Annotated in this window: 105 protein-coding genes, 1 pseudogene and 1 riboswitch (2 of these 107 running past the window's edge); of the genes and pseudogenes, 66 read left to right on the top strand and 40 right to left on the bottom strand. The window is 42.0% G+C overall.

Features of this window, described 5'->3' with window-relative positions:
- The 6 genes from pbpG to H5164_RS04760 all read left to right on the top strand — a co-directional run.
- Window positions 1–164: the final stretch of a D-alanyl-D-alanine endopeptidase gene (gene pbpG / locus H5164_RS04785; RefSeq protein WP_182697478.1), read on the top strand. 748 nt of this gene lie to the left of the window's left edge; only the last 164 of its 912 coding nucleotides appear in the window; its start codon lies off the left edge, out of view; its stop codon occupies window positions 162–164.
- 228 nt (window positions 165–392) lie between these two features.
- Window positions 393–1,037 (top strand): cupin domain-containing protein, encoded by a 645-nt coding sequence (locus H5164_RS04780; RefSeq protein ID WP_182755021.1) that lies wholly within the window; start codon window positions 393–395, stop codon window positions 1,035–1,037.
- An 87-nt stretch (window positions 1,038–1,124) separates the two neighbouring features.
- Window positions 1,125–1,742 (top strand): FMN-binding negative transcriptional regulator, encoded by a 618-nt coding sequence (locus H5164_RS04775; protein ID WP_182755019.1) that lies wholly within the window; start codon window positions 1,125–1,127, stop codon window positions 1,740–1,742.
- 98 nt (window positions 1,743–1,840) lie between these two features.
- Window positions 1,841–3,139 carry an MFS transporter gene (locus H5164_RS04770; protein WP_182722702.1) on the top strand — a complete coding sequence of 433 codons (1,299 nt, stop codon included), beginning with the start codon at window positions 1,841–1,843 and terminating at the stop codon, window positions 3,137–3,139.
- A gap of 132 nt (window positions 3,140–3,271) precedes the next feature.
- Window positions 3,272–3,625 (top strand): HopJ type III effector protein, encoded by a 354-nt coding sequence (locus H5164_RS04765; RefSeq protein WP_182755017.1) that lies wholly within the window; start codon window positions 3,272–3,274, stop codon window positions 3,623–3,625.
- A gap of 165 nt (window positions 3,626–3,790) precedes the next feature.
- The gene (locus H5164_RS04760; protein ID WP_182755015.1) at window positions 3,791–4,276 is read left to right on the top strand and encodes a hypothetical protein; all 486 of its coding nucleotides are present in this window, start codon (window positions 3,791–3,793) and stop codon (window positions 4,274–4,276) included.
- Window positions 4,277–4,462: 186 nt separating this feature from the next.
- Here H5164_RS04760 and H5164_RS04755 read toward each other — a convergent pair whose 3' ends face one another.
- Genes H5164_RS04755 through H5164_RS04745 form a run of 3 tightly spaced genes read right to left on the bottom strand, consistent with a single transcriptional unit; the run spans window position 4,463 to window position 9,140 of the window.
- Complete coding sequence (locus H5164_RS04755; RefSeq protein ID WP_182755013.1) at window positions 4,463–5,737, bottom strand: cytochrome c; 1,275 nt, start codon at window positions 5,735–5,737, stop codon at window positions 4,463–4,465.
- Window positions 5,734–6,270 (bottom strand): (2Fe-2S)-binding protein, encoded by a 537-nt coding sequence (locus tag H5164_RS04750; protein ID WP_124015592.1) that lies wholly within the window; start codon window positions 6,268–6,270, stop codon window positions 5,734–5,736. The genes H5164_RS04755 and H5164_RS04750 overlap by 4 nt, the downstream gene beginning before the upstream one ends.
- Entirely contained in the window at window positions 6,267–9,140 is a 2,874-nt protein-coding gene (locus H5164_RS04745; RefSeq protein ID WP_182755011.1) for a xanthine dehydrogenase family protein molybdopterin-binding subunit, read from the bottom strand. The genes H5164_RS04750 and H5164_RS04745 overlap by 4 nt, the downstream gene beginning before the upstream one ends.
- 626 nt (window positions 9,141–9,766) lie before the next feature.
- Between H5164_RS04745 and H5164_RS04740 the strand changes: the two genes are divergently transcribed.
- Window positions 9,767–10,927, top strand: a complete 1,161-nt coding sequence (locus tag H5164_RS04740; protein ID WP_182755009.1) for a diguanylate cyclase — start codon at window positions 9,767–9,769, stop codon at window positions 10,925–10,927.
- 204 nt (window positions 10,928–11,131) lie between these two features.
- Here the strand turns inward: H5164_RS04740 and H5164_RS04735 are convergent, their stop codons facing one another.
- Entirely contained in the window at window positions 11,132–12,454 is a 1,323-nt protein-coding gene (locus tag H5164_RS04735; RefSeq protein ID WP_182697470.1) for a PAS domain-containing methyl-accepting chemotaxis protein, read from the bottom strand.
- A 557-nt stretch (window positions 12,455–13,011) separates the two neighbouring features.
- On the opposite strand from H5164_RS04735, the gene H5164_RS04730 reads away from it, so the two are divergent.
- The 4 genes from H5164_RS04730 (at window position 13,012) to H5164_RS04715 (ending at window position 16,260) form a co-directional block, all read left to right on the top strand.
- Window positions 13,012–14,298, top strand: coding sequence for an acetyl-CoA hydrolase/transferase family protein (locus H5164_RS04730; protein WP_182755007.1), 1,287 nt, complete (start codon window positions 13,012–13,014; stop codon window positions 14,296–14,298).
- Window positions 14,299–14,579: 281 nt separating this feature from the next.
- Entirely contained in the window at window positions 14,580–15,119 is a 540-nt protein-coding gene (locus tag H5164_RS04725) for a type II secretion system protein (protein WP_182755005.1), read from the top strand.
- Window positions 15,120–15,296: 177 nt separating this feature from the next.
- Window positions 15,297–15,719 carry a thioredoxin TrxC gene (gene trxC, locus H5164_RS04720; RefSeq protein ID WP_182755003.1) on the top strand — a complete coding sequence of 141 codons (423 nt, stop codon included), beginning with the start codon at window positions 15,297–15,299 and terminating at the stop codon, window positions 15,717–15,719.
- Between the two features lie 94 nt (window positions 15,720–15,813).
- Window positions 15,814–16,260: a DUF3465 domain-containing protein gene (locus H5164_RS04715; RefSeq protein WP_182755001.1), complete on the top strand. Its 447-nt coding sequence runs from the start codon at window positions 15,814–15,816 to the stop codon at window positions 16,258–16,260.
- A gap of 367 nt (window positions 16,261–16,627) precedes the next feature.
- Here H5164_RS04715 and H5164_RS04710 read toward each other — a convergent pair whose 3' ends face one another.
- The 3 genes from H5164_RS04710 to metH all read right to left on the bottom strand — a co-directional run bounded on the left by H5164_RS04710 (window position 16,628) and on the right by metH (window position 22,651).
- Window positions 16,628–17,788, bottom strand: a complete 1,161-nt coding sequence (locus H5164_RS04710) for a lipase family protein (RefSeq protein ID WP_165870058.1) — start codon at window positions 17,786–17,788, stop codon at window positions 16,628–16,630.
- Window positions 17,789–17,820: 32 nt separating this feature from the next.
- Complete coding sequence (locus H5164_RS04705; RefSeq protein WP_182722710.1) at window positions 17,821–18,318, bottom strand: DUF6795 domain-containing protein; 498 nt, start codon at window positions 18,316–18,318, stop codon at window positions 17,821–17,823.
- Between the two features lie 616 nt (window positions 18,319–18,934).
- Window positions 18,935–22,651, bottom strand: coding sequence for a methionine synthase (gene metH, locus H5164_RS04700; protein WP_182722711.1), 3,717 nt, complete (start codon window positions 22,649–22,651; stop codon window positions 18,935–18,937).
- A gap of 420 nt (window positions 22,652–23,071) precedes the next feature.
- Here metH and H5164_RS04695 point away from each other — a divergent pair, with 420 nt between their 5' ends.
- From H5164_RS04695 to cobO, 8 genes are all read left to right on the top strand, one after another.
- Window positions 23,072–23,785, top strand: a complete 714-nt coding sequence (locus tag H5164_RS04695) for a histidine phosphatase family protein (RefSeq protein ID WP_182754999.1) — start codon at window positions 23,072–23,074, stop codon at window positions 23,783–23,785.
- A gap of 121 nt (window positions 23,786–23,906) precedes the next feature.
- A riboswitch (cobalamin riboswitch) is annotated at window positions 23,907–24,043 on the top strand.
- 78 nt (window positions 24,044–24,121) lie between these two features.
- Complete coding sequence (locus H5164_RS04690) at window positions 24,122–24,931, top strand: ABC transporter ATP-binding protein (RefSeq protein ID WP_124015604.1); 810 nt, start codon at window positions 24,122–24,124, stop codon at window positions 24,929–24,931.
- Entirely contained in the window at window positions 24,924–26,030 is a 1,107-nt protein-coding gene (locus H5164_RS04685) for an iron ABC transporter permease (protein ID WP_182754997.1), read from the top strand. Before H5164_RS04690 ends, H5164_RS04685 begins: the two co-directional genes overlap by 8 nt.
- A gap of 86 nt (window positions 26,031–26,116) precedes the next feature.
- Window positions 26,117–27,172 carry a nicotinate-nucleotide--dimethylbenzimidazole phosphoribosyltransferase gene (gene cobT, locus H5164_RS04680; protein WP_182754995.1) on the top strand — a complete coding sequence of 352 codons (1,056 nt, stop codon included), beginning with the start codon at window positions 26,117–26,119 and terminating at the stop codon, window positions 27,170–27,172.
- A gap of 9 nt (window positions 27,173–27,181) precedes the next feature.
- Window positions 27,182–27,967 carry an adenosylcobinamide-GDP ribazoletransferase gene (locus H5164_RS04675; RefSeq protein ID WP_124015607.1) on the top strand — a complete coding sequence of 262 codons (786 nt, stop codon included), beginning with the start codon at window positions 27,182–27,184 and terminating at the stop codon, window positions 27,965–27,967.
- A complete protein-coding gene (gene cobU / locus H5164_RS04670; RefSeq protein WP_182742521.1) occupies window positions 27,967–28,497 on the top strand; it encodes a bifunctional adenosylcobinamide kinase/adenosylcobinamide-phosphate guanylyltransferase in 531 nt (176 codons plus the stop codon). The genes H5164_RS04675 and cobU overlap by 1 nt, the downstream gene beginning before the upstream one ends.
- Entirely contained in the window at window positions 28,497–30,065 is a 1,569-nt protein-coding gene (locus tag H5164_RS04665; RefSeq protein ID WP_182754993.1) for a cobyric acid synthase, read from the top strand. The genes cobU and H5164_RS04665 overlap by 1 nt, the downstream gene beginning before the upstream one ends.
- Entirely contained in the window at window positions 30,062–30,700 is a 639-nt protein-coding gene (cobO, locus tag H5164_RS04660; RefSeq protein WP_124015610.1) for a cob(I)yrinic acid a,c-diamide adenosyltransferase, read from the top strand. Before H5164_RS04665 ends, cobO begins: the two co-directional genes overlap by 4 nt.
- Window positions 30,701–30,751: 51 nt before the next feature.
- On the opposite strand, the gene H5164_RS04655 is transcribed toward cobO, so the two are convergent.
- Both H5164_RS04655 and H5164_RS04650 read right to left on the bottom strand, forming a co-directional pair.
- Complete coding sequence (locus H5164_RS04655; protein WP_182754990.1) at window positions 30,752–31,588, bottom strand: ABC transporter substrate-binding protein; 837 nt, start codon at window positions 31,586–31,588, stop codon at window positions 30,752–30,754.
- Between the two features lie 146 nt (window positions 31,589–31,734).
- Complete coding sequence (locus tag H5164_RS04650; protein WP_124015612.1) at window positions 31,735–32,091, bottom strand: helix-turn-helix domain-containing protein; 357 nt, start codon at window positions 32,089–32,091, stop codon at window positions 31,735–31,737.
- Between the two features lie 111 nt (window positions 32,092–32,202).
- On the opposite strand from H5164_RS04650, the gene H5164_RS04645 reads away from it, so the two are divergent.
- From H5164_RS04645 to H5164_RS04635, 3 genes are all read left to right on the top strand, one after another.
- Window positions 32,203–33,570, top strand: coding sequence for an aldehyde dehydrogenase (locus H5164_RS04645; RefSeq protein ID WP_220492647.1), 1,368 nt, complete (start codon window positions 32,203–32,205; stop codon window positions 33,568–33,570).
- A gap of 127 nt (window positions 33,571–33,697) precedes the next feature.
- A complete protein-coding gene (locus H5164_RS04640) occupies window positions 33,698–34,492 on the top strand; it encodes a 2OG-Fe(II) oxygenase (RefSeq protein ID WP_124015613.1) in 795 nt (264 codons plus the stop codon).
- Between the two features lie 703 nt (window positions 34,493–35,195).
- Window positions 35,196–37,088: a methyl-accepting chemotaxis protein gene (locus H5164_RS04635; protein ID WP_182754988.1), complete on the top strand. Its 1,893-nt coding sequence runs from the start codon at window positions 35,196–35,198 to the stop codon at window positions 37,086–37,088.
- A 101-nt stretch (window positions 37,089–37,189) separates the two neighbouring features.
- On the opposite strand, the gene H5164_RS04630 is transcribed toward H5164_RS04635, so the two are convergent.
- The 4 genes from H5164_RS04630 to H5164_RS04615 form a co-directional block, all read right to left on the bottom strand.
- Window positions 37,190–38,914, bottom strand: coding sequence for a pseudouridine synthase (locus H5164_RS04630; protein ID WP_182754986.1), 1,725 nt, complete (start codon window positions 38,912–38,914; stop codon window positions 37,190–37,192).
- A 289-nt stretch (window positions 38,915–39,203) separates the two neighbouring features.
- Window positions 39,204–39,587, bottom strand: a complete 384-nt coding sequence (locus H5164_RS04625; protein WP_124015616.1) for a VOC family protein — start codon at window positions 39,585–39,587, stop codon at window positions 39,204–39,206.
- Window positions 39,588–39,671: 84 nt separating this feature from the next.
- On the bottom strand, window positions 39,672–40,451 hold the full coding sequence (gene blaDIM / locus H5164_RS04620) for a DIM/SIM/IMP family subclass B1 metallo-beta-lactamase (RefSeq protein ID WP_182754985.1): 780 nt from the start codon (window positions 40,449–40,451) through the stop codon (window positions 39,672–39,674).
- A 58-nt stretch (window positions 40,452–40,509) separates the two neighbouring features.
- A complete protein-coding gene (locus H5164_RS04615; RefSeq protein WP_124015618.1) occupies window positions 40,510–41,841 on the bottom strand; it encodes an AarF/ABC1/UbiB kinase family protein in 1,332 nt (443 codons plus the stop codon).
- A gap of 236 nt (window positions 41,842–42,077) precedes the next feature.
- On the opposite strand from H5164_RS04615, the gene H5164_RS04610 reads away from it, so the two are divergent.
- Complete coding sequence (locus H5164_RS04610; RefSeq protein ID WP_182754983.1) at window positions 42,078–43,652, top strand: sulfotransferase; 1,575 nt, start codon at window positions 42,078–42,080, stop codon at window positions 43,650–43,652.
- A gap of 125 nt (window positions 43,653–43,777) precedes the next feature.
- Here the strand turns inward: H5164_RS04610 and H5164_RS04605 are convergent, their stop codons facing one another.
- The 3 genes from H5164_RS04605 to H5164_RS04595 form a co-directional block, all read right to left on the bottom strand.
- Window positions 43,778–44,932 (bottom strand): aspartyl/asparaginyl beta-hydroxylase domain-containing protein, encoded by a 1,155-nt coding sequence (locus H5164_RS04605; protein WP_182754981.1) that lies wholly within the window; start codon window positions 44,930–44,932, stop codon window positions 43,778–43,780.
- A 98-nt stretch (window positions 44,933–45,030) separates the two neighbouring features.
- Window positions 45,031–46,062, bottom strand: a complete 1,032-nt coding sequence (locus tag H5164_RS04600; protein WP_182754979.1) for a sulfotransferase — start codon at window positions 46,060–46,062, stop codon at window positions 45,031–45,033.
- 60 nt (window positions 46,063–46,122) lie between these two features.
- Window positions 46,123–46,665, bottom strand: a complete 543-nt coding sequence (locus H5164_RS04595) for a hydrolase (RefSeq protein ID WP_182754977.1) — start codon at window positions 46,663–46,665, stop codon at window positions 46,123–46,125.
- A gap of 121 nt (window positions 46,666–46,786) precedes the next feature.
- Between H5164_RS04595 and H5164_RS04590 the strand changes: the two genes are divergently transcribed.
- The 14 genes from H5164_RS04590 (at window position 46,787) to H5164_RS04525 (ending at window position 60,982) form a co-directional block, all read left to right on the top strand.
- Entirely contained in the window at window positions 46,787–47,824 is a 1,038-nt protein-coding gene (locus tag H5164_RS04590; protein ID WP_182754975.1) for a DUF2235 domain-containing protein, read from the top strand.
- 72 nt (window positions 47,825–47,896) lie between these two features.
- Window positions 47,897–48,763 (top strand): cobalamin-binding protein, encoded by an 867-nt coding sequence (locus H5164_RS04585; protein WP_182754973.1) that lies wholly within the window; start codon window positions 47,897–47,899, stop codon window positions 48,761–48,763.
- Between the two features lie 318 nt (window positions 48,764–49,081).
- Complete coding sequence (locus H5164_RS04580; protein ID WP_124015625.1) at window positions 49,082–49,333, top strand: superinfection immunity protein; 252 nt, start codon at window positions 49,082–49,084, stop codon at window positions 49,331–49,333.
- A 660-nt stretch (window positions 49,334–49,993) separates the two neighbouring features.
- A complete protein-coding gene (locus H5164_RS04575) occupies window positions 49,994–50,425 on the top strand; it encodes a hypothetical protein (protein ID WP_182754971.1) in 432 nt (143 codons plus the stop codon).
- Window positions 50,426–50,660: 235 nt separating this feature from the next.
- On the top strand, window positions 50,661–50,936 hold the full coding sequence (locus tag H5164_RS04570) for a hypothetical protein (RefSeq protein WP_182754969.1): 276 nt from the start codon (window positions 50,661–50,663) through the stop codon (window positions 50,934–50,936).
- A 377-nt stretch (window positions 50,937–51,313) separates the two neighbouring features.
- Entirely contained in the window at window positions 51,314–51,637 is a 324-nt protein-coding gene (locus H5164_RS04565; protein ID WP_182754967.1) for a hypothetical protein, read from the top strand.
- An 810-nt stretch (window positions 51,638–52,447) separates the two neighbouring features.
- Window positions 52,448–53,707, top strand: coding sequence for an efflux RND transporter periplasmic adaptor subunit (locus H5164_RS04560; RefSeq protein WP_124015628.1), 1,260 nt, complete (start codon window positions 52,448–52,450; stop codon window positions 53,705–53,707).
- 66 nt (window positions 53,708–53,773) lie between these two features.
- Window positions 53,774–53,995 carry a hypothetical protein gene (locus H5164_RS04555; RefSeq protein ID WP_182754965.1) on the top strand — a complete coding sequence of 74 codons (222 nt, stop codon included), beginning with the start codon at window positions 53,774–53,776 and terminating at the stop codon, window positions 53,993–53,995.
- 190 nt (window positions 53,996–54,185) lie between these two features.
- A complete protein-coding gene (locus H5164_RS04550) occupies window positions 54,186–54,884 on the top strand; it encodes an ABC transporter ATP-binding protein (RefSeq protein ID WP_124015630.1) in 699 nt (232 codons plus the stop codon).
- An 18-nt stretch (window positions 54,885–54,902) separates the two neighbouring features.
- Window positions 54,903–56,216 carry an ABC transporter permease gene (locus H5164_RS04545; RefSeq protein WP_182754963.1) on the top strand — a complete coding sequence of 438 codons (1,314 nt, stop codon included), beginning with the start codon at window positions 54,903–54,905 and terminating at the stop codon, window positions 56,214–56,216.
- A gap of 24 nt (window positions 56,217–56,240) precedes the next feature.
- Window positions 56,241–57,449, top strand: coding sequence for an ABC transporter permease (locus H5164_RS04540; protein WP_182754961.1), 1,209 nt, complete (start codon window positions 56,241–56,243; stop codon window positions 57,447–57,449).
- A 116-nt stretch (window positions 57,450–57,565) separates the two neighbouring features.
- The gene (locus tag H5164_RS04535) at window positions 57,566–59,005 is read left to right on the top strand and encodes a sigma-54 dependent transcriptional regulator (protein ID WP_182722081.1); all 1,440 of its coding nucleotides are present in this window, start codon (window positions 57,566–57,568) and stop codon (window positions 59,003–59,005) included.
- On the top strand, window positions 59,005–60,336 hold the full coding sequence (locus H5164_RS04530) for a PAS domain-containing sensor histidine kinase (protein WP_182697928.1): 1,332 nt from the start codon (window positions 59,005–59,007) through the stop codon (window positions 60,334–60,336). The genes H5164_RS04535 and H5164_RS04530 overlap by 1 nt, the downstream gene beginning before the upstream one ends.
- A 262-nt stretch (window positions 60,337–60,598) precedes the next feature.
- Complete coding sequence (locus tag H5164_RS04525; RefSeq protein ID WP_182754959.1) at window positions 60,599–60,982, top strand: MAPEG family protein; 384 nt, start codon at window positions 60,599–60,601, stop codon at window positions 60,980–60,982.
- A gap of 97 nt (window positions 60,983–61,079) precedes the next feature.
- Here the strand turns inward: H5164_RS04525 and H5164_RS04520 are convergent, their stop codons facing one another.
- Entirely contained in the window at window positions 61,080–61,325 is a 246-nt protein-coding gene (locus H5164_RS04520; RefSeq protein WP_182697821.1) for a hypothetical protein, read from the bottom strand.
- A gap of 112 nt (window positions 61,326–61,437) precedes the next feature.
- Between H5164_RS04520 and H5164_RS04515 the strand changes: the two genes are divergently transcribed.
- Complete coding sequence (locus H5164_RS04515; protein ID WP_404948338.1) at window positions 61,438–62,025, top strand: uracil-DNA glycosylase family protein; 588 nt, start codon at window positions 61,438–61,440, stop codon at window positions 62,023–62,025.
- A 35-nt stretch (window positions 62,026–62,060) separates the two neighbouring features.
- Here the strand turns inward: H5164_RS04515 and H5164_RS04510 are convergent, their stop codons facing one another.
- Window positions 62,061–62,561 (bottom strand): YcxB family protein, encoded by a 501-nt coding sequence (locus tag H5164_RS04510; protein ID WP_182754957.1) that lies wholly within the window; start codon window positions 62,559–62,561, stop codon window positions 62,061–62,063.
- 170 nt (window positions 62,562–62,731) lie between these two features.
- Window positions 62,732–65,377, bottom strand: coding sequence for a [protein-PII] uridylyltransferase (glnD, locus tag H5164_RS04505; RefSeq protein ID WP_182754955.1), 2,646 nt, complete (start codon window positions 65,375–65,377; stop codon window positions 62,732–62,734).
- Between the two features lie 81 nt (window positions 65,378–65,458).
- Here glnD and H5164_RS04500 point away from each other — a divergent pair, with 81 nt between their 5' ends.
- The 3 genes from H5164_RS04500 to H5164_RS04490 all read left to right on the top strand — a co-directional run bounded on the left by H5164_RS04500 (window position 65,459) and on the right by H5164_RS04490 (window position 69,922).
- Window positions 65,459–66,172, top strand: coding sequence for a 16S rRNA pseudouridine(516) synthase (locus tag H5164_RS04500; protein ID WP_182754953.1), 714 nt, complete (start codon window positions 65,459–65,461; stop codon window positions 66,170–66,172).
- Between the two features lie 64 nt (window positions 66,173–66,236).
- A complete protein-coding gene (locus H5164_RS04495; protein ID WP_182742600.1) occupies window positions 66,237–67,193 on the top strand; it encodes a LysR family transcriptional regulator in 957 nt (318 codons plus the stop codon).
- A 332-nt stretch (window positions 67,194–67,525) separates the two neighbouring features.
- A complete protein-coding gene (locus tag H5164_RS04490) occupies window positions 67,526–69,922 on the top strand; it encodes an OmcA/MtrC family decaheme c-type cytochrome (protein ID WP_124015641.1) in 2,397 nt (798 codons plus the stop codon).
- A gap of 633 nt (window positions 69,923–70,555) precedes the next feature.
- Here the strand turns inward: H5164_RS04490 and H5164_RS04485 are convergent.
- The 7 genes from H5164_RS04485 to punC form a co-directional block, all read right to left on the bottom strand.
- Window positions 70,556–72,091 (bottom strand): MFS transporter, encoded by a 1,536-nt coding sequence (locus tag H5164_RS04485; RefSeq protein WP_124015642.1) that lies wholly within the window; start codon window positions 72,089–72,091, stop codon window positions 70,556–70,558.
- Between the two features lie 231 nt (window positions 72,092–72,322).
- Window positions 72,323–72,661: a PBPRA1643 family SWIM/SEC-C metal-binding motif protein gene (locus H5164_RS04480; protein WP_124015643.1), complete on the bottom strand. Its 339-nt coding sequence runs from the start codon at window positions 72,659–72,661 to the stop codon at window positions 72,323–72,325.
- Between the two features lie 217 nt (window positions 72,662–72,878).
- On the bottom strand, window positions 72,879–75,785 hold the full coding sequence (locus H5164_RS04475) for a valine--tRNA ligase (protein ID WP_182754951.1): 2,907 nt from the start codon (window positions 75,783–75,785) through the stop codon (window positions 72,879–72,881).
- A 33-nt stretch (window positions 75,786–75,818) separates the two neighbouring features.
- On the bottom strand, window positions 75,819–76,268 hold the full coding sequence (locus H5164_RS04470) for a DNA polymerase III subunit chi (protein WP_182722076.1): 450 nt from the start codon (window positions 76,266–76,268) through the stop codon (window positions 75,819–75,821).
- A gap of 467 nt (window positions 76,269–76,735) precedes the next feature.
- The gene (locus H5164_RS04465; protein WP_182754949.1) at window positions 76,736–77,428 is read right to left on the bottom strand and encodes a hypothetical protein; all 693 of its coding nucleotides are present in this window, start codon (window positions 77,426–77,428) and stop codon (window positions 76,736–76,738) included.
- 387 nt (window positions 77,429–77,815) lie between these two features.
- Entirely contained in the window at window positions 77,816–78,133 is a 318-nt protein-coding gene (locus H5164_RS19930) for a hypothetical protein (RefSeq protein ID WP_220492646.1), read from the bottom strand.
- A gap of 457 nt (window positions 78,134–78,590) precedes the next feature.
- Window positions 78,591–79,865, bottom strand: a complete 1,275-nt coding sequence (gene punC / locus H5164_RS04455) for a purine nucleoside transporter PunC (RefSeq protein ID WP_404948417.1) — start codon at window positions 79,863–79,865, stop codon at window positions 78,591–78,593.
- Window positions 79,866–80,077: 212 nt separating this feature from the next.
- On the opposite strand from punC, the gene punR reads away from it, so the two are divergent.
- Window positions 80,078–80,980 (top strand): DNA-binding transcriptional activator PunR, encoded by a 903-nt coding sequence (gene punR / locus H5164_RS04450; protein WP_182722071.1) that lies wholly within the window; start codon window positions 80,078–80,080, stop codon window positions 80,978–80,980.
- 114 nt (window positions 80,981–81,094) lie between these two features.
- On the opposite strand, the gene pepA is transcribed toward punR, so the two are convergent.
- A complete protein-coding gene (gene pepA / locus H5164_RS04445; RefSeq protein ID WP_124015649.1) occupies window positions 81,095–82,603 on the bottom strand; it encodes a leucyl aminopeptidase in 1,509 nt (502 codons plus the stop codon).
- Window positions 82,604–82,876: 273 nt separating this feature from the next.
- Here pepA and lptF point away from each other — a divergent pair, with 273 nt between their 5' ends.
- Both lptF and lptG read left to right on the top strand, forming a co-directional pair.
- Window positions 82,877–83,989 carry an LPS export ABC transporter permease LptF gene (gene lptF / locus H5164_RS04440; protein WP_182722070.1) on the top strand — a complete coding sequence of 371 codons (1,113 nt, stop codon included), beginning with the start codon at window positions 82,877–82,879 and terminating at the stop codon, window positions 83,987–83,989.
- A complete protein-coding gene (gene lptG / locus H5164_RS04435) occupies window positions 83,986–85,044 on the top strand; it encodes an LPS export ABC transporter permease LptG (RefSeq protein WP_182697831.1) in 1,059 nt (352 codons plus the stop codon). Before lptF ends, lptG begins: the two co-directional genes overlap by 4 nt.
- Window positions 85,045–85,138: 94 nt before the next feature.
- On the opposite strand, the gene H5164_RS04430 is transcribed toward lptG, so the two are convergent.
- The 4 genes from H5164_RS04430 to H5164_RS04415 all read right to left on the bottom strand — a co-directional run bounded on the left by H5164_RS04430 (window position 85,139) and on the right by H5164_RS04415 (window position 87,055).
- Complete coding sequence (locus H5164_RS04430) at window positions 85,139–85,648, bottom strand: RDD family protein (RefSeq protein WP_124015652.1); 510 nt, start codon at window positions 85,646–85,648, stop codon at window positions 85,139–85,141.
- 27 nt (window positions 85,649–85,675) lie between these two features.
- Window positions 85,676–85,930 (bottom strand): DUF2960 domain-containing protein, encoded by a 255-nt coding sequence (locus tag H5164_RS04425; RefSeq protein WP_124015653.1) that lies wholly within the window; start codon window positions 85,928–85,930, stop codon window positions 85,676–85,678.
- 113 nt (window positions 85,931–86,043) lie between these two features.
- Entirely contained in the window at window positions 86,044–86,157 is a 114-nt protein-coding gene (locus H5164_RS20190) for a DMT family protein (RefSeq protein ID WP_404948416.1), read from the bottom strand.
- 406 nt (window positions 86,158–86,563) lie between these two features.
- Window positions 86,564–87,055 (bottom strand): GNAT family N-acetyltransferase, encoded by a 492-nt coding sequence (locus tag H5164_RS04415; RefSeq protein ID WP_182741452.1) that lies wholly within the window; start codon window positions 87,053–87,055, stop codon window positions 86,564–86,566.
- Between the two features lie 114 nt (window positions 87,056–87,169).
- On the opposite strand from H5164_RS04415, the gene H5164_RS04410 reads away from it, so the two are divergent.
- On the top strand, window positions 87,170–87,742 hold the full coding sequence (locus H5164_RS04410) for a DsrE family protein (RefSeq protein WP_182754940.1): 573 nt from the start codon (window positions 87,170–87,172) through the stop codon (window positions 87,740–87,742).
- A gap of 40 nt (window positions 87,743–87,782) precedes the next feature.
- Here the strand turns inward: H5164_RS04410 and H5164_RS04405 are convergent, their stop codons facing one another.
- From H5164_RS04405 to H5164_RS04395, 3 genes are all read right to left on the bottom strand, one after another.
- Window positions 87,783–88,526, bottom strand: a complete 744-nt coding sequence (locus H5164_RS04405; RefSeq protein WP_182722066.1) for an ABC transporter substrate-binding protein — start codon at window positions 88,524–88,526, stop codon at window positions 87,783–87,785.
- Between the two features lie 51 nt (window positions 88,527–88,577).
- Window positions 88,578–89,222, bottom strand: a complete 645-nt coding sequence (locus tag H5164_RS04400; RefSeq protein ID WP_182697835.1) for a DUF2913 family protein — start codon at window positions 89,220–89,222, stop codon at window positions 88,578–88,580.
- Between the two features lie 117 nt (window positions 89,223–89,339).
- Window positions 89,340–89,921 (bottom strand): DUF4136 domain-containing protein, encoded by a 582-nt coding sequence (locus tag H5164_RS04395; RefSeq protein WP_182754938.1) that lies wholly within the window; start codon window positions 89,919–89,921, stop codon window positions 89,340–89,342.
- Window positions 89,922–90,096: 175 nt separating this feature from the next.
- On the opposite strand from H5164_RS04395, the gene H5164_RS04390 reads away from it, so the two are divergent.
- The gene (locus tag H5164_RS04390) at window positions 90,097–90,414 is read left to right on the top strand and encodes a DUF1289 domain-containing protein (protein ID WP_124015702.1); all 318 of its coding nucleotides are present in this window, start codon (window positions 90,097–90,099) and stop codon (window positions 90,412–90,414) included.
- Between the two features lie 16 nt (window positions 90,415–90,430).
- On the opposite strand, the gene H5164_RS04385 is transcribed toward H5164_RS04390, so the two are convergent.
- Window positions 90,431–91,018 (bottom strand): TetR/AcrR family transcriptional regulator, encoded by a 588-nt coding sequence (locus tag H5164_RS04385; RefSeq protein WP_259396738.1) that lies wholly within the window; start codon window positions 91,016–91,018, stop codon window positions 90,431–90,433.
- Window positions 91,019–91,155: 137 nt separating this feature from the next.
- Window positions 91,156–92,577: a coniferyl aldehyde dehydrogenase gene (locus H5164_RS04380; protein WP_182754936.1), complete on the bottom strand. Its 1,422-nt coding sequence runs from the start codon at window positions 92,575–92,577 to the stop codon at window positions 91,156–91,158.
- A 302-nt stretch (window positions 92,578–92,879) separates the two neighbouring features.
- Here H5164_RS04380 and H5164_RS04375 point away from each other — a divergent pair, with 302 nt between their 5' ends.
- The gene (locus tag H5164_RS04375) at window positions 92,880–93,311 is read left to right on the top strand and encodes a universal stress protein (protein WP_124015659.1); all 432 of its coding nucleotides are present in this window, start codon (window positions 92,880–92,882) and stop codon (window positions 93,309–93,311) included.
- A 52-nt stretch (window positions 93,312–93,363) separates the two neighbouring features.
- On the opposite strand, the gene H5164_RS04370 is transcribed toward H5164_RS04375, so the two are convergent.
- The 3 genes from H5164_RS04370 to H5164_RS20010 are packed head-to-tail and all read right to left on the bottom strand — an operon-like array spanning window position 93,364 to window position 96,305.
- A complete protein-coding gene (locus H5164_RS04370; protein ID WP_182754934.1) occupies window positions 93,364–93,921 on the bottom strand; it encodes a DUF924 family protein in 558 nt (185 codons plus the stop codon).
- A 4-nt stretch (window positions 93,922–93,925) separates the two neighbouring features.
- Entirely contained in the window at window positions 93,926–95,569 is a 1,644-nt protein-coding gene (locus H5164_RS04365; protein ID WP_182754932.1) for a PH domain-containing protein, read from the bottom strand.
- Window positions 95,562–96,305 (bottom strand): PH domain-containing protein, encoded by a 744-nt coding sequence (locus tag H5164_RS20010; RefSeq protein WP_259396737.1) that lies wholly within the window; start codon window positions 96,303–96,305, stop codon window positions 95,562–95,564. Before H5164_RS20010 ends, H5164_RS04365 begins: the two co-directional genes overlap by 8 nt.
- A gap of 228 nt (window positions 96,306–96,533) precedes the next feature.
- Between H5164_RS20010 and H5164_RS04355 the strand changes: the two genes are divergently transcribed.
- The 19 genes and pseudogenes from H5164_RS04355 (at window position 96,534) to dinB (ending at window position 114,991) form a co-directional block, all read left to right on the top strand.
- Window positions 96,534–96,860 (top strand): winged helix-turn-helix domain-containing protein, encoded by a 327-nt coding sequence (locus H5164_RS04355; RefSeq protein ID WP_182754930.1) that lies wholly within the window; start codon window positions 96,534–96,536, stop codon window positions 96,858–96,860.
- 41 nt (window positions 96,861–96,901) lie between these two features.
- The gene (locus H5164_RS04350) at window positions 96,902–97,870 is read left to right on the top strand and encodes a magnesium transporter CorA family protein (RefSeq protein ID WP_182722060.1); all 969 of its coding nucleotides are present in this window, start codon (window positions 96,902–96,904) and stop codon (window positions 97,868–97,870) included.
- A gap of 29 nt (window positions 97,871–97,899) precedes the next feature.
- On the top strand, window positions 97,900–98,559 hold the full coding sequence (locus H5164_RS04345) for an alpha-ketoglutarate-dependent dioxygenase AlkB (protein WP_124015665.1): 660 nt from the start codon (window positions 97,900–97,902) through the stop codon (window positions 98,557–98,559).
- 296 nt (window positions 98,560–98,855) lie between these two features.
- A complete protein-coding gene (locus H5164_RS04340; protein WP_182754928.1) occupies window positions 98,856–100,277 on the top strand; it encodes a DASH family cryptochrome in 1,422 nt (473 codons plus the stop codon).
- Between the two features lie 119 nt (window positions 100,278–100,396).
- A complete protein-coding gene (locus H5164_RS04335) occupies window positions 100,397–100,696 on the top strand; it encodes a BolA family transcriptional regulator (RefSeq protein ID WP_124015667.1) in 300 nt (99 codons plus the stop codon).
- Between the two features lie 145 nt (window positions 100,697–100,841).
- A pseudogene (locus H5164_RS04330) lies at window positions 100,842–101,967 on the top strand (TRAP transporter substrate-binding protein).
- Window positions 101,968–102,056: 89 nt separating this feature from the next.
- Window positions 102,057–102,566 (top strand): S-ribosylhomocysteine lyase, encoded by a 510-nt coding sequence (gene luxS / locus H5164_RS04325; protein WP_124015669.1) that lies wholly within the window; start codon window positions 102,057–102,059, stop codon window positions 102,564–102,566.
- Window positions 102,567–102,762: 196 nt separating this feature from the next.
- On the top strand, window positions 102,763–104,838 hold the full coding sequence (locus H5164_RS04320) for a TonB-dependent receptor (protein ID WP_182754926.1): 2,076 nt from the start codon (window positions 102,763–102,765) through the stop codon (window positions 104,836–104,838).
- Between the two features lie 456 nt (window positions 104,839–105,294).
- Entirely contained in the window at window positions 105,295–106,629 is a 1,335-nt protein-coding gene (locus H5164_RS04315) for a Na(+)-translocating NADH-quinone reductase subunit A (RefSeq protein ID WP_182754925.1), read from the top strand.
- Window positions 106,629–107,828 carry an NADH:ubiquinone reductase (Na(+)-transporting) subunit B gene (locus H5164_RS04310; protein ID WP_124015672.1) on the top strand — a complete coding sequence of 400 codons (1,200 nt, stop codon included), beginning with the start codon at window positions 106,629–106,631 and terminating at the stop codon, window positions 107,826–107,828. The genes H5164_RS04315 and H5164_RS04310 overlap by 1 nt, the downstream gene beginning before the upstream one ends.
- Window positions 107,821–108,606, top strand: coding sequence for a Na(+)-translocating NADH-quinone reductase subunit C (locus tag H5164_RS04305; protein WP_124015673.1), 786 nt, complete (start codon window positions 107,821–107,823; stop codon window positions 108,604–108,606). Before H5164_RS04310 ends, H5164_RS04305 begins: the two co-directional genes overlap by 8 nt.
- Window positions 108,606–109,238, top strand: coding sequence for an NADH:ubiquinone reductase (Na(+)-transporting) subunit D (locus H5164_RS04300; RefSeq protein ID WP_011636426.1), 633 nt, complete (start codon window positions 108,606–108,608; stop codon window positions 109,236–109,238). Before H5164_RS04305 ends, H5164_RS04300 begins: the two co-directional genes overlap by 1 nt.
- A 5-nt stretch (window positions 109,239–109,243) precedes the next feature.
- Window positions 109,244–109,852, top strand: coding sequence for an NADH:ubiquinone reductase (Na(+)-transporting) subunit E (gene nqrE / locus H5164_RS04295; RefSeq protein ID WP_101085796.1), 609 nt, complete (start codon window positions 109,244–109,246; stop codon window positions 109,850–109,852).
- A gap of 46 nt (window positions 109,853–109,898) precedes the next feature.
- Window positions 109,899–111,146, top strand: a complete 1,248-nt coding sequence (nqrF, locus tag H5164_RS04290; protein ID WP_124015674.1) for an NADH:ubiquinone reductase (Na(+)-transporting) subunit F — start codon at window positions 109,899–109,901, stop codon at window positions 111,144–111,146.
- Between the two features lie 122 nt (window positions 111,147–111,268).
- Complete coding sequence (locus tag H5164_RS04285) at window positions 111,269–112,282, top strand: FAD:protein FMN transferase (protein WP_182697846.1); 1,014 nt, start codon at window positions 111,269–111,271, stop codon at window positions 112,280–112,282.
- 85 nt (window positions 112,283–112,367) lie between these two features.
- Complete coding sequence (gene nqrM / locus H5164_RS04280) at window positions 112,368–112,592, top strand: (Na+)-NQR maturation NqrM (RefSeq protein WP_124015676.1); 225 nt, start codon at window positions 112,368–112,370, stop codon at window positions 112,590–112,592.
- 232 nt (window positions 112,593–112,824) lie between these two features.
- Window positions 112,825–113,295: a bacterioferritin gene (gene bfr / locus H5164_RS04275; RefSeq protein ID WP_124015677.1), complete on the top strand. Its 471-nt coding sequence runs from the start codon at window positions 112,825–112,827 to the stop codon at window positions 113,293–113,295.
- Between the two features lie 12 nt (window positions 113,296–113,307).
- A complete protein-coding gene (bfr, locus tag H5164_RS04270) occupies window positions 113,308–113,775 on the top strand; it encodes a bacterioferritin (protein WP_124015678.1) in 468 nt (155 codons plus the stop codon).
- 136 nt (window positions 113,776–113,911) lie between these two features.
- Entirely contained in the window at window positions 113,912–114,991 is a 1,080-nt protein-coding gene (dinB, locus tag H5164_RS04265) for a DNA polymerase IV (protein ID WP_182754923.1), read from the top strand.
- 93 nt (window positions 114,992–115,084) lie between these two features.
- On the opposite strand, the gene H5164_RS04260 is transcribed toward dinB, so the two are convergent.
- Window positions 115,085–115,343, bottom strand: partial view of an aminoacyl-histidine dipeptidase gene (locus tag H5164_RS04260; RefSeq protein WP_182697849.1) — the final stretch only. Its footprint extends 1,205 nt past the window's final position; only the last 259 of its 1,464 coding nucleotides appear in the window; its start codon lies off the right edge, out of view; its stop codon occupies window positions 115,085–115,087.

Genomic DNA, 115,343 nt, shown 5'->3' with positions numbered 1-115,343 from the left:
AAGTGGCATTTGTTGTCTTAGATTCGTTTGGTAAATACACCCATATGGCCGATGCTAATCGCCTAAAAAAATGGCTAGAAACAGGCCGGACAACGCCGATCCCGGCTTCGGCTAAAGCCTATAAAAAGCAACGTCAAATGGCCTTAACTGCTTCAGACAGCTAATTAGGCTCATTTTTATGCCTTACCTTTTCATCGGCAGAGGTTATTAAATTTGCTTTGCGCAAGCTTAAACCTGTAAATATTATTTACAGGTTTTTTTATTTATAAAAATAATAATCATATTAATCAATAAAAAGTACCTTAAAGTACCTATTAAACCATTTTGTACTCGCTGTTCATTACGCTGATTTCGCTCTAAGATACTGGCAATCGTAGTTGTGAGGTATCAAGATGTTAAATATGGATTTTAGTCAGCGAGTGGTGATTAACACTGCCGATCTTGAATGGCAAAATAGTCCCGCAGTGGGCGTATTGCGTAAGCGCTTAGCGCGTGAAGAGGCTGAACGTGGCCATGCAACCAGCATAGTGAAATATCAAGCCGGTGCTAAATTCAACTCACATGCTCATCCGTTAGGGGAAGAAATTTTAGTACTCGACGGAGTATTTTCTGATGAAACCGGAGATTATCCAGCAGGCTCGTATTTGCGTAACCCTGAAGGTTTTGTCCACGCGCCATTTAGCCAGCAAGGTTGTACGCTATTGGTTAAGCTACATCAGTTTCAAACCACTGATTCACAGCAAGTGGCTATCAATACCAAGCAAGCTGAGTGGCTGCCTGGCCATGGCAAATTACGAGTGATGCCGTTACACCAACATGGCACTGAATCGACAGCATTGGTCATGTGGCCCGCGGGAACACATTTTCAACCGCACCGTCATTTTGGTGGCGAAGAAATCTACGTGATTAGCGGAGAGTTTATCGATGAACTTGGGCGTTATCCTGCAGGGACGTGGATCCGCAGTCCGCATCTTAGTCAGCATAATCCGTATGTGGAACAAGATACGGTGATTTTGGTTAAAGTAGGCCACTTGTAATAATCGCTATAAACCCATAAAACGATGGCATTTAGTCGTTACATTCATTATAAAGACTTTACTGATTATTTTAGTAAAGAGTGAATTATGCATGTACCTGATAAGTGGGATATGGGTTCTAGAGAGTTAATACACCAGTTCATTAACCAATATGGTTTTGCGACTCTTGTGTCTACTGATTTAGAGGGCTCACACTTACCTTTACTACTCACGGCCTCTGAGGGAGAAAATGGTACCTTGTATGGCCATTTTGCTCGTAGTAACTCCCATTGGAAACACATAGTAAACACCAAAGTTCTGTGCATTTTCAATGGTCCGCACGGTTATATCTCACCCACTTGGTATGACTCATATCCAGCTGTTCCGACCTGGAATTACAGCGTAGTACATGCAAAAGGCATTATTGAATTAACTGATGATACCACCACTGCACACGTACTCGAATCGACCATCCAACAATATGAACCTTCATTGCTAGAAAGTGGTGGTTTTATTGCCGATGATTACCAACAAAAATTAGCCAAGGGCATTGTTGGTTTTAAGATCGTCATCGATGAGTTACAAGGCAAACAAAAATTAGGCCAGCACCGTAACCAAAGCGATCAACAAGGTGTGGTTAAAGGATTATCACGGTCAAATAGAGCTGATGAAAAACAGCTATTAACTTATATGATGAACAATAACATAGGATTAGGTAATAAATAGGTGGTTCAATGGCGTAAATGTCGTTAGGATTAGCCTAAACAATCCCACTAATTCAGTCTGTTACATTCAATTACAGCATCACTCTTTAAGGACAAAAAGTGCATAGCGATGTTTCTCTAGCGCGGTTTAAGCAATTTCCAAGGTTAATGTGGATATTGCTCTTTGGCTCATTTATTACCCGTGGCAGTTATTTCATGGTGTGGCCATTTTTGGCTGTTATCTTGTATGAAAAATTTGCCTTAACTGCCACTGAAGTTGGTTTAGTGCTGTCGAGTGCGGCCATTATTTCGGTATTCACTAGCTTTATTGGTAGTGCATTGTCTGACCGAATTGGTCGCCAAATGCTCATGTACCTCACGGGTGTGCTCTATATCATCTCGTTTTCATTACTGGCACAAGTTGATTCAGTTAAAGGCTATGTAGTGGTGATGACATTGTGCTCTATTGCTACCTCGTTATGGCGACCTCTTACCTCTGCCACCATTGGTGATATTATTGATGATCCCCAAACCCGTGAATTGGCAATGCAATCACTGTATTTTGTCGTCAATGTGGGTTGTGCTGTCGGGCCTATGTTAGGTATTTGGTTAGGCTTAACCGGTAAACAATCGAGCTTTTATATTACTGCAGCGGCTTTTGCTGCTTTATTAGGGTTACTGTTTTGGGGATTTAGACATCAAACACGGCAAACTAGCCCATCAATAACCGAACAGGTGCCTGATGGGCTTATTCCCACCATGGGCGATGCAACATCAGCGGTTAAGCGAAAGCCTGCGGTGATGAGCCGCAAGCAAATAGTGGCGATTTTACTGCAAGACAAATTGCTTCAATGTCTTATTGTGGCGAATATTTTGTGTATGTTCATTTATGCTCAAATGGACAGTTCGCTTATTCAATATCTTACCCGAGCGAATGCGCCTAATTTACTGACGCTAATTTCTGCAATGATTTTTACCAATGCCTTGGTGATCATATCAACTCAATTTTTACTATTAAAATTAATGGCCGGCTCCAGTTTAATTCATCGGATCCAGTTCGGATTGATCCTGTTGATGTGCTCACAAGTGTGGTTAGCCTATAACCCGATTGATTTATTTTGGGGCTGGATTGGCGCCATTATTATCATGAGTTTAGCCGAAACCATTTTGTTCCCTACGATGAATGTGCATATTGATCGACTTGCGCCTAAACATTTGCGAGGAGCCTACTTTGGTGCGGCATCATTTTATGAAATTGGTTTTGCGTTTGCGCCATTGGGCGGCGGGATTATTCTGGATCATCTTGGAGGATATTGGTTATTTATTATTGGTGCCATCTTGTCGCTAGTAGTGATTTATTTATACAGTATTTTGGATAAGCTACCGAGGCCTAATTTTGCTGCAATAGAGTTGAGCTAAAGGTCAAGCTCTTTGATGGTCAGTTACCATTAAGGCTTTTTCACTATAGTAAGTGGCGCTATTTTGCTATTGTTTTGCGTAATCTGATGTGGATGAGTTAACTTTTATTGTATTAAGGGAAGGGCGTATTTTATGGCTGTAACACAGATCAGTGAATTTATATCCTCTTTAACTGAGCGAGCGGAGATAGTGAGCTTTGAAGAGTCTATGGCATTGATCGATAGCCATTATGATTTTAGTCCAAGTGCATTTAAAAATGGTGATCTGCTCAATGAGGCAGGGCAGAATTCAGGTTCTTGTAAGATCTTGGCATTTGGACAAATTCATCAATTATCTAAGCCGCAAACCTTGGCAATGTTCGGCCAACATTATCGAGATGTTTTGGCCACGCCACAGGGCTCTGATCATCAAAATATCCGTCAGTTTTTACAACATGGTTGGCAAGGAGTGTTGTTTTCACAGTTGGCATTGGAACTGAAGTCATAGCCGTATAGAAACATGCTATCGATTAATGTCGACAACAGCGTGCAATAGCACTACATTTGCAGCCACATCAACCGTATCATTAAAAGTATTTGGTTTTAACGGTAAGGCATATCGTTGGTTAAGCATGTTTACTAGCGCCTATTTGATCGCAAAGGAATCAATTTTATGAATCGTTATATATTACCTCTTATTGTGTTAAGTACCTTAACGGTGCTTTCAGTCAGCCACAGTGTTGCTAAAGATCATGATTCGCAAGAGCATAGCCATAAGCAAAAATCTGAAAAACACGACAAAAAACATCATAAGAAACATGATAATGATAGCAATAATTACCAGACTTATTTTAGTAATGACCGTCAGGTAATTATTAATAATTACTACTATACCAGCCGTGATGCCAAGCATTGTCCACCAGGGTTAGCCAAGAAACACAATCGCTGCGAACCACCGGGCAGTGTTAAACAATGGCGTAAAGGCCAAGCGCTGCCTGCGGATGTTGTTTACTATGATGTGCCTTCTGCGCTAACCGTCCAGCTAGGACGGACACCTGAAGGACAGAAAATTGTTCGTGTGGGGACTGATTTACTATTGATCAGTGTTGGTACTGGTATGGTGATAGATGCAATACAAGATCTTAATGATGTGTTGTAGGGAGTTGCTATAACACTTGATTAGGATAAAGCTATTACAAGGCTTTTAGTGCCTTGCTTAATACACGGGTTTATCCCAAAAAATGTTAATGTTTATCGCCTTCCCGCTCAAGCCAACTGTTATCTGCATTGCAATAAAAAGCCGACCCAAGGTCGGCTTTTGTTTAAGCTGTTATGTTACACATGTTTAATCATGTTCGAATATCACTTCCTTTAAATCACTGATCGTATTCAAGGTTAAATCGCCTGGTTGAGGACTCCAAGTCACTCGCAGGTAGTTAGCTAAGTCTCTTAGCTGCTCATCGGTAAATTTATCAGCATAGCCTGGCATGGCATAAAAGCTGGTGGTAGTGTTGTAATGTTGGCTTTTAATTCCCTTTAACATCACCGCGACTATGTTGTGGGGGCTGGCTTTATCTAAAGTGGCATTTCCTGCCATGGCAGGGGCCACATTAGGTCGACCTTCACCACTTTGACCATGACAACCGGCGCAATATCCCATGTAGAGATCATACCCAGGTAATTTACGCTGATGGCCGTTAAAGGTGAGCGCTTTCGCGGCTATCTTCTTATCGGTATCGAGTAAGTAACTGCTTACTGCGAACATATCATCGTCAGTTAAGTGGCTAAAGCTGTGGTACACCACAGGATACATGCCACCAAATACTGTGCCTTTTCGAGAATACCCCTCAGTAAACAGTGACTTTAAATCATCATGAGTCCAGTTTTGGCGATTCAGTTCGGCTGGAGTAATATTCGATGCTTCAAGCCCTTCGATAATTGCACCTTGAAAGTGTTTGTCTTGCTCCATGGCAAATAAGCTGTCTCTTGGAGTATGACATTCAGCACAATGGCCCAAAGCATTGACTAAATAGTTACCGCGGTTCCAACGTTCACTCTTATCTTTCTTAGGGGTAAACTTTTTTGCATCATGGGCGACTAAATTCCATGCCTTAAGGCCAAAGCGGACGTTAAAAGGGAAGTAGACATCATTGTCGAGATTAGCTTGTTTAATGGGTTTGGTGCCCATCAAATAAGCATAAATCGCTTGGGTATCTTCATCGGTTAACAGGCTGTAAGACGTATAAGGCATCGCAGGATATAGATTACCGTTTATGCCGACACCATGATGCATAGCATCAAAAAAATCTTCGTAGCTGTATTTACCGATACCTGTTTCTTTGTCTGAGGTGATATTGGTTGAGTACACAGCGCCAAATGGCGTTTCGAACGGTAAACCACCGGCTAATTCGCGGCCACCCTCTGCGGTATGGCAAGCCACACAGTCACCTATCTTCATCAGATAAGCACCGCGTTCGATGTCACCACTATTATTGACATGCTCATCGGCCGCGCTACAAGAACTGGCGAACACGCTTAGACCTATGGTCAATAATAAATTTTGACTTAGTTTACCAACCTTTATAAGGCGGGCGGTATATTGTTGGTCGCATGGTTTCATGAGAGTGTTAACCCCTTTGTTTTGAGGATTAAATCTTTCATCGCCGCATAGTATTTAACGTAGCCAGTACAGCGACATACGTGCTCAGCTAAAGCCTCTTCTATCACTTGCTCCACTTTATCTTTGGCGATAGGTTTACGTTCAAGTCGTTCTATCAGTGCCGTCGATTCATTAACAAATCCTGATGTACACCAACCGCATTGAAACGAGAAATGTTCCAAGAAAGTTTGTTGTACTGGGCTCAGTGTAGTGATTTCGCCTTGAGCATTTTGCTTGGCATGGCCTTCAATGGTACGAATACGTTTGCCATTAAACCGCTCGACGCCGTTGATACAAGTGCGGACAACTTCACTCATGCCTTGGTCGTCATCGACGATGACAGTGCAGGCATGACAGACGCCAACGCCGCAACCAAACTTAGTGCCAGTGAGATTTAAATACTCATGTAAAAATTCAATCATCATGGTGCCATCGCCGACATCAATCGGGCCAACAGCTTGGTTATTTATGGTTAACTTTATTGACTGGCTCATGCCATGGCCTCCTTGATTTTTTTCGCTGTCATAGGCAGATCGTAAAAGCGCACTTGAGTCGCCTGATAAACAGCTTCAACCAGTGCGGAAACGACAGGTATCATCACCACTTCGGCAATACCACGGCTTGGATCTGTTTCAGACAATTGCGGTAAAATAGTATGTCGCTGACTCCAAACGCCAACATGCCTTGCTAGCGGTACCTTATAGCGATTGAGGTTCCACGTACCGTTACCGGCTCCTGCTTCAAATGGCGGTAATTCTTCATGTAGAGCATGGCCAATTCCCATGGCAAGACCGCCTTGAATTTGCCCCTCAACTAATTCGTTCACAATCACTTTACCGGCTTCTAACCAAGTGTGAGAACTCAGTAATGTGACTTCACCATTGCCTTCATTTACTGCCACTTCGACTAAGGTTGCGCACGGAGCATAATAAGTCACCATGGCATTATTCAGCTCAGCTTTGGGGTAGCGCATAGCTTGGCGATCGATTAAGTGATAACCGTTAGAGTTCATGCGAGCGATACGAGCAGCACTGCCATGATATTTATCACCTTTTCCGTATTGCAATGCTAAGGCATCTAGCGCGATACGCTCCTTGGTACCGAAAATCTCAAAATCGGCTTCGGCCCACGCCCAGCGGTTAAAGGCATGACCCATTACGCCAACCACTAAACCCAAATCATGGGCGCGTTTAGCCAAGATATCGATTGAAAGCGGAGGGAAGCCCAATGCAGTTAGCTTGCCACCAGTCCAACGGCCATCGCGGGGATCATTGAGATTGGTTGCGCCCATTGGCGTATTGAAATACAACTCGTTCCAAATAGACACGGCAGCGGGCCACAGTCCGTGACGATAAATAATATCGGCGGCAATACGGGTAACATGGCTTTGATAATACGCCGACATCGATGCCGATGATGCCATGGCTTTAACCGGTGTCCAGCGAGGGTTAGCGGCCATTTCATCTTGGCGTTGTTGTGAAATAATATAAGGATTGTCGGTTTGTACTAATTGCATCGCATCCCAAATATCGATTTCGGCCAGTTTCACCTCGTCGGCAAAATTCCCTAGCGATTCACTCACCACTACAGCTTGAGAGGTTTGCGTGCCAGTACCCATTTCGATAAAGCCAATATCCAAGCTTATTTTACCGTCTTTAGACAATTGAATCGCAGCGCTGGGAGCCGCGGCGCCTGTACCATAGTCTTTAGTGGCAATACCAAAACCAACGCCATAGCGCATGCCAGGGTGTTTCGCTTCATAGTCTTTTTTATTGATTACGCGTTGTTGCCACACGGTATCTTGTTCGGCCATGTCGAGCATTTCACGATAGCGCAGGGTGCCATTAGGTATTGCACCTTGGGTATTACGTTGCCCCGAAACCATCACATTAGCCGCTCGTAACTTAAACGGATCGACCTCTAGCTCAGCTGATATCTCATGGATCATACTTTCCATTGCGGTCATCGATTGCAATGTGCCATAACCCCGCATCGAACCCGCATCAGGATTACGCGATGCATAAGCAGTGGCGACAATGTCATTACGCGGGGTGTAGTAAATGCTTTGCATTGCTGTCGCGCCAACCGAGGTTACTGATGGGCTGAAGTTTTCACGTCCACCGCCATCAACCGTCATCTGTGAAGTTAATGCTTGAATTTTTAGGGTCGCTTTATCGACAGCTAAGCGGCTTTTCATGGTAAATGGATGGCGCTTTAGACCTGATTGAAATTGCTCAAATCTGTCGTTGGCTATACTTACTGGCCCCTTGGCATAAATGGTTGCCAGTACACCATAGTAAGGAAATATCGAATGATCTTTCGCGCCAAAACCGCCACCAATATAAGGCGAGTGCACCACGAGATTATTCACTTTACCCGCTAATGGCCCCGACGACAGCATGTGCACGGCCATCTCTTGGAAGTCTTGTGGCGATTGTGCAGTAATCACGGTATGGAATGTTTGGCTATTGGCATCAAACCAACCATTGAAGGCCTCAGGTTCCATCATCATAGGATCGATGATTTGAGTGCGATATTCTCGCTCTAATACTTGCCATTGCTGACTCGTTTTAGCACTTTCAATTTGTTTATCTATTTCGCCAGCATAAAAAAGACCGCGCTCAGACACTGAGCCTTGGGCATTTGCATCACCTGACCATTCGGGTTTGTAGTTTTTAATATTGGGAAAAAACAACCCATCGTGCAGTGGGCTGTATGTATCCTCACTGGCACCATTTTCACCTTCTACCCGAATAATACGCCAATTGGCATAAGGGTTTTTAGTCTCGGATACAAAAGGCGTTTCTTCACCATAGCGCAACAAAGCCTTGTCAAATTGCAGTAAAGATTTAGCTTGTTTAAAGGCATGAAAACTGTCGAATAATAAAATCGCTACTGCATGCCCCAGATAATCTGCGGTCTGTCCCTCGGCCAGCAACATATTGTCACCGTAAAAGTCAGGCAACTTAACCTTGTCGCGGGCAAGATCTGCCGCAGTGATCACCTTGTAGGGTTTAGCCGAAGCGGGGAGATGGTCGAGCGAGAAGCCTTGATAAACATGGGCTGCATCAGTGGCTCGGAGGATAAAAGCATAGCCTTGCTGTTTTGGCCAGCCTGCCATATCCATTGCGCGGTAGTCGCGGCCATAGACTTTTTGGCCAGTAACTTTGGCAATACCGTCGTTACGAAATTTGGGAGTAGATTGCCCGTTAGTCTGAGTTTGCCATTGTGCCGCTAGTTCTGGAGAAATAATCGACGCATTGGCTCGACTCATTTCCCACAGTAAAGGCGCTGAATAAACAGCCACGCCACCAATCACGCATTGTTTGATAAAGGTCCGTCTCGACGCATTAGATACATCCATATCTCACCTCTGAAATTTTAATAGTAAAATCAGGCTCTAATGTAATATGCGCCTGATAAGCTTTTTCCTTGATGGTAATTTTCACTGTTAAATAATGTTGATTATCAACATAACGTATAACCAAGTTAGCACGATAAAATTGCAAATAACAATTGCAAACCACTTTGCTAATGGGCAGTACATCAGCCATCTTTTAGGCTAAGTGATAATACTAAATAGAACATAATCATATAGTTGTAGACATATACTATGTGCAGCGCTATCTTAAGCCTACTACAAGGATCAACCTTAAGCGCTTAATCTTGGCGATTAATGGCAAATGGCATCAGGATGATGTGTCACGTAGCGCTTACGACATCACAATGACTTTCTTGGCAATCCATTTTCAACTTGTTGATAATTAATATATCTTTAGCCTAATTCACCTAGATAATCTCTGTGTTTTTAAGTGAGTTAGCCGGTTATTGTAGCTTGCTAAGCGGTGCTGAGATTAACAACAGAATGATAAACTTGATGGCATTGAGTGAAATACAAGTCGATAAGCTTACCACAGAGTTGCTTTATGGTTAATTACTACCATTAATTGATAGATTCAAAAGGGGATCTATTTAGTTGCTAGGAATGAAATGCATTTACCCACGCTGATTGTCATTACTTTACTCACCAATTTGTTGATTGGTTTTTACTTGTCGATACTTTATCGACGCAGACCTAAAGACAAGTGTTTTAAATATTGGGCGCTATCATGTGGCTGCTTTGTTTTTGGCATTTCAGCCTCGGTCTCTAGAGGATATGACGTTCCGGCATTTTTTAGTTTTTTTGTCGCCGATTTCTTCCTCATTGTCACAGCAGTATTAGTCTTACTTGGGTTAATACGCTTTTCACGATTTCGTTTCACTAAAGCTAAACGCCAGCGTAGTATCGCCATTCTCTGTTTAATGACTTTGGCACTATTCTTTAGCTATCATAATCCGGCGTTAGTTACCCTAGTTGGTTCCTTGAGTGTTGCAATGCTATTTATTGCCGGTGCCTGGCTTATTAGGCGTTCAGTATTTAATGAACCTATCTACACAGGAACACTGCAGTTCATTTTTATTTTGCACAGTGTCGTTTTGATAGTTCAAGCCGCACTCGTTTGTTTTCATTGGGATAACATCAATTACAGTGGTTTGCCTGAACAGGCCATATACACTCTGCTTAGCCACGTTACATTGACAACACTTACAGCTTTATTATTGCCTTGGTTGTCATTTTTAAAACTGGAACGGAGTCTTACTATCAAGTCACAACGGGATGGTTTGACTAAGCTGGCTAATCGCACATTCTTTTTCAGCCAGGTTGAACGTCATTGGCTGCAATACCCGCAGGTAAAGGTCGTGTTGATGATGATTGATATTGATCATTTTAAGGAGATCAACGATAAATTCGGCCATCACGTTGGCGATATAGCCCTTAAAGCGGTAGCTGATATTATGTCTAAAGGACTCAGAAGCCACGATCTTATCGGTCGTATTGGTGGTGAAGAGTTTGCTGTTATCTTATACAACATTGAGTTAGATGTAGCGCAGCAAATTGCTAACCGTCTGTGTAATCAAGTCATGAAGCAAATGGCTGTTATCGATGGTCATAATATTAATCTGACCATCAGTATCGGTATGGTGCAAGTTTTGCCAGCCCGTAATCAGATCCATGGCGCTTTTAAAGTTGCCGATGAGGCGTTATATCACAGTAAACACAGTGGCCGAAATACGGTTACCTTAGGTCAACTTACTGAGGTATCAAGCTAATAGAGGCCCGATGTTTTCGCTGTCCTCAACTTAGTCATGGCGCTTAATTAACGTTTAACAGCAAATGACATGATTGATGGGTACCCTGTTGCAAAGCCATTGTTAAACTAACAAAGAGATTGAGATATTAACCAATGCCTCAATCTCTTTGTGTATAAAACGTAGAAATAGAATTAACTAACATTAAGCATTAAGTATTAAGTATTAAGTATTGAGTTGATTGGCAAACTGACCAACGGCATTAACAACCTTTTGTGCCCCATCTTGAATTTCTGACATTACCTCTCCAGATTGGGTAGACAGAGTTAATCCTTGTAGTGCTTGTTTTTTTCCCGCCTCAATCATGCTAACGGCATTTTCAGTGAGTTTTTTGTTTTTAGACACTACCTCAACGATTTCTTCGGTAGCCTTGCTGGTGCGGGATGCCAGCTGTCTAACTTCATCGGCAACCACTGCAAAACCTCGGCCTTGTTCGCCAGCGCGAGCCGCCTCAATCGCGGCATTTAATGCCAGTAGATTCGTTTGGTCGGCGATACCACTGATACTTTGCACCAATGCCCCAATCATTTGCGACTGTTTGTCTAAATCTTCAATTCCTTGGGCTGCAGCGTTCATTTGTAACGCCAACTTGTTCATGACCTCAACCATCTCTAACAACACTTTATTACCTCTTTGTGCTGTAATATCGGTTTGTTGAGAGGTGCTGTAAGCGATATCGGCCGCTTCTGATATCGCCTGTTCACGGTTGACTTGGTCTGTAATGACAGTCGCAAATTTTACCACTTTGTACAGCTTATTATAGCTGTCGAAAATCGGGTTGTAGGAGGCTTCTAACCAAACAACTCTGCCATAGCTATCAACACGTTTAAAGCGATCAGCAACAAAATTTCCGTTACGAAGTTTTTCCCAAAAATGTTGATATTCGGTGGAGTTATGCTCCTGCGGTTCACAGAAAATTTTGTGATGCTTACCGACAAGTTGGTTTTTTTTGTAGCCCATGGCATTTAAAAAATTATCATTTGCTGTTAACACAGTGCCATCTAAATCAAACTCAATAACCGCAGTAGAGCGTTGTAAAGCTTGGATTAAATCCTCATGCTCTTTTGAGGTTTCAATCGTGCGGGTAAGATCATTGGCGTATATCGAAAAATATTTTACTTCTCCGCTGCTCTTTTTTACCGGCTGTAAAATTGCCCTTAGCCAAGCCTCTTCACCATTACCTTTAATTATTTGCAGTGCGCCAGCCCAATGTTGCGACTGTTTTATCGCAGTACACATTGACTTGTAATGAGCTGTTCCTCTGGCGCGTTGAGGCACCATATCAATTAACTGTTGTCCAATGGGAGAGTGTTGTTGAAACAACATGTCATTAGTAAAATGTTGATTTACTTCAGTCACTTTGCCATCAGCAGCCAGTGTCATTGATATCATCTCACTATCGAGACTTTTTCTGACTTGCTGCATGGAGAACAATTCTTCTTTCAATTGTTCATTTTCTTGCTTTAAGCGACCATTAAACATCAACATATAGAATTCCAATAAGAGTTATTAATTAAGTTATTGAGATGAATTAGCTTAATAGGCAGGTTTTATTTGTACTGATACGTAATAATTAACGCAATAGATCAGTTTTGTATCAAAACTGTAGACCAGATATATTAATATTTCCTCAAGTAAAAGTCAGTATTTTAATGATTATTTAGCTTAGTGGCGATAAATCATCTTATTACTGTTAATTCACCTTGCTGGTTTTTTTGAGCCGTAATTCCGTTTTGTCTTTGGGGAAGGTATCAACAGTTTACGATCGCAAGCTTGGCCTTGTATTGCCAGAAGAGGCTGCATTTAACCCCCAGAATAGACGTGGTTTAATCGCTGCACATGCTGTTTCTGTGGCTTGTTCGAGACTGTCCTCAATGTTACTTTCAGGCTCAATTCTCCCATAGCAATGATTTGATCATTCCTAATGTATCTATGTCTCATTTACTTAACTCTATGCTTGAGCTAAACCTTAGCTTCGTTAACACTATGTAAAGCGTTAGCTTGGCCCTGACATCACAATAGCGTCATTATGTTGAGTAATATTAATGAAACCAATAATTTGTAGCAGTGCATTAGAGGCCGTTTCATTTATTGAAAATGGTGAAAACTTATGGACTCACTCTATGGGGGCAACCCCCATATTACTGCTCGATGCGTTAGCCAAACATGCGTTAACAAAGCATGGTTTAACATTATTGCAGTTACATACCGAGGGGGCCGAGTCGCTAAGTGATCCCCGTTTAAAGGATCATATTCGCCATCGTTGCTTCTTTGCCGGATCACCCACGCGGTCGTTGCTACAAGGAGGTGATGCCGATTATGTGCCCATTTTTCTTTCTGAAGTGCCTAAATTGTTTCGTTCTGGCGAGCAGCACATCGATACTGCCATTATCCAAGTGTCTCCACCGGATAAACACGGTATCTGTTCTTTAGGCATATCGGTCGAGGCAACGCTAGCGGCTTGCCAAATGGCGGGTAAAATCATTGCTCATATTAATCCTATGATGCCTCGTACTCATGGTGATGGCTTTATTCATTATAATAAGTTGGCCGCAGTGTATGAGCAGAGCATGTCGTTACCACAACATTTATTCGCTCCAAGCGATGCAATCAGCCTGGCCATTGGCCAACATGTGGCAAAACTGGTGGATGATGGTGCTTGCTTACAGATGGGCATAGGTGCGATCCCTGATGCTGTGCTGGCATGTTTAACCGCACATAAAGATTTGGGCGTACACACAGAGCTTTTCTCTGATGGGGTGCTTAATCTGATTGAACTTGGAGTGATAAACAATAGTCTTAAGAAAGTTCATCCCGGCAAGACTGTGACAGGTTTTGCATTGGGTAGCCAACGACTTTATGATTTTGTAGATGACAACCCTTCGGTAATATTCATGGATATTGAGCAGGTTAATGACACGGCTATTATCCGTAAAAACCCCAATGTGATGGCAATAAACTCAGCGTTACAGGTCGATATTTCAGGCCAAGTGTGTGCAGATTCATTAGGGACACAAATTTATTCAGGCGTAGGCGGCCAGATGGACTTTATCCGAGGGGCAGGATTATCTGAAGGAGGGCGATCTGTCATTGCATTACCCAGCACAGCAGCTAATGGCACAGTGTCACGAATTAGCACAGTATTATCGCCAGGGGCTGGCGTAGTAACCACTCGTGCGCATGTGCATTATATTGTCACCGAGTATGGAACCGCTTATTTACGCGGTAAATCGTTACGCGAGCGAGCCCGAGCACTGATTGATATCGCCCACCCTAAGTTTAGAGAGCAGCTTTGCCGAGAAACCTTTGATACTTGGCGACTTAAGGTTTAGCGTTACCCTAGATTACTCTAGTCATTACGCCAATGTTATTGAGTCTGTACTTAGTTTGTTGTATCTACAGGTTATATTAGATTGATGAATTAAACGACTCACGCTGCTTGCAACGATTAACCGCGGAGTAAAAATCACTATAATGACGGTGAATATTGGGGTAGGTTAATCGGCAATAATTCACTAAAAAATAGTGACTTAATTATAATCATTTAACTATTATTAGCTTACTGAATTGATATAAACTTTGGCCATTAACTGTATCAGAGGGTATTCGTCGTATGAGTACATTAACAAAAAGTTCACGCCAATCAGGTTTTACTCTGATAGAGCTAGTGGTTGTTATTATTATTTTAGGCATTTTGGCAGTTGTTGCTGCGCCTAAATTTATCAATTTAAAAACTGACGCCCATATAGCCGCTATTGAGGGGGCGACAGGGTCGATCAAAACAGCGGTCACTTTATTTAAAACCAAAACACTGACATCGGGTAATACATTAACTGATACTGTTGAGTTTTCTGGTATAAAAGGCAGTAATTACCAGCCTTGGGCTGCTGCGGCCAATCCAACCGGAACTGGTTTTAACGCTGGTTATACTTCTGCACCAGAGATATTCAAAGCAGCAGGTTTGGACGTTAATGACTGGGCTTATCGCATTTACACATTGAGTGGGAGTTATATTCTTGCTGCAGCACCCAAAGGTGTTTTGGCTGTAGCTGAGCCAACGTCGGCTGAGGTTATCGCGACGAGTTGTTACTTCCAATATCATTGGAAGACTGCTGGTGAACCAGAGATTACCAAGGTAATTACAGGGTGTTAATAACTCAGTGGTCATCCACTGAGTTGCTGTTTCGCTTATGGCCTGCGGCCACTAACGGCTAACACTTTAGTGCCGCAGGCGATAATATGATAAAGAAGATTAAACGATTATTCGTTTAACACACCATCTAGGTTTATGATTTAATAGTCTCAATAATGAAGTTGATGAGGTCTAATCATGATAATAGCCTGTCCCCATTGCGATACCTTAAATCGCGTCCCTGAAGAACGTCTTGAACAACAACCCACTTGTGGAAAGTGCAAACAGAGCCTATTTGTGGGTGAGCCGATAACACTAACTGCCGCAAATTTTAGTCACCATGCTAATAAATCAGAACTGCCACTGGTGGTCGACTTTTGGGCTAGCTGGTGTGGTCCGTGTAAAAACTTTGCCCCAGTATTTACTCAAGCAGCTAAAAAATGGGAACCCAAATTTCGTTTCGGCAAACTCAACACAGAAGAGCAACAAGCTCTCGCTGCCCAATTCAATATTCGCTCTATTCCAACCTTGATGGTATTTAAACAAGGCAAAGTTGTTGCACAGCAATCGGGCGCTATGCCTGCATCATCATTTAACCAATGGCTAGAGTCGATTAAATAGATTGTGGACGTTAGATTACTCATTAAAAACGCGATAAACTATCGCGTTTTTGCTTAGCTTTATTTTGATTGTTGTTTAAAAGGATTTGATAAACATGAAAAAAATCTTAGTTATCTGCTTATTTGGCCTCGCATTATTTAGCTTTTTAGATCGAAAGGTTTCAACCACTCAAATTGTACAAAACGTTTATGCTGGTTATACCGCTGACAGTGATAGCGTGTTGCAAAATGCTATTGATAATAAGCTAAGTAACCTTCAAGTTGGTGGTTCAGGGTATGTGGTAAAAATACTTGCTGACGATCTGAAAGGCAGTCGCCACCAACGATTTATTCTGAAAATTGCCGGCGGTAACACGCTATTAGTTGCCCATAATATTGATTTAGCCCCACGGATAGAAAACTTAAATGTCGGCGATACGGTCGAGTTTTACGGCGTTTATGAATTTAACAACAAAGGCGGCGTTATTCATTGGACTCACCGCGACCCACGTGGACAACATCAAAGTGGCTGGTTAAAGCATAATGGCAGTATTTATAAATAAACAGTCGCTTGACTCAGGTTCAGTAAACTTAACAATTCGCTCAATTTACTATCCGTTTATTTCTACCTAATGATATTTGAACCGAGTAAAGTTGTTACACAACGATCCAGTACCATGCCTGCATCATCATTTAACCAATGGCTAGAGTCGATTAAATGAGTTTAGTGTCAGTAAAGATAAGTGTGTAGTGTCAATATGAAGCTAAGTTTAATGGGGGAATAATAGAGTTCGGGAGTCTGGTACTTATACATCATGGATCAGTTAATAGGATAAGGGATTACTTACGTATTCGGGTACGTAAATAAAAGGTCTCGGTCCTGATGATATATTACAGTGACCGAGACCTTTGTTAGCGTCATTATAATTATTATTTGTGAACTGACTTAATCGCTTCTTTTACACTACTATACAAGCGTGAAAGCATTCTATTGAAAATGGCTCGAATAGTGGCATAAGTTAAGTCAACTACGGTTGTGACTACAGCCCCTGCAAAAGACAACATATGGCCGAGTAGGCCTCTGACATCGTCGGCGAAAGAATCTGCCGCGGCTGCAATTTTTTCAAGGGTTTTGGCGACAAGATCATAGAATGTCAAACCGTAAGAAGCCGTCGCTTGCGCTACAATTGCGCCATAATATCCAGCCTCTTTTAAGACCGTAATTAATGCTGCACTGAGTTTGTCGCTCCACTGATCTGAATAGCTTGCTTGATTGCGGTTTTCATAACGTAATTTTACCGGCTTTAAATATTCGCTAGCTTTAACGTGTAAATGGCCCCAATGCTCAGTGTTTGCAGAGACTAAATAACCTGGTTCAGCCCCAGCTTTAGGATCCATACCATGAGCACTAATCCTCAAACCTTGACTGTTATCTAAGCGATATTCAACACCTTGGTATGGCGCATGAATAAAAGGCCATAAAGGCACTTTAGGGACTACATCGGCGCCGTGTGTGCAGCGAAAAATTTGATTTAGTCTATGGGTGTTAGCTGTGGCAAAACCTTGTTGTCCAACTCTTGGGGCACCAAAAGTGTATAAATTAATATTTGAAGCGTAATTATTAACAGATGCCCAGTCGGCAGCAAGAGAGGCGATTGCTCCTCCTAAGCTATGTCCGACAAAATGTATCGCCTTACCAGGGTTTGAGGTACGCCACTTATCTAAAAAAGTCGCAAACTGCGGTCTTAATGAAGTAAAAGCATTATTAAATCCAGCGTGCACTATTTGGCTACCATCACCGACACTTAAGCCAACTTGCGCATTCGTAGCCCAGTCTGCAGCAGAACTAAATTCTGTGCCGCGGATCGCTATGATAGCATCTCCTTGGTATTGTCCTTTGCCTAACCCCATCGCCGCAAAACCTGACTGGCGATTAAAAATAAACCCGCCAGTTTTTCCTATGCCTACATTGTTGAATGTAAAGTGTTTGTTAATATATGGGTTGCCAAAGTTTTGTACTAACTCTAAATCGATTACATCGTACACTTTAGCTGCAAGCTCTGAGGCTAATTTAGGGGTTAATTGAGTCATAAACATTCCTTGTTAACTAGTATTGTTATTTGCTATTCACCGAATCTTTTTTGCTTCTCGATTTCTAATTTTTCCAGTTCAGGCCAGCGACAAATACTGAATATCTGATATCGCACAACTCCGCTGGGGAACTCTTCATCAATGACTTCTTGACTAATGGCTTCATTAGCTAGGTCACAATTTAATTGTGCTAATCGCTCGACTAGATAAGATATATGTTTCTCGCCTCTAGCCACTGTTGACCAAAGAAAAGTGTCTGTATAGTCACCTTCTGCGACTTTAATTGCTTGCGCAACGCGCGTTTCGGCGAAAGGCTTGTTAGGGTGACTTGTACTGTAAATAATTTCAGGAAAGCTAAATTTCCCTTCATTGTCAGTCGTGGTGTAATCCCATTCTATTTCTTCCATTACACCAGAATACTTATAACCCCTTTTTAGCTTAATACCGGCTAGCGGTTTTCCCTCATGGGTTAAGCTACCTATCACTTCAGGAAACACTTCGACATCGACTTTTTTAAACATGCTAAACATTGACTCCTCCGAGTAGCAACTAACGGCGACGATGAGAGTCAGGAATGCAAAAATCCCAATATATGCTCTATAGGCCATAGATGAAGCAACTCCCTGTTTTGTCATTCATACGATTATTTTTTAAACGACGTTATTGTAGAGTGATTCTTTAAGGGTATCTATTATTATAAATGACTATTTTTTATGGTGTAATAATGAAAATGGGTATGTTTGATTGAGGTTTTTGTCTAATACCATGGTCGATTAAATAGGGAAAATGTTGCCGGAACGACAGGGGGAATTCTTCTGTAAATAGAAAAGAGGGGGGGGGACCATTGAGCCCTTTTCGACCGATGCAAGGGGGAACCTTACGATGTTAATTTGCTATTTGTGAAGCGCCTCGACCTCGGTAGCCACAGGCCGTAGAGTTTAATAAAACAAAGGGCTGGATTCCGGCTCAAAAGCATTGCCGGAACGACGTTTGATTTGACCTGTGTAAGGGTGGGACCTGGCGATTCCCTCGGTTATTAGGCTGCAAAAGAATTAATGATCCTAATTACTCAGGATCATTATCTATTCAAGGTCACTCTAATCAGAATTACTCTTTACTCTCGGTCACTCTCTATTCTGGGGCAGTCTACTCCGGGTCATAGTCCAATACTGGCGCTAGCCACTTCTCTGTCTCTTCTAAGGTCATGCCTTTACGCTTAGCGTAGTCTTCTACCTGATCTTTACCAATATTAGTTACGCCAAAATAGCGTGATTTGGGATGGGCAAAGTACCAGCCTGAAACTGCAGCTGTTGGGTACATGGCAAAGCTTTCGGTGATGTTCAAATCGATAGTTTCATCGGGTTTGAGCAAATCCCACAACAAACCTTTTTCAGTGTGGTCTGGGCATGCTGGGTAACCTGGCGCTGGACGAATGCCTTTATAACGTTCGCGAATTAACGCTTCGTTATCGAGCACTTCATCCGCGGCATAACCCCAAAATTCTTTACGAACACGTTCGTGCATGCGCTCGGCAAAGGCTTCGGCTAAACGGTCTGCTAAACATTTGAGCATAATCGCATTGTAGTCATCGTGATTGGCTTCAAAACGGGCAACATGTTCATCAATACCGTGCCCTGTCGTCACCGCAAAACCGCCCATGTAGTCGGCAACGCCTGAATCTTTTGGTGCAACAAAGTCAGACAAACAAAAGTTGTCGTTACCCACGCGCTCAAGCTGCATCCGCAAATGATGGGTGGTCATTTCTAATGTGCTGCGGCTTTCATCAGTGTATAGCTCAATGTCGTCGTGGTTGACTGTATTGGCTGGGAATAAACCGATTACTGCTTTGGCGGTAAGCCACTTTTCAGCAATAATTTGCTTCAACATGGCTTGGCCGTCGGCAAATAATTTAACGGCTTCTTCACCAACGACTTTGTCTTTTAAAATTTCAGGGTAATGACCGTGCAGTTCCCAGCTTCTGAAGAACGGTGTCCAGTCGATTCGTTCTACTAGGTCTTCTAGCGGGTAGTCATCAAATACTTGGCGTCCTAATACATTAGGCGTAAACGGGGTGTAGTTTTCCCAGTCGTGTTGACAACGATTATCACGCGCCGCTTCAATCGATACGATGGTTTTACGCTTAGTTTGCGACAAACGTTTTTCACGCATCATGTCGTATTCGGCGTAAGCCTCGTCGATGGTCGCCTGGCGAGTGGCGTTATTAATCAGTTTTGACACCATAGGCACAGCACGAGATGCATCGGCAATGTAAATGGCGCCATGTGGATAATGCGGTGCTATTTTTACTGCAGTATGAATTTTAGAGCAGGTTGCACCACCGATAATTGCTGGGATGGTTAAGCCTTCACGGTGGAAGGTTTTCACGTTGTGCACCATTTCATCTAAGCTTGGAGTGATTAAACCTGACATGCCGATGATGTCGATATTATGCTCTTTTACTGCATCGAGAATTTTATCGACCGATACCATTACCCCAAGATCGACCACTTCGTAGCCGTTACAGGCGAGCACTACGCCGACAATATTTTTACCAATATCATGCACATCACCTTTTACGGTGACCATTAAAATTCGCCCGTTTGACTGGCCCGCAACCTTTTCCAATTCGATATAAGGATTAAGGTAAGCGACGGCTTTTTTCATTACCCGAGCCGATTTCACTACTTGTGGTAAGAACATTTTGCCTGCGCCAAATAAGTCGCCAACCACGTTCATGCCGTCCATTAATGGTCCTTCAATCACGTCCAGTGGACGCACAGCTTCTTGGCGGGCAGCTTCAGTGTCTTCGTCAATAAATTCAGTAATACCTTTAACTAATGCGTGCGACAAACGCTGCGATACTGGCCAACTGCGCCAGGCTAAATCTTCTTTTTTAGCCACTTGTGAGCCATCGCCTCTAAAGCTTTCTGCGATGTCGAGCAATTGTTCAGTGTTACTTGAGTCGGCTACTGGACAAGGTAAGTTTTGAACTACGTTTTCAACCCGTTTTTTTAGCTCAGGGTCAATGTCATCGTATATGGCTAACTGACCTGCGTTAACAATACCCATATCCATTCCCGCTTGAATGGCATGGTATAAAAACACCGCGTGAATGGCTTCGCGCACTGGGTTGTTACCGCGGAATGAGAATGACACGTTAGACACACCGCCGGAGATCATCGCGTGTGGCAAAGTGGCTTTGATGTCTTTAATGGCTTCGATAAAGTCGACAGCATAATTATCGTGTTCATCAATACCGGTGGCAATAGCGAAGATGTTGGGATCAAAAATAATATCTTCTGGAGGAAAGCCGACAACATCGACCAAAATGCGATAAGCACGAGTACAGATTTGAGTTTTACGTTCACGAGTGTCAGCTTGGCCGTCTTCGTCAAAGGCCATTACAATGGCAGCAGCGCCATAGCGTTTGACTAAGGTGGCTTGTTCGATAAATTTGGCTTCGCCTTCTTTCATCGAAATCGAGTTAACAATCGACTTGCCTTGGACGCATTTAAGACCGGCTTCAATCACTTCCCATTTTGATGAGTCAATCATGATTGGTACGCGAGAGATGTCGGGCTCAGAGGCGATTAAGTTTAAAAACTTTGCCATTGATGCGACGCCATCGAGCATCCCTTCGTCCATGTTGACGTCGATAATTTGTGCGCCATTTTCAACCTGCTCACGCACGACATCTAAGGCTTCTTCAAACTTTTCTTCTTTAATTAAGCGTAAAAACTTAGCTGAACCGGTCACGTTGGCGCGCTCGCCGACGTTAACAAATAACGAATTTTTATCTATGGTCAAAGGCTCTAGGCCCGATAAACGACAAGCCACGGGCAAATCTGGGATCTGTCTGGGTTCGTGTCTGAGTACCGCTTCACGAATGGCGCTGATATGAGCGGGTGTACTACCACAACAGCCGCCGACAATGTTGAGCATGCCTTCTTGAGCCCATTGATTAATGACTTCGGCCATTTCTTCTGGGGTTTCATCGTAGCCACCAAATTCGTTGGGTAAGCCAGCATTTGGGTGGGCGGAAACATAACACTCGGCAATACGCGATAATTCTTCAACGTACGGGCGCAGCTCTTTAGGACCAAGGGCGCAGTTAAGGCCAATCGATAACGGCTTGATATGGCGTAAAGAGTTATAAAAGGCTTCTGTGGTTTGCCCTGTTAAGGTTCGGCCTGAGGCGTCGGTAATGGTGCCTGAGATCATAACAGGTAGGCGATCGCCGAGTTGATCGAATACTTTTTCAATCGCGAACAGGGCGGCTTTGGCGTTTAAGGTATCAAAAATGGTTTCAACCATAATGATATCGGCGCCGCCTTCAATTAAGGCGCTGGTGGATTCGACATAAGCGTCGACTAATTGGTCGAAACTGACATTACGAAACCCAGGGTCGTTAACGTCTGGACTGATAGAGCAGGTGCGGTTAGTTGGGCCTAATACGCCAGCAACATAACGTGGCAAACCCGTTTGCGCAGCCACTTCGTCGGCTGCTTGGCGGGCAATTTGGGCTCCGGCTAGGTTAATTTCGGCGGCCAGAGACTGCATATCGTAATCGGCCATGGCGATGGTGGTGGCATTAAAGGTGTTGGTTTCAATAATGTCGGCACCGTTTAACAGGTACTGGGTATGAATATCTTTAATAATTTGCGCTTGGCTGAGTACTAATAAGTCATTGTTGCCTTTAACATCGCAATGCCAATCTTTAAAACGCTCGCCACGATAATCTTCTTCTTCCAACTTATAGTCTTGGATCATGGTGCCCATGGCGCCATCTAAAATCACAATACGCTGCGCTAACAATGCATTAAGTTGTTCAAGTGTTTGACTGTAAGAAGTCGATTTCGCCATAACAGTTACCTTTTTATCACTATGTTGCTTGATACCTTAATTGAGATAAGCATACCCTTATTTTTACCAGAGTAGGGCGATAACATCATTGTTTATTACAGCTACTACAGGCAATTTTTGGTTGCTACTATAGATCAGAGCTATTGCTCATAATGATGACCTTTTATATGCTGACCTGTTAAGATAGTATTTTGGACATATAAACGTATAGACGTCCATAGTACGCGAATTTTTACCGCTAGAGCAAGGCTGATTTAAGCTCAATGAGGCGCAATTTGATTTAATTTGATTTACTCGATAGCTGGATAAGTAAGTTAACATCAGAATAGTTAATTAAATTGAGGGGGCATTTGCTCTGTGTTAGCAGTGCAAGGCACTGTTTGATAAATGTTTATGACTCTCTAACTGAGGTTTATGTCAATGAAGCGAGCCAAGATAATATTAATGCGCCATGGTGAGTGTGAAGGTGGAGGGATATTCCGCGGCCGCACCGATGTGAAGCTTACCGATATTGGTATGACGCAAATGCAGCAAGCTTTTATCGAGCAGCAATATCCGATTAGTCATGTATTTAGTTCGCCGTTGTTGCGTTGTCAGTTATTTAGCCAAGCTTTAGCACAGCAACTATCGTTACCGTTAACCACTTTATCTTCACTACAAGAAATTGATTTTGGTGTCTGGGATGGGCAATCATTTGATGCTATTTATCAGCAAAACCCACAACAATTTGATGCTTATTGGGATAACCCTTGGCTGGCACAAAATACACCAGACAAGGCAGAGTCGGTAACCGATTTTGCCGCACGAGTGGAAGCTGGCTTAATGACCGTTGTTGATGCTCTGTGGAGCTCTTTTGCGCAGACCGATAGTGCCCAAAAAAAGCCTAATGGTGACGATTGTCCCCATGCGTTAGTGGTGACTCATGGTGGCGTAATGCGCTGTTTAGTCGGATATGTACTCAATACTGGCCAATGTAGCGGATTATTCGCTAACCTAGCGATCCCCTATGCTGCTATTATGGTGCTCGATGTGTATTGGCCTGACGATGTTGATAATATTGATCGTTTTCAGCCGCCAATAAAAGATACTAAAGCCGCTAAAGTGAGTTTTACCTTACATTGGCCTAAGACTTGAGAACCACCAGAGTCGTATTATGGCGTTACTGTCATCGTCGTTATAGTCTCAATATCATGGTGTTAAAATGACTAGCTTACTATTTATTGTATTAACATCATGTCGTTAAGATGATTATCTTCAACACGATAGTTTAAAAAGTAGTGCCTTTCAAGGTATTGGGAATTGGGATAAGCCCAAACTGTACCCGCAACTGTAAATGGATCAATTAAGTATTGGTGCATAAGTCAGATACCAGCTTTGAATCGCCTCATTATTCATACCTAAGCGGGTGACTTAGGGGAGTGATTAAATCGATGTATGTGTTAATTAATTGGACATGGCGAGGTTACTTGCATGTCTGAGTCTGTATTAGATGTAAATCATCTTTTTTGGCAAGTCGATAATAAAATGATTTTGGCTGACATTCATTTCAGTCTGCCTAAAGGCCAAATGCTAGGCTTAATTGGCCCAAATGGCGCGGGTAAGTCAAGCTTGTTACGTTGCCTGTATCGTTACATTGTGCCCACGAGCGGCGATATTGCGATTTTTTCCAAACCCATCAGTGAGTTTTCATCTAAGTTGCTAGCGCAAAATATTGCGGTGGTACAACAAGATACGCCGCATTATTTTGACATGACCACAGAGCAGTTAGTGACCATGGGGTTAACGCCGCATAAAGGCTTGTTTGATCCTAATACCGTCCAAGACCGTGAACGTGTATTAAGCGCATTAGCCAAAGTGGGCTTGCAGCAACAAGCACTGCAACAGTATGAACTGTTATCTGGTGGTGAAAAGCAGCGTGCACTTATTGCCCGTGCTATCGTGCAACAACCGCATATTCTTATTTTAGATGAACCCACTAATCATTTAGATATTCGTTATCAAATTCAAATTCTTGAACTGGTCAAATCATTAGGCATTAGTGTTATCGCATCGATACATGATCTAAATTTAGCCAGCGCGATGTGCGATAAATTATTACTACTCGATCACGGACAGTTAATTGCTAAAGGCACTCCAACTGAAGTGCTGACCGAGCGACAAATTAGTGATGTGTTCGGTGTGTGCTGCGACATTAATGTTCATCCACAACACGCAAAGCCCCTGATTAGTTATTTTTATGGTTACCAACCCAGCCACAAAGTGGGCCCTGATCATGATTGATGCATCCCAACGTCGCTACTATGTTTACTTCAGCTTGTTGGTTGTGGTTACACTGCTTACCCCGATTTTTGCCGCCAGTTTTGGGGCGGCCAATATTCATCTAAATGACGTATTAATGATATTTAATACCTTATTAGGCGGCGATATGCCGAGTGCGATTGATGGCAGTGATCATGCGGTTAAGATAACCCAACGTATTGTGCTTGAATTACGCTTACCGAGAATTTTATTGGCCTTTGTCGCCGGCGCTGGTTTGTCTATAGCGGGCAGTGTATTACAAACCGTGACCCGCAATCCTTTAGCTGACCCGTATTTGTTTGGCATTAGCTCTGGGGCGTCATTTGGTGCGGTGTTGGTGGTGTCGTTATTCAGTCAAACGGGTTTGTTTGCCGAGATGTTTTCAGGGGTATTTACTCTAGCGCCAAACTTTACCGCACAACCTTGGTGGTCTTGGTCAACATTAAGTATTCCGATAGGAGCATTCATCGGCGCCAGTTTATCTGTGTTGGTGGTGTTTATGTTGTCGGGACCTGGTCGAAGTAGCCAAGTTGAACGTATGTTGTTATCCGGTGTGGCGACCTCGTTTCTGTTTGGTGCATTGACCAGTTTGTTGTTGTATTTTTCGACCCCACAGGCTGCGGCGTCAGTGCTGTTTTGGAGTTTAGGCAGTTTTGCCAAAGCCAGTTGGTCTAACTTACTGTTACCGAGTGTAACGGTAGGGGTTAGTTTATTGATTATGTTGACCTTTAGACGACAAATTATGGCGTTGCAAGCGGGAGATGAAACCGCGCATACCTTAGGAATTAATGTCGCTAAATTGCGTTTAAGTATGTTGTTACTGTGTTCGCTTATTACGGCAATGCTAGTGGCAACGTGTGGTGGCATTGGTTTTGTCGGTTTAATGATCCCGCACACGGTTAGGTTATTGTTTTCTGGGCGTCAGCCGATGATCTTAACCGCGATGTTGGGTGGCTTATTTATGGTGTGGATTGATGTGATAGCACGGTGTGTTTTATTTAATCAAGAATTGCCCGTTGGTATTATTACAGCAGCGTTAGGTAGTGTGTTTTTCTTGTTTATTTTACGCCAACGGCGCTAATTATTTAGACACAGGTATAAGAACTTTTATAAGAATTGCTATGCGCATCATGTTGAAATTTATTAGCCCAAGTTGTTGGAGTTGAAATGTTTGTTATAGAAGCCGTTAATCCAGATGTTGATGACATTATCCAGCATAAGATTAATCAAAAAACCAAACCGCTAGGGGCTTTAGGTCAACTAGAATCGTTGGCATTACAGGTTGCTCGGGTGCAATATAATGGCAATCAGCAGCGATTAAGTACACAGCTGCAAATCACTAAGCCAACTATGTTAGTGTTTGCTGCCGACCATGGTATTGCCGCTTATGGCGTGTCGATTGCGCCAAGCGAAGTGACGACTCAAATGGTGCATAACTTTGTTCAAGGCGGCGCGGCAATTAACGTGTTTTGTCGTCAGGTCGGCTTTGAACTTGAAATTATTGATTGCGGTATATTACAACCGCTGACAGGGCAAACGGGCGTTATCGATCAGCGCTTAGGCGCCGGTACTCACGCCATGCATTTATGTGCTGCTATGGAGCTTGAAAAAGTCGCCCAAGGGTTTGAGTTAGCTCGCCAGCTGGTTATGCGTCATGTTGCTGGAGGCTGTAATCTCATTGCCTTAGGTGAAATGGGCATAGGTAATACGTCTGCCGCGACGGCGGTAATGTCAGCAATGCTTAATATTGATGTTGAGCAATGTGTTGGCCGAGGCACGGGCATTGACGATGCAACCTTGGTCACCAAAACACAATTAATTAATCAAGCTCTGGCATTGCATCAGCCTGCTTTAGTGTCTCCAGAGGCTATTTTAGCTCATGTGGGGGGCTTTGAAATCGTGCAAATGACTGGGGCTATTTTAGCAGCCGCAGAGCAAAAAATATTAGTGGTCATTGATGGTTTTATCGCTACTGCTGCAGCATTAGTTGCGGTAAAATTATCCCCACAATCAAGAGACTATTTAATCTTTGCTCACGAGTCGCAAGAGCAAGGACACAAGCTTTTGTTACAACAGCTACAAGCAACACCTTTGTTGTCGCTGGGATTAAGACTTGGAGAAGGCACTGGCGCTGCATTAGCCTTGCCGTTAATTCAAGCCGCGGTGCATTTTTACAATCAAATGGCCAGTTTCGATGATGCTGGCGTTCATAATGTCGTTTAAGGGTACAACATGTCTGGCGAGATAAAGTGGTTGCGGCAGTTAAATTTGTTTTTTGTGGCAATGAGTTTTTTTACTCGGATCCCCGTTCCATCATGGGTGGTGATTGATCGCGATAAATTGAATCAGGCCAGTCGTTATTTTGGTTTGGTCGGTTTAATGATTGGTTTGATTTGTGCGTTGGTATTTTGGTTAGCACAATTAATTTTACCGGCGAGCATTGCCATTCTACTGGCGATGGTGGCTGGTGTGTTGGTGACTGGTGGATTTCATGAAGACGGCTTAGCCGACACCGCTGATGGCTTTGGTGGCGGTTGGACGGTAGAAGATAAGCTGCGGATTATGAAAGATTCGCGCTTAGGCAGTTATGGTGCTTTAGCCTTGGGGTTAGTGTTATTACTGAAATGGCAACTGTTAGTCGAGCTAGCATTATACAGCCCTATGGCTGCGGTAAGCGCTCTGGTAGCAGGTCATACCTTAAGTCGAGTGGTGGCTTCTAGCTTAATTTTTAGTGAACAATATGTTCGCGATGACGATAGCAGCAAATCTAAGCCTATTGCAGAAAACCAACAGTTAAACGATTTATTTATTTTGATTGCCAGCGGTATTTTTGTGTTGTTATGGCTTAACGGCGTGGCGGCATTTGTGTTGTTTATTACCTTGTGGTTAGTGCGTATTTTGCTTGGTGGCTTTTTCCGTAAACAGATTGGTGGCTACACCGGTGATACGTTAGGGGCAGCGCAACAAATCAGCGAAGTATGTTGTTACTTAGTTATTTTAGCGGTTGGGTTAAGCTAATGATTCATTTGGTGTTAGGTGGTGCGCGCAGTGGTAAGAGTCGCTTTGCTGAGCAATGCGTTGCTGAATACGCAGCGATTGGTTATCAATGCGTGTATTTAGCAACCGCGACCGCGTTAGACACAGAAATGTCGCAACGTATTCACCAACACCAACAAGATAGAGTATCCAGCCCCCATGGCTGGATACTGCACGAACAAGCTTATGATATTGCCCAAACCTTAGTGGCAATCGATAAACCCCAGCAAGTGATCTTGCTCGATTGCCTAACCTTATTACTTACCAATCATTTACTACTAGATGATGGCGCTTCGTGGGCCATGCAAAAGTCATTATTGCTCGACAGTTTGTCTGCATTGCAAAGTGAAGTGGTGTTAGTTAGCAATGAAGTCGGTTCGGGTATTGTGCCTATGGGCGAGCTCAACCGCCGTTTTGTTGATGAAGCTGGTTGGTTAAATCAAGCGATAGCAGCGATATCTGACCAAGTGACTTTGGTGGTTGCAGGCCTGCCATTGCCCTTAAAAGCATAATGTCATTAGTTCATTCCACACCTGTAACAGGTGACCCCCTTTGCGGCGCATTAATGGTGCAAGGCACTACTTCCGATGCGGGTAAAAGCACCTTAGTGGCGGGGCTGTGTCGTTTATTTGCCCGTCAAGGCGTGAGCGTTGCTCCGTTTAAGCCGCAAAATATGGCGTTAAACAGCGCCGTAACCCTTGATGGTGGTGAAATTGGCCGCGCCCAAGCACTGCAGGCTATTGCTTGTGGTTTAGCGCCTCATACCGATTTTAATCCGGTGTTATTAAAGCCCAGCTCAGATACGAGCGCGCAAGTGATTATTCACGGTAAAGCCTTGTCTACATTAGAAGCTAAGGCCTTTTTCGGACCTCAGAGCCAAGGTTATAAAACCATAGCATTAGCGGCGGTAATGCAATCTTACACTCGCCTGCAGCAGCAATATTCCTTGGTGGTGACTGAAGGTGCGGGTAGCCCGGCCGAAATTAATTTACGCCAAGGTGATATTGCCAATATGGGCTTTGCTGAGGAGGCTGATTGCCCAGTAATCATTATTGCCGATATTGACAAAGGTGGTGTGTTCGCCCATTTAGTTGGTACGTTGGCATTATTAAGCCCGTCTGAGCAAGCACGGGTAAAAGGCTTTGTGATTAATCGTTTTCGCGGTGATATTAGCTTGTTGCAGTCTGGTATCGACTGGCTTGAAGCTTATACTCAAAAACCAGTATTAGGCGTATTACCTTATTTGCACGATCTGCATTTAGACGCTGAAGATGCATTAATTGATAACCCTCAAAGCACGTTATCGACCGCATTATCTGCCAGTCAGCGTTTGTCTGTGTTGGTATTAGTGTATCCAAGGATCAGTAATCATACCGATTTTGATCCACTGCGTTTACATCCACATATTGATTTTCATTATGTGACTATGCAGAGCATGGCTCAAGCATCTGAGTGGCCAGCCGCGGATTTAGTCATATTGCCTGGCAGTAAAAATGTGCGTGCAGATTTAGCTTTTGTGCGCGAGCAAGGTTGGGATCTCGCCTTGAAAAAGCATTTACGTTACGGCGGTAAAGTCATCGGGATTTGTGGCGGCTATCAAATGCTCGGTGAGTGGATTGATGATCCCTTAGGTATTGAAGATAACGTTGGTTGCAGTACCGGATTGGGCTTATTACCGATTATTACCGTACTAACTGCCAGTAAAACCTTAACTCAAGTAAGGGGTCACTTACGTTTACAAGGCCAGCAGGTAGAGTTTAGTGGCTATGAGATCCATTGTGGTGAGTCTTCACTTACAGAGAATATAACTCAGCCGTTATCGATTGAACAATATGCCGATCAGCCCATGCCAGTTACTAAGCTTGATGGCATGGTGAGCAATGACCAACAAATTTTAGCGACTTACGTGCATGGATTATTCGATCATCCCGCAGCATGCCAACTTATTTTGCAGTGGGCCGGCTTAGAGAGTCGCCATGCTATTGATATTAACCAGATCCGCGAGCAGCAACTAAATCGTCTTGCCGACGTGTTAGAAGCGCATTTGGACTTGAACACATTGAAAGGAATAATCTCATGACAACTGATAACCACGATAATGAACAAGCTAGCACTATTGATGCAAACAAAGCTGAACGTCATAAAGCCCGCCAACAGAAAGTTAAAGTGGGTGTTGATGCCAAAATTGCTGCTGCTCAAGATGAGAAAGGCATTTTATTAGTGTTAACCGGTAATGGTAAAGGCAAATCAACCTCTGGTTTTGGCTCTGTGACGCGCGCTGTGGGTCATGGTCATAAAGCCGCGGTAGTGCAATTTATTAAAGGCACTTGGGCTTGTGGTGAGCGTAATTTACTCGAAGGTGCAGGTGTACCATTTCATGTCATGGGCACCGGCTTTACTTGGGAAACTCAAGACAAAGAAAAAGACACCCAAGCTGCCATGGAAGCTTGGCTCGAAGCTGAAAAACTCCTTAAAGATGAATCGATCAACATGGTGTTGTTAGATGAATTAACTTACATGGTCAGTTATCACTATATCGAACTTGAGCGAGTATTAACGGCGTTAAGAAATCGCCCAGCGATGCAACATGTGATTATCACTGGCCGCGCTTGTCATCGTGACATTATTGAGTTAGCTGATACAGTAAGTGAAATTGTTCCGATAAAACATGCGTTTAATGATGGCATTAAAGCGCAGTTAGGGTTCGATTATTAATCATTGATGTTGTCGCTGAACCCATATACTGGTTTTAGCGACATGAGCCAATTAAAGCGAAAGTGGTTCAATCGTGGTTTGACTATGATTATCAGGCTCAACCGTTATTGGTCCCGCGATCTGAGTTGCTGCTTGTGGTGATATTCGTTCAGGAAACCACTTTTTTACAATAAGCTCGAACTGGCCATTTTGTTTAACCGTATCAAATGCATGTCGCATCATTTCGAGTAATTCAACCCGAGTATCTTTATGGGTTGCTATACCTAGCTCGATGTTATTAATAACATACGCAATGGTGAAATCAGACCGTTTAAGCCCCAATGCCTTTATTGAGCCGGATAGGCCGATATCATTATTATTGACTAAATCCACTCGATCATAATAAAGCATTTTTAGGGCTTTAGTTTGGTTTGCAACCAAATAGACATTTGGGTGTTCATGTTGAATGTTGAGACTCTCTAGTGAAATGTCGCTTCTTGGTAACGCCAGCGTGTATCGATTAATATCTTGTTTGTTAACGATATTGATGTCAGCTCGAGAGGTCTTTTTGTAAATAACATTTCGCACCGTGTGAAAATCACCTATCCATTTAAACAGTTGTAAACGTTTTTCGGATTTACCTATCGAAAAAATAAATGTATCAGGATTTTTTGCGGCATTTTTATATGCTCGGCTCCAAGGCATGATTTGAATATTAATATCAAAATCAAGGTATTGCTGGGTAGCATGTAACACATCAATCGAAAAGCCAACCAATTCTCCATGAGAATTTAGCGACTGAAATGGAGGATAGCTTTCGGTGTAAAAAGTGATGGCTGGTCTGGCATTTGAAATCGGCGAATTGAAAAATGTAATGATGAAAATCGCCACAGATAAGTAACGCAACATAAATAACAGCACCTTAGATTAAGGCTTCCATGCATTTCATCTCCGTAATAGTGACAAGCCTAACATATTGTTATTATTTTGTGACAATTAAGCTGTTGAGTCGTTAGCTAATTAATCTCTGTGGTGATCTAGCCCAGAGTACTTTGTTAAACAATATACTCATCTGCCCACTCTTTTAAACGCTCTAAAATATCCAATGCCGTGCGACCAAGATCGGTAATACTATAAGACACAGCAATAGGACGATCACTAATCACATGGCGAGTCACCAGTCCTTGGGCTTCTAATTCTTTAAGGCGTTGATCGACCATTTTTTTACTTGCCCCGCCTAACATGCGCGACAAATCATTAAATCGCACTGGACCATCTTGCAAGTGCCATAATATCGATGCTTTCCATTTTCCACCTAATACCCGCATACCACGCTCGACCGAGCAAGGTTCAGCACAAGCGTTGATAACTTTTTTTTGACCGTTAGTCATTGTTTCAATTTTAGTTTTCATCAATCTAACCTAGGTTACTAAAAGTATACTGGTTGCTTTTGTATTCCATTGTATCAAAATAGACAGCAATTAGACTAGCGTCACTTTAGTACCATTAAGGAATGTTTCTCCATGGCAGTATTAACCTCTTACGATCCCGCGAGTTATCATAAAGTCGATGGCGGAGAACACATTGAAGCCACAGCGGTAGGTAGCGTAGAAACAACCAGCATCGAGCAGTTGCCAATAGTGATAAGCAATGCGCAAGTTGCTCAAAAAGCTTGGGCAAGTTTGCCATTAGTTGAACGCCAACAGTATGTGGTTAAAGCGTATCAACAATTACACGCAGTGCAAGATGAACTGGCAACACTCATTGGCCAAGAAATGGGCAAAGATTATCGCCGTGCCACCTATGAAGTGGGCGGTACATTACAAAATGCAGGTTATTTTGCCAGTGAAATAGGCGATGCATTAGCCACTGAGCAAGTTGATAATCGTACTGAATTACAATACCGTCCTTTGGGTGTTGTAGCCGTCATTTCGCCCTGGAATTATCCGATAGCCATGGCCAATAACTTACTGATGCCAGCACTTATAGCGGGTAACAGTGTGATATTAAAGCCGTCTGAACAAACTCCGCTGGTGGCCGAATTGTTTATTAATACCCTTAATAAGGTGCTACCACAGCATGTGCTGCAAGTGGTTCAAGGTGATAAAGCCCTTGGCCAGGCACTGGTTGCTGCAGACATTAATATGGTGGCATTTACCGGGTCTATGGCTGCAGGTAAACATATTATGGCTAATGCCGCATCGGGTTTAAAACGTTTAGTAATGGAGCTTGGCGGCAACGATCCTATGATTGTCATGGCCGGTGCCAATATGGATGCCGCGGTGCGTTTTGCGGTGGCAAGCTCGTTTGAAAACGCTGGGCAGATGTGCACTTCCTCAGAACGAGTGTATGTAGACCAGCAAATTGCCGATGAGTTTGAACAAAAAGTGGTGGCCTTAGCCAGCCGTTATCGTGTGGGGGCATGGGACGCCGCGAATGTGAATATTGGCCCGATAGTGAATCCTACACAGCACCAAAAAGTACTTGAGCAGTTACAAGATGCTACAGCCAAAGGCGCGAGTATTTTATTAGGTAGTGATCACTATGAACTACCGTTTATTCAACCTACAGTTGTGACAGATATTACTCCTGAAATGCTGCTAGAACGTGAAGAAACCTTTGGCCCTGTAGTGGCTATCAGCCGTTTTAGTGATATTGATGAAGCCATTAGTCGCGCTAATAACAGCCACTATGGTTTAGCTGCTGTGGTGTTTGGTGGCCAAGGCGCTAAAGCCGTTGCCGAACAACTTGAGGCTGGCATGGTTGGGGTTAATCAAGGTGCTGGTGCTGGCAATGCGCCATGGGTAGGAGCTAAGCAAAGTGGTTTTGGTTTTCATGGCACTGCAGCTGGGCATCGCCAATTTGCTCAAGTGCGAGTGATGAGTTATTAATTTTTGCGGTTAGCCAGACTTATTCGTAAGCAGTTATTTTTTAGTAAATAATGTTTATTAAACAATAACTCTCACACTTTTTTAGTTAAACATTGCTAGCCCATTTTATGGTTAAAGGTATAAAGACATGAACACAGCAAAAGTAAATTCAGATTATTTTGTGGTGGCACTAGAACCCGGCGCTGAACATCCGGCATTGCCGACATGGGCTAATCATCACGCTAATGTGGCTGAGCTTAATGAGGCAAAGTTGACCGAAACTGAGCGTGCTAACGTGAGTAAAAAAATGTTAGCCGAAGTGCCAGGTGCGTTCCAATTATTGAATGTATTGACGCCAGATGAGTGTAAACGGCTAATTTCGGTGAGTGAGTCGATGGGCTTTTTACCCGACGCCGCGGTGTCATTACCACGCAATGTTCGCCATAACGACAGTTTAACCTGGGTGGTTGATAACACCACAGAGCAAGTTATTTGGAATAGAGTTAACCATCTTATGGATGATAACTTGGGCATTTTTGCTGGTAAAGCAGCCTTGGGACTCAATAATCGCTTTCGTTTTTATCGCTATAACCAAGGTGATTTCTTTAAGCCGCATTCAGATGGTTCGTGGCCGGGAAGCCAAGTTATAGACGGTCAGTTAGTACGAGATGCTTTTGGCGATCGCTATAGCCTGCTGACATTTTTAATCTTACTGACAGAAGACTTTGAAGGCGGTGCAACGCGCTTTCTAGTCAATGCCGACAACCCAAGTTTACCAGCAAAACATGGCGATAATATGCGTCAAGTTGACGTGCGAACGCCAGCGGGAAGTGTATTGTGTTTCCCACATGGCATGCATCCGCTGCATTGTATTCATAGCTCAGAGCCTATTTTGTCTGGGGTTAAATACATTATCCGCACCGATGTGTTGTTTGAGTTATAACACTGGCCATCAACACGGGTTAGCTTATTGATAAGCTAATCCGTTAGTTAAGCGCTATATTTCTAATGAAATAACGTACAAGGTTCGCTCTACTCAAGCCTTTGTGAACTTTTCCTTCTTGCTTAATCCTCGCTGAATGAAGTCGATGTTCTGTATTTCTGCTCAATATAAACCCGCTGTTATCAAATTAACTCGTGTGTCACTTTCTGCAATAAACTTCTATAACGTTTATCGAATAAGCTTGCTCGCCAACGTGGCTATTGTGATAGCGCATGCTTGGCAAACTCAACTGTCAGCGCTAATAGCAAGGATAACATTTACGCGAATGTTGACTTCATGGAGCGATAACTGGGACATAAGATCTGAAATTATATTTTAGGTTTTACTATTAACTAGGGAGTATGATACAAATCAAATTGTTAACGTATTGTTATCTTTTGGGCTCAGCTATACTCAGATTTTAAATGACTCATCATTAGAGTGCTCTATTGGGTCATGATGGAATGCGTACATGCAGCAGAATGTGTTTAAGGTTAAGTTGTGATGCTAAATGATTGACTGCTAAATCAATGATTGTCCTGGCCAGGGGTAAAATCCGAATCAACGATTAATTTTTTTAGTGTTTTACGATCGCATGTTTTGACATTTGCTGCCGATATAAAGTCGTATCACTGGAAAACTTTGGATTATAAAGGAAGAGCTCATGCAATCGACACTAAAAACACGTCTGCTTCTTAGCAGTCTTTTTGCAGTACTGATCACTATCGTGGTGTTGGTGAGCATATCTAGTTATGTTATTAGAAATAATGCATTGACCAATACCCAAGATGAAATAGACCAACTTGCAGTGACCTTTACTCAAGGAATTGGCGAATGGATGCAAGATAGAAAGCAGGCCATCACCAGCCTGAAACAAACCATTGAAGCTGACCCAACTGTTAATATCACGCCTTTTTTACTCCAAGCTCACAACGCTGTGGGTTTTGCATTAACTTATTTTGGCGATGAGCAAGGCAACATGTACCGTCAAGATCCTGCATTAAATACCGCAGGTTATGATCCAAGAGTAAGACCTTGGTATATAGATGCTAAGGCCGCAGGCAGTATGATTATGACAGCGCCTTATATTAGTACTACTTTACAGAAGCAAGTTGTGACGATTGCTGCACCTGTGATGGCTAATGGCAAATTGTTTGGTGTTACCGCCGCTAACTTAACCATTGTTCAGTTAACCGATGCCGTCCAGAGCTTAGACGTTCCGGGTGATGGTTACGCTGTAATGGTTGACTATGCCGGACTGATTATCAGCCATCCACATAGTCAATTGAATAATAAACAACTCAGTAGCGTCGATGAACAATTCACTAATAGTTGGTTAGCACAAAGGTCCAAAGCCAACAGTATTGAAGAGCGTGAGCTCGATGGTACAATTAAGCTTTTGTATGTTGCGGCAATCCCTTCGACAGAGTGGGCATTAATTTTCGTGATGGATAAGCAACAAATTATGTCACCGGCTACCGTTCTCGCTTGGTGGATGTCTGCGATAGGGGCGACTTTACTTATTCTTTTCGGATTAATGCTTACCGTTATTTTTAAAATTCAATTTAAAGATCTTGAACGTGTTGCCCAAGCTCTAAACGATATTGCCGAAGGAGAAGGTGATTTAACCGTGCGTATTGAAACCGCCAACAGTCATGATGAAATAGGTCGCTTAGCGTCTGGTTTTAATCAATTTGCTGAACGTATTCACGGGATGATTTCTCGGATGCATAAAATTGCAGGCCAATTAGAATATCAAGCGACAGATAGCAGTGCATCAGCGGTTAAAAATAGCGATCGTATTGTCATTCAGCAAGATGAAGTGACTATGGTAGCCACAGCCGTAACTGAAATGGCCAGTGCTACCGAAGAGATTGCCAGCAATGCCGAACATACAGCACACATAGCACAAGATGCGGTAGAGCTTTCAACCCACGGTCAAAAACAGGTAATGCAAAGCCAAGCATCAATACGAAGTCTAGCCAAAGAAGTGAGTACAGCAGGGCAGATTATTGGTGACTTGAATGAACACTCACAGAAAATTAACAGTATTCTGTTAACCATTAGCGGGATCTCCGAGCAAACTAATTTATTGGCATTGAATGCTGCGATTGAAGCCGCTCGTGCGGGAGAACAAGGCCGAGGTTTTGCTGTAGTGGCTGATGAAGTTCGAGTGTTATCACAACGTACTCATTCATCGACTCAAGAAATTCAAGCTACAATTGAGACCCTACAAAAAACGGCGGAAAAAGCTGTTAAGTCAATGACACAAAGTCGTGAAATGGCAGAAACCAGCGTATCGGATGCTAATTCGGCTAGTGAGAGTTTATTGCAGATCACTAAAGCGATTAATGAGATTTCAGATATGGCGAGTCAAATTGCCACGGCAGCAGAAGAACAAACCTCAGTGACAAGTGAGATAAACCGTAATACGGAATCTATTCGCGAAGTATCGGAAAACTTGTCAATTGAAGCGAAAACCTCAATGACACAAGCACAGAAATTGGCTCATTTAGCTGCATCACTACAACAAGAGGTCAGTAGCTTTAAGTTGTAGTATTAAAGCAACCAATCACTTAACACTCAGTGTGTTCGAGTCGATCAGTAAAAGTGTCTTTAGATACTTTTACTGATGTTGTCTCTATTTTCATATGATGATTATTCAAAATCGGCTTTCGTTTCAAACACCATATCTTCGCCAGTCAGCGGATGAGTAAGCGCTAAATGTTGGGCGTGTAAATGCAAACGATTGGTGGCGATGCCGTATAAATCATCACCGACTATTGGCATGTGCAAACCATCGTGATGGGCACAATGCATGCGTAATTGATGAGTTCGCCCGGTTTTAGGGTACAAATACACTAAAGTGCGCTGTCTTTGACGTTGATAAACTTGCCAATGCGTCTCGGCATGTTTGCCATGCTCATAACACACTAACTGCTTCGGACGATCGTCCAAATCCACCCGCAATGGCAAACTAATATCGCCCTCATCTTGACTTGGTACACCCTCAATTAGCGCGATATAACGTTTAGTGACGCTGCGTTGAATAAACTGCTGTTGTAGAGCTTTGTTAGCTTCTTTGGTGAGTGCAATCACCATTAGGCCTGAGGTCGACATGTCTAAGCGATGAACAATCAGCGGCCCTGTCGCAGTGGGAAATAGCTGCTGCATACGACTAAACACCGAGTCGGTGATATTTTTACCCGGTACCGATAACAATTCAGCAGGCTTGTTAATAATCACCATCGCATCATCTTGATAAATAATATCAATGTGCTGATCTTTACCCGGATTAATCAACAGTGGATCGTCATCAACTTGCATGCCTTTTAGCATGTGAGTCAGAATAGGTCGGCATTTTCCGTGACAAGCTGGGTAGTAGTTTTTGTGCTGTTTTATCTCAGATTTTGGCGATGAGCCCCACCAAAACTCTGCCATCGCAATTGGAGTAAATTGATGTGTAAATGCGTATTGCAGTAACTTAGGTGCCGCACATTCGCCTGCACCTGCTGGTGGTAAATGATTAGGTGCATCATTGAAAATATCGTTTAAATCTCGTGCTTCACCTAAGACATTTAAAAACTGATATTGAGCAAACAGCTTTTTTTGCAATCCATTTGAAAGTTGTTTGCGCTGACGTTTAAGCTGTTTGATTTGTAATTGAAGCGTATCTAATGCCATTTTAGTGGCTTCAACTTGAGTCTGCCACTGTTGCTTTAACGCATTTAGCTGATGCTTTTGCTGCACACTTTGACGGCTTAACTCGATAGACAATGTTCTATGGGTATCCTCACTGATGCTTGCTTGCGCTAATGCATCATCTGCTTGCTCACGTTGCAGCTTACGCAGCTTGCGGCCTTCAACTATTGCGTTACGTTGCTGCTCAAGTTCACTTTCCGCTTGGTGTTGTTGCGCAACTAACGTCGCGGTTAATGTTGCCAGCAATGGATTTGCTTCTTGCTGACTAATCGACAGATTAATGTGGTTAATCTGTTTATTTTCAGCGCTAAAAAAACTGTCTTGGGTCAGCATATCAAACACTGGTGGCACAAACGGCGGCAAGATATTGTTGTCGGCTAACTTACCCGAAAAAGCCGCTAAAAAACCAATTTGTCCGTGTGCATTCTTAACCACTAATACACCAAACATTTTACCAATCACCATGCCGCGATCATTTTCGCTGTCTAAGCCAAAATTATGTCCCCAAGGATTCGCCTCAAGTAACTCCTGCTGCAACTGCTTTGCAGCCAGTAAACATATTGGATGAGGTTGATAATAAAACGGGAAGGTGAAAGAGTTAGGTAATCCTTGTTCGGCAAGCGTGTTATTGAAAGCCATTGCATCATTGAAAGGAATAAAACACGGGTCGTTAACAGACATCAAAAACACACTCACTACACCAAAGGGCCATTATTTTACCTTGTTGTACTGTTTGGTGCATCTATAAGTGTTCGAGGTATATGGAATGGAATTATTTTAGCTGTAAAAGAGAGCACAAGGGATTAACCATAAAAAACCGTTGCTGATAAATATTGGCATGTTAGCTTCGGATTTTGATTGTATTTGAATCGATTAATTAGTCAGCTAATTGATATTTACACTGATATTTAAATAAAAATGGGCGAAGTACAATCACGTCACCCATATAGTGGTTAATGCTTAGCGACGATTACTTTGCCACTCTGTGTAAGGCGCACATCTTGTTACCATCTGGATCGCGAAGGTAAGCAAGGTATAAATCAAATGCAGGGCCAGGTCGAATACCCGGAGCATCTTCACACGCGGTGCCACCATTGACTAAACCGGCCTCATGCCATGCATCTGCTAACGCTGGTGTTTCTGCAGCAAAACCAATTGTTGTGCCATTACCATGGCATGCTGGCTCACCGTTAATCGGTTTAGTGAGTATGAAAATCCCCGTCTTTGTCATGTATACACATCGACCTTTAGGATCAATTTGTCCTGGAGCATGGCCTAATGCACCTAAAATCGCATCATAGAATTTTTTTGATGTATCAATATCATTAACGCCGATCATAACGTGACTAAACATGGTAACTCTCCTTGTGCGAGTTCAATTGAACTCAATGGTTAATAAGCTATCGCATATCGACGCAATAGATTTATCTTTTTGATGTTAAATGCTTAAGTTGTTCAGTAATGTGATGGTGTGAGTTAGCAATGCTTTATCCCCAACCTTTCCATGACCGGGTACTACCATTTTCACCTGCGGAAATTGGGCTTGTACCTTGGCAACCGTTAATGGCCAAGCTTGCATGTCTGCTTCAGCTGTATAACCCAATACGCTTGAATTCAGCGATTTGATTAAACATCCGCCAAATAATATTTTTTGTGCGGGTAGCCATACCACAAGGTTATCTTCGGTATGTCCGGCACCAAGATCATATACTTCAACTAAATCCGTTTTCATTATGTATTGTGTGCCGCCAAAGGTGTTTTTAGCGATAGGTTTAGCATTTTTAGCTAAAATCTTCTGGGTTGTTTCAGATACTGTGGTCGCAATACCTTGGCTGTTAAGGTAACCGATACCGCCAGCACGATCTTGATGGGAATGAGTTGAAATACTGGCAACTGGGGTAAATCCTTGCTGGGCAATCCAGTCAATAAGCTTTGCGGTATCACTGTCGGTCCAAGGCGTATCGATAATATAGGCCTGTTTATCTTCAACCACAACAAGGCCGTTCGCTTCGACTAAGCCGAAATTGCTGACATTCATATAGGAGTGATGTAAATACACTCCATCAGCAAGTTTTGATACAGTCAGCTGGCCTTCAAGGCTAGGTTTTACGGTTTGGTTTGTTGTTTGTTCTGCTTCATGGCCATAACTGGGTAAGCAGAGCATTAATGCAACTACGCCCATGATGCGCCATGAGCGGTGAAAGGTAAGGTTAATCATAACTATGTCCATATATGCCATGGTAAATGGCGAGTAAAATAAAGATTAAGTAGACATGTTACACATTTTTTTTACCGATTTGAGTTTGATAAACAGAAAATAATTTAGCGACGTTTACTTTGGCTTTTAGCTTTGCCGCGAGTAAATACATACCTGCTAATTTACGATGAATAAAAATGGCATCAGTAGGTGGGGTATGCCATTCATCTTGTTGGGTGCTCATGGCTTTACCTGCCTGAGTGATACGTTTAGCTAAACTGCTTTGAGCAAAATCGTATTCACCATCAAAGCGCAGTGGCTCACAAGCTTGGTAGAAAATATCAATAATTAGCTGTTTCTGTTGTGGGTCGATTGCGTCTTGAAAAAAGCCGATCTGTTGTGCTGCTTGTGTCATTTGTTGTTTATCATCAACAATCGCACCTTGCATCAGTTGCAGATAACCTTGCGATAATGTGTCGCTAATGGTGCGGGTGGCGCCAAAGTCAAATAGGACGATTTTTTGAGTGTCTGCTTGGTACTGAAAATTGGCAAAATTAGGATCTGACTGGAGCAATTTAAACTCAAATAGCTCTTTAAAGCACAATTCCATTAGTAACGTTGCGATTTGGTCGCGCACTGCTTGTGATGATTCGGTTAATGACTCAATCGCCACGCCTTCAACAAATTGCATACATAAAATGCTGTTGTTACTCAATTTTGGGTAAACTTTAGGCACGATGAAGTGAGGGTTATCGCCCAGTTGTTGCTGATAAAGTGCAACTTGCTCAGCTTCAAAGTGATAGTCTGCTTCGTTATGCAGCTGCACTTTTGCTTCAGCGAGTAAGGTATCGAGTTTTACGTTAGCGGGAATCAACCGCGAGACTTTTAATAAACTGGCCACGTTGTCGATATCGCTGTCGATGCTGTCTCGAATACCTGGGTATTGAATTTTTATCGCCAGTTTTTCGCCCGTATCTAAATAGGCTAAATGTACTTGGCCGATCGATGCCGCAGCAAAAGGGCGTAATTCAAATTGGGCAAACGGTGCAATCCAATCGCTGCCCCAATGCTCAACTAATAACTGGGTTAATTGTTTGTGTGGCATGGCCTTAGCGTCAGAGCGCAGCTTAGCCAATATTTCAGCCAATTCAGGAGGCACTAAGTCTCCGGCATCCATTGACAACATTTGGCCCACTTTCATGGCCGCGCCGCGTAGTTGCGACAGTTTATCGGCCACATGGCCAATATTTTTGGGGGTCATCATCAGTTGCTGCATTGATGGCGACTTACCTTGGCTAAATTGTTTGGCGCCTTCAAGCAGCACGTTACCCGCTAAACGTGAAGCCAGCCCACCCATTTTTGATAATCGAGATAGACGGCTGGTTGGTACTTTGGCTTCATTATTTTTCATCAAAACTCACTCTTGTCGGGTGAACGGGGAAATCTATATGGCCATTGTACGCTTAAGTTAATTATTTCGTTCACTAATTCAGGTTAGTTTTAGGTACTGTTTGTTGCCTCAAGATTCTGATGATATTTATGTTATTCTACTGAAACAGAACTGATTGAACTAAGTGATTAAGGCAAGTGATTGAGCTTAGATTTAGTCGACAATAGTGGATTAATTATAATAAAAAGGACCCTCGTTTGAGTATTATTGACCAATATTTGAGCCAAGCGGAATCGCTGTTTCAATCAAAAAATTATTCGTCGGCCAGAATGTATGCTCGTAAAGTGGTTAAGCGCGATGATAAACACGTCGGAGCCTTAGCGATACTAGGTCATATTCATTTACAGCAACAACAATATGCACAAGCAGAGAGCTATTTTATCAGTGCGGCATCCATTAAACCGAATGCGGTATCAGTATTAATGGGGCTGCTGACTATAGCTGAAGTAAAACAAGACTTTTTCTTATCTAAAGCTTATTTAGAACAGTTAATTAATTTGTTACCACAGGACGCAAAATGCCGTTATAAACTGGGGCTGGTCGCGACTAAAGTTGGCGATATGACCTTAGCGGAACAATGTTTTCAATGGTGTGTGGCAAATGATTTTGCTGAACCCGCTGTGCAGCTTAATTTGGGTCATATCTATAAAGCCAAAGGCGATACAGAAAAAGCAGCCAATTTTTATCAGCAATATATTCAATTAAGCCCAACGCAAGTGGGGGTCGGTTATTGGAGTTTGGCAGATTTAAAGCAGTATCGTTTCAGCACTGATGATTTGAGCTTATTACAAGGTTTTGTAACCGATGAGTCGTTAAGCAAACAAAATCAAGCGCTGGTGTATTTTGCTTTATGTAAAGCTTACGAACAAACACAGCAAATCGAAAAAGCGTGTGAGTCGATGTTATTAGCCAATCAAATCATGGCGCTTCACCGACCGTTTAAACAAACCCAGTTTGCCAATATTGTGTTGTCGCTACTTGGGCATACACCATCGCCACATATTAATCGCTCGCCAGCGGCTAGCCAAACACCGATTTTTATCGTTGGTATGCCTCGTTCTGGTACCACTTTAGTCGAGCAGATTTTGGCGTGCCATAGCGATGTTGGCGCTACCGATGAGTTACCGTTTATGGAACGCTTTGCGCTACAAATGGATATGTCGGGTGGTTATCAGGCTCGATTAAGTCAGCTTTCAGCTAACCATATTGATCAATTCCGCCAACGTTATTTAGCCGAGGTGAATCATTATTTTACTGATGCACCAACGTATGTGATCGATAAAAACCCAAATAACTTTTTACACATTGGGCTAATTAAAACCTTATTTCCTCAAGCAAAAATCATTAACGTGGTACGTAATACAGTCGACAATGGCTTGAGTGTATTTAAGCAGTTTTTCAGTTTTGGCCATGACTATTCGTATTCGTTTGCGGGTATTTCAAGTTACTGGCAACATTATTTAGACATCATGCAACATTGGGATAGGTTGTACCCTAATGAGATTTTACATGTTTGTTTTGAGCAATTAGTGCGTGAGCCAGAGTCACAAATTCAACGCATATTGGATTACTGTGAGTTAACGACTCAAGCGCAATGTTTTACCTTTTATGAGTCTGAGCGGGCGGTGTTAACACCTAGCGCTAGTCAAGTTAGGCAGCCTATGAATCCTAAGGCAATTGGTCAGGCAGACAAATATCAAGCTTTTATACCTGAGCAAATAGCCGAGTTGGATGCCATTGCGAAAAAAGCAGCACAGCAATTTTTTGGTTAATCTGAACTTGGGGTAAGGCATTGCCACAAGCTAAAACACCATCGTTTGGTTGATGCTATAGAAATGGCGCCTAAGGGCGCCATTTCTGTAACTTTTCAGATAAACCTAAGCAGGTCTTCGTCTTATTAACTCATCTTACCGTGACATGCTTTATAGCGCTCGCCACTGCCGCAAGGGCAAGGGCTATTGCGTGATGGCGGTGCAATCATAGATTCAATCATCGGGTCGCTGGATTTGATTACCGCTGTTTTTGGCGCTGAATTAGCTCTTACTTGAGAGGTTTTTGGTGAAGCAATAGCTTGTTTACGCTTTGCCAATGGCTCACTAAGTTCAACATTCATACACGCCACGATAACCAATTGTTCGAACGCTTTAACCGCTGAACCAGAATGGGTCAGTTGCAGTGATTTAGCGCATTGTAGTGCTTTTATCATGGTTTGTTCACGTAGCGCATGATAATGCGGCCAACCGGCTTTAGTGCACTCATATTGCAGCCACAACATGCGCCAATCGGCAACATACTCAGCTATCAATAACGAAAATGCATTCACTTCTGCAAGCCTATTATCAGGATTGTGTTTGACCTCAGCTAACAACTCATTGGTTAAGTATTCAACCTCTGCCACAGGCATGATAATGGGGGCGTTAAATTGCTCTGTGATCAAGCTTGCTGCTAAGTCTGGGTTAAAACCGACGAATTGACTGTTTAATGCTGTTGATTGATTATCTGCGATTGAACGTGAGTGCTTAAATACCGTTCGCCAAAATTGACTTGACCCTGCCAAATCAACCACTAAATGAACGCGATATTGGTCGCTGTTGTTCTCTACTTTGTGAAGCTTCCACGAGTCGAAAATCCAACACTCGCCGGCGCCCATATGCACTTGTTTATCATGACAAAAAAACTGCACTTGTTCGGTGGTGGTAATCGGAATATGCACTCGAACGCGTTTATACCAATGGTAGTTAATGTCTGAATGCAGTGGCACTTGTGCACCGGGTGCTAAGCGCATTAATCTCGAACGACTGAGTACCTCACCAAATGAAGCGAGTATTTGTTTGATGTAAGGGCTTTTTTCTAACGCCGCAGTGGGCTGCATTGGCCCTTTAAAGTCATTGTTAAACTCGCCATTGACCGAAATTAACGGAATGGCCGAATTACCCTGAAAACCTTCATGATGAGTGACCCAGTCTGATCCGGTAAATTGCTCGATTTCTTTGGTTAATTGACCGACATCAAAGCTAAAAGGTAATTGATAAAACTCATGAGGTAACTTCATTATTGGGCTCTCTGTAATGCGGCGCTTACCGTTATGATTTTCTACACAGGTATTTTTACCCGTTCTGCTGGCTATTTACAAATGCTGGCGCTTTTGGGCTAATGTAATTGACCATGACATTGCTTAAATCGTTTGCCCGAACCACAAGGGCAGGGACTGTTGCGAGACACATTTTGATCGTTTGGCTGAGCTAACACTTTCTCTGTGGGTTCCGGAGCCAGTGCTACAGGCTTAGCAATGTCGTGTTGCTGCCATTGAGTGTCATATATTGGATGGCCGCGCTGGCGTAAATGATGATTGATTTTGTTCAGTGTTGTACAAGTACTTGACCAGATTTTGGCAATGTCATGGTAATTTTCGAGCCACTTATCTGGTTTTGGGGTCGATATAGTGTAGCGAGAATGCGCTAATGGCTTGCTGCATAATTGCGCTAAGGCTGGGTCGAAATCTGTAGCGGTAAATTGACAGAGTTGCTTAACGGTTTTCGCAGGGTCTGCAATTAATTGATCGTAAGACACCATGCACCAGCGATTGCTGTCGATCTTTTGCAATGAATCCATAATCGCTTCATTAGCGGCTTGCCATTGAAACGCGGCAATGGACGCTAACGACTGGCGATTAAGCTGTTGCCATTTTTCTGGAAGCAGTAGCGACCAGTTACGTTTATCCCACCCCGGTAAATTAGGATAAGTGACAAACTTATTCGAGCGCCAAGCTTGCATAATACTGCTGATATTTTCTTTGGGTTCTCTGACGAGATAGATAAATAACGCATCAGGAAATAGCGCATTAAAAAAATCTACCCGCAAACTATTCTTGGGGGTTTTTTCTAAAAAACGAATACTCTTATCGCTATCACTTTCGAGCTTATTGCCCTGGCTATCTTGAAGTGCATCGCTAAAGCGTTGTAATAACAACTGTCGTAAATCATCATCAATATCCTGCTCACTTAAAGCATTAGAACTAAATTTACGGTAGGCAATATTCAACTTGGGGATGGTTTCTATCAGCGCATGGCTTTCACCACCAATAGTGAATATTGACTGGCTTTTTGATAACACCTCGAACAACAAAGTGCTGCCTGAGCGGGGCGCAGATAAAATAATGATGGGCCGATCAAATAGGTGCATAGCGGTATGATGTTATTGTTATAATTATTTTAACATCATACCCATACTGATAACTTATGGCTACTTTATCAATTTAAGTAATGCCTTAAAGCGTTCACCTTGGGCGACATGCTGAAGTTCAAACAGTAATGATTCAACATTGGTCAGTTGGGCGCCATCATTAAGCATCATTTGTACTCCAAGCACTTTATTGTCTGTCCCCCTTGAAGAAACCGCATCGGCAACAAGGTGCACTTGATAGTCGTTGTCCAGTAAGTCTTTACAGGTTTGATAAACGCACACGTGCGTTTCAATACCCGCAAGGATAACCTTATTACGGTTTAACCCTTTAAGTTGTTGTTTTACTTCGTCACAATACCAAGCACTAAAGTGCTCTTTAGCGATGGGTTTGCTTGTTTTTGTTAATAATTGTGCGATCTCTTCGCTGGTGGGACCTAATTTATCGGGTAATTGTTCTAACCAAATAATAGGAATATCAAATAGTTGCGCACCTTGAATTAATACTGCAAGTTTTTGGTGTAGTTGAGCTGATTGCTGCATAACTTGGGCTAGTTTGCCTTGTACGTCTACAATCATTAATACACTTTGTTCTGCTGTTATCATGGTCAGTTACTCGAATCGACTTAAGTGAACTTTCGAGTATTGGTTATTTTTCCGATGGTGAAAATAGGCATTTAGTCTATTATGCTTCATCTATTGTTCATGCTGGGTGTCAAGGATTGATATGAAAAAACGTATTGTTATTTGTGCTGATGGCACCTGGAATCGGCCAGAAAAGGATCTCGAAAAAGATCACGCCACTAATGTGCTTAAGCTTGCTAGGGCTATCAAACCCATTGCGGATGACGGTGTGCCACAGCAGGTGTTTTACGATTGGGGAATCGGCTCATATTACGATTCCGTTATCGGCGGCGCAACTGGTCGTGGGCTGCATAAAAATATTATGGATGCTTATCGCTATATCGTACAAAACTATTCGCCTGGTGATGACATTTATCTATTCGGTTTTAGCCGTGGCGCTTATACCGTTCGCTGTTTATGTGGCCTGATTAATAATTGCGGTATTGTTACTCGCCCAGATGCAAAGCTTATTCAACAAGCGTTTGACCACTATAAAATGAAAACTCAACCTTTTTCCCCAGATGGTGAGCGCTCGGTGCAGTTTCGTCAGCAACATTCACATCCTTCACGTGAAGTGGCCTTTGTTGGCGTGTGGGATACTGTTGGTGCTATGGGGATCCCGCTGTCGTTTCTCGGTTTGTTTGAAGACAAAGATGAGTTTTATGATGCCAAATTAGGCCGTAATGTCAAAGTGGCTCGTCATGCACTTGCACTAGATGAACATCGCAGCGATTTTGAGCCAACCATTTGGGCCCCTCGAACCAGCATAGACATACAACAGGTTTGGTTTATCGGCGCCCATAGTAATATTGGTGGTAGTGTTGCACCTAATGACGACGGCAGTACCTTATCTGATATTGCGTTACAGTGGATGATAAGCCAAGCGCGAACGGCTAGTTTGACGGTGGAGTTACATTTAGCCGATGCGTTATTGCCTAATCCAATGGCGGATATTCAAGATTCATATCGTAGCTTTTATCGAGTTAAAAAACGCTTTATACGATCGCTAGACCCAGAGTTAGTGCCAATATTATTACATCAGTCGGTTAAAACACGCTGGTTGAATGACAGCAATTATCGGCCGAAAAATTTAGTCGATTACATCGATAAGCATGGTTGGCCCGATAAGCTGGTGCAATAAACGGTAAAAACATCATTCAATTGCTCGTGTTAATCATCACCATTAAAAACCATTTCGATTAAGGAAAGTATTTTGCTACGTGTATTGTTATTGCTCATCACAGTGGTAGGACTATCGTCTGTATCACTTGTTTTACCCGCGGCAGCATCGACGGCCACAGATGATTTACAAGATAAGCCGCCGGCTAAGCGGATTATTGCTTTATCGCCCCATGGGGTTGAAATGCTATTTGCTATTGGCGCAGGTGAGTCGATTGTGGCGACCACAGATTATGCTGATTTCCCTGAAGCGGCTAAAGATATCCCCAGTATTGGCGGCTATTATGGTATTCAAATCGAGCGAGTGATTGAGCTCAACCCTGATTTAATTGTGGTGTGGCAAAGTGGCAACAAAATGGAGGACATTAAACAGTTACGCGATTTAGGTTTTACCCTGTTTAATAGCGACCCTAAACACTTAGCCGACATCGCGACAGATCTTGAGCTGCTCGGCAAGTTAACCGGCCATAGCGCTAAAGCCAAACAAGTGGCAGATGATTATCGTCAGCAATTAGCTGATATTACCCTGCAAAATCAAACTAAGCCGGCCGTTAAAGTGTTCTATCAATTATGGTCAACGCCGCTGATGACAGTTGCTAAAGGCAGTTGGATCCAAAACCTGATTGAGGTCTGCCATGGTGATAATGTGTTTTTTGACGCAGCAAGTGAATACCCACAAATCAGCATTGAAAATGTGTTACTAACCGACGCTGAAGTTATCTTACAAAGCCAGGATGAAGGCAATATTTTAGGTATTAACTGGTCGGATTGGCCTGAGCTACCCGCAGTAAAAAATCACCATATATATCAGTTTGATGCCGATTTACTTCATCGGGCTACCCCAAGGGCTATTTTAGGCATTAATGCAGTTTGCGGTGCGTTGGATAAAGTAAGAAAGTAAGACTTTATTCCGTCGCGGCGGCATAGTCGATTTCTTATCTCGTCATCTCGGTAATGATTGTGAGCCGGGATCCAGCTTTTTTGTTTGATTTACTGTTCTTTCTATGGCCTGCGGCTAATAAGGTCTTGTTGCTGTTTTAGTTGCATATTCTGCAATGACTAATGTAATGTTACTAAATTGTTGTTGTTTATGCTGGTGTTAGTTCAGTGTAAATGGGGCATGGAAAAAGATCTAATAAAACTGGCATAGGACGATTTTTCTACGCTGCGTTATGTTTAAACACGAGTAAAACTTATCGATTTAAAAAGGATTAAGTAAATGGATTTTATTGATAAAATATTGGCTAGCGACAATTCTATGTTTATGGCGGCGTTAGTTATAGGAGGACTTATTCTTTGGTTTCTCCCAGCACTTCTTTCGTTAATCTTTAATAGAAAACATTTTAAATATATTTTGTTAGCTTGTATCCCAGCAGGTCTTTCTTTTATCGCTTGGGGTGGTGTTATGGTGTGGGCTACAACGGGTAAAGTCTTTGGTAAATATGCTAACAAAATCAAAGAAGAAACTTAAAAATAGTAAGCGCGTTAAGAATGGTTGAGTTAGTTTTTATGGCTTATGGTTACTAACGTCGTGGCGCTTCGCCCACACCAGACCAAGAGGAAATCAACGACTATTCCCTCTTTATTCTTTATAAATGAATTAGCCCAGCCGCCCCGCAACATTTTCGCTATTTACAAAACAACAGCTGCGAAAAGGTCGCCATGGGGATTGATCCAGCTTTTGACTTCGTTTGAAATCTTCTTCGGCCTTATTCGAAAATGCTAACGCTTCCGATGGTACATCCTGTACCGCGAAAGCTAAGCTCACATCCATGTGAGCTTCACGCTATTTTCTTCAACGGCCTCAAGTTCAGAGTTGAATCTGTCCCTTTACAAGCAAGGCATATTGCTCGTTTTTCCTCATTTCGTGTTAGCTAGGTGTATTAGGTAAAAGGCAATAACCGAGCAAAGAAAAAGATGAAATACAATAAACCCCATCTTGAAAGGTGTAATCAGAACAGGCAATTAGCCGAAAGGTTGTACAAAATACCACTACCGTAAAAAAGTAAATTCCTATAGCATCATACGTTGATTAATATGGATGTGGCATCGACTATGTCCAACCAGCGATTTATGCCTTGCAAACACCGCAACGCATAAATACTAAAACGTTATAAAGCACAAGGAACGTATGAGTTTATCCATCGGTTGTTCTCCAAATGAGCAAGTTGAGATCACTGTAGAACAGTATCAACATTCTCCAAGCTGTGAGTCTTTTGATGATAACTGGCTTATTTGCTCTGTTAGTGTTTCATTTGGAAGCTTCAGTGGTAAATTCCCTGCCAGTTTTCAAACCTATGATTTTGTTAAGTTCTCTAAAGAAGTACAAAAGCTCTATGCTTGCCTAAAAGGTACCGCTACATTCGATAGTCTTGAGGGGCTGCTTGAAATCAAGCTAACCGGGAATGGAAGAGGTGGAATTGAATTAGAGGGTAATTCCATGGACAGTGTTGGTGTTGGAAACAAACTTAAGTTCTCTACAGGATTTGATCAAACCTATCTCCAATCTATTATCGAAGACCTAGATGAGATTTTAGAAGGCTTTCCCGTACGAGCTTTATAACAAGAGACTATGGCGTTAACCTAAATTCACCATACTTATCATAATGCGAAGAGTGAGTGTTAGAGCTTGGGAACTAACAAGCTTCTATCCATAATTTAGTTAGATATAGTGTTTTCTCTGGCTAAGATTCATATAATGGCGGGTATCGCCAAATGAATAAGAATGATTCTAAACCTTAGCCAATAATTGTTGGCCACTACAAGTCTCAGTCTCAAAGGGAGTAAATAATAACAATATGGATAAACTTTTAATAACTTGGATTATGCTCCAAATATTTTCGTGGTTTATAATTTTTTTTGCAGGAAACAGTAAAACGTATATTGGCAAAAAGGTCAAAAAAGTAGGTATAGCTCTTTGTGTAGTAACCACTTTTGTTCAACTTTCATTTTTTGGCTCAGCATTAAGCGCTACAGTTAAAGATGTATTTTTTGTTTTAGGCTTAGTTATGACACTGGTAATAATGTATAACTTGGTTTCAATACTAAGAGCTATCGCATCGTCAGACAGATAATAATACTACTATTGTATTTTGCGGAGTACCGCCCCCTTAAATTAATTCACTTATCCAAGCACTAACCCGCCCTGTCTAAAAATGAGCTAATCACTACTTGAAAATACCTCAAATTCAGCTCTGAACTTGAGTTCGTTGAAAACTCTTTATAAAAGAATGTGTGAGTTCAGGCATCCTGTCTATCAGATGTCTGGCTAGTATTAGGCTAGCTTTACAAAAAATTACCGCAAAAAAGCAAAGTCTTAAAATATCTTATGTTCAGTAAAAATTACCAAATAATAAGGATATGGTATCGACCAAGTCCAACAAGTGATTTATGCTTTGCAAACCGTGTTACGAATAAATACTAAAACATTATTTTTTATGGATATTTGATAATGGATATGACTCAAAAAGAAGTTGCAGTTGTTAAAGCTGCCATTAAATCACGAAACAAAAGTAAACTGTTCCAGCCAGTGTTATTTGCGATATTAGTTGGCCTTTTAATCACCATGTTGTTTAGTGTTTTACCTGAAGAACAGTTTGCCTATTTGGCTATTCCCTTAGTTTTTTTAACGATATTGTTGCCACAACTTGGTGCTTCACCTAAATATAATGAACTAGTTGATATACTTGAAAAACAACTACCGCAACACGACACAATGGAAAGTGTTTTGTCTCAAGAGTTAAATAAAATACACGCTAATCAAAAAGCCAAATAACTGTCGTTTTTCGGGAATGCTTGTTTTAGCAATTTGTCATTTACTTATTGTTGGTGTTAAACCAAGTTGAACGGGTTTGTTAGCAAAGTAAATCAGTATGTCTCGATTTAGAAATTTAGTGTGGTCAGAGTAACTTTTATAAAAAGTAAATTGAAACATTGGCTTCTCTAAAATGCTTCTGCCTATAAATGACTTAGATACCTCAGCTTGAAATGTACAAATTCAACCCTTAACTTGAGGCCGTTGAAGAAAATAGCGTGAGCTGGCCATGGATGGCCCGCTAGCTTTCGCGGTACAGGATGTACCATCGGAAGCGTTAGCATTTTCGAATAAGGCCGAGGCGGTCTACAAATGCAGGTCAAAGCTAAAGCTAACCCCATGGCGACCTTTTCGCTGTTTGAAAATGTTGCGGGGCGGCTGGGAGTTCCAAGAGGGAACAGCCGTTGGTTTCCTCTTGGTCTGGTGTGGGTGAAGCGCCACGACGTTAGTGGCCGCAGGCCATAAAGTACAAAAGTACAAAGCAAAACAAACACCTGGATCCCGGCTCAAAAGCACTACCGGGACGACGAGAAAACTGTTAATAAGATAATCCCCCGCTATACATAAAACAAAAAGTGTCCGCTCGGACACTTTCTCAATGACCGGACAGTTTATACATCTGTCCGCGGACACTTTTAGAGTGTTCGGTTATCTTTTTAAATACTTATCATTTTGAAAAATAACAATAAATAACTATTGGCATGGCTTGTGCTTTATCTTGGTATAAATGTGAAGTTGTGGGTGCGGTTTGTGCGTACCTAAGGATCTGAGATGATTAAAGACACAAGTAGCCAAGATACTGTTATTGCGCCTAAGTTAGGTCGTAAGTTGCGCTTACCCTTAATTATAGGTGGCGGTGCAATATTGATGAGTGCATTGGTGTGGGCGAGTTTGGGCCATGACAGTTCGGTGCGTTCAGTTGATGGCGCTGAATTACGCTTAGCAACGATCACTCGTGGAACCTTAGTTCGTGATATAGCCACTACCGGTAAAATAGTGGCTGCTAATGCGCCGATTTTATATAGCACCGAAGAAGGTGTGGTGACTTTACTGAGCCAACCAGGTGATGAAGTTGAGCAAGGACAGGTAGTCGCTAAAATTGAGAGCCCACGTTTGCAAAGTGAATTGCAACAACAGCAGTCGATGCTTGAAGGGATGCAGGGCAGTTTAGAACGTGCCAAGTTAGACGCCCGCCGCGAGCAACTTCGTGTCAGTCAGATTTTAGACATGGCGACAGTGGATTTAGAAGCTGCGGATCGTGAAAGCCGTCGTGGTGATCAATTGATTGAGTCGAGTTTGATCAGCAAAATCGATTTTGAAAAAAGCAAAGATGATTTACACAAAGCTAAATTACTGCATAAGCATGCCCAGCAAGAAGTTGAGTTAATGCGCGATACCCTGAGTTTTGAAATTAAAAACCGTACTCTTGAAGTACAACGTCAAGATTTAGTGGTGAGAGAGTTAACTCGTCAAGCCAATGCTCTGAATATTATTGCTCCGGTTAGCGGCATTATTGGTAACTGGCTGGTGGAGCAAAAAGCCCGTATCGGTCCGAGTCAGCCAATGCTAACAGTGGTCGACTTAACCGCCTTTGAAGCAGAGCTTGCGGTGCCAGAATCTTATGCCGATGAGTTGGGCTTGGGAATGGATGTTGAGTTGAGTTTTGGTAGCGTTAATGTGGTTGGCCAATTGTCGTCAATTTCACCTGAGGTGCGTAACCGCGAAGTGACTGCCCGAGTGCGTTTTGCAGACAGCAACACCTTATCATTACGTCAAAACCAGCGTTTATCTGCCCGAGTATTACTGGAAAACAGACCCAATGTGTTGATAGTAAAACGCGGTGATTTTCTCAATCTTGGCGGTGAAGTAGCCTATCAAGTGAATGATGCGGTTGCTCATAAGAAAACCGTCAAACTGGGGGCACGCAGTATGAGCCAAGTTGAAGTGATTGAAGGCGGTGACGAAGGGGATGTTTGGGTGATATCAGGTACCGAAAGCTTTAAAAATGAACCTAATATTCAGATCCGCTAAGCAAGTCTGCAACTAAGTTAATGACTTAAGCAAATAACGAAACACTCAACTGAGTAAGGACATTCAATGACTTTTATTCAACGTAGACAGCTTATCGCACTCGCTGCTTTATTTGTTCTCGCAATAGCCGTGAGTTATCGCATTGATAATCATACCGATTGGTTATCGGTGAGTTTGCAGTTAATTGACATGAGCAGCCAGGTTTCAACTCGGCTAACGGAGGTCAATCCGGTCGTTCGCTTGCATATTGATATTAGCGACATGGTCAACATTAAGCTGCTGTTTTAGCCTCGGCTAGCGGGTACTGTCGCTGACAGCACTAATCAAATCAGCGACCACGACATATCACCTAAACCGATAATAACAACACTCATAGCATTAAAAAAAGCATTAAAACAACAGTATTCAGATTAGTAAGATTCACATTATCAGCCATAAGCGCTGGGATGCGACAACCGAATTAACCAAGGAAGCCATTATGTTATCCATGAAAAACATCAGTAAAGTATTCAAAACCGATTTAGTTGAAACCCATGCGCTACGTGACTTTAATCTGGAAGTGAATGAAGGCGAGTTTGTGGCAGTGACGGGCCCATCGGGCTCAGGTAAAACCACTTTTTTGAATATTGCCGGTTTACTTGAAGGGTTTTCATCTGGGCAATACAGTCTTGATGGTGTCAATGTATCGAATTTAAGCGATAACAAAAGTGCCAAAGTGCGCAATGAAAAAATTGGCTTTATATTTCAGGGGTTTAATTTAATTCCTGATCTCAATTTAGCCGAAAACGTCGAAGTACCATTACGCTATCGCGGTATGAATGCCAGTGAGCGTAAGCGTCGAGTCGAGTCAGCATTAGAGCAAGTGGGTTTAGGTGCGCGAATGAAGCACTTACCGACACAATTATCGGGTGGACAACAGCAACGCGTAGCGATTGCGCGAGCATTAGCGGGCGAACCTCGATTTTTATTAGCCGATGAACCTACCGGTAATTTAGACAGCTTAATGGCGCGTCAGGTGATGGAGCTGCTTGAGAATATTAATCAACAAGGCACCACCATTATTATGGTGACTCACGACTCCGAACTTGCACGTCGCGCGCAGCGCAATATTCAAATTGTCGATGGCCAAGTATGTGACTTTTCCATGTATCAACAAGCTGCTACAGGCACGCGATAATCGCATAAGGGGAATATTATGTTTTTTTACTATTGCGATTTAGCATGGCGAAGCATACGTAAAACGCCGATGTTATCGATGTTAATGGTGTTAGCCATCTCGATTGGGATTGGAATTACCATTACCACGTTAAATGTCTATAAAACCATGTCTTATAATCCGGCAGGTGATCGCAGTGAAGTGATTAACTCGGTACAGTTGTGGAGCCAAGGATTGGATACGTGGGATGAGTTTATTGCCAATATTACTTATATCGATGCAATGAATTTGCGTAATAACGATGAGTTAAGCCTTAAAGCTGCCAGTTATCGTACTGGGTTAGCTTTGCAGTCTGATAATCCAAAGATTGAACCAGTATTGCAAAGTGTGCGAGTTACCGACAGAGACTTTTTTAGGATTTTCTCGGTACCATTTTTATATGGCAGTTACTGGGATGCCAGCGTTGATTTACGCCCAGCCTATCAAGTTGTCATTAGCCAAAAGTTAAATTTACGCTTTTTTAAAGGCAAAAACAGTGTGGGTAAAACGGTGTTTTTAGATCGTAAGCCTTATCAGATTGTGGGGGTGATTGAAGATTGGAATCCACAGCCTAAATATTACGATCCAACTAATGGCGCATTTAATGATGCTGAAGAAATATTTATTCCTTTTTCGTTAACCGAACAAGAAGAGTTTGATGTGTGGGGCAATACCAGTGGTTGGAAATTTGAACCCATGCTCACTTACAAGGATCGATTAACGTCAGAAAAAGTGTGGATTCAATTTTGGACCGAACTCAAAACCGATGAGCAAAAACAAAGTTTTTTAGCGTGGTTAATCCGTTATGTCGAACAACAAAGAGCCATTGGCCGCTTTACTGATACGGCTAAAACCGCTGGCGAATCAGTGCAAATTAGCGATATCAGCAAATGGCTAGAAGATAATGAAGTGGTGCCCAAAGATAACAAAATATTAGTCGGTTTAAGCTTACTGTTTTTAAGCGTTTGCTTAGTCAATATTCTCGGTTTATTGCTGACTAAATTTTTAAAGCGTGCGCCTGAGGTGGGGGTCCGTCGTGCGATTGGCGCTAGCCGTGGACAGATTTTTAGCCAGTATATGGTCGAAGTGGGCATGATTGGCTTTATTGGTGGGGTCGTCGGGTTGTTATGGGCATGGGGTTCGTTAACGGCGCTACACAGCTATTTTTCAGTGGACCAAAGTGTCACTGGGCTTGATCTCAGTATGTGGTTTATCACCCCAATTATCGCTATTTCAACGGCGATATTGGCAGGGGTTTATCCTGCATGGGTGGTGTGTCGCACTAAACCCAGCGTGTATTTAAAAGCCCAATAACGGATTATAAACAAGGACATCACCATGCTACATATCAAACCGATTTTATCCAGTTTACTGCGCAGTAAAAGCGCGCCGGTTTTATTGCTATTACAGATCATTTTGTCTGTTGCGATTGTCGCCAATGCTAGCTTTATTATTAACGAGCGTTTGTCGTTAATGCAGCGTGAGTCGGGCTATGCAGAAGATCAAATACTCACATTCAGTGTTTATAACTTCGACCCAGCCGTTGATAATCTTAAGCAAAATGAGGTAGATCAACAGATTTTACGTTCACTTCCTAATGTTATCGATGCCAGTTCTAGCAATATGTTGCCCTTAAGTGACAGTGGTTGGATGGATCGCTATGTTGACAGCCCAAATGAAGATACGGCCAAAAGCACTCCGGGTTTTGCATTTTACTTGGGTAACGAGCATTTGCTCAATGTGATGGGCGCTAAGTTAATTGCCGGACGCAACTTTACGGCAGATGAAATTAATACCAGCTTGAGTGATAGCGGCATGCTGGCGCTAGTGTCGCAACCTCTAGCTAAAGCCTTTTGGGGGGATGAATCGCCGCTGGGTAAAACCATGTATCAAGGAGAGCAAAGTGTTACCATTATTGGCGTGGTTGATAAACTACAAGGGGCTTGGGTTGATAACAAGAACTTTGAATACAGCGTGATCCAAAATATCGATTTTGGCGGCAACAGCAGTAATAAATCTTATATGGTACGGGCATTATCTGAACACATCCCCGCGTTAGAAAACGCTATCCGAAAAGCCCTCCATGCTGAAAATCCCAATCGGGTTTTTGATAACTTTCAAACTCTGAGTGAAATCAGAAACCTGACTTACAGTAACCACCGTTTAATGGCGACCGTATTAAGTATTATGGTGGTGTTATTGCTACTCATTACTGCGCTAGGATTAACGGGTATGGTGATGTTTAATATTCAACGTCGCACCAAACAAATCGGCACTCGCCGTGCATTAGGAGCTCGTAAGCGTGACATCATTGAATATTTTATGGTTGAAAACTATCTGATTTGTATTGTCGGTGGTGTTATTGGCGGCATGTTATCACTTGTATTGGGACAGCAATTAATGAAACTGTATAGCTTACCAATGGTGCCGGTAGTTTATCCGATAGCATCTGTGGTTGGCTTACTGATAGTTACCACGCTAGCGGTTATTATTCCCGCGGCTAAAGCGGCCAATATTTCACCTGCGATGGCGACGCGCAGCGTCTAGAGTCATGCTGATTTTATTCGCAATCTAGTTAGCTTTGCGCTAGCGTGCTAGGCTAGCAAAGGTGCTCAATCAACATCGCGTTTTGGAGTTTAACCAATGAGAATTACATCAAAGTAATGGATAATATTTTAATTGTTGACGACAACCATGCCATTTGCCAAGCCCTTGCGCTGATGATTGAACTGCATGGCTATCAGGCTATTTTTTGTCACACGCCAGAAGCTGCAGTTGAGATTGTCACTCATAAAGAGATCTGCTTGGTGATCCAAGACATGAACTTCAGCCGTGATACCACTTCGGGTGAAGAGGGCAAACAGTTGTTTTATGGTTTACGTAAATTACAGCCTAATTTACCGATTATTTTAATGACCGCTTGGACTCAACTTGAAACTGCTGTTGAACTGGTTAAAGCGGGCGCGGCTGATTACATGGGTAAACCCTGGGATGACGCCAAGCTGCTCAATAGCATTAGCAACTTATTATCTATTTATCGATTATCACAACAAAATAGCCAATTAAGTCGCATACACAGTGAGCGGATGTCGGCCATTAATGGTGCTGATTTATGTGGGCTAGTATTTGGTAGTGGCGCGATGCAGCGCTGTGTTGATTTGGCGTTACAAGTGGCTCGTTCTGATGTGTCGGTAATGATCACTGGCCCAAATGGCGCGGGTAAAGATAAAATCGCCGATATTTTACAGGCTAATTCGCCACTAAAAGATAAACCTTTTATTAAGGTCAACATTGGCGCTTTGCCGCTAGATTTATTAGAGGCTGAGCTATTTGGCGCAGAAGCTGGCGCCTTTACGGGGGCCAATAAAACTCGTATGGGCCGTTTTGAAGCGGCTGATGGCGGCACGTTATTTTTAGATGAAATAGGCAATTTGCCTTTGTCTGGTCAAGTGAAGTTATTGCGAGTGCTGCAAACAGGCGAGTTTGAACGTTTAGGCAGCCATCAAACTCGTAAAGTCAATGTACGGGTAATTAGTGCAACTAATGCCGATTTAGCCGATGACATTCTCAATGGGCGATTTCGTGAAGATTTGTTTTACCGTTTAAATGTGATTGAACTGAGCGTGCCACCATTACATCAACGCCAAGATGATATTTTACCCTTAGTGAAACATTTTATTGGCACTAACTTTAGTCTTGATAAAACGACCCAGCAGGCGTTACTTAACCATTGTTGGTCAGGCAATGTACGCGAATTAGAAAACGCCTGTAAACGAGCGGTATTACTGGCAAAATCTGCCCAGCTTACTCTGCACGACTTTGGCTTGAACCCGAACACGGCTAATCAAGTGGCTGCGGTTTCAAGGCTACATCATTCAAGTGAAGCTGTTAAAAATCAATATTTTGTTAATGATGCCCTTGAGCAGAATGAGTCAGATGATGCCAGTGCGGGTCTTATTTTTGAGCCTGATAAACAACAGATAGAAGCTGCATTAACCCAATATAATGGCGTTATTGCCAGAGTGGCTAAATCGTTTGGCTTAAGCAGGCAAGCCCTGTATCGGCGGATGGAAAAATACGCGATTAGAGTCACTAAGCCATGATGTTATCGTTACGCACTAAAGTCGTGTTAAGCAACATGTTAAGCTGCCTTTTGGCCGCAATGGCAGGGGCTTTAGTGTGGCTGACATTAGGTGATAACTCGCTATGGTTGGCTGTGCTACTAATGTTGGCTGTGTGCTACTTTTGCAGTATGTGGCTTACCAAGCGCTTAAGTGACAGCCTGCAAGCGTTGGAAATCGGCTTATTAAACTTTAAAGACAACGACTTTAGTGTGTCGCTGCACCCTTATGGTGAGCCGCAACTTGATGCTTTGGTGAGTTTATACAATCAAGCATCGGCAAAACTGCGCAGCGAACGACAATTTATTTATCAGCGCGAGTTAATGCTCGATAAAGTGATTCAAAACTCGCCAAATGTGATGTTATTAATTGATGACTCACAGAGAGTTATTTATGCCAATGGCGCGGCAAGACATTTGTTCAATCATGGCGTTAAAGTTGAAGGTATGTTGTTACCTGAACTGATTGCGATATTGCCAGAAGCGCTTAAAACGGCATTAAATAGTGAGCAAGAAGGGCTGTTTTCGATGGGCAGCAGCTCAGGCGATAGTATCGATGAGAATGATGTTGAAACCTGGCATATTTCCCGCGGTCGCTTTACCCAAAATAATCAGCAACATCATTTAATTTTACTTAAACAACTCACTAAAGAGCTTAATCGCCAAGAAGTCGCCGTGTGGAAAAAGGTGATCCGCATTATCAGCCATGAGCTCAATAATTCAGTGGCTCCTATCGCTTCTATGGTTAACTCAGGTAGGTTTTTAACTCAACATTTAGACAACACTAAGCTGCAACTGATTTTTGATACTATTGAAAATCGCACCAGTCATTTAAGTCAGTTTATTTCTCATTACGCCCAGTTTGCTAAGTTACCTTTACCACAAAAACAGCTAATTGATTGGTCTAAGATGACCCAACAGCTGGCTCAGCAATATCCGTTTCAGGTGTTATCGCCTCTGCCGCAAATGCCGATTAAGCTTGATGCGGTTCAACTTGAACAAGTACTGATTAACTTACTTAAAAATGCCCATGAATCAGGTGCGGATGCCGATAGTGTCGCGCTGATTTTTGAAGATATTACCCATCCAGTTGCTGGTTTATTGATAAAAGTGAATGATCAAGGTTCGGGGATGTCTAGCGAAGTATTGTCGCAGGCACTGTTGCCCTTTTATTCTACCAAGCAATCTGGTACTGGCATTGGTTTACCCTTATGCCGGGAAATCATTGAAGCTCACGGTGGCCGAATTAGCCTGCAAAGTCGCCCAGAAGGGGGCTTAAGTGTCAAAGTCTGGTTACCTGCTCAACAGAGTTAATGCTGCGTTAGCGACTTACTGTTCAGATGGATGTTTATGTCATCACGCTAATGACTCAGCCGTTGATCCATTAAGCTTAACGTTTACCCCTAACAATCGATCTCATTGGAAAACAGTTTCAGGTAACCGTCAAGACAAGTGAGTGAAATCTTGTGGATGTGTTAACTTACGATGGCGTAATAAGACGAGGTAAGTTGACTATTTTATCGATAGCATTGACTTGACAATACCAATAACTAATAACTAATAAAAAGGACAGATTATGCAGACGATACTGATATGTTTATTGATTGCGATGTTATTGCCATATGTGGCAAAAGTACCGTTAGCAATGGCAATGGCTAAATTGGGCAAATATGACAATAACCACCCGCGGTCGCAGCAAGCTCAGTTAACCGGATATGGTGCACGAGCGGCTGCTGGGCATCAAAATGCGTTTGAGTCGTTAATCGTTTTTGGTATTGCTGTGTTAACGGCGTTAATCACTAATAATGTGACTGATATGGTTGCGTTATTAGCGATTGTGCATGTGGTCGCGCGGTTGGTTTACCATGTGATGTATTTATTGAATTATGGCACCATGCGATCATTGACTTGGTTTGTTGGGATTGGCGCATCGATTGGCATATTTTGCCAAGCATTTTAAGTTTGAATCACCGATAAAAAAAACGCCATAAAGGCGTTTTTTTTATCGCGTTAGTTGATACTTTCACGATAGCGATAATATTTAGCGATAATATTGTTTAATCTAGGCTAGTAACCCGTTCATAGCCCATTTCAGTTAACTGGTCGTTCACACAGTCTAATAAAAACGATCCAACCTCAGATTCAGGTAGTTGATCTTCAACTGCAATTTGCTTACAAGCATCTTTTAAAGACACCACATCTTTTATTGGTGCTTGAGGAAGGGCAGCTGCACTAAAACTGATTGCTATGCTGCTGATGAATATTGCAGCTAATGTGGTTAGGGTAATACGGGATGCTTGCATGGGTGTTCCTTCTTGGGAGAACTTTATTATTTCGACAAATACTACTGTAGCTTAGTTCCCTTGGATAGGGTTATTTAAGGGCTTTTTATGATTTTATATGCAAATGTATGGGATTGATATGACAGGGTTACTGACTGAAATCAAAAATTGTCAGCTTTGTGCTTCTAGCTTAGTTAATGGTGTGCGTCCTGTGGTGCAAATCGATCCCCAAGCGAGAATATTGATCATTGGTCAAGCCCCTGGTCGCAAGGTACATCAGTCGGGGATCCCATTTGACGATGCCAGTGGCGACAGATTACGCCAATGGTTAGGCATCACCCGAGAGGTGTTTTACGATGCGAAGCAAATCGCTATCATGCCGATGGGCTTTTGCTTTCCTGGCAGCTATAGCGGTAAGGGCCAGTCTGGCGATTTACCGCCAAGACCTGAGTGCGCGCCTAAATGGCACAGTCTGTTGTTAGCGCAACTTGTAAATGTAAAGTTGATCTTGCTGGTGGGCCAATATGCACAGCAGTACTACTTAAGCGATAAACCGAAAACCTTAACCGAAACCGTACTGCAATGGCGCACCTTTGGGCCATGTTACATTCCACTTCCACATCCTAGCCCGCGTAATAATATTTGGCTGAGCCGTAATCCATGGTTTGAGGCTGAGTTACTGAGCGATATTCGTCAACGGGTGGCGATTGCGCTAGCGTAATCGCCAAGTTATTTATTGCTGGATTGGTGCCTAAGCTATTGTTTCTCTATGATAAAATCAATGGTTCTTTTATCTAGACAGCGCTTAGATAAATAAGTAGTGGTTTTTTCGAGCTTTATTAATAAACCGCTATCCGTTTCAGTAATCCGATAAATATCTGTCCATAAGATCTGTTGATTTACATGCAGCGACTGACTGTTGATGCCTTTATCATCGATGGTCAGACTGACATGTTCACCTGCCGCTTTACTCATCATTTGACGCCATAACCACCAGGTTTTATTAAAGCGAATACTTAAAAACTCAACAACCGCTAAACCAATGAAAAAGTAGCCTAAATAGTAGGTTTCTTTGGTGCTCATGGCCGCAGAACTGATAGCGTCGAGCATTAAAATAGCCAAACCAATCAGTGCAAACACAGCGGTTTTAATAAAACGTTTTGGTGACGGATTGGGATTAACTGATTGCTGATAGCATTCTTCAAAGTACGACTTATCGAGTACATATTCAGCAGTATAACGAAAGGCTTGTGACATGATGACCTAATGAACGGCAGTTGATGGGCATGATTATCGCATAGTCATCTGTTTGCTCAAAGTATGCTTAAGAGTGAAATTGGCGGGCCATGGCGGTTAACACGCTCATGACCCAGTAAATCAACATTATTGAATCATATTCTTATCCACTTACTGGCTTATAAGCCTTGCTATTGTTTAGCGGTAATCGCTTGCATTAATGTTGCCGACAATTGCTGTTGTTGTTCTGGGGTTAATTGTTGATCGTCTTTATTGGATAATAAAAATACATTGTCTGCACGTTCGCCGACCGTACTGATGGTGGCCGAATGAATATTTAAATCCAATTCCCTGAACGCACTGGCAATTTGTTCCATAAATTCACTGGTGTCTAGTGCGGATACATTAACCAAACTACGAGTCGATTTGCGTGAATGCAAAAATTCGATGTTAGGTTGATTATCAAAACTTTGATGCCGTCTGGACTGACGCTTTTTCGATAAAGTAATGCCCTGATCAAGTACTTGATGTAACTTATCAATAACTTGTTTGCGGCGTTGCTCGCTGGTGATGGGTTTTTCATCGAAGTCGAGTACCTTAAATGACTCGACCACATAGCCATCTTTAGTGCGGGCAATTTGTGCTTGTTTAACCGAAATGCGTAATGTTGCTAAGGTATTGAATAATTTTACAAATAAGCCGTGGCGGTCTTTGGTGTAAACAAACACATCACTGCAGCCTTTTACCACCACATCGTCGAGTAAAATAAGGGTGTTGTATTGATTATCTGTCGCTGGCGCAAGATCGTGATTAATCATTGCTCGGGTATAGCGGGCGATATCATCAGCTTCGGCATTACTGAAAAAGGCGATAGGCAATCGACGCCATAATTTTTTAATCTCTTCACTGTTGTTTTCATCAACCAATAAATTGAGCGCTTCTTGTTTGTGCTCTCGCACTAAGGTTCGCAGTTGCAGAATATTTTCAAAACCACTTCGAAGTGCTTTGCGGGTGACAAAATATAAGTCTTTTAGCAGTGATGCTTTCCAGTCATTCCACAGATCATCATTGGTTGCCTGAATATCTGCAATGGTAAGGCAATATAGAGCATCTAAACGGGCTAATGTGCCGACTTTTTTGGCAAATGCGTTGACCACTTCAGGATCATAGATGTCCATGCGCTGTGAGGTAATAGACATTAATAAATGATGTTCTACTAACCAGCAAATGAGTCTTTCTTGTGAGGCTTTTAAACCATGGAACTTGGCGAACAAACTGGCATCGACAGCGCCTAATTCACTATGATCTCCGCCGCGTCCTTTGGCTAAATCATGGAATAATGCGGCAAACAAGAGTGTCGATTTATTGGACATTTTTTGATAAATATCAGCAGCTAATGTGAGATCTTTATCTAAGGTTTTGATGTCGTGGCCGTAAGTGTAAATATTTTTAAGCACTTTGTGGGTGTGTTCATCAACAGTATAGGCATGGAACAAATCAAACTGCATCTGGCCAACGACTTCACGCCATTGCGGCAAATAAGACGCTAAAATACCGTGCTGATGCATTAAGGTAATCGCCAGTCCCATGCCTTGAGGGTGAACAAATATCGCTTTAAATTGTTCACGACACAGCTGAAAGTCTTGTAAGTCGCCCATTAAGCGGCGTCTCACTTGGCGCAGTGAACGTAGCGTTTCTGCGGTAATACCGATAATTTTGTCGTGATGAATCGCGATAAATTCAAATAACGCCATAATCTGGGTGCGATCGATAAACACGGTTTCATCACGAACATGAATGTATTTATCGACAATTTCAAAATTCTCGTTAATCACAATAATGTGTGGATTGAGCTCTGGAATAATTTCTCGCTGGAAATAGGCCATTAAAATTTTGTTTAATTCGCCGATGCGCTTCATGGCGCGAAACAGCTGGCGCATCATTTTTTCGATAGCAATATTGCCGCTTTCGCCGATGGGCATACCATCACCAAACCCCATTAATTTTGCCACTTCAGCTTGGTATTGCAGCAACAAACGATTTTCACCACGCTGGGCTGATTGATGCAAGGCAAAGCGCACCCTAAATAAAAAGTGTTGGCATTCCATTAATTCAGCATATTCATCATTGGTTAAAAAACCAAAGCGTCGAAGTGATTGCATGCTGGATACGCCGAAATGCTTGCGAGCAACCCAGGTAAGGGTTTGAATATCGCGCATTCCCCCAGGGCTGGTTTTAAGATTGGGCTCAATGCTGTATGAGGTACCTTGTGCTTTGGCATGACGCTCTTGCTGTTCACTGAGTTTGGCATTGAAAAACGTTTGGCTTTGCCATAACTCTTGGCCGTAAAGGGCATTGAGAACTTGTTGCTGATGGTGATGGTTACCGGATAAATGGCGGATTTCCAGTAAACTGGTTGCAATGGTTACGTCGTCTTTACAGGCTTGATATGTGTCGTCTAAGCTGCGAACTGCGTGACCTAAATCAAGGTTTACATCCCATAGTTGGGTAAGGAATTGGCTGATAGCGGCCGCTTCGTTAGGTGTTAATTGGCCATCATGGATAACACAAATATCGATATCGGAGAAAGGGTGTAAGGTTTGGCGGCCATAACCACCAACAGCATTAAGCGATATACGCGCAGGGTCTAATTCGAAGGGGTGCCAGAGTTGGCATAATAGTGCATCGAAAAACTGCGATCGCTTATTCAAGGTGTCGTTAATGGCACTCTGAAAAATGTTATCTTGTAAATGTTGATCCAGTGACTTAATCGCCTGTTTTAATTCGGCGCTAGTCATATCTGAGCGCAAAACTGTACTAGCAGGTTGCGAAAGCATGTTACTCCTTAATGTTTTTGCCTTTTAACAGAATAAGGTATTCTTAAACAAATTGGTATCATTCTATATTGGTGAAGTTTTATGGTGTCTAAACGAGGTCGACTCGATCAATTTATTGCTGGCACGTTACAGATCCCTAAAAAAGCCGTGCGCGAACTATTAATCAACAATAAAGTGCGTGTTGATGGCCAATTTGCTAAGTCACTAGATTTACAAATTGATGAGTTTACTCATATTGAGTGTAATGGTGTGGTGCTACGTCATTATCAAAAACGCTACTATATGCTTAATAAGCCTGACGGAGTGGTCAGTGCCACTATTGACGATAAGCATCCGACGGCATTGGGGCTAATGACGGGCATTAATACTGAGATGCTGCATATAGCTGGGCGATTAGATTTACATTCTACTGGGTTATTATTGCTCACCAATGACGCTAAATGGTCGGAGGCTTTGATGGCTCCAGATCATAAAGTCGACAAAAAGTACTTAGTCACTTTAGCCAATCCGCTGGATCAAGCATATGTTGAGGCCTTTGCGAATGGGATGTATTTTGAGTATGAAAATATCACTACGTTACCGGCACAATTGATGCTTTTATCTCGTCATCAAGCTCGGGTAGTGTTGCGTGAAGGTAAGTACCATCAAATTAAGCGTATGTTTGGTCGTTTTCGTAATCCGGTAGTTGCGCTACATCGCGAATCTGTTGGCGATATCGTGCTGGATCACACTTTGTTAGCTGGCGAGTTTCGTGCATTAACAAAAGCTGAAGTTGATAGCGTTTTTCAGCACTAGATCAATTTTTATTATTTGAATACATGTTAATTTAATCGCCTCATTACAGCAGATTAGGTGATATGTGGATATTCAAGCATTAAAAAAAGTCAGCGAATTAGACGTATTTAGTTTGTTGGTGTTTAAGCTTATTTACGAGACAGGCTTTGCTAACTTTGCCGCCAAAGAGCTTGCGGTATCTGCACCTAAAATTAGTCGATGTTTAACATCGTTAAGAGTGATTTTTAATGATGAGTTGTTTTTTCGTCGCCAACAGGGATTAAAACCAACTCCATTAGCTGAGCGCTTGTATCAGCCAGTATGTCAATTGTGTGACATGGTAAGTAAAATTGAGCGTGTGGCAGACGAAAGCCAAAATCACCATCAAATGCCTATTCTACATATCGCTGTCTCGCCCAGTATTATTACCAGCATCGCCATTGCACTCAGTAAATTGCCTCGTAATGTTATCGGTAAGGTGAGCCTTCATAGCTGGCAAGTTGACACCGAAGAGTTGATTTATAATGGTGAGCTCGATTTTGGCATTGGCTTTGATACTCAGAATGCTCATGGTCTAGAGGCTTCCCCAATTGCCAATGTGAAGTCTTTTTGTGTAGTGGGTAACGTTAACCATGAATTTTGGACTAGTGTTGACGAGATTAAATTAGAAAATATCATTCAACATTCAATTGTGTATTTAAGTTGCAAAGGTTTTAACTGCCGTATTGATCCTTTAGAGCTTTATTGTCAAACCAACGGGTTGTTCATCGAAGATATAGAGTGCGTTGCTAAGCTTGAGGATTGGTATTGGCACATGCTCACCATGGACAGTTTGGCGATAACGATTTGCAATGAAGGTTCGTTTGCACAGCAAATTCCACAACTGCGAGTAGAGAAACTACCCGACAGTGAATTTAATAAGCTTAACAGCGTTATGGCGATGCCAAGTTATTGTTTAATTGAGCGTGCAGAGCATTATCGTCGTTACTCGTTAGAGACCAAGCAAATGATAATTGATATCACTAAGTCATTGTTGATATAAGTATTTATCATTTTATGAAATAAGATCCAGCATGATTAACGTGTGATCTGGATCTTTTTTTATATATTAACGCGTAAATTCAATGTGTTACGGTTTTTTATTTATCCTCTTATCTTGATTTGTATTTTACTCACCCTCAACTACCTCTTTATGGTTACATAATCTGTAATTGGCAGTTTCGTTTTTATGGATACTCAAAACTAAAATTATCGATTCCTGTTAACGAATTTGCAACCAAGCTTCACAGGTTTGTTACAGCGCGCGGGTGTTTTGTTCTATTTCCCTATACTTTATAAGTGTAAAACCTACAAATTTAAATCGGGGGATTTAAAATGAAAAAATATAATAGAACCTTACTTGCTGCAGCGTTTATTGCTGCATTAGGTGTGACAGGTTGTGGATCTGATGGCAGTGATGGTGCCCAAGGTGAAGCAGGTACTCCTGGAGCACCGGGTGCTGATGGAACTCCAGGTACACCAGCTGGTTCAGTCGTTACAACAGTTGAAAATGCCTATGACTTTACCTTAACACTGGCTCCTACAGATATTGTAGTAGTAGGTACAGATCCTTTTAGCCTCAAATTTACTGCAACAGGTAAAGGAAGTGGCGGAGCGGACGTTCCATATTCAGGACTCGAGAGAGTAGCGTTATATGTGACCAGTCAATCAGCGAATACTACTGACACTGGTGCGCCAATGTTATGGACAAACCATGCACTTGCTAATGATTTTGGTAGCAGCATGTATTGTAATTTAGAGGGTAGTACGACAGCACGTGATGGGTCTGTCGTTGATGCATGTACATTAGTTGAAGATCCTGCTAACCCAGGTACTTATACTGGTTCTTGGGCACATGATGGTAATGCGCCTGTGGTACTAGCAAGTGGTGATGCAAACGATTTAGTGCGGGTGATGATCCGTGTTTATGACGTTACTATGGCTGATGGTACAGCAGTAAGTGATAAGATTTTATCAACTCCGGTTGATTTTATTCCTGCTACTGGCGAACTTGCTATTTCTGCAAAAGACTCAGTGTCTAATGCTGCATGTATTAAATGTCATAGCCCAATGGAAGGTTACGCTGATACTGATATGCGCATTAGCAACATTGGTGCTCATCATAATTACCAAAAAGTTGAAAATTGTGTAGCTTGTCATAATCCTGCTTATGCTGGTGGACAAGACGACCCTGCAGTTGGTTTTAACGTCAACTTCAATGCCATGATCCATACCATTCATGCGGGTCATCATATTGCTGACTCTCTAACTGGTGACGCCAAAGATATGTTTGGTGGAATCGGATTTCCTGCTGAGTTAAACGAATGTACTGTTTGTCATGATAGTGGCACCCAGTGGAACGACAATATCTATGCAGAAGCCTGTTTGTCATGTCACGTCAATGTGAACTTAAAGACGGGTGAAAATCACAGAGGTATTGTGCCAGCAAGTGACGCGAATTGTTCAGGTTGTCATGGTGCTGGTAGTTTAAGCCCAATGCAAGCTCACAGCGTTGACCGCCGTGCAGCCTTTGAAAATGGTTTGGTACTAGAAGTCGCTTCAGCTGAAGTCGCATCAGACGTATTAACTGTCATCATTGATGTTAAATTAAATGGTGCGGTTGCGGCTGATGGTACTGATTTAACCCAGTACTTAAACAAAGCTAAAGCAGGCGATGATATTTTAATCGGTACACTTGATAGCAATGGCGATTATGTGCGTGGCTTAAGTATCAATACTGCTTCTAATCCTGAAATGTTCGTGGTTCAAAGTGGCAAGTTAACCTTAACTAAAGCACTTAACCCTAACCAGTTAGACGGCAAAATACTTTCAGTTTCTTCTGAAATGAACATGTGTGGCAATACAACGACCGATATGGTTGTTGTTAATACCAAACTAGCTGAAGGTGCAGGTACCGATACTGGTGCTTGTGATGTACCTGTTCCAGCAAACATAGTGACTAAGTTCTTTATGTTTGATGCAGTTGCGGCTAAAGGCGTATTAACTGAGGACAATCTACGTTTCGTTAGTCCTGAGTTGACAGCTTATACCTCACCTACACAGGCTGGTAACGACCGTACAACGGCTGATGAAGCTAAATGTAATGCTTGTCATGGCAACTTGTCTCACATTAAATCACCTAACCATGGTGTGACTAACTTTACACAATGTGCTGATTGTCATAACAACAACTATGCAGGTTCATATCATGCTGATGTTTACAAGCAAGCTGGTGTAGATGCTGATGGCGAACCTACGTTTGAAGTGGTTGAAGGATTAACTTATACCAATCGTGACTTAGTTACTGTTGCTCACCGTTTCCACAGTGGTTTGTTTGCAGGTAGCACAGGTGCTGGCATTTACTTAGGTACAGATGGTGAAACTTGGGTTAACTATCCTGCAACTAAAACAAATTGCCAAGCTTGTCATAAAGATGCCAATGCTGCGGGAGATGCTATGCCATTCTTCTCTGGTACTGGTACGTTAACATCTGGTAGAACTGCAATTGCAATCAGTGGTGGCGAATTTATTTCTCCTGTCGCTGAAGCATGTCGTAGTTGTCACGCTCACTCTGGTCCTGCTGCTCTAGCTCACTTCAAGAGTAATGGTGCGACAGTTACTGGTGATAACGTAATGTCTGCTGCCGGTGTACCAATTGAGTCTTGTGCGACTTGTCATGCTGAAGGTAAAACTTATGGTCTTGATAAAGTTCACTCAGGTGCAGCGCACTAGTTACAAAATAACTTCTTAATCATCACTTAAGAAAGTAAGTAAGAAGGAGGCAGCAATGCCTCCTTTTTTATTCATTTTATCTATCAGGGTATAAGCACTTAATGCTCATCCGTTATCAGTATTACTACTCGAAAAATTAGCTATCCAAGCTGATTAGATTTAATCCAGCCCAGTTCAATTCGACTCAATCCAATTCAATCTAACCAACTCAATCTAATCAACTCAATCAATTCTGAAAGCTAGCAGCTTGAGTTATCGCTATTTAATTGGCCACTGAATTGAGGTTAATGCCGTATTGACCTTAATTGCATCATGAAGCGTGGCGGTGTTTACCTACAACAGACGATGGCTTCATTAGCTGGATACATAAATCTGTAAGTTGTTGAGGTTGCAGGCTCTCGTCTGTTATTTTGCGGATGCCATTTGAGGTACAGTAGCGACAAATAGGCAATAAACAGAGTCGCTAATGAGAACAGGGTTAATAAGATTGACGTTAACTACAGGGTCGTTTTCTTAGGTGTTGATTAAAAACGACCAATGTATTTAGAACAAGAAAACAAAAGGGAAGCATTGTTGCTTCCCTTTTTATTCATCAACATAAACCTACTGGTAAGTGTTATGCCATCTGTTTAATTAAGCTGCTTGTTGGCGTTGCATGGTCAATAACCATTTTCCATAGATAAAAATACCCACCGCAGAAATAATCCCAATCGCACCGATAATATACCAAGCCATGCCGATATTATTGGCTTCATAGAGCATATGCGTTAGGGGTTGTGCTTCTATGCCAGTAAAGTCGACTAAGCGCATAAAGGCTTCACCTTGCGGAATGCTATCAACATCTACTTGGCTCATGCCACGGCTAACCAGTTCATTTCGAGAGATGATCTCTTTAGAGGCGTAAATTTGGTAAAGCTTAGGGGCAAAGTAGCCTTCTAATGTCCAACCAATCCCTTGCGGCAACATGACAAAACCTAAGTACATGGCTTTTTTGCCTTCAGGGGCAATATTACCCATAAACTCGTTTTTCTTTGGGCTAATCATCATTTCACCGAAAGAAAACATCACAATTGCCAGCACAATCATCCATGCCGCATTAAATACGCCCACTAACATAATCGCGGCAATACTTAAGATGCAGCCAAATAGCATAGTGGTGGTGATCCGGTATTTTGCGGTAAACGCGGCCACTAAAAAACAGGTGGTCATGATCATACCGGCGTTCAGGTTTAGCATGCCTTCTGGCATAACCTTAGTTCCGTCATTATTTAATCCCAACCAGAACTGTAATATGCCGTTACTGGTGCCTTCAGGGCCAAATAGCGAGGTGACAATAACGCTAGTATCAACCCACTCGGCAATGTGGATCGGTAATACGTCAAACAGTGAATTATATAAAAACCAAAAACCAGCAAACACCAGCATGTAGTAAATTACTATTGGTTTTTTAAGTTCTCTTAAGGCATCTTTCCACAGTGCTTCTTGTTGCCGTTCTCCTGACTTTACTTGGCGTGCACGCTCTATGCGATCAGCTTTACCCGGCTCTTTATAAGCCAGTAAAAATAAGAAGTTAAATGAGATTATCGCGGCGCAAGCATAAAAGACGTTGTCCCAAGATAGCTGACGCATGTGCACCGCCACCAATGGGCCGAGAAAGCCACCAATGTTAACGACCTGGTAGAAAATCCCCCAAGCCATAGAGGTGTTCTCGCGTTTTGTCGACAGCACTAAAGTGCCTTGAATACCGGGTTTAAAGACCCCTGTACCTGCAGCGAGTAACATCGCACCAATAAGGAAACCCCAAAAATTGGGCAATAAAGCCATGGTGAGATAACCCGAAATTTTTATAATCGTGGACACAAAGATAGTCTCTTTATATCCTACACGATCAGAAATTCCGCCAGTGATAACAGGAATAAAGGTTTGTAGCATTGCCCAAACAGCAAGAATAATACCGTAGTCGTGCAAGTCGATGCCTAAACCGCCTTGTGACACCGGAGATTTAGCGTATAAGCCTGCACTGGCTTTGACGCCATAATAGGCGATACGTTCAACCAGCTCCATGCCGCCAACGAGCCAAAATATATAGCCAAGACTGGTGATAGAGGCCCACATTCCCAATTGTTTTACTTCACTCAGATCGTTGCCTGAGTGTGAATTAGTGCTCATAAGTCACCCTTTTATTTTATGTTCTATATCATTTTTATAACAAAGGCTGACACTTTACCTAAGTTCTGCAGAAATATCCAAAACCAATAAAAAAGCGGATCAAATGATCCGCTTTTTTTGTTTAATCATTGGCTCGTAACAGCTTAAAAGTCTGTAACTGCTTAACGGCCATTCTCATTTGGATGTTGAGATAGAAATGCAAATACTCAGGGCTAAGCTTGTTGTTATGGTTTAGGCACCACAACACTTTTTGTACTTTTTACCACTGCCACAAGGACAAGCATCATTGCGATTAGGCTTAGCTTCAGACTTTACCGTTTTAGGTTTATTCAATAAACCACTTAATTCGATAATGTTTTCAGGCTTGTCAGCATCAATAGTGATATTGGCAAAGAGTTGTTTTTCAGCAACCATTGCGGCAACTTCCGTTTTACGCGCCTCGGTTTGCACAGACAACTTAAGCGGTAATGCTTCTGTACCAGGTTTAGCTGTGCGCTTGGTGTTATAACCACTTTCGCCATAAGCCGGCTTAGGGGTTTGACGACCTTTAAAAAAGAATTTATCAGACATGGTTTTAGCCCATAAAATAGAATGATGATATTGGCCGAAGCTTATACACCAAAAATGTAAAGTGAGATATCAAAGTTTCAATTTTGAACAAAATAAAGCGTTAATTATTGCCATGAGTCACATCAACAAAGATAAAAAACCAGCGAATTACTCGCTGGTTTTTTATAGAACGTTTTGTGTAAACTGAGTAAACCTCAAGGTAAATAGAGGCTTTCAGTTAAATCTTAGCTAATTCGACTTTTTGTTCGTTTAATTTTTCAATGTCACGAGTTAAATCGGCCATCTTAGCGCGTTCTTTATCTATAACTGCCGCAGGGGCTTTAGCCACAAAACCTTGATTAGATAATTTACCCTCAATACGGGCAATTTCTTGAGCAAGCTTTTCTAGCTGTTTATCAATACGGGCCATTTCGGCGCCAACATCGATCAAACCTGCCATTGGGATTAATAGCTCCATATTGCCGACTAACTGAGTACTCGACATTGGCGCCGTTTCACCTTCCGCTAAAATAGTCATCGTCTCAAGTTTAGCCAAACTAGCAAAGAATGTTTGGTTTGCTTCAAGACGTATACGATCTTCGTAGCTGACACCACGCAGTAACGCATTAAGCGGCTTTGATGGTGCTATATTAAGCTCTGCACGAATATTACGTACCGCTACAATCACTTGCTTAACCCATTCAAGATCGGCCATCGCGGTCGCATCAACTTGATCTGCTTGATAAGTTGGGAACGATGCTAGCATGATGGTGTCACCAGTGACGCCAGCTAACGGTTTAACGCGTTGCCAAATCGTTTCGGTAATGTACGGCATAAATGGATGCATTAAACGCTGCATTTTTTCAAGCACATTGACCAAAGTGTGGCGAGTGCCGCGCATTTGCGCTTCAGTGCCATTTTGCATAACAGGCTTAGTTAATTCTAAATACCAGTCACAGAATTGATTCCAAGTGAACTCGTATAAGGTGTTAGCGGCTAAGTCGAAACGGTAAGCAGCCATATGATCTTCAACGCTTTTCACGGTTTGGTTAAATAAACCAATGATCCAACGATCGGCTAGCGACAATTCCATCGCACCTGGTTTGCCATCAACCAATAGTTGACCGCAATCTAAAGGCTCGCCAGCTTCATCGCTATCTGGATCTGTCTGCACTTCAGTGTTCATTAACACGTAACGTGACGCATTCCATAACTTGTTACAGAAACTGCGGTAACCATCAAGACGTTTCATGTCCCAGTTGATGTCGCGGCCGGTTGAAGCCATTGCAGCTAAGGTAAAGCGCAGTGCATCGGTACCATGAGCTTCAATGCCGTCGGCAAACTCTTTACGGGTACTTTTTTCAATTTTTGCCGCCAGTTGCGGTTGCATCATGTTGCCAGTACGCTTTTCAACTAAGGTTTCAAGCTCGATACCGTCAATCATGTCTAATGGATCAAGTACGTTACCTTTAGACTTTGACATTTTATTGCCGACTTCGTCACGGATAAGACCGGTAACGTAAACGGTTTTAAATGGTACTTGTGGCTTGCCATCTTCATCTTTAATGAAGTGCATGGTCATCATGATCATCCGCGCAACCCAGAAGAAGATGATGTCAAAACCTGTGACCAACACGTCGGTTGGGTGGAAGGTTTTTAAGTCTTCTAAGTTGTCAGGCCAACCTAAGGTTGAGAAAGTCCATAATGCCGAGCTAAACCAAGTGTCTAATACGTCATCGTCTTGACGTAATATTACTGAGTCTGCAAATTTGTGTTTAGCGCGTACTTCAGCTTCGTTACGGCCAACGTAGACTTTACCGTTTTCATCGTACCAAGCTGGAATTCGGTGTCCCCACCAAAGTTGACGTGAAATACACCAGTCTTTAATATCGCGCATCCACGAGAAGTACATATTTTCGTATTGTTGCGGTACAAATTTGATGTCGCCATTCTCAACTGCTTCAATCGCCGTTTTGGCCATTGACTGCACGGCCACGTACCACTGGTCGGTTAATAATGGTTCAATTACCACACCTGAGCGATCGCCATAAGGCACTTTTAAGCCGTGCGGAGCAACTTTCTCAAGTAGACCTAAGCTGTCAAATTCAGCCACGATAGCATCACGGGCTTTAAAACGATCCAGGCCAGCATAACGCTCTGGTAAGGCCATTTCGATGTCTTTGTTTGGGGTGCCATCAGTGTTTATCACTTCAACAAAACTACGTACGGCGGCATCTAAGGTGAAGATGTTGTACATAGGCAGTTGATGGCGTTTACCAACTTCATAGTCGTTAAAGTCATGGGCGGGAGTGATTTTTACACAACCAGTACCAAATTCCATGTCGACATAATCGTCGGCAACAATCGGTACTAAACGGTTTACGACAGGCAATAGAATGAATTTACCGATTAATGACTGATAACGTTCATCATCTGGATGCACGGCTACTGCGCTGTCACCTAGCATGGTTTCTGGGCGAGTCGTGGCGACTTCTAGGTAATCTTTACCATCGCTAGTTAATGCGCCTTGGGCCAAAGGATAGCGAAAATGCCACATGTGGCCTTGCTTCTCTTTGTTTTCAACTTCCAGATCTGAAATGGCGGTGTGTAGCTTTGGATCCCAGTTAACTAGGCGCTTACCACGATAAATCAATTCATCATCGTACAGGCGAACAAACACTTCTTGAACGGCTTTTGATAAGCCTTCATCCATAGTGAAACGTTCGCGATCCCAGTCAACTGATGCGCCCATGCGGCGAAGCTGTTTGGTAATAGTGCCACCAGACTGTTCTTTCCAGTCCCACACTTTATCAATAAAAGCGTCACGGCCTAAATCATGGCGAGTTTTACCTTCTTCGGCTTCAAGCTTACGCTCAACTAACATTTGCGTCGCGATACCCGCGTGGTCGGTGCCGACTTGCCATAAGGTATTTTTACCTTTCATGCGCTCAAAGCGGGTAAGGGTATCCATGATGGTATCTTGGAAGGCATGACCCATGTGCAAGCTACCGGTTACATTCGGTGGCGGGATCATGATGCAGTAATTGCCTTTTGATTCATCACCATGCGGCTTGAAGTAACCTTGCTCTTCCCAGTTTTGGTAAAGGGCTTGTTCGATAGACTTTGGGTTGTATGTTTTTTCCATAGGAGCGTTATGTTCTCTATCTAAATTAAGTGTTTATTCAGCTAATGTTTGAGTGCTGGGCGTAATGCCTACATTCTGATATTGACGGTAGCGATTGCGAGCAATGCGCTTGAGTTCGTCATCATTAGCGACAAAATCGATAATATGGGGCAAGTTTACCGCAAAACTGGGCATTTGGTCTGCAAGATTAATCAGAACTTGGCGACTTTTATTTGGCCCTAAGGTATCAAAACCAATTTCCACAGGTGCACCCGTTATCGGGCCTTCACCTTTTAAGTTGTGTGGTACAAAAGCGTTGGGCTCAAATTGCCACAGTAATTCGTCAATTGCATACGCTTGCTGTTTGTCTTTGCAGTGAATGTAGACGGTTTTTTGTTGGCGATATTGTTGTTCAGCTAACCTGCACGCAGCTAAATACAGCGCATCTAATGCACTCATTTGATTATGATTATCAGGCATAAGGTAAAACAAGGCTTGAGTCATATAGTGATGCTTTTAACAGGTTATAAAGATGAGCTCGAGTTTACACTAAAATAGGCCGTGGGTTAATGGTTGTGAGGTGCGATATTTATATGAGGTTAGAATAGCTCAATATCACCAACGTGAGTTTAATCGCGCTTATTAATCCGGCATAGATCGCTATCACAATGGATTTTTTTCGCCGTTGCGGTAATAGCTCTGTGATGGATGGACGTTGAGGAGATGGTTGAGCTGGCGTTAAGCTTGAACGACACAGTACAAACCACCTAATGGTTAAATTGTAGGGGATATTATTAATTATTATGTGCTGTTTGCGCCATGGGCCTCACAGTAGTAGTCGACTATAAACTTATTGCTGATTGACTGATAAGCTAAAACGAGTGCTGAAGCGGTCGTAACAGACAGCTATTTTTTGATTATCAATTAAATGTGCTTTGTGTTGCTGACGAGTCAAATCGCATTCGGTCTCCTTAGCGGATTAACTCACACTTTACATGAGTAGGACTAGTCCCTTTGGTGCACTCTTTTAAAGCTCTGCGTTGTGCTTTTAACATTGAGTCATAACCAAAACCGTATCCATATCTAACATTACCCATATCGTTAACCGATACAGCCAGTGCTTTATGGTTTTTAAAGCCTTCATACTTGATTAACACATCAATAAGTTTCTGATCATTTGTCACAAACTGACACGCTTTAGGTTGCGGCGTTTGTTCACAGGCTAATGGGTAATGGTCAAATACAGGGTAGGAAATATCGATACTGTCAAACCAAGAGGACCAAGTAGTTTCTTGAGTCTCAATTGCGATATCAGCTGGAATATGAATTTGCAGTTGTTGACCTTGTGAATCATGTTGAGCCAGCCATACTAATTTGAGTTTATTGTTGTTAGGATGGCCATTGGCAACGAGCACGTCGCCAGCGCAATTGTCACACAGTTGCTCGTCAGCTTTTATGATTGATACTTGGGTTGAATGGCCAGAAGCGCCGCCGCAACTTCTTTCAAAGATAACAGCCTTGTACATTTTATCTAATGAAAGTGATTCGGTGTAAACGTTATTACCGCACATGGAACTGAGTAGCCAGCCCAATAAAATAGCCATTAACCCAAAAAGCGCCAACGCGCTGACTATTGAAATGAGTATGACTTTCATCGCCTTCATCTGAACATTCCTTTCAGTGAGTTTTATTTCATTAAATTATACATTTAAGCTATTTTGGGTTTTATATTAAATTTGTTACTTACATGTAACAAGTTAATCATTGTTTATTCTTAGTCAGTTTGGTTTAGAGAGGATCTTTTGGGGAGATTGCATTAAGCATATTTAGCGGGTAACGAAAATTCGATAGTAAAAATTATCTATTGCAGTTGTTATGTATTGGAAATTAATCATCCGTTATCGTATAGCAATATCGGTATCAGTTGGAAAATAATCTTGCTAAATGGTCTGGTACATCCCTGATGATGTTAACTCATCAAATGTTTGTTGCCATAGTGCAACCACCTCATCAGAAGTGTCGTTTGAAAACGCAATATATAAGGTAGAGTCTTACAACTTAATAGGAGTACGCTCTATTGAGTTGATATCGATATCGGCTGCTTTTGCCAAAAAAGGCATTACTAGCTCGCTCATAGGTGCAACACCAACTCGACCATAGTTAAGTTTTTTGAACGATTGCAATTGGTATTTGTCAGTACTGAGGTTGATGAGGCCTTGGGAGTCTAAGTAGGTGCGATCATCATTACCAAGCACTACGACGACATTTCGGACTCGTTTTAAGTCTTCTAAATCTGCTAGTGATAGTCCGTAATTACGCTTTTGGTAAAAATACACTCCGCTACTAATAATGGGGCCTACCCATTTCATGTTTACTTCTCTTTCCGGCCTTTTAGCAATGACAAATAACGCCGTGTTTGGTTGCGACTTTAATAACTGAAAAGCTCTATTAAAGGGGAGGCATTTCAATGTTGGCTGGGTATATTCCATCATCGCTTGAATAATATCGATTGAAAAATCATTTAAACGGCCATCGTCTAGGTAACTAAATGGGGTAAAGGATGGGTGATGAAATGAACTTGCGGATGGTCTTTTGCAAAGAGCGCGTTGGTTGGCGTATATGCAAAGCAACCGCTTCTTTATTTGTATGCCACTGCTAATGACATTATCAAGTGGTTGTGTTGCATCATTTAATCAGTTCTTTGTGATTGTTAATTTGACTATAAGCGTTAGCGTTAAATTGTTCGATAAACAACCTAAAATATGATGAAGTTATAGACAAATTATAACTCCATCATATGATGATTATTTTATCGCCACATCACAGTTATTGATCATCTTTGGTGAAGGCTTGAGATAGTCTTGCCGGGTCGGGAAAGGTAAAATTCTCGCGAATGCTCGCCCAAGAATCATGACTTTTAATACAGTGCCCTACCACAACCAGAATGGAGCAGGCTAGAATTCCCCAACCAATGGCATTATCGCCAGCATTCGCCCACACGGCAACCAAGCTTGATGCCCCAAAAGCGATGGTGATTTGAAGAAAGTTTTGTAATCCAGCAGCTTTGGATGCGTTATTGCTGAATTGTTGCAGGGCATTATTAACTACAATCGGGTAAATACCGCCATTGCTTCCTGCGAGTAATGAAAATGCAACTAGCAGTGGTAAGATCGTTTCAGTATCGAGGATCACGCTGGATACAAAAATGGCTGTAACACAACAACCAAAGAAAATAAGTAAACAGTTCAAGCTGACTTGAGCTCCCCACTTTTTAATCAGTAACTTACTCGAGTAGCCACCGACAATAAACATAATGGTCTGAGGTATAAAACTTAAGCCAATTTCAGTCGCAGCATAACCATACTGTTCCATCACCGCAGGCCAAAGCGTTAGATAAGCAAAGAAAGCACCAGAACAGGCGCCAAAAATGATCACATTACCTAAGTATCGTGTATTAGCCAGTAATTGTTGATAGCCAATATTAGGCTTACTTTTATGCAGGCTCACAGTTTCTTTGGGGACAAAAATAGAGGTCATGACAATCAACAGCACAGCTATAATACACAAGCTAATAAACACCGCGCGCCAGCCAAAACTATTCAGTATCATTGCGCCAGCAATGGGCGCCAATGCCGGAGATAATGCGACTAAAGGCATAATATTAGAGAAAATATTTTGAGCTTTATCGGCTGGATATTGTTCTATCACAATCGCTTGCCAAATGACTGCGGCACTGCAAGCGCCAATCGCTTGGAAGAATCGGGCAATATTCATCGCCATCATACTGTCACTGAGTGCAATCAGTGCACTTGCCAACATAAATACGCTTAAGCCAATAAACAGTGAATTACGTTTACCTATTTTATGGACTAATGGTCCATATAATAACTGTCCAATTGCAAGTCCTGCCAAAAAGCTGGTTAACGATATGGCCACTTCAGAAGTGCTGGCATTAAAAGTCCCTTCAATAGATTTGAATGATGGCAGGTACATGTCGGTAGCAATGAAACCTAACATACTCATTAAGGCTAAATAAAACAGGAAGAGGTAAAATGTAATGTTAGTGTTTTTTTTGTTAATTATTAGGTCGTTGTTACTCATTTTAAACATGTCTTTTTCGTTGTTTCAATAAAGCCTGTTAGCTTAATGGTTTACTTAATTAGCTTAAAACGTTTATTTTTGAATTCTGTCATCAAAAAAATTGATTGGAAGCTTATTGTAAAGCATAATTGAATCCGATTATGCCCTTAGCACATGATTCATTTTGTCCTGTTATATCCCATGAATACCGCCATTAAATGAGTTAAATAGATATGCTTTCACAACAAATATTTGAGCTAATTGATGTTGTTGCTCAAACTGGCAGTTTTACTGCTGCAGCAAAAAAACTGCATAAAGTACCGTCTGCTATAAGCTATTCAGTTAAGCAAATTGAAACAGAACTCGGGGTTGAACTATTTATTCGCCACCATAGAAGCGTTAGCCTAACCCCTGCGGGAAAACATTTTGCAGCCAAAGCTCGTCAGTTTCTTAGCGAGATGGAATTGATGAAACGAGATACCCTTAGAGTCGCTAATGGGTGGAAACCTATGTTATCTATTGCGCTAGATAATATTGCCAGAACTGACAGCATGCATGCATTAATCGCAGATTTTTACAGACAGTTTCATGATGTTGAACTGATTATTCGTATCGAAGTTTTTAACGGTGTTTGGGAAGCGCTTGCTAAAGGCTTAAGTGACATCGCCATTGGTGCGACAACTGCAAATCCGGTTGGCGGGACATTCAAATACACTAACATGGGTAATATTGATTGGCTGTTTGTGGTCAGTGCAGGGCATCCATTAGCCAAGATAATGCGTCCACTAAGTGATGATGAGTTACGAGGTTTTCCGTCTATTTGTCTTGAAGATACTTCCCGTGAGATCCCTAAGCGGATCACTTGGTTGTTAACGAATCAGCGACGGTTAGTGGTGCCTGACTGGCACAGCGCAATTAACTGTTTTGTTGAAGGACTGGGGATTGGTTACATGCCAGAACATTTGGCTGCACCTTTGATTAAATCTGGTCAATTAGTGTGTAAAAAACTGCATAAAGTGAAACAGCCTAGTGCTTGTTGTTTAGCTTGGAATGACGATCAAATGTCACCTGCATTGGCTTGGGTATTAGATTACCTAGGTGATAGTGAGCAATTACATCGTCAATGGTTAGCCTAATCGATGACATCAATCATGTGGGTGAGCTTGTATTTTAATTTACCTGATTGATAACAAAAAAGGGTAAAGCACTAGGCTTTACCCTTTCAATATGTACTTAAATAAACCAAACGATTACTCGTTGATTTCAACTCCAGCACGATTAATTAAGAATTGGCTTAAAATCGGTACCGGACGACCAGTAGAGCCTTTATTCGCGCCGCTGTTCCAAGCTGTACCTGCGACATCTAAATGCGCCCAGTTGTACTTTTTGGTGAAGCGAGACAAGAAACACGCCGCAGTAATCGACCCCGCTGGGCGACCACCTAAGTTTGTCATGTCAGCAAATGGGCTGTCTAGCATGTCCTGATATTCATCCCATAACGGCATGCGCCACGCGCGGTCACCGCTTTGCTCACCAGCATTTAATAGCTCATGGGCTAATGGGTTGTGTGAACTGAATAAGCCAGACGCATGTTTACCGAGTGCAATAACACAGGCACCGGTTAAGGTCGCTGTATCGATCACTAATTCAGGATCATAGCGTTCAACGTAAGTTAATACATCACACAATACTAAGCGGCCTTCAGCATCGGTATTAAGCACTTCAACTGTTTGACCTGACATAGTCGTTAAAATATCACCAGGACGGTAAGCATTACCCGCAGGCATGTTTTCACAACCGGCTAAAATACCAATGACGTTGATAGGCAACTTCATTTCGCATAGTGCTTTCATGGTGCCAATCACACCAGCAGCGCCGCCCATGTCGTATTTCATTTCATCCATGGCTTCGCCAGGTTTTAATGAAATTCCGCCAGAATCGAAGGTTAATCCTTTACCGACAAGCACAATAGGTTTTTCGGTGCTATCAACCGCGCCCTGATATTCCATCACGGTCATGATTGATTCGTTACTGCTTGCACGGCCTACGGCTAAATAAGAGTTCATGCCTAACTTGGCCATTTGCTCTTCACCTATGGTGGTCACTTTCAAGCTTTCGTAAACTTCAGACATTTGGCGGGCTTGTGAAGCCAAGTAAGCTGGATTGCAAATATTCGGTGGCATGTTTGCGACATCACGACACAAATGCATACCTGCAGATACTGCGGTGCCGTGTTCAATGGCACGCTCACCAATAGTTAATTCACGACGTGTTGGCACGTTAAATACCATTTTACGTAATGGACGACGAGTTTCGCCTTTACGGGTTTTTAATGCATCAAATGAATATAAGCTATTTTGCGTGCTTTCAATGGCTTGACGAACTTTCCAGTAGGTGTCGCGGCCTTTGACATGCAGTTCAGTTAAGAAGCAAACAGCTTCCATTGAACCGGTTTCATTTAGGGTACTGATGGTTTTTGTGATAATTTGTTTGTATTGGCGCTCGTCTAGCTCACGCTCTTTGCCACAACCAACCAGTAAAACACGTTCACTCAATACGTTTGGTACATGATGCAATAGCAACATTTGTCCTGGTTTACCTTCAAGGTCACCACGACGAAGGAGGTTACTAATGTAACCTTCACTAATTTTATCCAATTGCTCTGCGATACCAGACAGACGGCGAGGTTCGTATACGCCAACAACGATACAGGCTGAACGTTGCTTTTCGGGGCTACCGCTCTTTACGCTAAACTCCATGAGCACTCCTAGATTCTTAAAGACAAATTTTTATATTTATTAGATAATGTTTGCATTAGGCCATCTGGCATATAATCAACGAAAAGGTGATAACTGTTTGGGATTATTAACGAAAAAGAGGCGCAAATTGGCAGCCCAAATAGATGTTAACCTTGACCCCAAAGCACCTTCCGCGCTGGTCAGAAAACTAGCAAAACTGCTGAAAGTAGTCAGTTTACATGAAAGTTGCTCTGATACCAGTAAAAAGATAAGTTTAGCCACCGGATCATACTTGTGATTGTATTTAGATATCTTATTAGTGAAGTTTTAAAAGCGCAATTTGCGGTACTTTTGGTACTGCTAACTATTTTTATTAGCCAACAGTTTGTGCGCGTGTTGGCAGATGCCTCAGATGGTGAATTTCCGGCTTCTTTAGTGATGACATTATTGGGCTTAAACTTGCCTCAATTAACCGTATTGGTGTTACCGCTGAGTTTCTTTTTAGGGATATTGTTGGCTCACGGGCGCATGTATTCTGAAAATGAAATGGTCGTTTTGCATGGTGTTGGTGTCAGTGAGTGGTATGTCACTCGAGTAACGTTATTAGTCGCATTTGCTAATTTATTGTTCACGGCCTATTTGTCTGTTTACGTCGGACCTTGGGCAGAAGAACGCCAAAATCAAGTGCTAGAAAAGGCTCAGTCTGAAGCTGGTCTTGCTGCACTAACTCAAGGCCGTTTTCAAGCAAGCCCAAATGGCCGCGCGGTATTGTTTGTTGAAAAAATAAATAAAGACAATACGTTAGATAAAGTTTTTGTCGCGCAATTGCCAGACCCAGAAGATGAGAATGGCTTAACTAATATTGTTGTGGCCAAAAAAGGTCGGGTGGTTGAAGATAATATCGGTAGTCAACAATTACAACTCGACAATGGTTTTCGTTATCAAGGCAGCCCTAAATCACTCGAATTACAAGTAATTGAGTTTGGCGGCTATAAAATGGAAATCAAAGAACAAGAAGTCGATGAGCGCCGACGTAAACTTTCTGCGCTGCCAGTCAATGAACTATTGGATACCCCAGGGTCGGAAGCGGCGGCTGAATTTCAATGGCGACTGGCGATCCCTATCTCAATTCCATTGTTGACCTTAATTGCCGTGCCATTAGCGCGAGTGAATGTTCGCCAAGGGAAGTTTGCCAAAATGTTCCCCGCTATTTTACTGTATTTAGGTTATTTCGGATTAATGATTGCAGGGCGAAAAGCACTGCAAGATGAGGTGGTGCCGCAGTTCTTAGGCATGTGGTGGATCCATGCATTAGCACTGATGTTAGGATTATTGTTATTAATTAAAGAGCGACCAACAGGGATGAAGTTCTTGGGCTTATTTAAACGTAAGCAGGTGGCGCTATGAAAATATTAGACCTGTATATTGCGCGGATGATCGTTAGTACATCTGGCTTATGTTTACTTATTTTGACCGGTTTATCTGGCATCATTAAGTGGGTTGATCAATTACGTTTGGTTGGGCGGGGTGCTTATACCATGCTCGATGCTGCTATCTATGTATTGTTTTTGATCCCTCGAGATATTGAAATGTTTTTCCCAATGGCAGTGCTGCTTGGTGCGCTAATTGGTATGGGCATGCTGGCATCTAACTCTGAATTAGTGGTGATGCAAGTTTCAGGTATGTCGCGCTTACAAATCACCCAGTCGGCGATGAAAACAGCGATTCCATTGATGATTCTGGTTATGGCTCTGGGGGAGTGGGGTGCACCTATTGCTGAGAAAAGTGCTAAAGAGCTTCAAGCGACTAAAATATCTGGCGGGAGTTTAATTAAATCTCATCGAGGTATTTGGGCGAAAGATGGTGATTTATTCGTCAATATCGGTGAGGTTCAAGACATTAATACTCTGAATAATATTAGTTTATATGAGTTTAATGACCAACAAGAATTAACCAGAGTGACACATGCTAAAAGCGCTCAATTTAGGGATGATGCTTGGCAATTATCTGTGGTTGAGAACACCACTGTGGTCGATGATAGAGTGGTGCGAGATTTTCTTGATTCCGATGTGTGGCAATCTACATTAACCCCAGATAAGTTGAGTGTTGTGTCGATTAAGCCTGAAGCATTATCCATAAGTGGCTTAATTGATTATTTAGATTATTTAAAAGTTAACCAACAAGATCCGAGTCGTTATGAGCTGGCATTATGGCGCAAGATTATGCAACCCGTCACCGTCGCTGTAATGATGTTAGTCGCGTTATCGTTTGTGTTTGGACCATTACGTACCGTAACCATGGGGGCTCGCGTGTTGTTGGGTGTGGTTGCTGGGTTTAGTTTTTATATTAGCAATGAGATATTTGGGCCTATGAGCATAGTGTACGAATTGCCCGCAGTAGTCGGTGCAATTGCTCCTAGCATGTTATTTACCGGATTAGCTTTGTATTATATTCGCAAATAACACTGAACATTTAATCGATAATCTGTAAAAAAATGGCAACCTTCTGGTTGCCATTTTTTTGCTTTAACACTACCCATTAGCCGTGGGGAATGTGCTATGCGCCGCGCCAATTTCGCATTTGATTGGCTTCTACAGACAGCACTACCACTTCTGAACGAGTCATCTTGTCTTGTAATGCTAATTTGTCATCATTGATGATAATCCATAGATTACCAATACCCAGTAAAGACCACACGATTCGAGCACATGCGGTAATAAAACTCAGGTTTTGACCGTTAGGATGTTGCACTTTGAGCCGCCAAGCGCGCATACCTAAGGTTTGCCCGCCTTTACTCCAAAATATGGCATAAAATCCGCCAACACAAAGCGCTATCCAGAGTTGGTAAAATCCATGATAAATGGGGGTGTTATTAAGTAGATCTGACACGTGTTCATGACCATTCATCGCGATAAGGCCACTGCTTTGTAAAGCAAAGAACACCCCAAAGCCCAAGGCACCAGCACACATATAAACGGCTACTGCGAGCATTGAGTCATACGCCATAGCACCTAAACGTCGAATAAAACTCGCACGAGGGAAATTAGCATGATCTGAATTCAACATAGACAGTCCTTATTGATATCAAAATGATTAAATATCATCATCTTCACGAACAAATTTAATGCTACTAAAACCAAAACGTGCAAACTCGGTCTTGCGAAATTCTTTTTCTGCTTTAGCGCCTTTTTTTGACGTTAAGGCAACTTGTTGTTCCATGGCCAAAAATTTCTTTAAGTCAATCCCTTCAGCTTCAGCGGCTGCTTCATAAAGATCGCGATGTATGTCGTAGCTAAAAGCGATGGTTTTGGTTTGACCTTTAAAGGTGTAAATCACTTGGCGCGCCATGTAAACTCCTGAAATTAATGTAATTCACTGTAAAAAATAAACAATATGGTACCTAAAAATGCAGATTCTGCCTGCAAGTCGTTAAGCTATTCGTGGGGCTTTCAGATACCAAACTACAAAAGGGCAAATACAGTAAAGTTAGCGGCCTCTTGCATAGCGGTTAATTGTCCCACGTTCATCTCGTTATAACCAAGCCGATTTGCTGTAACTGGCAATAAATTTTCCACCACCAGAAACAATTGAACTTTGTTGGTTGCATTTTGTTCAATGTAAACGTGTATTAATCGAGGCGAGTGGATAGCCGCCTAGTAATTTAAGCAAGATTCGCTCAACAAACAGCAACACGATTTTAGCTGGACCTTCGGGCCGTGTTTACTGGCCATCGCTCCTGCGTTATCGGCTTTTATGCAGTATAACCATATTCCAAAGCCTTAGCCTTATTGTTTACTGTTGCAGTTATAGACCAAACATTCACTGCAAAAATAACCTTGAAACATCAACACACCCTAGGATATCTCAATCGGCGAACTCCCTAATAAAGCCGCAACGTTACTGCTTAAGTTGATTAGTAATGCCATAGAGTGTTAAACGCACAGTGGTTATAAACCGATAGCAACATGGCGCGAGCTTTTATCATAAGGGTAAATATAAATAACATGCCCCAGTAGGATAGCTTTCTAATGATTGTGCTAGCTTTGCTGAGGTGGGCTCAGGTTTAAACCCTTGCTGTTGCCAATATGTTTGTGCGCCTTGCACTGCAACTAATCCAATACCATTGACCATTAATGTTTTAGCCTGATTAATTAGGTAGGTAAATAGCTGCTTACCAACACCCATACCTTGTGCATTGGGTGAGATAGCCATGTCATGTAAATACCAGCTGTTGCTCTCAATAGGCCCCTTTAATTCACGGTTCAGTGACGGGGCATCGCCTCTTTGCCACGGGTGAACAAGAGCATAAGCTAGCACATTACCTTGTTGTTCAAATACCACACAGCTAGCAGGGGAGGTTTGCCATTTACTTTGCATAACCTCAAGCGATTCTGGTGTTAGTTCAACATAACATTGCGCTTGGATCGCCATAATAGCGGGCCAATCATTAGCGGTAATTGGACGAATTGACATATCATTCTTTCGTGGTAGTTTTGAGGGCGTAATTATACTCAGAAATGGCATGAATCATAAGTATAAATCAGTGCTAGAGTAACCATAATAATAGCTATAAGGAATATCAATATAATGACAGTCAGTTTACATTCAGCCCGTAAATGTGTTTTGGCAGCGGCGATATTTACCTTAATGACCTCTTTATCATTTACCGCTTCCGCTGGGACTGAGACATTTAAATCAGGGCCGATAATTAAAGATTATGGCAAAATAGCTGAAGTAAATAGTAGCTTAGTGATACCTGCTGGAATGAAGTTCAAAGTCGCTTTTGATTTAAGTAGAGCAGCAAAACCTGCAGAATTAAATCGTAGTATTGATACCTTAGCGCGTTTTATCAACATGCATGTGGCAGCCGGGGTTAAGCTTGAAGATATTTCTGTTGCTATGGTGGTGCATGGTAAAGCTGTGAATGATATGACCAAGGATAATGTTTACCAGCAGCTCAATGCGGGACAAAAAAATGTCAATAAAGACTTAATTGCTCAGCTAGTTAAGCATGGCGCAAAGTTCTATGTATGTGGTCAAACCGCGGCATATTATGGCATTACCCCTGACGATTTATTGCCAGGCGTTGAGATGGCATTATCGGCGTTAACTGCCCATGCCGTGTTGGCTCATGATGGCTACAGTGTAAATCCGTTTTAATTTGCCTGTAGAATATTGGCAGTAGTAGTAGGCTATCGCATTATCGATTAAATACATCTTGCTTGGTGTATTTATCGATAATACTTTGAGTAGTACCATTTTGATTAAATTCTGCAATAGCGGCGTTGATTTGTGGTAACAAGGCTAGGTGTTCTTTACGAAGACGCATCACTAACTCGCCTTGTGTATGAATTGCCGCAAGGCTGATAGGACTGTTGAGTTTTTTAGCCCAATATAAAGCGGGTAAGTCGCCGCAGATAGCCGCATCAATTCTTTCTTTATACAGGGCTTTGATGAGATCGCGTTCTGAAACAAAATCGACCCGAGTATATTGCGCATCATCATGGTACAAATAACCACGTACCGTGCCTATTTCTTTGCCTTTAATATTGTTGATATTTTGCCAGTTTTTAGCATTTTCCTCCAAAGTAATAATATTTTCTTGGATAGCTATTATGGGATCAGATTGTACAAAAAGCGTGCCTAAATCCTTATTAGGAAACCAATCGGGGCTAACAAAGTCGAAATCTAATAAGCCGTTATCGAGGGCATAATTGGTTCTTTTTGGCGGGAAGTTATGTTTTTCAATGTCAATATTGGCTTTTGCCAGCAGTAAAGGTACCAGTTCTCCTAGTATTCCAGGCTCTTCTGCTGAGTCAGCAATATAATAAGGTACCCAACTGCTTGAGGCGTTGACGTTGTACTTAAGAACTGTAGCGGCTTGAGCTGTCGAACCACAAAAAAACATCACAAAGCAAGACAGTGCTATAAAACGTTTTTTCATGGTGATTCCTTATTTTTATTTTTGTATCAAGACTATATCAACTATTGATAGTTAATAAAGGTCAAGACACAGCAAACATAAACTTGGATGTAAATTACTTGGCATTAGCATGTAAGTTTTATGGTGTTTGATCAGAGAAGTCTTTTTATTGGCTTGACTGAGTAATAAACCTTGTTCTAGTGCTAAGCGAGCGACCAGTTTTTCGTCGCCGCGAATGTACATTGAGATGGGTTTAACAATTTTATCGTCAACAATATGCTGATTAAATTGTTTTGCTGAGATGACTATGCTGGATTGACCATCGCTGCCGAGTTTTAATTTTACATCTATATCGGTATCGGTGATCACCACCCACTTTTGTTCCGTCAAGGCGGCTAAAAGGCCTTTAAGTCCTGCACCGGTCGCAATAGTACTGTTGTTAGCTTGTTGATATTGATCTGCAATACAGGTTAACAAACGTTTCAGTTGAGCTCCTGCACCTTGACTTCGTGCTTGACTGATCCAAGTTGTTAAGTCGTCTGCCATGAGCTTTGAAAAGCGTTTTGTTTTTAACGACTCAACCATCCAGTTACATAAAAAATGGCTTTCTTGTGCTGGTGTTCTGACGGATTTGTGTTGTGATGCCGAAGTATTTATGGCTTCTATTCCAGCTAGCGCAAGTGTTAATAAAGCTTGGTTGTATGTTTCTGTCGTCATTTCAACTGGGTCAATAAAGTAATGTGGCGCTTAGTTTACCGTGAAGTGACTCATTGCTAAATAGATATTTGATCAGCCACTGTGCATCGATTATTACCGAGAGTAAAATTAAGGCTATTATTCTTTTTTGGGTGGAAATTGCCCCAAAATAGCGATGATAGTTTGCTGGATACTTTTCACTTTATATTCGCCACCTTGATCATAGCGATACTGACTAGTGCCACGCCAAATTAAGCGTTTACTGGCAGGGTCGATAATATCAATTTGAATCGTTTGAATTTTAGCCGTGTCACTGCCTAGAGGGATCCCCATACTTGTTCCCATGATTAACCCACCATTAGCGCCCCACGTTCCAGAGCCTAAACCAAAAGATAACCCAGAATCTTGCTCTTCGTCTTCAGTGAAAAATGCGTAACTCACTAAAAAGTCAGCATTGTCTTTAGTAAAGACATAACCTTGATTAAGTAAGGTTTGTTTAATTTCGGCATTAATACGATCAGCGGTTAATGGATCATCGGTTTGTTTTACGGTGAGCTGACTGAATGTTTTGAGTACAGAAAAATCATAATTAACATCATAATCTTGCTTGGGTTTTACCGTGCAAGATGTCAGTAATAGCAGGCTACAGATTAGGGTAATGAATTGATAATGCGCTATTTTTTGAGTAAAAAACTTACCTGAACGCTGTGGTGTTGTCATAAGACTTCCTTTAACGTGCAATAATGTACAAAATTAACTCAATTAGTATAACCTTAATATCAAGGTGTTGGATAACGACGTTAGTCGGTTCTGAGCCGTTATCAAAGCAAACTATTAATGACTATATCGTATATTTGGCATTTAACAATATTCGCTGAGGTTAAGCATTCTAATGATGGAACAGTTAAGTTTTTTTGCGGTGCCAAGCCCTTGTATCGGCGTTTGTCAGTCAGACAGTCGCGGCTACTGTATGGGCTGCCATCGTAGTCGTGATGAACGTTTTAACTGGATGACGTTTAGCGAGTTACAAAAGCAAGATGTGATCCGTTTGTGTTTACAGCGTAAACGACGTCGCCAGTATGCCATTCATAAAGCGAAACAGCTTGAGCTTCAAACCCTGCAAACCGCGCATACACCTCAATTAGATTTTGATACCCAGATAACAGCAGACAATGAAGAAATTGATTTAAGCGGTTTTAGTGTAGATGAATAATACAGTGTTCAGTACGCTACGCTTTCATTGCTTGCCAAAATAATCTAAAACTAGCGTTCCTGTGCGCATCATCGTCACCTAAATTGGGGTTGTCGGTAAAGAATCGAATCGCCGCTAAGTACTGCCCATGGCAGTTTTCGAGTAATAAGGCATTGGGAAAGTCTGCAATAATCTGCTGTTGTTTACCTTGCTCAATCAGCTCGACCACAAATCCTAAAATGCTATTCATCGCTTGCTTTCTGACGTCAGCATCAATGTCTGCTGACATCGAATATTGCAAAAAAAATAGTTGCTTTAACGGTTGTGCAATCGCCCAATCGATGGCTTTTTGCCATAGAGTATTAGCATCTTGTTCAATATCCCCAATAAAATCAGTATTGCTGATCATATTGGTCGCAAATTCTTGTTTAATGGATAAGAACAGCTGGCTCATGATGTCTTTTTTGGTTGGAAAATGATGAAACAAGGTGCCCGTTGCCACGCCAGCCGCTTTGGCTATTGAGGCGGTCGATGTAGCATTAAAGCCTTTCTTTACAAACAGCTGTAAAGCTGAATCAAAAATGGCTTGTTTCTTATCTGTGGTCATCACTGCTTTACGGCTCATCGAATCAAGATACCTGTTGATCTAAAGTCTGTTTATAAGGAGAGAGTTGATGATTATCTGTTAAATCAGTTTGACTCTTCATTACGCTGAGCAATTATTGCTTGTCACACAATAATTGCAGTGGCGATAAACCGGTGTTAACGCAAGAAAAACTTCATTAATAACCGTTGGATAATACCGCCATAAGGCGGGTGAACCAAGATACCACTATTTATTTTACCGCTGTGTAGAATGGTTTTAGCGTGGCTAAAGGTTAAAAAACCTTCTTTGCCGTGGTAGTGCCCCATACCTGATGGACCAATGCCACCAAAGGGCGCATCATCGGCGGCAACATGAAATACCGTATCGTTAATGCATACACCACCAGAATGAGTATGAGCTAATATTTTTTGTTGAGTTTGTGGCTCAAAACTCATCACATATAAGGCTAATGGACGATCGTTTTTATTGATGTAAGCCATCGCTTCATCAATCGACTGGTAGCTAATAATCGGTAATAAAGGTCCAAAGATCTCGTCTTGCATTATCAGCATATCATCAGTGGTATTAGTCACTAGTTGAGTGGCTATTTTCCGCTGTGTTGTTGATATTGGGCCTGTAATAGCGGAAGTGATGCTTGCACCTTTGGCTTTTGCATCGTCTAACACTTTGATTAGGCGATGGTACTGACGATCATTAATGATATTGCCGTAGTCTGGGTTGGTGTCGAAGTTAGGGTACATTTTATTAAATCGACGTTGGTAAGCGGCAATAAATGCCTCAACTTTTTCTGCTGGGCATAAGACATAGTCAGGGGCGACACATATTTGCCCCGCATTTAAGCACTTACCAAAAATAAGTCGCTCTACTGCTGTGTCTATTGGCATATCTGGAGCAATGATCGCTGGCGATTTGCCCCCTAGCTCTAAGGTGACTGGGGTTAAGTTATTCGCTGCGGCGCGCATAACATGGCGGCCAACAACGCTAGAACCGGTAAACAGAATATGGTCAAACGGTAATCCTGAAAACACCGCGGCCACATCGGCTTCACCTTCAACGACTGCAACTTCTGTAGGGTCAAATATTGTTGCCAACATCTGACTTAATACCGCATTCGTTGCCGGAGTAAACTCAGACATTTTGAGCATTGCGCCATTACCGGCGGCAATGGCGGTGATTAGCGGACCCATTGATAACATGACCGGGAAGTTCCATGGCACTATGATGCCTATCACGCCTAATGGCTGATATTGCACCGAAACTTTAGATGGCGACAGTAATAAACCGGCATGGCGTCGACTGGGTTTCATCCATGATTTAAGCTGTTTGATGGTGTAATTGATGTTATTTACACAAGGCATAATATCGGAAATGATAGTGTCATTTGGCGATCTATGACCGTAATCATTGATTAAGGCATCGATAATAGCTTGCTGGTTATCGAGTAATGCTTGTTTTAGACGAGTTAATTTATCGACTCGTGATTGATAATCAGGTGCTGGATTAGACTGGAAACGCGCGCGTTGATCGGCTAGTGATTGTCGTAGTTGTGTTTCAATATTATCAACGGCCATATTCATATTTTGTCTCCAACAAAAATAACGATGTTGGTTTATTGAGTGTCATGTTGAACAACTCAATGAACCGACTGATTAGTCGGTCTAATGTTAGGTTGTTTTTTGATCTAAAGCAAGTTTTCGGTTTTGATTTGACTTTGATCACTAAGTGACTCTTTAATATTGACTATACTTAATTTCAATGCTGAACATATCTTTAAACGTGGGGTGTTATTCAGCGTTGATGAGACTTATATTGGTGAAACGACACAGAGTGTGTTTATCTGGTATGTAATGTTTTAGCAAATGATATGGAGGAAGATAATATGCGTACTCGTAATATTTTATGGCCTACCGATTTTTCTGATACGGCGTCACATGCATTACGTTATGCCATTGAAATGGCAAATTTATACCAAGTTGGGATTCGTATTGTGCACGTGGTTGATCAGCCTTTTGGTGATGAAAATTATATGGTACTTGCGATTACTCCCGAAGAGTTAGCTAAAAGTATGGAAGAAGCGGCTGCGAGTCGAATGCATGAACTGCTTGGGCAGCTAAATACTAATTTAAAAATTGAAACGGTTATCCGCCGTGGCGATGCGATTACCGAAATTTTAGCTGAAGCAAATAAAGGTGATATTGGTATGGTAGTAATTGCCAGTCATGGCAGAAGCGGGTTGGCTCATTTTTTACATGATAATGTAGCCGAAGCCATTGCCAATAAAGCTGATTGCCCTGTGTTAGTGGTTAAATAGCATGGCTTGTTGAAGCTGGCTAGGGTATTACCAAACGATGCTTTTAATCTGCTTAAAAGCTGGAGCCGGGTTGAGTTAAAAATTCGATTTCGGCAGTTGTAGAGTCGCGCCCTAATATTTTATTTCGATGTGGATAACGATTAAATTGCGCGATAATAGCTTGATGTTGCAGTTGGCTGGGCAGATTATTGGGCGCATATTGCTCAAATAATGGCAAGCCTTGTTGATGGATTTTCATTGATTCACTATGCATGTAGGGCATGATTAAAAAGCCCGCTTGTTGTGTTGGTAACTGAGCTAAACAACCTAATGTTACAGCTTCTTGTGCAAGTACTAACGCGATATTGTCAGCGGCAAATGCCGCTGGGGTATCGCGATGAATATTTCGTGAAAATTGGTCTAGTACGATAATTTCAGCTAATCGGCCTTGAGCATTAGTACGCCAATGTTGTAATTCACCTTTTATGGCTGCATCTAGCGTGGTGCTAAAAGCTTGTTTTATCTGCAAATCAAGCGCTAAATCCTTTATCCACCATTGCTTAGAGGATAGTTGCACAAACCAAAAATCAATTACATGGTCTGGGGTAACACTTGTTATTATTTGATTCATTTTGCTAAATCCAATTGCGGTTATCGTGACTCGTTGCATTAAGTGATCGTGTAATAATCAGTTCAGCCACTTGTATGGGTATATATGGGAATACCACACTGCCACTGGCTAATCCAACTTCAACATATGCTAGTTTAGCCTGTTTTTGGCTTTGAGTTTGAGTAATCGAAACGTGTTGAACTTTTTCAAATGTGACTCGTTTCCATTGCTGATCTAAAAAGCCACTGTGCTGCCAAATCACCTGATCTGCTACGACATAACCCCACTGTCTATAGCGGATAAACAGTGCGACTATTACCATGATGGCGGCAAACCAAATCACTTCAAAAAAACCAAGGCTTTGATGGCCATAATACCCCATGATACTGATTACACTGGCTAGGATCAGTGGCAGCGCGATTCTTCTGGTTAGCCAATTAACATGAATAGGCGAGTAACTGTTGGGCAGTGCGCTTGCTCCACCGCTGAGGTGAGGTATTTTTGCCAAAAGAGATTCTATTTCAGCTGACTTAACGCTTGGAACTAACATGTGTTGCTTGGTCTTATGTTCAACCTCATGGCCTTTGACTTGTTTGAAGTATAAGGTCCAGCGGTTAAATAAACGTGCAATGATAGGTTGTTGAACATGCACTAATTGAATACGCCTTATAGCCAAGGCATCTTGTTGATGTGAAATCACACCGCCACTGCGCTGCAAAGTATCATCATGTTTGTCGAGCTGATATGGATGATATTTTAAGATTGCCGCGATAATTGAAATTAACGAAAACAAGCTGTAAACCCCAAACAACACCACTATGACCATGATGGTTTGTAGGCCAATATTTTGATGGGTTTGTTGTTGGGCCCATAGCCAAAATTGCTGCGCCACTGGTGAGTCGAATATGTTATCCCAATTGACTTGGCCTGCTATGGGGCCGGCAATGACTGCAAACCAAATAAAGTTGTTTTGATAAAAGCCAAATAACACTAAATCCCATAAACTTTTACGCACTACAGTCTGGGAGGTATCTGCGCTATCTTGTTTGTTAACCTGTGAATGTTCACTTGTTGATGCTGTTTTTGCGTGGGGTAAATTTAGCAGCAAACGTTTTAGGGTTTGCGCTTGTTGGGTATCTAAAGCCGCTAAGTGAGCCTCATCATTCTTAGATCCTGCAGTTTCAATCACTAAGGTTCCAAGTGACAGTGGCTTAAAATAAAAGGGTTGTTCATAACGAATATTTTGAATACGGCTAAGGGGTATTTCATCTTTTTTAGTAAACAATAAGCCGCGTTTTACTTCAAGTTGATGGTTATTAAGACGAAAGCGAAATTTACGCCATTCTATTATCGCCAATAATGTCACCAGCAATAATAGTATGCCAGACGCCAATATGCCCCATTGCATGTCAAAACCTTGTTTCCATCCAGTGTAAACAATGGGCACAATAGCAAAGCCATTGCTAAAGATGCTTTTTAAGGTACTGAAAATATTACTGACGATAGACCACGCTGACAGTGCTTGCCATTGCTGTAAATCACTTGCGATATTGATGTTATCGGTTAGCGTATGATTAATATCGCTGCTGGCTGCATCAACTGGTTGAACAGTGACAACGTCTTCCGTTCCATGCGGCTGATGGTTATCTGCTGTTGATGGCTTATCCATTATGGTTATCCTGTTGCGCAGGATAAATAGATAAAGTATCAGTTTCTTGGTTAGGAGCCCTTGTTTCAACCATATCATCTTCGGCGATGCCTGACGGGTGACTCGCTGCCGCTTGGCTTAATAAGTGTTGGCGTAAATGTTCAGCTAAATCAGCATTGAGGCCTGGTAAATCTATTTCAGCTAATCCACTGCCAGCACTAAAGCATTTTAAGGTGACCAAGTTGTATTTTCGCTCAAGAGGTCCTTGAGACAAATTAACATGTTGCAGCCGAGTATAGGGCAGCGCTGTTGTCGATATCCAAAATAATCCTTCACGCAGCACCATTTCATGTTTAAACAATCCATAAGCAATTTTGCTGGCTTTGAGGTGGATAAGTTTAATCACTATACCGGCCAACAAGGTTACTGAAACTAGCCCTACTAGGGCTATCATTAATGGCAGTGGTTGAGCGATTAATTGAAATACACTTAATAGCGATAAGGCAACCACTGCTATAAGCGTACTAATGATGAGCAATAATTTAGGATAGTTAGCATCAATATTGCTCAGTGGTAAGTCGGCCAGCTGAATGTAATCGGCTTGAGATAAACGTCGGCCATGATCATAAATATTTGTTGATGATTCTTTTTCTGCTGACAATTTTTCTGCGGATAATATAGCGGTATCGCTTATTATTGCAGGATCATTGATTGGTGGTTGCTCGAGTGGGCTCTTCACGTGCGGCGGAGTATCCATGTTTGTTCGCTATCCATGTCTGCTATTTCTATTATTAAAAACTATAACTAGATTGTCGTAACTTAGGTAGTGTTAATCATCTTAGGTATCGATAAATCAATGCCGTGGCTTAACAATCAGTAATTAATTATGCAGTAATAAAGCCACTCCAGTAATAGTGCTTGCGTGACGGGCTATTGATACAGTAATTTCAACTGAGTGGTATAGAGACAATAGGGCGTGTAAAAGATGTTTTCAAATAATTACGTGATCAATAAATCGCAAAAAGCATTTTTACGGAAATTATATTTAGCGCATTTGCTTGATGAAGAACAGCACAACTTATTAAGTCTGCAAAAACTGACTCTGATGCCCAGAAGAACATTGCAAGATGCAATAGCGGCATTTGTCGATATTGGGATTGAAGTGGACTTTGTGCAACAAGGCCAACGTCATAATGATGGTTATTATCGCATATCAACCTGGGGACCAATTAGCAGTGCTTGGGTTAATAGTCATTTTGAGCAGATTAAACAACATATTGAGACGATTGCTGAGCTTGAAAGGGTAAGCTAGGCTATTTGTACTGCAATAATGAGTTGTTAAAAGGGCTATTCATGGCAATAAAGATAATGTTATTCAATGCACAAGGTCTATTATTATCTCAAGGAGATGAGGCCCTTATGGCTGAATATGACCCACAACAGCACTTAATATGGGTCGATATTACCAGTCAACATAGTCAAGCATTTTTTAAGCAATATCCTTACTTTGGTATCGATCATCTCGATTTTGAAGACGCGCAACGTGAACGTCATCCTCCACAGTTTGAAGAATATGAGACACATTCATACTTGCTCACCCATGAGCTTATGGACCGAGAAGAGTATCTTCTGCTTGAACGCAGCCAGTTACTACTGCATGTAAATGATCACTTTTTAGTGACCCAACATATTAAACCGTCAGTCAGTGTCAGTAAGGTTACCCAACGGATCTGTGAGCATGGTCAGCTTGATAATGCTGATATGAGTCAAGTGTGCTTTGATCTCATGCGCCAAATTGTGGTTGATTACTTAGCTGTGATGTTAGCGTTAGAAGAGCGTTTAAGTGACATAGAAGATGAGATTTTTGAGGTGTCATCTGATGATTTACTGGCAGAGTTAATCGGTTATAGCAGTAAATTACAAAAAGCAAAACGTTCATTCAGTTATCTCGAAGAGATATTGCAACAATTGCTTCGCGATGACAGCCATCAACATATTAAGATGGATTATCAACAGCTAAGCTATTTATATAATCAGTTTGAGCGATTATCCAGTCGTGCCAGTCTTTATCAAGGCTTAGTGGATAGCCTCATTAATGGCTTTATTTCGGTGAGTGCTCATAAAACCAATCGGGTCATGATGACATTAACCCTAGTTACCGCCGTTTTTTTACCGTTAACCTTAGTGGCGGGTATTTACGGAATGAATTTTGATAATATGCCTGAATTAAAATGGCGCTTTGGCTATTTTGCAGTATTGATCCTAATGGCTGTGATTGCGGTATCAGGTTTATGGATCGCCAAGATTAAGCGTTGGTATTAACTAGGCTGAGTGATAAGAGGGTAATTGAGGTGGCAGGATTTCAACATGGGTTAGATTTCGGTGGGCCCCAAGATGGCTTAACCCAAGATTATGTTGTCGAGCCATCGGCTAAAAATCCAATTAGCCCCCCAGTTACTTGGATTAAAGGTTTTCTATCGCCCAAGCAACAGCAGTTATTGCTCAATGAAGTGAATCAATATCCATTAGAGCGGGTTTCAATTGAGGTATACGGTAAACAGCATCTGACTCCTCGAACCCAAGTGTGGTTTGGTGATCCTGGATGCGATTATCATTATTCTAAATTACACATTACCGCATTACCTTGGCCCAGAGTCCTGAGCCGATTACGTGCCAAATTACTTAATGATCATCAAATAGACACTAATTCAGTATTGGTTAATCGTTATGCTGATGGCCATGATTGTATGGGCTGGCACAGTGATGATGAACCTGAGATTGTCAGCGGTTCTGCTATCGCCTCTGTTACTTTAGGCGCCTGTAGAGACTTTGTTGTGCGTCACAAAAACACTAAAATAAAAGTGAATTTTGCACTTGGATCTGGCGATTTACTCATTATGCATCCCAGTATGCAGCAACACTGGCAACATGCTTTACCTAAACGCCTTAAGGTGGTTGAACCGCGTATTAATTTTACTTTTCGACAAATTATCCCTAATTACTATGGTTAACAGATATCGTTAATGGCCATAGCTAAAAGCGAAAGGCCTAGAGGCTAGGATGCTGCACGGCTAGGTGCTATAAAATCTCAGCAGCTAAGCAGTCTCTATCCCAGAGATGACAAACGATATCGAGCAATATTGAAGTGCTGTATCCGCGTAGCGAACTAGCAGCGAAGCGAATCTAGAACCTCGGAGACCGAAGGTCGAGCTAGTTTGAGAATATCGCTAAAATGGATCATTATTGAACCGTTAACCGCTATGTATACGTACTCATTAGCATTGGTACAAACTGTGGTAATGAATAGATGAATAATGCTGGTGGGCAAACTTTCGAAGACTCGAACCTACAATCGACGTCACAATCTACTGTCAATGCACTTTATTGGTTAGGTGATGATCTGCGGGTAGCAGATAATGCCATTTTTGCAGATATCGCCCAGCATGCACAACAGTTGATGGTGGTGTACTGCATCGACCCTAGCTGGTTTCGCCAAGCTCAATATCAGGCTGAGTATGTTGGTAAGTACCGACTGCGGTTTTTACTGGAGTCATTACGGGCTTTAGACGAAACGTTAAATCAATATGGTCAACAGGTGCATATTGTTTATGCCTCAGCGCAAAAATCGTTACCCTATATAATTCAAGCTCATAATATTTCAAGGGTATACCGTAGTAACCATAGTGGTGCCGATGAGCAAACGGCTTGGCAAGTGATTCAGCAGCAATGCCCCAATGTTGAATATTCGACTATTACTACGCAAACGCTGTTTGAGCTGCAGCAACTGCCTTTTGAATTAGCCGATCTGGCTGCGACATTCAGCCAGTTTCGTAAAAAGGTCGACAACGTTAATATCAGCCCTGCCATTGATGCAGTATCTTGGCTCCCGCCTATGGTTGCACTTAAGCCACAAGACAAACAACTTCAGTCTTGGCTGGCTTATCCTAGTTGGTTGCCACAAACCCAAACGATGAACAATGTCTTTTGCGGTGGTGAAGCACAAGGAAAATTGCAATTAGACAGTTACTTTTCGTCAAATTTAGCCCATAACTATAAAGCGGTACGCAACGAACTTGATGGCTGGGAATGCTCAACAAAGTTTTCGCCTTGGTTAGCCAATGGTTGCTTATCGGCAAGACAAGTCGTGGTAGCATTAAAGCAATTTGAGTTGCAACAAGGTGCTAACGAATCGACCGAGTGTATTTTGTATGAGCTGCTTTGGCGTGAGTATTTCCATTTTTACGCGCATAAATTCAATACGCTGGTGTTTAGATTTTCAGGCATTAATGGGCGTAAACCATTAACCAGTTTTTACGCCCAACGCATTCAAGCTTGGAAAACCGCCACGACACCTTATCCGTTTGTGAATGCATTGATGAAGCAGTTAAATGACACTGGCTATATGTCAAACCGCGGCAGGCAAATTGTAGCAAGTTGCTTGGTCAATGAACTGCAATGTGATTGGCGTTATGGGGCGGCGTATTTTCAACAGCAATTAATTGATTATGATCCAGCTGTGAATTGGGGCAATTGGCAGTATCTAGCCGGTGTTGGCGCCGACCCACGCGGTTCGAGACGTTTTAATCTGCAAAAACAGCAGCAGACATACGATCCACAAGGATTATTTATTAATGCATGGTTGGGACGTGAGGCATTACAGCAACATGATGAGAGCCATGCGTTATATTGTATCGATAGTGTCGATATAACCGATTGGCCAAGGAGTTAATGTCAGTTCGACTTGAGAAAGCTGTGCTCAAACGTTAACTTTTACCCTGCTTGTTTGACCTTTATTCGGCAAACCAGTACCCTGCGATTTCATCGATATGGATTAATAAGAGTATCACTATGTCTGTCGAACAAATCATTACCGATAAATTGAATCACGCTTTTGCGCCATTGCATCTAGAGGTGATTAATGAAAGTAACCGTCATCATGTGCCGCCTAATTCAGAAACCCATTTTAAAGTGGTTGTAGTTAGCGATCAATTTAGCGAACAGCGTTTACTTGCTCGTCACCGTTTGGTTAACCAAGCACTTGCAGACGAATTAGCCAACGGTGTACATGCCTTATCTATCAATGCTTACAGCCAGCCAGAATGGCAAGCTTTAGATGAAGTACCTAAAACGCCTAACTGTAAAGGCTAATGTTTTTCACTTTGTCTAGTGTATAAAAAACCTCACCGATGACGTGAGGTTTTTTGTTTTTGTCGTAAATCAGTTGTATTTGTCACTCGTTATGAATATGTTACAGTCATGGAGTAGAAGAGCCTGATTGATAAAGGATATAGACATGGGCAAGGTGGTACCAATCTGCTGGTTAATGGTTCTTATATTACTATTTGGCTGTCAACAAGAGGCGCCTGCAAAGGTAAACTCTGTTTCTCAAACTGATTTACTCCCTCATCAAGTTATTAAATGGCGTTTGGCAACCTCATGGCCGAAAAACTTGCCCGGTTTAGGCATGGCCCCAGAACGATTTGCGCAGTTAGTCAAACAAATGTCAAACGGACGTTTAGTGATTACGGTTTATGGCGCCGGAGAGTTGATGCCTGCATTATCGGTTTTTGATGGTGTAAGTAACGGCACTATTGAAATGGCACATAGCGCTTCATATTATTGGAAAGGCAAAGCTCCCGCCGCGCAGTTTTTTTTCATCAATTCCTTTTGGTTTAACCGCACAACAGATGAATGCATGGCTTCATTACGGTGGTGGGATGGCATTGTGGGAGGAAGTTTATCAGCCTTTTGGCGTGTTACCGTTAGCAGGAGGAAATACCGGCATGCAAATGGGCGGCTGGTTTAATAAAGTCATTGCAACACCTGAAGATTTTAAAGGCCTTAAAATGCGCCTACCTGGCATTGGGGGCGAGGTGCTTAAGAAACTGGGTGGTGTTCCTGTTGATGCGCTAGCTGGCAGGGAATTATATAGCGCGCTCCAAACCGGGGCTATTGATGCTGCTGAGTGGGTCGGACCTTATAATGATTTATCGCTAGGTTTGTATCAGGTGGCTAAGTACTACTATTATCCAGGCTGGCACGAGCCTGGATCGACCATGGAATTTCTCATTAACAAGCAGGCTTTCTCTGCCTTACCTGAAGATTTACAAATGATGGTTAAAGTTGCGGCAAGTGCCATTAACCAAGATATGTTAGATGATTATACTCAAGGCCATATTGCTGCCATGGACGTATTGCTTAACGAACACAATGTCCAAGTGAAAGCTTTTCCCTATAGTGTTATGCGAGCATTAAAAAATGCCCGAGATGATGTCCTTAATCATGAAGCGGCTAAAGATCCGCTATTTAATAAAGTATTAGAGTCATATATCGCTAATGAGAAGTCTGTGAAACGTTATTTTAGTTATACCGAAGATGCGTTAAGTCAGTTTGAAATTGATGAACAACATCCGCAGTAAACTCTGACTGTGACAATGCTGGAATAGTGATAGTATCTGGTTATTAGGCTTTATATTGTAAGATTTTTAAATTTATTTTGGAGAAAGCAATGCCTTTATTAGACAGTTTTACCGTAGACCATACACGTATGAATGCGCCAGCGGTTCGTGTTGCTAAGCATATGAGCACGCCAAGTGGCGATGCTATTACTGTATTCGATTTGCGTTTTTGTGCACCCAATAAAGATATCCTCAGCGAGCGTGGTATTCATACGCTTGAGCATTTATTCGCTGGCTTTATGCGTGATCATTTGAATGGTGATGGTATTGAGATTATTGACATTTCACCTATGGGATGTCGCACAGGTTTTTACATGAGCTTAATTGGTCAACCGACAGAAAGTAACGTTGCTGATGCTTGGTTAGCAGCCATGATTGACGTCACAAATGTGATTGATCAAAAAGATATCCCTGAATTAAATGAGTATCAATGTGGCACATACGAGATGCACTCATTAGAACAAGCTCAAGATATTGCGCGGATGATTATTGCTGCTGGCGTAAGCGTTAACCAAAATGATGATCTCAAACTGAGTGATGAAATTTTAGGTAAATTATAATTCAATTGATTAACTCGGTAATCATAAAGCGGCTTTAGCCGCTTTTTTTGAAAATAGCACATCTCAATGTCGAGTAAACGTTAAAAGTACGCTATTTTTATGTGAAAAAAACCGTTATTGTGATGCCTATGTTTTAGTTAGTAACTTGTCAAATTAAGCGATTTTTGCGTGAACAGACACATATACGGAGATTAATATGTCTAACCACCCATTTAGCCTGTCAGTGATAGCCACCGCAGTGCTTTATGTTTGCTATTCAACCAATGCTGTTGCCGAAACGGTAACAGAGTCTATTGATAAGATTAATAATCAACTTGAGTTGCAGCAGTCATCAATAAGCCAATATCATTATCGTCAGAGTGATATTGTGCTCGGTTTGGCGGGCGCAACAGTATTACCTGCTACACCACATCAAAATGTGATGTTCACCCATGCGGGGGCCACAGACGGTGTTGCTATTTTACAAGATGGAATCTTCTTTTCTCCGGCGCCGTATTCAGGACAACATCTAGTATTGCAACCTAATTTGTTGCATCAACAACAAGTATCCTTTACGGGGATGACCAGTGTCACCGAAAGCTCTGAAGCCGCTTTTGGTAAATTGGATTATCAGTCTGTACAAATTAGCCCTAAAAAAGCTGCAACTGATGTTAACCTTGAAGGCAGTGATAATAGCGCCATCAATGGTGGTGTCATAGTGAGTGGCACTTCAAAAGAATCTGGTATGTTACTGGCGGTTGATTATCAATCAGCGTCAGACGATGTCGGTTATCGTATTTCGCAAGAGGCCGATACCACCCAAAAAGATATTTTATTTAAAATAGCAGCCAAAAGTTTACCTGGTGCGCGCAACCAACAGACTACCGAATTCAGTTACCAGTATTCATCGCAAGACAGTGATCGCGGAAATTTAGGGCTAACCTCTGCAGATTTCGCCTTAAACCCGACAGCCTTATATTCCGCATCCAGCACAGATAACACTGATGGCGAACGTCAACGTTATGTACTCGCTCATAAGGTGATATTGTCAGCGACGTCAACCATGGATACTGATTTTTACTATCAAACCTATTCGCAACAAACTCAAGAAATGCGTTTTGTTGATGGTGTGCAGATTGATAATGACTCACTAACTGACATTGCGACGTTTGAAACATCACCCACTGTCGATGGCATGAACTTAGGCGCGTTAACGCAAAACAACGACTTTGCTGGCTTTGGTGTGCAAACCAAAGGTGTCACTATGTATGGTCAACATCAAGTGACTTATAGTGCACGTTATCACACCGACAAAGCTGAAATGCGTTTAGGTCAACGAGATTGGTTATGGGGCAATGATTTAGTACTTTTACCCACCACAGATAATGAATATGCTCTGACTTATACTGACGATGCTTCAGCTTTTTCATCTGCGGTAGATACCAAATTAAATTATGGTCAGTGGTCTGTTAACCTTGGTTTAGGTTATGAGCATGTCAGTGTTTCTCGCGAGCTTGGTGATGTAAATACGAGTCTTAACGCTGCTGATTTTTCTGATGATGGCTGGTCGCCATCTATTGAAGTGGCTTATCAGAGTGGGCCGTGGTTAGCCGCGTTACAAGCCAAACAAGCTTGGACCGCCGCATCAGCTGGCAATATTGAGCAAACGGCGCAAGAAGCACTGCAATATCAATTAGCGTTAAGCTATCAACAAGATGCTTTATCGATTGCCATGACGGCTTATATCCATGATTACGATAGCCAGCATGTGAGCTGTTTGCCGGGCATGATATGTGATTATGAGCAAATATCATTACAAGAGAATATTAAAGATGTCTCAGTTGTCGGCGCAGACATGAGCATAGCCTATGGCTTTAGTTTTGATAGTTTTTCAATTCCTCTTAAAGCCAAATATCAATATACCCAAGCTGAAACAGATAATGCTAATTGCAATGAGTTGATGGGATGTTTTGCTGCTAATAGTCAATTACCTTGGGTACCTGAACAACAACTGACCTTAAGCTCAGGTATTGTTTATGGCGACTTTTCTATTATGGCTCAAGCCTTGTATCAATCTGAATTAGGTTATCAAGGTGGCTTCACAAATGAGCGTGCTATCGATAGTCAATGGAAAGTTGATATCGCCGCAACTTACCGTTTGACTGAGCAGCACGAGCTGTATGTTCGTGTAGAGAATTTGTTAGACGAAGAGTTAGTGGCAAATCGCACTGTAATGGGATCCCAAGGACAGTCTGAAATGACGACTTACTTTGGTTATCAAGGCCATTTCTAGAGAATCGTTTATAGGCTAAGGTAAGTTGTAGACATAGTCGATCACAACTGATGTGACTTTGATGTCAAAATACCAATACTCCTCAAGTGATGACTCATTTGGGGAGTATTATTTATGTCACAATTGTTCTCGTGGTTGAACAGCTGAAATTTATTTCTTTAAAATTAATGCGATAGTTTTTTTATCAGATTTTCGTATACGGCATAACCTTGCAGGTTCTTATTCGTTCAGTCTGATCTAAAAATCATTTAACAAAGTAATGTATTGGTATGAAAACACCTATAATTTTCGTGGCGATAGTCTCATATTTGCGGTAAAATGCGCGCGACCAGCGTGATTACGATCGCATTTTCGAGTTAAATCTGCGCTAGCTCAAACGTGAGGCATTTGTTAATGCTTTGTTTTTGCAGCGGAACGTGGCGCATTGTCTTTCCTTCAAACGTAGTGCTTGTGGATATGATTACAATTAAGAAAGGATTGGAACTGCCTATAGCAGGCGGACCAGAGCAAGTTATCCATAATGGCCCAGCCATTAGACACGTAGCGACTTTGGGTGAAGAGTATATTGGCTTACGTCCAACGATGAAAATCAAAGTGGGCGATAAAGTACAAAAAGGCCAAGTTCTTTTTGAAGATAAAAAGAACTTAGGCGTTAAATATACGGCTTTAGCCAGTGGTACTATTTTAGAAATCAACCGAGGTGCAAGACGTGTACTTCAGTCAGTTGTTATTGCTGTGGAAGGTGACGATAGCGTTACTTTTGCTCAATACGATGCTGATAAGTTAGACACGTTAGACGTACAAGTTGTTCGTGATAATCTGATTGACTCAGGTTTGTGGACTGCTTTACGTACACGCCCTTTCAGTAAAGTGCCGGCTGTAGATGCTACTGCTGCAGGTATTTTTGTTACTGCAATTGATACCCAACCTCTTGCTGCCGATCCTGTGGTAGTCATAGCTCAACATAAAGAAGATTTTGCTAACGGCCTTAAGGTTCTAGCACGATTGACTGAAGGTAAAGTTTACCTATGTAAAGCACAAGGTGCCGATATCCCAGCAGCCAATGCGCAAGTCCAAGAGTTTGCGGGTAAACATCCAGCAGGCCTTGTGGGTACGCATATTCACAACGTTCTTCCAGCTTCTGCAACTCGTACTGTGTGGCATATTGGCTATCAGGATGTGATTGCTTTTGGTCAACTGTTCACCAAAGGTGTATTAAACACTGAACGTGTGGTTGCAATTGGTGGTCCTAAAGCGAAAAACCCTCGTCTAGTTCGTACCGTTTTGGGTGCAAGCATGACTGAACTGACTGCTGATGAAACAGTTGGTGATGGTGTTCGTGTGATTTCGGGCTCAGTGTTAAGCGGTCGCACAGCGGTTGGACCTCAAGCTTATCTGGGGCGTTATCATCAGCAGGTGAGCGTACTGGAAGAAGGGATAGAAAAAGAATTGTTCGGTTGGGCTATGCCTGGCGCAGATAAATTCTCTATCACTCGTGCATTCTTAGGCCACTTAAGCCCATCGCGTCTATTTAATATGACCACTAGCACCTGCGGTTCAGACCGTGCAATGGTACCTATTGGTAACTATGAACGCGTGATGCCTCTAGACATTCTACCTACTATGCTACTTCGTGATTTACTCTCTGGCGATTTTGACGGCGCAGCCCGTTTAGGCGCATTAGAGTTAGATGAAGAAGATTTGGCATTGTGTACGTTCGTATGTCCAGGTAAGTATGACTACGGTTCATATTTGCGTGATTGTTTAGATACGATCGAGAGGGAAGGCTAATGAGTTTGAAAGATTTTATCGAACGTATTGAGCCGCAATTTGAAAAAGGCGGCAAGTACGAAAAGTGGTATGCCCTTTATGAAGCGGCTGCCACAGTATTTTATACTCCGGGTAAAGTGAACAAAGGGGCAACCCACGTTCGCGATAATGTTGACCTAAAACGTATCATGATTACGGTTTGGGCATGTACATTCCCAGCAATGTTTTTTGGTATGTATAACGTAGGCTTACAAGCTCAAGTCGCGATGGCAGCAGGTTTCGGCACGCCAGATGTTTGGCAAGTTGGCTTATTTGAATTATTTGGCGCTCAACTTACTGCAGACTCTGGCATTACGTCCTTGATGTTCTACGGTGCGTGCTTCTTCCTACCTATCTACGCCGTGACTTTCATCGTCGGTGGTTTTTGGGAAGTGCTATTTGCATCAGTGCGTGGTCATGAAGTTAACGAAGGTTTCTTTGTTACCTCGGTACTATTTGCTCTGACTTTACCGGCTACTATTCCATTGTGGATGGTTGCACTAGGTATTACCTTCGGTGTGGTTGTAGCGAAAGAAATCTTTGGCGGTACAGGGCGTAACTTCTTAAACCCTGCATTGGCTGGTCGAGCTTTCTTGTACTTTGCCTATCCATTAAGCATGTCTGGTGATACTACTTGGGTTGTTGCTGATGGTTATTCAGGTGCAACAGCATTAAGCCAAGCAGCACAAGGTACGTTTGACTATGCCTCAACGGCTAACTGGATTGACTCATTTATGGGCTTCATTCCTGGTTCTGTCGGTGAAGTCTCTACCTTTGCTATTTTGCTCGGTGGTCTAGTTATCATTTATGCCCGCATTGCCTCTTGGCGAATTGTCAGTGGTGTTTTCTTAGGTATGGTTGCTATTGCGACTTTACTTAACATGATTGGCAGTGACACCAACCCAATGTTTGCGATGCCTTGGTATTGGCACTTAGTGTTAGGTGGATTTGCATTTGGTATGATGTTTATGGCGACAGACCCTGTTTCTGCGTCGTTTACTAATACCGCTAAGTGGGCATACGGTTTCCTTATTGGTGCAATGGTAGTGTTTATCCGTGTGGTTAACCCTGCATTCCCTGAAGGTATTATGTTAGCTATTTTGTTTGCTAACCTATTTGCTCCTTTATTTGACCACTTTGTCGTACAGTCAAATATCAAGCGGAGGATTGCTCGTGGCTAGTAATAAAGATTCGTTCGGAAGAACGCTATTTGTTGTTGTCGGCTTATGTCTTATCTGTTCAGTACTGGTTTCGACCGCTGCCGTGGTGTTAAAGCCTATTCAGCAAGAAAATAAGTTACTCGATAAGCAAAAGTATATTCTTGAAGCGGCGAGCCTGATAAATACCAAAGAAGGTAAAGTCACCAAGAAAGAAATCCTAAGCAAGTACGAACAATATGTTGAAGCTCGCTTAGTTGATCTTAAAACCGGTGAGTTTGTTGAAGGTAATGCTAACCTTTACGATCAACGTAAAGCGTCTCGTGATACTGACACTTCGTCTGTGCCAGAAAACGATATTGCCTCGATTAAACGTGTTGCAGATACCGCAGTGGTTTACCTTGTTCATAATGATGAAGGTAAACTGACTAGCGTCATTCTTCCTATTCACGGTTATGGTTTGTGGTCAACCATGTATGCACTTTTGGCACTTGAAGCTGACTTAAATACAGTTCAAGGACTTGTTTACTATGATCAAGGCGAAACGCCTGGTTTAGGTGGCGAAGTTGAAAATCCAAAATGGAAAGCATTGTGGAAAGGTAAGCAGTTATTTGATGCGCAAGGCAATCTGGCGATTAGTGTAACTAAAAACCCTGTAGTGGCGAGTTCTGTTCATGGTGTTGATGCACTTTCCGGTGCAACACTTACCAGTAACGGTGTACAACACTCATTGCAGTTTTGGTTAGGTAAAGAAGGTTTTGCAAACTTTATCGCTAAAGCACACAACGGAGGGTTAAGCTAATGGCTGACGCTAAAGAACTTAAACAGGTTCTAACCGGACCTATTATCAATAACAACCCAATTGCATTGCAAATTCTGGGTGTGTGTAGCGCACTTGCTGTGACCAGTAAGTTAGAAACAGCATTGGTAATGACGATTGCATTAACTGCGGTAACAGCGTTTTCTAACCTGTTTATCTCACTTATCCGTAATCATATTCCAAGCAGTGTGCGTATTATTGTACAGATGACCATTATTGCTTCGTTAGTGATTGTGGTTGACCAAGTATTACAAGCTTATGCCTACGCTATTTCTAAGCAGTTATCGGTGTTCGTTGGCTTAATTATTACGAACTGTATCGTAATGGGTCGTGCTGAAGCTTACGCAATGAAAACCCCGCCTATGATGAGCTTTATGGATGGTATCGGTAACGGTTTAGGTTACGGTGCAATTCTATTGTCTGTCGGCGTAGTGCGTGAACTATTTGGTAATGGTTCATTATTCGGCGTAGAAATCCTCAGTAAAATCTCTGACGGTGGTTGGTATCAACCTAACGGTTTATTACTGCTACCACCGAGTGCATTCTTCTTGATCGGTGGTCTGATCTGGTTGATCCGTACGTATAAGCCAGAGCAAGTTGAAGCAAAAGGGTAAACGCAATGGAACATTATATTAGTTTATTAATTCGCTCCGTTTTCATTGAAAACATGGCGCTAGCGTTCTTCTTAGGTATGTGTACTTTCTTAGCAGTATCAAAGAAAATCACTACTGCGATGGGCCTAGGTGTTGCAGTTATCGTGGTACTGGCTATTTCGGTTCCTGCTAACCAAATTATTTATCAAGGTCTGTTAGCTCCAGGTGCTCTAGCTTGGGCTGGTTTCCCTGATGCTGATTTGAGCTTCTTGAAGTTCATCACCTTTATCGGTGTGATTGCAGCACTTGTGCAAATTTTGGAAATGGCTTTAGACAAGTATTTTCCACCTTTGTACAACGCGTTGGGTATTTTCTTACCTTTGATTACCGTGAACTGTGCAATTTTCGGTGCAGTATCTTTCATGGTAGAGCGTGATTATAACCTTGGCGAGAGCGTAGTATTTGGTATTGGCTCTGGTATTGGTTGGGCGTTAGCAATCGTATTGCTAGCCGGTATCCGTGAAAAGATGAAATATTCTGACGTGCCAAATGGCTTACGAGGCTTAGGGATTACCTTCGTTTCTGCAGGTCTTATGGCTCTAGGTTTCATGTCATTCTCAGGTGTTTCTCTGTAAGAGTCACTGAGACGACGCATTAATTTGAACCTTTAAGGATAAGTGAATGGGTATTCTTGAATCTACTCCACTAGAAGTCTATCTAGGTGTGAGTATGTTTACTGTGATTGTCTTGGTTTTGGTGTTAGTGATTTTATTCGCTAAATCAAAACTAGTGGCAAGCGGTGATATCATTATTGGTATTAACGGCGACGCAGATAAAGCAATTAAAACAGGTGCTGGCGGCAAGTTACTTGGCGTTTTAGCAGACAACGGCATCTTCGTATCAAGTGCTTGTGGTGGCGGTGGCTCATGTGGTCAGTGTCGTGTGAATATTAAGTCTGGTGGTGGTGATATTCTGCCAACCGAACTTGATCACATTAGCAAGGGCGAAGCTCGTCAAGGTTGTCGTTTATCTTGTCAGGTAAACGTTAAATCTGATATGGAAATTGAACTTGATGAAGAAATCTTCGGCATCAAGAAATGGGAATGTGCTGTTATCTCTAACGATAACAAAGCGACGTTCATTAAAGAACTTAAGCTGCAAATTCCTGATGGCGAGTCTGTGCCTTTCCGCGCCGGTGGTTACATTCAGATTGAAGCGCCTGCTCATCATATTAAGTATGCTGAGTTTGAAGTGCCTGATAAGTATCGTGGTGACTGGGAACACTTTGGTTTCTTCAAGTTAGAGTCTAAAGTAGACGAAGAAACTATTCGTGCTTACTCTATGGCTAACTATCCAGAAGAGTTTGGGATTATTATGTTGAACGTGCGTATTGCTACGCCACCACCACGTAATTTAACCTTGCCTTGCGGTAAAATGTCTTCATATATTTGGAGCTTAAAAGCCGGTGATAAAGTGACTATTTCTGGTCCATTTGGTGAGTTCTTCGCTAAAGATACCGATGCAGAAATGGTATTTATTGGTGGCGGTGCAGGTATGGCCCCGATGCGCTCACATATTTTTGACCAATTAAAGCGTCTTAAATCTAAGCGTAAGATCAGTTTCTGGTACGGTGCGCGTTCTCAACGTGAAATGTTCTATGTAGAAGACTTTGATGGCTTAGCGGCTGAAAATGAGAACTTCAAATGGCATGTCGCGTTATCAGATCCGCAAGCAGAAGATAACTGGACTGGTTATACTGGATTTATCCATAACGTATTGTATGAAAACTATTTACGTGACCATGATGCGCCAGAAGATTGTGAGTTCTACATGTGTGGACCTCCAATGATGAACGCAGCTGTTATTGGTATGCTAAAAGATTTAGGTGTCGAAGACGAAAATATCTTATTAGATGATTTCGGTGGTTAATGAGTTAACCCATAACATCGACATGTAAGTCATGAGATTGCAGCAGTGCAGACAGGGTGGTTAAACACAGGTCTCGCATGCTGCAATTTTTTTTGTTCATTTAATACAAGTGTAAATTTGAGATGACTGTAAATTCAATCAAGTTACTGCTATTGCCAGCGGTTTTATTAATCGTGAGTGCATGTAGCTCTCCAGAGCCTATTATTTCATTATCTGGCAGTACAATGGGTACCACTTATCATATTAAAGTGGTCAGTAATAAAAGCTTACCCGAACCACAACTACTGCAAGCTGAAATTGACATGGCATTGGAGGTGGTTAACGATCAAATGTCGACTTACCGTCCTGACTCAGAACTGTCTAAGTTTAATCAATTGCAGGTGCAGCAGAGCGTTAGCGTCTCGGCCGATACAATTAAGGTGATTAAAGAGGGCATGCGTCTTTATAATGAGACTGATGGTGCATTAGATATCACTTTAGGCCCAGTGGTTAATTTATGGGGATTTGGTCCCGATAAGCGCCCTATATCAGAACCTACTCAAGCTCAAATTGATGCAGCAAAAGCTAAAATGGGCATACATGAGCTGTCTGTAAACGGTTTGACATTAACCAAGCATAATGCAGATTTGTATGTCGATTTATCTTCAATTGCCAAAGGTTTTGGCGTCGACAAGGTTGCCGCTTTATTAGATAAATATCATGTATCTGGTTATTTAGTTGAAATTGGTGGCGAACTGAATGTCAAAGGAACTAAGAGTGATAATACCCCTTGGCGAGTAGCTGTAGAGCAACCAACCAGCGAAGGTCAAGCGGTTCAGCAAATCATTGAACCTGGCACTATGTCATTGGCAACTTCGGGTGATTATCGTAACTTTTATCAAGAAAATGGTGAGCGCTTCTCACATTTAATTGATCCTCGTACCGGCTATCCAATAAAGCATCAATTAGCTTCAGCAACCGTGTTACACTCTAGTTGTATGACCGCAGATGGATATGCAACGGCCATGATGGTGTTAGGTACAGAGGCTTCATTGGCGTTAGCTAAAAAGAACAATTTAGCGGTAATGTTGATAGAGAAGCAAGAGCAGGGATATCAGGTCTATTACAGTGATGCGTTTAAATCGTATCTTAAGTAGCTTGCTTATTTTTAAACTGGTTGATTGAGCTACTAATTTATTGAACCAGTTTACCCTAATCTGAATGAGTCAATAGGAGTTTGTGATGAGTACATTTATTGCAGCGTTTGTGGTTTTATTATTATTTTTTTTGCTAATGTCCATTGGCTATATCGTAAAGAAAAAAGCGGTAGAAGGCAGTTGCGGTGGTTTAGGTGTTTTAGGTATAGAGAAAGCCTGTGACTGTGATGATCCATGTGATAAACGCAAACGCCGTATGGAAAAAGAGCAAGCTCGAAATAAGTTGCTTAACCAAAATCGCATTATTTAACCTCGTTAATTATTTTAAGCTTAGGTTATTTCACTAATGCTTTGTAAAGAGCCTTCATTTTGAAGGCTTTTTTTATGCTTGAGTATTGCTGGTCAGTTACAAAGCTTAGTTATAATGATAATGGTTATCAATTGTAAGTGTGTGAAAATAAAGGATAATTTGCATTTTACCCTATAGTGTTTTATTCTGTTTGTAATTGATCAAGATCACATTACTTCTCGAGGACACTACTATGAAAGGTCATCCTAAAGTCATCAGCCAACTCAATCGTGTACTTACTTGTGAGCTGACCGCTATTAACCAATACTTTTTACATGCTCGTATGTTTAAGCATTGGGGATTGGAAAAGCTTAATGAGAAAGAATATAAAAAATCGATTGAAGACATGAAGCATGCTGACAAGCTGATTGAACGTGTATTGTTTCTTGAAGGTTTACCTAACCTACAACAGTTAGATAAATTGCGTATTGGTGAACATGCTGAAGAAATGCTTAGCTGCGATCTCACTGCGATAACGGAACAAATTGCCATTTTGCGTGAAGCCATTAAGGTATGCGAAACTCAGCAAGATTATGTTAGTCGCGATTTAATGGAAGATTTACTCGAAGATGAAGAAGAGCATTTAGATTGGATTGAATCACAACAAGAGCTCATCACTCAAACGGGTATTCAAAATTACCTTCAATCACAAATTAACGATTAATAGGACATTATTATGAAAGGTCATCCAGAAGTCATCGATGCGCTCAATAGTTTATTAACCGGCGAATTATCTGCTATGGATCAATATTTTGTCCATGCTCACATGTATGAGGATTGGGGATTTAACGAACTTTATACCCGTATTCTACATGAATCAGACGATGAAAAATTACATGCAGCTAAGTTGATCCAACGTATTTTATTTTTAGAAGGCACTCCAGATGTTGCCAGTCGTGAAGCGCTCAACATAGGTAAAGATGTGCAACAAATGCTACAAAATGATCTTGCATATGAATACCATGTGGCTGATCATTTACGTAAGGTTATCGGCTTGTGTGAGCAAAAGGCTGATTACCAAACCCGTGAAATTTTAGAGGTGTTATTAGATGACACTGAATCTGATCATATGTATTGGTTAGAAAAGCAATTAGGTCTTATTGAACGTATTGGTTTACAGAACTATTTACAGACTAAAATGTAACGACTTAGTCGACACGTTACATGTTAGTAAAGCCCAACTCAGTTTGGGCTTTTTTGTGTTCGTGAGACAATGATTGAATACTGTTTTTATATACAGTATCATTGTTTTTAATTGAGTAAATGATGATGGTTATAGAATGCGTAAAATCATTCACATCGATATGGATTGTTATTTTGCTGCGGTAGAAATGCGCGATTTTCCTGAATTACGAGGAAAGCCCATTGCTGTTGGCGGCAGAAGTGATCGTCGCGGTGTGATAAGTACCTGCAGTTATGAGGCCCGCAAATTTGGCGTGCGAAGTGCTATGTCTAGTTATCATGCACTGCAGCTGTGCCCGCAGTTAATTTTAGTGCCAGGGCGCATGGATGTATATAAATCGGTGTCTGTGCAAATACGTGAGATCTTTCATCGATACACAGATCTTGTCGAACCCTTGTCTCTAGACGAAGCTTATCTTGATGTGACTGATTGCGATGCTCACCAAGGCAGCGCCACGTTAATTGCCAAGGCTATTCGAAATGATATATTTGAGACCACAGGTTTAACCGCCTCAGCGGGTATTGCACCGATTAAGTTTTTAGCTAAAATCGCTTCCGATTTAAATAAACCCAACGGCCAATATGTCATCACTCCTAATCAAATTAGTGATTTTGTAAAAGATCTTCCTCTGAGTAAAATTCCTGGCGTCGGTAAAGTCACTTCAAAAAAGTTAGCTGATATTGGCTTAATCACCTGCTACGACGTGCAACAGTATCCAAAAGCGCAATTAATTGAGGTATTTGGTAAATTTGGTCATGTATTAGCTGAGCGATCACAAGGGATAGATCCAAGACAAATTAGTCCGCATCGGGTACGAAAGTCAGTTGGGGTTGAAACTACGTTAGCCAAAGACATTTTTACCTTAGAGCAATGCCGTCAAGTATTACCACAGCTGATTCAAGAACTGAGTGCTCGGGTTCATCGCAGTGCTAAAGATAGACAGATCCACAAGCAAGTTGTGAAGCTGAAATTTAATGATTTTAAACAGACCACCATCGAACATCGCAGTGATGAAATGTCGATTAATTTGTTTCATGATTTACTGCAACAGGCTTTGCTGCGCAGCCAAGGGCGAGGTATTCGCTTATTGGGGGTTAGTGTTGGTTTAGCTGATACAACACTGGCTGTTACAGATAATCCAGTGGCACATATTACTCAGCTTGATTTGCAGTTTTAAATGTTAGAATTGCAATGAAAAACGCTCAAGTCTAAAACTAAAAAACGACATTTCTGTCGTTTTTTAGTTTTACGCATAAATCATCGCTATTGATTACGCTTCTTTAGCTGGAATACGCTCTAATACGGCAAGTAGCAATTCCCAGTACTGACCAACAGTGGTGATGTTGACCATTTCATCAGGGCTATGTGGATAACGAATAGTCGGCCCAATAGAGACCATGTCCATTAGTGGATAAGGCTCTTTAAATAAACCACATTCTAGACCTGCATGGATAACCATCACGGTAGGATCTTTTTTATAAATATCGTTATAGGTGTCTCGCACAATTGCCATTACAGGTGAGCTAGTA

This window comes from Shewanella sp. SG41-3, assembly GCF_014164545.1.
Lineage (GTDB): Bacteria > Pseudomonadota > Gammaproteobacteria > Enterobacterales > Shewanellaceae > Shewanella > Shewanella vesiculosa.
Note: the sequence above shows the minus strand (reverse complement) of the source record. Positions and strands in the feature narration are given on the sequence as shown.

Coding starts and splice junctions, on each gene's coding strand:
- H5164_RS04780 (WP_182755021.1), top strand. CDS start 393: ATGTTAAATATGGATTTTAGTCAGCGAGTGGTGATTAACACTGCCGAT.
- H5164_RS04775 (WP_182755019.1), top strand. CDS start 1,125: ATGCATGTACCTGATAAGTGGGATATGGGTTCTAGAGAGTTAATACAC.
- H5164_RS04765 (WP_182755017.1), top strand. CDS start 3,272: ATGGCTGTAACACAGATCAGTGAATTTATATCCTCTTTAACTGAGCGA.
- H5164_RS04760 (WP_182755015.1), top strand. CDS start 3,791: ATGAATCGTTATATATTACCTCTTATTGTGTTAAGTACCTTAACGGTG.
- H5164_RS04755 (WP_182755013.1), bottom strand. CDS start 5,737: ATGAAACCATGCGACCAACAATATACCGCCCGCCTTATAAAGGTTGGT.
- H5164_RS04750 (WP_124015592.1), bottom strand. CDS start 6,270: ATGAGCCAGTCAATAAAGTTAACCATAAATAACCAAGCTGTTGGCCCG.
- H5164_RS04745 (WP_182755011.1), bottom strand. CDS start 9,140: ATGGATGTATCTAATGCGTCGAGACGGACCTTTATCAAACAATGCGTG.
- H5164_RS04740 (WP_182755009.1), top strand. CDS start 9,767: ATGCATTTACCCACGCTGATTGTCATTACTTTACTCACCAATTTGTTG.
- H5164_RS04735 (WP_182697470.1), bottom strand. CDS start 12,454: ATGTTGATGTTTAATGGTCGCTTAAAGCAAGAAAATGAACAATTGAAA.
- H5164_RS04730 (WP_182755007.1), top strand. CDS start 13,012: ATGAAACCAATAATTTGTAGCAGTGCATTAGAGGCCGTTTCATTTATT.
- H5164_RS04725 (WP_182755005.1), top strand. CDS start 14,580: ATGAGTACATTAACAAAAAGTTCACGCCAATCAGGTTTTACTCTGATA.
- trxC (WP_182755003.1), top strand. CDS start 15,297: ATGATAATAGCCTGTCCCCATTGCGATACCTTAAATCGCGTCCCTGAA.
- H5164_RS04715 (WP_182755001.1), top strand. CDS start 15,814: ATGAAAAAAATCTTAGTTATCTGCTTATTTGGCCTCGCATTATTTAGC.
- H5164_RS04710 (WP_165870058.1), bottom strand. CDS start 17,788: ATGACTCAATTAACCCCTAAATTAGCCTCAGAGCTTGCAGCTAAAGTG.
- H5164_RS04705 (WP_182722710.1), bottom strand. CDS start 18,318: ATGTTTAGCATGTTTAAAAAAGTCGATGTCGAAGTGTTTCCTGAAGTG.
- metH (WP_182722711.1), bottom strand. CDS start 22,651: ATGGCGAAATCGACTTCTTACAGTCAAACACTTGAACAACTTAATGCA.
- H5164_RS04695 (WP_182754999.1), top strand. CDS start 23,072: ATGAAGCGAGCCAAGATAATATTAATGCGCCATGGTGAGTGTGAAGGT.
- H5164_RS04690 (WP_124015604.1), top strand. CDS start 24,122: ATGTCTGAGTCTGTATTAGATGTAAATCATCTTTTTTGGCAAGTCGAT.
- H5164_RS04685 (WP_182754997.1), top strand. CDS start 24,924: ATGATTGATGCATCCCAACGTCGCTACTATGTTTACTTCAGCTTGTTG.
- cobT (WP_182754995.1), top strand. CDS start 26,117: ATGTTTGTTATAGAAGCCGTTAATCCAGATGTTGATGACATTATCCAG.
- H5164_RS04675 (WP_124015607.1), top strand. CDS start 27,182: ATGTCTGGCGAGATAAAGTGGTTGCGGCAGTTAAATTTGTTTTTTGTG.
- cobU (WP_182742521.1), top strand. CDS start 27,967: ATGATTCATTTGGTGTTAGGTGGTGCGCGCAGTGGTAAGAGTCGCTTT.
- H5164_RS04665 (WP_182754993.1), top strand. CDS start 28,497: ATGTCATTAGTTCATTCCACACCTGTAACAGGTGACCCCCTTTGCGGC.
- cobO (WP_124015610.1), top strand. CDS start 30,062: ATGACAACTGATAACCACGATAATGAACAAGCTAGCACTATTGATGCA.
- H5164_RS04655 (WP_182754990.1), bottom strand. CDS start 31,588: ATGTTGCGTTACTTATCTGTGGCGATTTTCATCATTACATTTTTCAAT.
- H5164_RS04650 (WP_124015612.1), bottom strand. CDS start 32,091: ATGAAAACTAAAATTGAAACAATGACTAACGGTCAAAAAAAAGTTATC.
- H5164_RS04645 (WP_220492647.1), top strand. CDS start 32,203: ATGGCAGTATTAACCTCTTACGATCCCGCGAGTTATCATAAAGTCGAT.
- H5164_RS04640 (WP_124015613.1), top strand. CDS start 33,698: ATGAACACAGCAAAAGTAAATTCAGATTATTTTGTGGTGGCACTAGAA.
- H5164_RS04635 (WP_182754988.1), top strand. CDS start 35,196: ATGCAATCGACACTAAAAACACGTCTGCTTCTTAGCAGTCTTTTTGCA.
- H5164_RS04630 (WP_182754986.1), bottom strand. CDS start 38,914: ATGTCTGTTAACGACCCGTGTTTTATTCCTTTCAATGATGCAATGGCT.
- H5164_RS04625 (WP_124015616.1), bottom strand. CDS start 39,587: ATGTTTAGTCACGTTATGATCGGCGTTAATGATATTGATACATCAAAA.
- blaDIM (WP_182754985.1), bottom strand. CDS start 40,451: ATGATTAACCTTACCTTTCACCGCTCATGGCGCATCATGGGCGTAGTT.
- H5164_RS04615 (WP_124015618.1), bottom strand. CDS start 41,841: ATGAAAAATAATGAAGCCAAAGTACCAACCAGCCGTCTATCTCGATTA.
- H5164_RS04605 (WP_182754981.1), bottom strand. CDS start 44,932: ATGAAGTTACCTCATGAGTTTTATCAATTACCTTTTAGCTTTGATGTC.
- H5164_RS04600 (WP_182754979.1), bottom strand. CDS start 46,062: ATGCACCTATTTGATCGGCCCATCATTATTTTATCTGCGCCCCGCTCA.
- H5164_RS04595 (WP_182754977.1), bottom strand. CDS start 46,665: ATGATAACAGCAGAACAAAGTGTATTAATGATTGTAGACGTACAAGGC.
- H5164_RS04590 (WP_182754975.1), top strand. CDS start 46,787: ATGAAAAAACGTATTGTTATTTGTGCTGATGGCACCTGGAATCGGCCA.
- H5164_RS04580 (WP_124015625.1), top strand. CDS start 49,082: ATGGATTTTATTGATAAAATATTGGCTAGCGACAATTCTATGTTTATG.
- H5164_RS04575 (WP_182754971.1), top strand. CDS start 49,994: ATGAGTTTATCCATCGGTTGTTCTCCAAATGAGCAAGTTGAGATCACT.
- H5164_RS04570 (WP_182754969.1), top strand. CDS start 50,661: ATGGATAAACTTTTAATAACTTGGATTATGCTCCAAATATTTTCGTGG.
- H5164_RS04565 (WP_182754967.1), top strand. CDS start 51,314: ATGGATATGACTCAAAAAGAAGTTGCAGTTGTTAAAGCTGCCATTAAA.
- H5164_RS04560 (WP_124015628.1), top strand. CDS start 52,448: ATGATTAAAGACACAAGTAGCCAAGATACTGTTATTGCGCCTAAGTTA.
- H5164_RS04555 (WP_182754965.1), top strand. CDS start 53,774: ATGACTTTTATTCAACGTAGACAGCTTATCGCACTCGCTGCTTTATTT.
- H5164_RS04550 (WP_124015630.1), top strand. CDS start 54,186: ATGTTATCCATGAAAAACATCAGTAAAGTATTCAAAACCGATTTAGTT.
- H5164_RS04545 (WP_182754963.1), top strand. CDS start 54,903: ATGTTTTTTTACTATTGCGATTTAGCATGGCGAAGCATACGTAAAACG.
- H5164_RS04540 (WP_182754961.1), top strand. CDS start 56,241: ATGCTACATATCAAACCGATTTTATCCAGTTTACTGCGCAGTAAAAGC.
- H5164_RS04535 (WP_182722081.1), top strand. CDS start 57,566: ATGGATAATATTTTAATTGTTGACGACAACCATGCCATTTGCCAAGCC.
- H5164_RS04530 (WP_182697928.1), top strand. CDS start 59,005: ATGTTATCGTTACGCACTAAAGTCGTGTTAAGCAACATGTTAAGCTGC.
- H5164_RS04525 (WP_182754959.1), top strand. CDS start 60,599: ATGCAGACGATACTGATATGTTTATTGATTGCGATGTTATTGCCATAT.
- H5164_RS04520 (WP_182697821.1), bottom strand. CDS start 61,325: ATGCAAGCATCCCGTATTACCCTAACCACATTAGCTGCAATATTCATC.
- H5164_RS04510 (WP_182754957.1), bottom strand. CDS start 62,561: ATGTCACAAGCCTTTCGTTATACTGCTGAATATGTACTCGATAAGTCG.
- glnD (WP_182754955.1), bottom strand. CDS start 65,377: ATGCTTTCGCAACCTGCTAGTACAGTTTTGCGCTCAGATATGACTAGC.
- H5164_RS04500 (WP_182754953.1), top strand. CDS start 65,459: ATGGTGTCTAAACGAGGTCGACTCGATCAATTTATTGCTGGCACGTTA.
- H5164_RS04490 (WP_124015641.1), top strand. CDS start 67,526: ATGAAAAAATATAATAGAACCTTACTTGCTGCAGCGTTTATTGCTGCA.
- H5164_RS04485 (WP_124015642.1), bottom strand. CDS start 72,091: ATGAGCACTAATTCACACTCAGGCAACGATCTGAGTGAAGTAAAACAA.
- H5164_RS04480 (WP_124015643.1), bottom strand. CDS start 72,661: ATGTCTGATAAATTCTTTTTTAAAGGTCGTCAAACCCCTAAGCCGGCT.
- H5164_RS04475 (WP_182754951.1), bottom strand. CDS start 75,785: ATGGAAAAAACATACAACCCAAAGTCTATCGAACAAGCCCTTTACCAA.
- H5164_RS04470 (WP_182722076.1), bottom strand. CDS start 76,268: ATGACTCAAGCCTTGTTTTACCTTATGCCTGATAATCATAATCAAATG.
- H5164_RS04465 (WP_182754949.1), bottom strand. CDS start 77,428: ATGAAGGCGATGAAAGTCATACTCATTTCAATAGTCAGCGCGTTGGCG.
- H5164_RS19930 (WP_220492646.1), bottom strand. CDS start 78,133: ATGAAATGGGTAGGCCCCATTATTAGTAGCGGAGTGTATTTTTACCAA.
- punC (WP_404948417.1), bottom strand. CDS start 79,865: ATGAGTAACAACGACCTAATAATTAACAAAAAAAACACTAACATTACA.
- punR (WP_182722071.1), top strand. CDS start 80,078: ATGCTTTCACAACAAATATTTGAGCTAATTGATGTTGTTGCTCAAACT.
- pepA (WP_124015649.1), bottom strand. CDS start 82,603: ATGGAGTTTAGCGTAAAGAGCGGTAGCCCCGAAAAGCAACGTTCAGCC.
- lptG (WP_182697831.1), top strand. CDS start 83,986: ATGAAAATATTAGACCTGTATATTGCGCGGATGATCGTTAGTACATCT.
- H5164_RS04430 (WP_124015652.1), bottom strand. CDS start 85,648: ATGTTGAATTCAGATCATGCTAATTTCCCTCGTGCGAGTTTTATTCGA.
- H5164_RS04425 (WP_124015653.1), bottom strand. CDS start 85,930: ATGGCGCGCCAAGTGATTTACACCTTTAAAGGTCAAACCAAAACCATC.
- H5164_RS04415 (WP_182741452.1), bottom strand. CDS start 87,055: ATGTCAATTCGTCCAATTACCGCTAATGATTGGCCCGCTATTATGGCG.
- H5164_RS04410 (WP_182754940.1), top strand. CDS start 87,170: ATGACAGTCAGTTTACATTCAGCCCGTAAATGTGTTTTGGCAGCGGCG.
- H5164_RS04405 (WP_182722066.1), bottom strand. CDS start 88,526: ATGAAAAAACGTTTTATAGCACTGTCTTGCTTTGTGATGTTTTTTTGT.
- H5164_RS04400 (WP_182697835.1), bottom strand. CDS start 89,222: ATGACGACAGAAACATACAACCAAGCTTTATTAACACTTGCGCTAGCT.
- H5164_RS04395 (WP_182754938.1), bottom strand. CDS start 89,921: ATGACAACACCACAGCGTTCAGGTAAGTTTTTTACTCAAAAAATAGCG.
- H5164_RS04390 (WP_124015702.1), top strand. CDS start 90,097: ATGGAACAGTTAAGTTTTTTTGCGGTGCCAAGCCCTTGTATCGGCGTT.
- H5164_RS04385 (WP_259396738.1), bottom strand. CDS start 91,018: ATGAGCCGTAAAGCAGTGATGACCACAGATAAGAAACAAGCCATTTTT.
- H5164_RS04380 (WP_182754936.1), bottom strand. CDS start 92,577: ATGAATATGGCCGTTGATAATATTGAAACACAACTACGACAATCACTA.
- H5164_RS04375 (WP_124015659.1), top strand. CDS start 92,880: ATGCGTACTCGTAATATTTTATGGCCTACCGATTTTTCTGATACGGCG.
- H5164_RS04370 (WP_182754934.1), bottom strand. CDS start 93,921: ATGAATCAAATAATAACAAGTGTTACCCCAGACCATGTAATTGATTTT.
- H5164_RS04365 (WP_182754932.1), bottom strand. CDS start 95,569: ATGGATAAGCCATCAACAGCAGATAACCATCAGCCGCATGGAACGGAA.
- H5164_RS20010 (WP_259396737.1), bottom strand. CDS start 96,305: ATGGATACTCCGCCGCACGTGAAGAGCCCACTCGAGCAACCACCAATC.
- H5164_RS04355 (WP_182754930.1), top strand. CDS start 96,534: ATGTTTTCAAATAATTACGTGATCAATAAATCGCAAAAAGCATTTTTA.
- H5164_RS04350 (WP_182722060.1), top strand. CDS start 96,902: ATGGCAATAAAGATAATGTTATTCAATGCACAAGGTCTATTATTATCT.
- H5164_RS04340 (WP_182754928.1), top strand. CDS start 98,856: ATGAATAATGCTGGTGGGCAAACTTTCGAAGACTCGAACCTACAATCG.
- H5164_RS04335 (WP_124015667.1), top strand. CDS start 100,397: ATGTCTGTCGAACAAATCATTACCGATAAATTGAATCACGCTTTTGCG.
- luxS (WP_124015669.1), top strand. CDS start 102,057: ATGCCTTTATTAGACAGTTTTACCGTAGACCATACACGTATGAATGCG.
- H5164_RS04320 (WP_182754926.1), top strand. CDS start 102,763: ATGTCTAACCACCCATTTAGCCTGTCAGTGATAGCCACCGCAGTGCTT.
- H5164_RS04315 (WP_182754925.1), top strand. CDS start 105,295: ATGATTACAATTAAGAAAGGATTGGAACTGCCTATAGCAGGCGGACCA.
- H5164_RS04310 (WP_124015672.1), top strand. CDS start 106,629: ATGAGTTTGAAAGATTTTATCGAACGTATTGAGCCGCAATTTGAAAAA.
- H5164_RS04300 (WP_011636426.1), top strand. CDS start 108,606: ATGGCTGACGCTAAAGAACTTAAACAGGTTCTAACCGGACCTATTATC.
- nqrE (WP_101085796.1), top strand. CDS start 109,244: ATGGAACATTATATTAGTTTATTAATTCGCTCCGTTTTCATTGAAAAC.
- nqrF (WP_124015674.1), top strand. CDS start 109,899: ATGGGTATTCTTGAATCTACTCCACTAGAAGTCTATCTAGGTGTGAGT.
- H5164_RS04285 (WP_182697846.1), top strand. CDS start 111,269: ATGACTGTAAATTCAATCAAGTTACTGCTATTGCCAGCGGTTTTATTA.
- nqrM (WP_124015676.1), top strand. CDS start 112,368: ATGAGTACATTTATTGCAGCGTTTGTGGTTTTATTATTATTTTTTTTG.
- bfr (WP_124015677.1), top strand. CDS start 112,825: ATGAAAGGTCATCCTAAAGTCATCAGCCAACTCAATCGTGTACTTACT.
- bfr (WP_124015678.1), top strand. CDS start 113,308: ATGAAAGGTCATCCAGAAGTCATCGATGCGCTCAATAGTTTATTAACC.
- dinB (WP_182754923.1), top strand. CDS start 113,912: ATGCGTAAAATCATTCACATCGATATGGATTGTTATTTTGCTGCGGTA.